The sequence below is a fragment of the Thermoflexus sp. genome (genome assembly GCF_042408815.1).
In the GTDB taxonomy this organism is placed as follows: Bacteria; Chloroflexota; Anaerolineae; order Thermoflexales; family Thermoflexaceae; genus Thermoflexus.
The window spans coordinates 115343-230445 of record NZ_JBHOQR010000002.1 but is presented as its reverse complement, the minus strand read 5'-3'; the positions used below and the strand labels follow the sequence as shown (position 1 = coordinate 230445).

The following is a 115103-nucleotide window of genomic DNA, read 5'->3' as shown; positions in this document are numbered from 1 at the left end:
GAACCTCAAGCGGCTGCTGGCGTATTCGAGCATCGCCCAGGCTGGATATATCTTGATCGGGGTTGCCGCGGCCAGCCCGCTGGGGGTCGCTGCCTCGATCTTTTACCTGGGAATCTATACCTTGACGAACATCGCGGCCTTCGCGGTTGCGGTGATCATGACCAATGTCACGGGAAGCGAGGAGATCCGGGACCTGGCTGGGTTGTCCCGGCGGGCACCAGGGCTGGCCCTGGCTATGCTGGCCGCGCTTCTTTCGCTTGGGGGAATTCCGCCGTTGGTAGGCTTCTTCGCCAAGCTGTTCGTCTTCGCGGCGGCTATCGAGAGCGGTCTGATCTGGCTAGCTATCGCCGGCGTACTCAATGCGATGGTTGCGTTTTATTACTACATTATGGTAGCTCGGGCCATGTATGTGGACCGTTCGCCGGAGGAGGAGAAGCCTGTCTGGATCTCCCGCCCCGCCCGATTTACGCTGTGGTTCACAGTGGCCGGAGTGTTGTTATTAACGGTTATGGTGTATCCGCTTTATCAGCTGGCCCAAATGGCGGCTCAGGCTTTTTAGACGCTGGCCTTTCCATTGGGCTTGAATCCGGGATCGAAAAGAATCTGTTTCAGACGAAGGGAGGCATGGATCTTCTAGGCTGGCCCTTGTCAGAAGCGCCGAGGGGCGGGTATTATTATGAAAGCGGCTTCTTGTGATAAGAGGGACAGATGAAGGGTGAATAATGAAAACATCGAGGCGTGGGTGGATCTGGGTCTGGAATCTGGCGCTGGCGGGAGTGCTTTCTCAGATTGGTTTTATCCCCGTGGTGGCAGTGGTGGGGGCGATGCTCTGCGGGCTCTGGCTGGATCTCCGTTTGGGGACCCGGCCAGTGCTTACCGCCGCCTGCATGATCATGGGCGCAGCTCTGGGGTTGGTGGTGATGGTCCGCGCGGCGATGACCGCAGCTGCCCAGTTTCGCATGGAGCGGCCCCGCAAGCCAGAGCAACCGGCGTCGGAATCCTCCAACACGTTTGAAGAGCCATCATCTTGAGCGGAGGTGGGATCGCGGCAATGGGCAAATTGATCCGACGAATAGGCCCTTATGGGCTGCTTGGACTCATTGCCTTGCTCTCATGCGGGGTAGGGGGGCAGGCAGCTTTCTGGTTGCTGGGCGGTTTGAGGGATCTTCTGCGAGGGGCAGGTGTCACCTTCCTGTCCTCCGCGACAGGTTGGGTGGGGATCCTTCTCGCGGATGCGCTGGTGATCGCGCTGGTCCTTTGGGGCCTGCGGGATACGCGGGTGATCCGTTATTTCCAGTTGCTGGTTGTAGCGCCTCTTGTTTTGGGCTTTGTGTTGGGGGTCTCGTTGTTCTTCGGAACCCTGGGGCAAGGACTCCCCGTCGGCGGGAAGTCTCTGAAAGCGGTGCTTCCGGTGATCCTGGTGAAGCCGGAGCCTCTGACGGGTCCATTGCTCCTCGGCGTGCCGCTTACCAACACCATGGTGGCGATGATCTTGGTGGATCTGGTGGTTCTGGGATTGGGCTTGCTGGTTGCCCAGCGGGTTGGAGCTCTGCCACCCCCTGTTCAGGGCTTGGGGATCCTAGTCAATCTCTTCGAGTTCCTTATCGAGGCTCTGTATGAGAACTTGGCCAAAGTAGTCCTGGGCCCGCGGGCGCGCCATGTCTTCCCTCTGGTGGCCTCAATCTTTCTGATGGTGCTCACAGCGAATTGGATGGGTCTGATCCCCGGCTTCGATTCCATTGGGAAGGTGGAGCCGGCGCATGGCCATGAAGGGGGCTATGCGGTGATCCATTGGGGGCCCTTCACCCTACTGACCGCGGAGCCGGCAGCGGCGCATGGTCACGAGAAGGAAGGCGGGGAGCCTCATCAGGCGAAAGCGGAGGGCTTCGTCCTGGTTCCCTATCTGCGGGCCCTGAGCACCGATCTCAACTTCACCATCGGCCTTGCGCTTGTGGCCGTCTTCATGGTGCAGGTATGGGGCGTGCGAGCCCTGGGTCCGGGCTATTTCTGGAAGTTCTTTAATGTGAAAGCCCTCCGCCGGGGTTTCATGGGGGTCATTGAATTCTTCGTGAGCCTCCTGGAGCTTATCAGCGAAGTGGCAAAGATTGTGTCCTTCTCCTTCCGATTGTTTGGGAACATCTTTGCCGGGCATGTGCTGCTGGGGATCATGATCTTTCTGCTCCCCTTGCTGATCCCGGCGGTCTTCTATGGCCTGGAGATCTTTGTGGGGCTGATCCAGGCTTTTATCTTTATGATGCTCACGATGGTGTTTATCGCCCTGGCCACTGCAGGGCATGGGGAGGAGCATTCAGAAGGGCATCACTGAGTTGTGAACAATCCGGGCTTGGCGCATCCGAGGGGGATGCGCTCCGGATTCCAAATAAAACCTCTTGGGAAGGAGGACGAGAAATGCTGGGTTTGATTCTGGCACAGGAGATTCTGTCGCCGCAAACCTTGAGCGTTCTGGGAGCCGGTCTGGCGATCGGCCTGGGAGCGATCGGTCCGGGGATCGGCATTGGGATTCTGGCTAGTGGGGCGCTGCAGGCCATCGGGCGTAATCCCGAGGCTACCCCTCAGATTCAGCTCAACATGATTCTGGCCATCGCTTTCGCCGAGGCCGTCGCGATCTATGCCCTGGTCATGGCGCTGCTGCTGAAGTTCGTGGTTTGAGGTTTTCACCCTCTTGATCCAGGAGGACGGCATTGGAGGCTCTTGGGATCAACCCGATCTATCTGGTCGCCCAGATCCTCAATTTTCTGGTGATCTGGTTTCTCTTGTCTCGCCTGGTTTTCCCCCGGGTGCTCAAGGCCCTGGAGGAGCGGCGGGCGCTGATCGAGAAAGGGCTTGAGGATGCGAAGGCGGCAGAGCAACTTCGGGCGAGCATCCAGGCGGAGCGCCAGCGTATCCTGGAGGAAGCGCTGGCCGAGCGTCAGCGGATCGTCGCTGAGGCAGTTCGCCAGGCCGAGCAACAGCGCGCTCAGATCCTCTCGGAGGCGCGGGCTGAGGCCCAGCGTATTCTCGAGGTCGCCCGGGAGGAGGCGGAGCGGGAACGGGAGCGGATCCTTGGCGAGCTGCGGGCGCAGATCGCGGCCCTCGCTCTGGCTGCTGCCCATCGCGTTGTGAGCGACGCGCTGGATGAATCGCGCCACCGGCGTCTGATTCATGAGTTTTTCACAGCGATCCCCCCTCAGGTTCTAGAGGAGCTTCGCGGCCTGAAGGGAGATCGGGTGGAAGTAATCAGCGCTATCCCATTGCAAGAGGAAGAAAAACAGAATATCCGGAGGGCCCTCTCCGACCGCCTGGATCTTACCGGCGATGTGATCTTCCGAGTGGACCCCACGATCCTGGGCGGGCTGATCGTCCGCGTGGGAGATCGAGTGGTCGACGGCAGCGTTCGAGCCCGGATGGAAGGGCTGCGGGTGACTCTGATGGGCTGAGGGTTGATCTCGGCGGGCCATCGAACCTGCAGGGGCTGTGGAGCGCGGGCTCGGATGCTCTACAGCCCCTTTGCTTTAGAAGGGCATGGGGTGCGCTGTCCGCCCCAGCGGCTGTTCTGAGCGTTGCTGGTCGAATTAAATTAAAATAAAAACGATGTGTTCGCGGAGGGATGAACGAGATGAGCACCCAGGAGGTGCTGTCCGCGATCCGGGAGGCCTTGCCTCAATGGTTGAAGGAGGACCCGGCCCTGCGCCAGATCCTTCGGGAGATGCTGGAGGAAACGCTGCGGCCATGGGAGGAGATCCGCGCCGAGATCCGGGCGTTCCGGGAGGAGGTGGAGGGGAGGCTGAGCGCTCAGGAGCAGGCTCTGCTTCAGCTCACGCAAACCGTGCAGGAGCTGGTCCGGATCACTCAGGAGCACTCTGCCGCCATTCGAAGGCTGACGGAACAGGGGGAGGAGCACTCGGCGGTCATCCGGGTGCTGGTGGAGCGCACGGAGGAGCATTCACGTCGACTGGAGGAGCATTCGGCGGCGATCCGGGCGCTGACGGAGCGGATGGAGGAGCATTCACGCATAATCCAGCGCATGCTGGAAACCCTGGAGCGCCATTCCCAGGAGATTGAGAGGATGCTGGGAGTTCTGGATCGACATTCCCGCGAGATCCAGCGACTGAGCGCGACCATCGGGGCCCTGGGCGCCCGATGGGGATTGAGCAGCGAAGCCGCCTTCCGGGATGGGATGGCCGCGCTGCTGCGGGAGGCTGGATGGAGGGTCGAGCGGTTCCTGGCCATGGATTCTGAGGGCTATGTCTTCGGCCGGCCAGATCAGGTGGAGATTGATGTGGTTATCCGGGACGGAGAGGCGATCCTCATCGAGATCCGCTCCTCGGTGAGCCGGGGAGATGTGGCGATCTTCCAGCGTAAGGTCGAGTTTTACGCCCGCCATACAGGTATCCCGGTGGCGCGTCGGATCCTCATCTCTCCGATGGTGGATCCCCGCGCTCAGGACCTGGCCCAACGGATGGGTATGGAGGTTTACACATATCCAGAGGATGTGCCCTTCGGATCGGCACCTCACGGAGCCCGTTCCTTTTAAGCTTTAGACCCGTGATCTCCTCAAGACTCGGATGAGCCTTCATGGGTCCCGCGATTCTCTGGTGGCTCCTGCTGACCCTGATCGCCCTCGCGGCCTGGCCCATGACGTTCCTCGTGTTCCGCCCCCTGCCCGATCGGGGGCTGGCCTTCGCTCGTCCCCTGGGGCTGATGTTGATGGGATTCGTATGGTGGTGGGGCAGAAGCCTAGGGTTTCTCCCATCCTCACGGGGAGGAGCGATTGTGGCCTGGGGGCTGGTCCTAGGCCTTGGTCTCTGGCTGGCCCAGCGATCCGGCGAATCCCCATGGCGCTGGCTTCAAACCCGACGAGGCCTTGTGCTTTTTTATGAGTTGTTGTTTGCCCTCGCCTTTCTGGGCTGGACGCTTTTCCGCGCTTACAACCCCGAGATCACCTACACCGAGAAGCCTATGGAGCTTGCCTTCCTGAACGCGGTGGTCCGGGCGGAGCGCTTCCCCCCGCACGATCCCTGGCTGTCCGGCTTCGCGATCAGCTATTATTACTTTGGCTACATTATCCTGGGCTTCCTCACCGAGCTCTCCGGCCTTGCGACCCGCTTCGCGTTCAACCTCGGGGTTTCCTCCTGGTTTGCCCTCACCCTGCTGACAGCCGCCGGCCTCGGATGGAATCTCTGGTCCCTCTATCGTCCAGAGCGCCTGCGCATGGCCTGGGCCGTTGCGTTGCTTAGCGCGTTCTGGGTCGGCTTGGCCGGAAACGGCGAGGCGATCCTGGACCTGGCCCACTCGTGCGGCTGGATCCGGGATCCGGTCTTCTGGGCCTGGCTGGACATCCCGGAGTTAAATGAGCCCCCTTCGCTTCGACCGTGGCCCTCATGCTGGCCTCCTCCCAATCGGATGTGGGCATGGTGGCGGGCCTCCCGAGTGGTACGAGACTACACGCCCGAGGGCCAGCATCAGGAGGTCATTGATGAGTTCCCTCAATTCAGTTTCCTGCTGGGGGATCTGCATCCCCATGTGTTGGCGCTGCCCTTCACATTAATGGCTATCGGACTGGCCATGGCGGCCTTCCAGACCGCTCAGCAGTTCCCCGGGCTTTCTTCTCTTCGGGAGTGGCGCGTCCTCCGGTGTTTTCTCCAGGATCATGGTCCGCCGTTTGAGCTCCTGCCGATCGTCTTTGGGGGGCTTGCTTTCCTGAACACGTGGGATTTCCCGATTTATACCGGCCTCCTGTTGGCCGCATGGGCTCTGGGGGCTGTGCTGGCCGGGCGCACACGTGTTTCCTGGCAGAGGGAGATCCTCGGGCTGGCCGGGGGCATCCTGGGGCTCGGGGTGTTACTGTATCTGCCCTTTTACCTGGGTTTCCGCTCTCAGGCCGGTGGGCTCCTTCCCAATCTTTATAACGGGACCCGCCTGCCGCAGTTTCTGGTGATGTTCGGCTTTCAGATTGGCGGGCTGATTCTTCTGCTGGGAGCGGAGGCCCTCCACGCGCATCGCCGGGGGATGCTCCCCCTGCGACGCTGGGGAGGATGGGTCTGGCTGAGCGCGCTGGGCCTGGGGCTGGCGCCGGTGGCGTTGTTGGTGGGGCTCTACGAGCTGGCGCAGGCGATCCGGTTCCCTCTCCCTGGAGCGCCGGTTTCGCTGGAGGCACTGAAGCCCTGGGTGTACGGACGGTTGCTGGATGGCGAAGTGGTGGTGAAGGGAAGGTTGTTCCCCGGAAGCGGGCCCTGGGTGCCGATGCTGCTGGCCGGAATCGGGATGGCCGCCGCCACGCTCTGGAAGCGGCGGGGAAACGTGAAGGCCTTTGTGAGCCTGCTGGTAGTTTTCGGCACCGCGCTGGCCTGGGCCGTGGAGTTCGTTTTCCTTAAGGATTTCTTCGGCACCCGCATGAACACGGTCTTTAAATTTTACTATCAGACATGGGTGCTCTGGAGCCTGGCCCTGGCCTGGGGAATGGGCGCGTTGTGGGAACGGGCGAGGCGCGCGCGCTGGCTGCTGGCCGGGTTGTTTGGCAGCATGATCGCGCTGGCGGCGCTCTATCCGATTCTGATGATCCCCATTAAGGCGGAATTCTTCGCTCACCCGCCCACCCTAGATGGATATGCCCATCTGGCGCGATGGGCGCCCGATGACTTGGCTGCGATCGAGTGGTTAAACCGGAATGTACCGGGCACGCCGGTGATCCTGGAGGCCCCGGGCTGGCAGGGGATCTCCTTCCAGCCGGAATTCGGACGCTTTGCTGCCCACACCGGCCTGCCCACGGTGCTGGGATGGGCAGGTCACGAACATCAGTGGCGGGGCTCTTACGATGAGATCGCCCGTCGGGAGCCGGATCTCAGGATCCTGTGGGAATCTCTGGATCTGGAGAAAACCCGCGCGCTGCTGGAGAAGTATCGGATCGTCTATGTGATCGTCGGCCACACCGAACGACAGGAGTTCCCCGCGGAAGCGCTGCGAAAATTTGAACAGCTGATGGATCCGGTTTTTCGGAGCGGGGAAACTGTGATTTACCGGAGGCGTGAATGAGGGAAGGGCTCGATGGATATCGATGGCAGGAGACGTTGATCCTGGGCGGGCTCTTTGCCCTGGCACTCCTGGTGCGGGGATGGGATCTGGGCTTCCGGCCAGCCGCACCGGAGGAGGCTGCCCAGGCGTGGGCGGCGTGGCGGGGTGGGACATTACCCTCTGGGGGAAGCCCGTTGCTCGCGGGCTGGAATGCAATGGTGTTTGAGATCTTCGGGCCGGATGAAGGATGGATGCGCTCTGGCGCGGCGCTGGCAGGGGCCCTCACGGTCCTTGCCCTGTGGGCTGTTCTGCGCCCCATCGGCCGGGCCGCGGCGATCGGAGCGGCGTGGCTCTGGGCCATCTCCCCTACCGCTCTGATGGCGGCGCGATTCCTGGACGGCGGCGTCGTGGTCGCGGCAGCGCTGGCTACGGCCCTGGCCATGGGGCGCGCTTCCTGGCCTTCCCGCTGGATCGGTTTGGGGATCACGCTGGGAATAGGGGCCGCAGCCGGGCCCGCCTTCTGGACCGGATGCCTGATGCTCCTCCCCGTTTTCTGGCTGGATCCGCCGGAGCTTGCTTTCCCCCGCTGGAAGACCGTTGGGCTTTTCGGGGCGACGGCGCTGCTGGCCAGTGCCTGGGGGGGATGGCGAGGGAGCGGAACACAGGAGATGGTGGAGGGTCTCTCGGCATGGCTCGCTGGCTTTGCCCCGGAGGGCCTTCCGATGTGGTGGGAAGCTCTCCAGGCCTTCCTTTATGGAGAAGCACTGATCCTGACGTTGGGACTGGCTGGGGGAATCCTGGCCATCCGCCGCCGCGATCGCTTTGGAACGGCGCTGGCTATGGTCACAGGAATCGGAACCGGGTTGCAGCTCGTCCGACTCGGTGCCTCATTCACGGAACACGCCGTGGTGCTGATCCCATGGATCATCCTGGCTGGGTTCGCCGTGCAATGGGTTTGGGAAGCGATGCAGCCCGTTGGACAGCGGCAGCCCCTCTCGGTTCTCATCGGAGCCGGGATCGGGGGGATCGGGCTGGGAACCGTTGCCGCTTTTATGAATCTCCGGGGAGCACCGGAAGGAGCGCGCTGGCTGGTCCTCATAGGCGTGCTAGGGTTGCTGGGGTTCGGACTCTGGATCATGAGCGACCTGTTCGAGAGAGGGGGGGAGAAAGATTCCCCGGATCAGGGGGCGATGGGCAGGCCGCTCGGCGCATCTCCAGCGAATCTCTTCATGGGATCCGGGATTCGAAAGTCAGCCGCCCTCGGGGTTGCCGGGGCTCTGGCGTTCGCCATAGGCCTGGGCCAGCTGGCAGGAGCCGCCGCCCTGATCCGGCGGGTGGATCCGGTTCCCGGGTTTTCCCTTCCAGAGATGACCTCTCCGGCGGTGCAGGAGTTGGTAGAAGGACTGCGGAGGGAAGCCGTGCGCCGCCACGAATGGCCCGGTGGGCTTTCCTTGGTTGTGGTCGCCGAAGGAGAAGAAGAAGCATTCTGGTGGTGGACCTTCCGAGCATTTCGGGTCGCTGTCTATCGTCGTTCGCCTGATTCGGGAGCTGGAGACGTGTGGCTCACTCCGGAGGGTATTCTGGTTCCGCTGGAGCCGGATCGATGGGTAGGTCGCCCTCTCCCAGTCATTGTGGATCAAAGGGGAGCGGAGCCGATAGAGCGTCGGATGGTGTTGTGGGTTCGCGCAGGGGCTCAGAACACACAGTAGGATTTACTGGGTGCGGATCTACGCAGTCGGGTTTCGATCGAGAAGGCGGATGGTCTCCTCCCGAACCGTGTTATAATCGGCATCCGGTTCTGGATCTTCTGCGGAGCGCCAATAGGCTATGGAAGGGATATCGATGGCTCCTGCGCCATCCCGATGGCGGGCGCTATGGGCCGATCTTTCGCCGCTGGAGCGCGGGGCTTATCTCGGGCTGTTTGCCGCCGCTATCTTTACCCGCCTGTGGCGCCTGGGCGATCGGGTGATGAGCCATGACGAGAGCCTGCACGTTTATTACGCCTGGCAGCTGTTTCGGGGTAACGGGTTTCAGCATACGCCTCTGATGCATGGCCCTCTGAAGTTCCACCTGGATGCGCTGGCCTATCTCCTGTTCGGCGCTGATGATTTCTCCGGCCGGCTCCCAGTGGCTCTCGCAGGGATCGCTCTGGTGATGCTCCCACTGTTGATGCGTCGCTGGCTGGGGCGCTGGGGAAGCCTCTTGGCCTCCCTCTTTTTCCTGATCTCCCCCATGGTCCTGTATCACAGCCGGTATATCCGGGACGAGGGCCTGATGGCCTTGTGGGCGGTCCTCACGGTATGGATGATCTTCGCCTATTTGGAAACCCGGGAGGCCCGCTGGCTGTATGGCCTGGCGGCGGTGATCGCGCTGTTTTACACCACGATGGAAGCTGCCTTCATCTATCTGGCGATCTATGGGATCCTGCTCTTCATCGCATGGAGCATGGCGGTGCTCCGGGATCCGCGATGCTCCCGGGCGGATCGGCAATGGCTGGGGCTGGGAGCAGGAGCGCTTCTCGCCGGTGGTGCGGCAATGTTGTTTGGGCTCGAATCCGGGCGAGAGCCGATCCCGGGGGCTTTCGTATGCCGGCCGGAGAACATCCCGGAGCACGGCCGGTGGCTCACCCTGGTCGGGGGGCTGATTGCCCTGGCTGGGATCGGTGTCCTGGCCTGGGTGTTGGCCGGGCGCTGGGGGCGTGTTCGATTACGCGAGCAGCCCACTTTTGATCTGATGATGATCATGGGGGGGCTCAGCCTTTGGATGCTCCCGGCGGCGGGCCTGGTCTGGCTCAATCCTGTTTCCCTTCTGCTGTTCCGGCAGCCTTTCGCTTCCATGTCGCTGTTTGAAAGCGGGGGGTTCAGCGGCATCAACGATGAGATGATCCGGGTTCTGATCCTGTTCCTGGTCTTCGGGGCGCTGAGCACCGGGCTGGGAATGGCCTGGGATCCAGGCCGCTGGCCTATCCTGCTGGGGATCTTCTTCGGGATCTCCCTGCCCCTGTTCACCACGTTTTTCACCAACGGCGCGGGCATCGCCACCGGTTACCTCGGTTCCCTGGGATACTGGCTGGCCCAGCAGTGCGTCCAGCGGGGGAGCCAGCCGCTCTTTTACTATTTCGTCATCGCCCCGATGTATGAATTTATGCCGATGCTGCTCTCCCTTCTAGCCCTGGGGTATTACCTGGGGCGATGGGTTGCCGATGCCCCAATCCCGGACCGCCTGGGGTGGGCGTTCCGGGGCTTCCTGAGCGCTTGGGTGATCCTCTCATGGGTTGCGTATTCCCTAGCCGGGGAGAAGATGCCCTGGCTGACTGTCCACCTGACGGTGCCCATGATCCTCCTCTCGGCTGTCTTCCTTCAGGATACGCTGGGCGCTATGGACTGGCGGCGGTGGTGGCATGGGGGGGGTGCGATTGCCGCCCTGCTGGTGTTCCCTCTCGGAGCCGCCCTCTTGGGCATGCTCGCCGCTTGGCCGCGGGCTTGGCTTGTGCTCCAGACCTGGCTTGCGCGTCAAGCTGCGACCCTGGATGCTTTGGTGGCGGCCAATCAGGTGATCGCGGCCGCGCTGGGCATAGGCATCATCCTGGGGATCGGGGTTCATCTGTATCCCCGTCTGGGCTTCTCTGGCCTCCTGCAATCCTTTGCGCTGGCAGCCCTGGCCGTCCTGATGTTCGCCACCCTGCGGGTTGCCTGGCGGTTCAGTTTCATCTATTACGATCTGGCCCTGGAGCATGGCGTCTACGCCCATGGCAGCCCCGGGGTGAAGATCGCGATGCAACAGATCGAGGAGATCGCCCGAGCGATCGGTCGGGATCAGGTGGTGGTCGCCTACGATAACGATAGTTCTTGGCCGTTCTCCTGGTATCTCCGCGACTGGCGGCAGCGCTATTTCGGGGAAACCCCTTATCGCGAGGCTCTGGAGTCGCCTGTTGTCATCGTGGGCAGCGCCAACTGGTATAAAGTGGAAAACGCCCTCCGGGCCACCCATGAGGCGTATTCATACCACCTGATCTGGTGGCCCATGGAGGATTATCGGGAGCTCACCTGGGAACGTCTATGGCGCTGGCTTTGGGATCCGGAGCGTCGGGCGGCCCTCTGGGATATCTTCTGGAGCCGGGATTACACGCGTTATGATCAGATCACCGGAAAGCGGCATCAGATCGATACCTGGCCTCTGGCCCACGATTTCAAGCTTTTCATCCGGAAAGATGTGGCCGCGAAGGCCTGGCCTCTCCGTCCGCAGCAGGCCCTGGCCGTGCCCACTCCGCCGCCGGAGCCGTATGCCGCCGTGCGCCGGGAGCTCGCGGCCGTTCGGATCATTGGAGGGCCCGGAAGCGAGCCGGGGCGTTTCCAGGATCCCCACGGCATCGCTATCGGGCCGGACGGCGCCCTCTATGTCACTGATGGGCGCAACCATCGGGTCCAGGTCTTCTCTCCTAATGGCCAGCTCCTCCGGTTCTGGGGCTCCTTCTGCGCCCTCTATGAGCAGGGAGAACCCGGATGTGTGGATCCAGATGGCCCCGGGCCGATGCCCTTAGGCGCCGGGCAGTTTCATGAGCCCTGGGGGATTGCTGTGGCGCCGGACGGCACGGTGTATGTGGCGGATCTGTGGAACCATCGGATCCAGCAGTTCACCGCTGAGGGGAGGTTCCTCCGGGCATGGGGCGGCTACGCGTCGGTCACGGATCCCCAAGGGCAACCTGGTCGCTTCTTCGGCCCCCGGGGCCTCCTGATCCAGGGCGATCGCGTCTACGTCACGGACACCGGCAACAAGCGTGTCCAGGTCTTCGACCGTGAGGGGCGCTTCCTGGACGCCTGGGGCGGGCCGGGCGTCGAGCCCGGACGGCTGGATGAGCCGGTCGGTATCGCCGCGCTGCCCGATGGGAACCTGGTGATCGCCGACACATGGAACCGGCGGATCCAGATCCTGACCCCCTCCGGGGCCCCGGTCCATGCCTGGGAGATCGCCGGATGGCTGGATCAGCTTCCCACCACCAAGCCCGACGTGGCGGTTGATGCCCGCGGGCGGATCTTCGTCACCGATCCCACAGGCTTTCGCGTTCTGGTGTTCGATCGTAGCGGCCGGCCGCTCCTGGCCTTCGGACAGTATGGAGAGGACGCCTCCTCGTTTGTCCTCCCCCAGGGAATCGCGGTGGATCCCAACGGGCTCGTCTGGGTGGTGGATTCGGGAGGGAGCCGGGTGATGGCTTTTCAGGTTCCATGAGGTGTCGGGAACACCGCTTGTGAGAGGAAGCACGTGCTATAATCGGGTTCGGATGCTCCTTCCCGGGGGACGGCGTATGCTGAAAACCGCGTTGGATCTCACTCCGGAGGGGATCGAGGCCCAGCGGGAGGCCTGGCGGCGCTGGGCGGAGGAGGAAGCCCGGCGGGCGCAGCCTCAGGAGCGGGCCTGGGGAGGTCGCCCGGGCGGCCATTTGGTTGCGGAAGGAGCCCTTCGGAATCTGCGGGGTGCGGTCTTCGGATCGTTGCCCACCCCGTCGAGGAATACCGTCGGTTCCGCCACGGGGTTCGGCACATCTCCACCTTTGTGTTCGATCGGGCTCGCCTGAGAGAGGGGGCGCAGAGTCTTTCCGCTTGCTTCGATCAGGTATCCTGTGATCTTCGCGCGTTTCAGGGGTTCCTGGATCGTCTGGATTGAGGGGCTCACAGCTCGATGGAGAGGGAAGAAAGAAATGAAGCTCCACGAGTTCCAGTCCAAGCAGCTCTTCGCGCGGTATGGGATCCCCATCCCACGGGGGAAAGTGGCGACCAGCCCGGAGGAGGCCCGCGCCATCGCGAAGGAGCTGGGCAAGCCGGTGGTGGTGAAGGCCCAGGTCCTTGTGGGCGGGCGGGGGAAGGCCGGCGGGATCCACCTGGCCCGCACCCCGGAGGAGGCTGAGCAGGCCGCTGAGCGGATCCTCAGCATGACGCTGAAGGGCCTGCCGGTGCGCCGGGTCCTCGTGGATGAGGCCGCCGAGATCCAGGCGGAGCTGTATCTGGGTCTGACCATCGACCGGGCCCGGCGCCGGGTGGCGGCTATGGCCTCTTCTGCGGGTGGGGTGGATATCGAAGAGGTGGCCCGAACGGCGCCGGAGAAGATCGTCCGGGTGCTGATCGAGCCGGAGCTCGGCCTGCGGGAATACCAGGCGCGGGCTCTGGCTGTGGGGATCGGTCTGGATCGCTCATTGTGGCCTGCTTTCACCCAGATTGCCCTCGGCCTGTATCGCTGCTTTGAAGACCACGATGCCACTTTAGCGGAGATCAACCCGCTGGCCATAGTCCCCGGTCCGGCCTTGCTGGCCCTGGACGGCAAGATGATCATCGATGACAACGCGTTGTTCCGTCATCCCGATCTGGCAGCTATGCGGGATGAAGATGAGGAGACCCCGAGCGAACGGGAGGCTCGCAAATACGGCATCAGCTATGTGCAGCTGGATGGAAACATCGGGTGCATGGTGAACGGGGCCGGCCTGGCCATGGCCACGATGGATATCATCCAGCTTTATGGCGGCCGCCCGGCCAACTTCTTGGACATTGGGGGCGGAGCGAGCGCGGAGCGGGTGGCCGCGGCCATGCGCCTGATCCTCTCAGATCCCAACGTGAAGGCGGTGTTGATCAACATTTTCGGCGGCATCACCCGTTGCGATGAGGTGGCTCGGGGAATGCTTGCCGCCTTTGAGATGGTCCGCCCTCGAGTGCCGGTGGTGGTTCGGTTGGTGGGGACGAACGAGGAAGAAGGGCGGGCCATCCTTCGGGAAGCTCGGGGGGTGACGCTTCACACGGCGACCACGCTGGTGGAAGCCGCTCAGCTTGTTGTGCATTTGGCGGGGGATGGACAACGTCCGGAGTGAGCCCAAGGTGAGGGAGTGCGAATGGATCGCTGGCGGGATTGGTGGAAGCAGGCCCAGGCAGATTTGCGCCACGCTCAGGAAAGCTTGCGGCTGGAAGATTACGAATGGGCATGCTTCGCCGCCCATCAGGCGGCGGAAAAAGCCCTCAAGGCCCTTTATCTGAAGCGGAATCAGATCGCCTGGGGCCATTCCGTCCGGCTGCTGCTGGAACAGATCGACGAGGCGATCCCAGAGGATCTCCTGCAAGCCGCTCGTATTCTCGACAAGTATTATATCGGCCCCCGTTATCCAAACGCCCATCCTGCTGGCGCTCCCTTCGAGCTTTATACCCGTCGGGAGGCCCTCGAGGCCATACGGTTTGCAGAGGAGATTTTGAATTATGTCCGTTCGGATATGGAAAGTTGATCGAGAACGAGTGTGGGCGGGCCTGCGGCGCTGGCTACAGGAGGTGATCGAGCCGGCTTCAGAGGTGCAGGAGGTGTGGCTCTTTGGCTCCTATGCGCGCGGCGAGGAGGGGCCCGGAAGCGATATCGACTTGCTGGTGATCGTGCGGGAGGCCCCCGAGCCCTTCTTTGAACGAGCCATGCGATACACACCTCTTCGCAGCGGACTGCCTCTGGAGATATTTGTTTACACAGAAGAAGAGGCCCGGGATCTATCCCAACAGCCTGGCTCTGTGGTCTGGATCGCGATGCGTGAAGGCCGGAGGATCTGGGAGCGTTCGGGCCTTCCGCGAGAGGATTCCTGAGGGAGCGTCCTCCCTCACGTCGCTTGGCGGCAGGACGGAGAGTTGATATTGATCCTTCTCGCATGGAGGAGCGAGCCCTATGAGTATTCTGATCAATCGGAACACCCGCGTGGTCGTGCAGGGGATCACCGGTCGGGAAGGCCAGTTTCATACCCAGCAAATGCGAGAATACGGCACTCAGGTGGTGGCCGGCGTTACTCCGGGCAAGGGCGGGCAGTGGGTTCTGGGGATTCCGGTTTTCGATACCGTGAAGGAGGCTGTGGAGGCAACGGGAGCCAATTGCTCAGTGATCTTTGTCCCCGCTCGCTCCGCCCCCGATGCCATTCTGGAGGCCGCCGATGCGGGCATCCCCTTGATCGTTTGTATCACAGAGGGTATCCCGGTGCAGGACATGATCCGGGTCCGCTCTTACTTGGACCGCAAGGGGGTGCGTCTGGTCGGGCCCAACGGGCCGGGTCTTATTACTCCGGGGGAATGCAAGGTGGGGATCATTCCTGGGCACATCACCCGACCTGGTCCGGTGGGCATCGTCTCGCGCTCCGGGACTCTGACCTATGAGGTGATCGCTGCCCTGAGCCAGCGCGGGATCGGCCAGAGCACCTGCGTGGGGATTGGAGGGGATCCCATCCCCGGGACCAACTTCGTGGAGATCCTGGCGATGTTTGAGGAGGATCCGCAGACAGAGCATGTGGTGCTGATTGGAGAGATCGGTGGCGCGGAAGAGGAACGGGCGGCGGATTTCATCGCCACCCGCATGAGCAAGCCGGTGACCGCCTTCATCGCCGGGCGGACGGCGCCGCCAGGCAAGCGGATGGGGCATGCGGGCGCGATCATCGAAGGGGGAACGGGTTCTGCGACGGAGAAGATCGCCAAACTGGAGAGCGTGGGCATCCCAGTCGCCCGTCACCCTGAGGAGATCGCGGAGATCGTCGCCGCCCGTCTGGACGTGCGGACATAAGAAGCGGAGCCCAGCGATATAGAATTTCATCGGATCAAAACCAGAGGCTCACAAGAGAATGATTCGTTTCGATCGGGTTTCGAAGTGCTTTCATATGCACCGCCAACGCCCTCGTTCTTTCCATGAGCTCTTTGTTGAAAGCTGGAAGCTCTGGCGGCGACCGCCTGCCGAGATCTTCTGGGCCTTGCATGATGTTTCCTTCGAGGTTCAACCCGGAGAGACTGTAGGCCTCATCGGGCCGAATGGGGCCGGCAAGAGCACGGTCCTCAAGCTGGCCGCCCGCGTTCTGGAGCCGACCTCAGGCCGGGTGGAGGTCCGGGGTCGTGTGGCGGCTCTGCTTGAACTGGGGGTGGGCTTCCATCCCGAGCTGACCGGGCGAGAGAACGTCTTTCTGAGCGGGGCTTTCCTGGGCATTCCCCGTCGTGAGATGGCCCGCCGTCTGGATGCTATTGTGGCCTTCGCTGAGCTGGAGGATTACATTGATGTCCCGGTGAAGCACTATTCATCCGGGATGTATGTTCGCCTGGCCTTTGCGGTCTCGGTGTATCTGGATGCGGAGATCCTGCTGGTGGATGAGGTGCTGGCTGTTGGCGATGCGGCGTTTCAGCAGAAGTGTCTGGAGCATTTGTTCGCCCTTCAGCGTTCGGGGGTGACGATCCTTCTGGTTTCCCACGATCTGGGCGCGGTTCAACGTCTTTGCCATCGAGTGTTATGGTTCGATCACGGCCGGGTTCGGATGGAAGGGGCACCTGCAGGGGTTGTGCAGGCCTATCTGGATCATGTGCACCGCTGTGATGAGCGGTCCCTAGCCATGCCGAATCCGCAAGCCGCCATCCTTCGCTGGGGGAGCGGTCGTCTGCAGATTGAGCGCGTTTATCTCACGGATTCGAGCGGGACGGAACGCTATCAGTTTGAAACCGGGGAAACGGTGCATATCCATCTGCGTTATCGAGCCTTAGAACGGATCGAAAGGCCAGTTTTCGGTCTGGCGATTCACCGCCACGATGGGGTTCACATCTGTGGTCCCAATACGGCGTTCTCCGGCTTGGAGATCCCCTGGGTGGATGGAGAGGGAGAGCTCATCTACACGATTCCTTCCCTTCCTCTTCTGGAGGGAACTTATCTGGTCTCCGTGTCCGCGACGGATGAGCGGGATGTGGAGATCTTCGATTACCACGATCGCGCTTACATGTTCCGGGTGGTTCGAGGGCAGCATCCGGAGCGTTACGGGCTGATGGCCATGAACGGGCGATGGGCTCACGAACAGCTATCCGTTCCCCATGCAGCACTCTCTCGTTGAAGGGATTCCATGGCCGAACTGGAGTCTCCTGAGATCCAGGGAGAATCCGTTTTGGGGCTAGCTTGTTTCCAGGAGCTCTTTTCAGGATCGGGAGGTCGAACCCATGGATGAACTTGCCATGCTCCTCAAAACTCTCACGGAAGCTCACGGCGTTCCCGGCTATGAGACCGAAATTCGGGAGGTCATGCGCAGGCTTCTGGAGGGCGTGGGGGAGGTGGAACAGGACAATATCGGCAGTCTGATCTGTCGGCAGGGGGAGAACGGGCCCCGGGTGATGCTGGCTGCGCACATGGATGAAATCGGTTTCATGGTCAAGCACATCACCCCCGAAGGCTTCATCCGTTTTACCCCCCTGGGAGGCTGGTTCGACCAGGTTCTTCTGGGCCAGCGCGTGGTCATTAAAACCCACAAGGGAGATGTGATCGGGGTGATCGGCGCCAAGCCGCCTCACCTGCTTCCTCCGGACGAGCGAAAGAAAGTCGTTGAGAAGAAGGATATGTATATCGATATCGGCGCGACCTCCGCAAAAGAAGTGGAAGAGGCGGGCGTGCGGGTGGGCGATCCCATTGTCCCCCTCGCGCCTTTCCAGGTGCTGGCCGGCGGCCGGACTTATCTGGCGAAAGCGTTCGATGATCGGGTGGGCTGCGCGGTGCTGGTGGAGGTCCTGCGGCGTCTGGCCCGAGAGGGCCACCCCAATATAGTGTATGGGGTGGCGACCGTTCAGGAAGAGGTCGGCCTGCGAGGGGCGGCTACCAGTGTTGAGAAGGTCAACCCGGAGGTCGCGCTGATCCTGGAATCGGATATCGCGGGGGATGTGCCCGGGATCAAGCCGGAGGAATCGCCGGTGAAGCTCGGCGGAGGGCCCACGATCGTTGTCTATGATGCCCGGATGATCCCGAACCTCCGGTTGCGAGATCTCGCTGTGGAGACCGCTCAATCCATAGGGATCCCTGTGCAATTCTCGGTGATCGAGGGTGGAGCCACCGACGGCGGAGTAATCCACCTTCATAAAGGTGGGGTTCCGACCCTGGTGATCGGCGTCCCGGCACGACACATCCACAGCCATGGCGCTATTGTCCATCGGAATGACATTGAGCAGGCCATCGCGTTGGTGACCGCCCTGGTGCAGCGCCTGGACGCGGAGACGGTCGCCCATCTGAGGCCGTGAGGGAGGGGATGCCCGCGATCCATTAACCTTAAGGATCCCGATGGGTGGGCGACTGTCCTCCTCATCGATGAATCGCCTGGGTTATAATATCTCCGTGACTCCTTTCACATAACCAGCTGGGTGGGTGTTCCCGTATCCCATAGATGCGAGGTGGGCGATGGCCGATCGAACAGACGCCTGGCAGGAGTTGATCGCTTCGTTGCAGCAACGAATCGAGGCCTATACCCCTGAAGTGGAGGTCGCCGAAATCGGCGAGGTGCTCGAAGCCGGGGATGGGATCGCCCGGTGTTCGGGCCTCCGCAACGTGATGGCCAGCGAGCTGGTGGAATTCGAGAACGGGGTGATGGGGATCGCCTTCAACCTGGAGCGGGACAATGTCGGTGTGATCATCCTGGGGGATTTCAGCGGGATCCGTCAGGGGATGAAGGTCCGCGGAACCGGCCGGATCGCCTCCGTGCCGGTGGGCCAGGCGTTGCTGGGCCGTGTGGTTGATCCCCTGGGGCGCCCGCTGGACGGCAAGGGGCCGATTGTGACGGATCGTTATCGGCCGATCGAGCGGATCGCTCCAGGGGTGACCAAGCGCCAGGATGTGGATACACCGGTCCAGACGGGCATCAAGGCGATCGATGCCATGATCCCCATCGGCCGTGGCCAGCGAGAGCTGATCATTGGGGACCGCCAGACCGGGAAGACGGCTATCGCGGTGGATACGATTATCAACCAGAAAGGGAAGGGGATGGTTTGCATTTATGTGGCCATCGGCCAGAAGCGGGCCCAGGTCGCCCGTCTGGTGGCTACCCTGGAGCGCTACGGCGCGATGGATTACACCATTGTGGTGGCTGCTACCGCCTCCGATCCCGCGGCGCTGCAATATATCGCGCCCTATGCGGGTTGTGCGATGGGTGAGGAGGTGATGGAGAACGGGGTGATCGTCGATGGACAGCTGGTCAATGATGCGCTCATTGTCTACGACGATCTCACCAAGCATGCCTGGGCCTATCGCCAAGTCTCTTTGCTGCTCCGGCGTCCGCCCGGCCGGGAGGCTTATCCCGGCGATATCTTCTACCTTCACTCCCGCCTGCTGGAGCGCGCGGCCCGTCTGGCGAACAAATACATCATTGTCCCCAAGGATGCACCGGAGGACATCGACATCAAAGAGGGAGTCGATGGGAAGGTGTATACCGGCCCCCTGGGTTACAAAGAAGCTATGAAGGCTCTGGAGGCGCGCCCGGATAAGGAAAACCTGAAGATCCTGAAGGTCAGGGGATCGGGGGGAAGCCTCACGGCCCTGCCGATCGTGGAGACGCAACTGGGGGATGTCTCGGCCTACATCCCGACTAACGTGATCTCCATTACGGACGGCCAGATCTACCTGGAGACCGATCTCTTCAATGCGGGCATTCGCCCGGCGATCAACGTGGGGATCTCCGTCTCCCGGGTAGGGGGCGCGGCCCAGACGAAGGCCATGAAGCAGGTGGCTGGGCGGCTGCGCCTGGAGATGGCCCAGTTCCGGGAGCTGGCTGCCTTCGTGCAGTTCGGGTCGGATCTCGACAAGACCACATTGGCGATCATCGAGCGGGGCAAGCGGCTGACAGAGGTTCTGAAGCAGCCTCAGTATGAGCCGATGCCTCTGGAAGAGCAGGTAATGGTGATCTTCGCCGGGACCAACGGATATCTGGATCCGATCCCGGTGGAGAAGGTGCGTCAGTGGGAGAAGGAATTCCTGCGCTTTATGGCCACGAACTACCCGGAGGTCGGCCGCGATATTGCAGAGCGGAAGGAGATCACCAAAGAGATGGAGGAGAAGCTGCGCCGGGCGATTGAGGAGTTCAACCGCGGCTGGCTGGCGGGGTGATCGATGGTATATTCCCCGAGGGCTGAGGGGTGTCGGAGGCTGTGCCAGGGTTCTGGATCCGGGCGGAGTGGTTGTGGCAGGAGCCTCTTCTTTCCGTCGTCGAATGCTGGGGTGATCCGACAGACCGGGTCGGGAGGTTAAAGTCGTGCCTACTCTTCGGGAATTGCGACGTCGTATTCGGACTGTCCGAAGTATCTCCCAGATTACCCGCGCTATGGAGGCGGTCTCCGCTTCCAAAATGCGGCGGGCTCAGGAGATGACCCTCGCATCCCGCCCGTATTCCCAGAAGGCCTGGGAGGTCCTGGTCCATCTCGCTCATCAGGCGGAAGCCAGCGCGTTGCTTCACCCCATGCTGGACGTGCGCCCTGTGCGCCAGGTTTTGCTGATCTTGATTACCGCTGATCGAGGTCTGTGCGGCGCTTACAATGATAACGTCATCCGCCTGGCCTTTCGGTTCGCCGCCGTCAGCCGGGCCCCTGTATCCTTTCTTACTGTAGGACGAAAGGGGAGGGATGCGGTGGCCCGAGTGCGCGGGGCGCTGGTGGCCGATTTTTCACCGATGCCTCGTTGGCCTCGTTTTACCGATGTGCGCCCGATCGCCCGGGTGGCCATGGAGGAGTTTCTGAAAGGAAGCGTGGATGAGATCTACATCGCTTACACGGACTTCATTAACACGATGGTCCAGCGCCCCCGGGTCCGGCGGCTGCTGCCGCTTCGCTTCGCCCAGGGCCATGAGCCGGCGGTTCCCGAGGCCGTCGAGCGGCTGGACACTCGGGCGGTGGCGAACAAGACGTTTATTTACGAGCCGGATCCGGCGCAATTGCTGGATGTGATTCTGCCGCGCTTTGTGGAGCTTCAGGTCTACCACGCGGTTCTGGAGAGCCTGGCCAGCGAGCATTCAGCCCGTATGGTGGCCATGCGCAATGCGACGGAGAACGCGGAGAATCTGATTTATACGCTGACCCTGAGCTACAACAAGGCCCGCCAGCAATCGATCACCAGTGAGATGCTGGATATCGCCGGCGGGGCGGAGGCCATGCGCCAGGCCGCGCGGGCGCGCCTGGATCTGCGCCCGCGCGCCGGAGCTAGCCGTTAATCGCTTTCCCGGCCGTTTACACGGCTCACTTTTCCCCAGGGCTTGGGAGTGTTTTCCTCAACTCCGATCATTTTCGGGAGGGAAGAAAGCGATGGCGAAAGGCTCTGTGGGACGGATTGTGCAGATCCTGGGGAATGTGGTGGATGTGGAGTTCCCACCGGAGGAGTTGCCGGATATTTATAATGCCATCGAGGTTCCCCGCGATGGCCACCGGCTGGTGCTGGAGGTGCAGCAGCATCTGGCGGGTGGGATGGTTCGTTGCATCGCGATGGATACCACCGATGGACTCCGCCGGGGCATGGTGGCGTATGATACGGGGGCTCCGATTATGGTGCCGGTTGGGGAGGCCACCCTGGGCCGGGTGTTCAATGTGCTGGGCGAGCCAATCGATGATAAAGGCCCGGTTCGCGCTCAGGAGTATCGGCCGATCCATCAGCCCCCACCCTCCCTCGAGGAGCAATCGACTCAGATCGAAGTCTTCGAGACTGGGCTGAAGGTGATCGACCTCATCGCCCCGTTCATGCGGGGTGGGAAGGTAGCGGTCTTCGGCGGCGCGGGGGTAGGCAAGACGGTGATCATCATGGAGCTCATCCGGAACATCGCGACGGTCCACAAGGGGATCTCCGTCTTCGCCGGGATCGGCGAGCGCACCCGCGAGGGCACGCAGCTTTACCGCGAGATGATCGAAGCAGGGGTGATCGACAAGACTGTGATGGTCTTCGGCCAGATGAATGAACCACCGGGGGTTCGTCTGCGGGTGGGGCTGACGGCCCTCACAATGGCCGAATACTTCCGGGATCAGGGGCGGGATGTTCTCATCTTCATCGATAACATCTTCCGTTTCGTGATGTCCGGCTCGGAGGTCTCCGCCCTGCTCGGCCGCATGCCCTCGGCGGTCGGTTATCAGCCCACCCTGGCCTTCGAGATGGGGCAGCTGCAGGAGCGTATCACTTCTACCCGGCGCGGCGCGATCACTTCGATGCAGGCCGTGTATGTGCCGGCGGACGATTACTCGGATCCTGCCCCGGTGGCGACGTTCGCTCATCTGGACGCCACTATTGCCCTGGAGCGAAGTATTGCGGAGAAGGGGATTTACCCAGCCGTGGATCCGCTGGCTTCCACCAGCCGGATCCTGGATCCGCGGATCGTCGGGGAGGAGCATTATACGGTGGCCCGCGAGGTGCAGCGGGTGCTCCAACGTTATAAGGATCTCCAAGACATCATTGCCATCCTGGGGATCGATGAATTATCGGAAGAAGATAAGCTGATCGTGGCGCGAGCCCGGAAGATCGAGCGGTTCTTCAGTCAGCCGATGTTCGTCGCCGAGCAGTTCACCGGCCTGCCCGGCCGCTATGTCCCGCTGAAGGAGACGGTGCGCGGTTTCAAGGAGATCCTGGAGGGCAAGCACGACGATCTGCCCGAGGCGGCTTTTTACATGGTTGGTACCATCGACGAGGCCGTGGAGAAGGCGGAGCGCCTGCGCCGAGGTGAGCTGCGGTGAGCTTCGAAGGCCAGGATCTCCATAGGATCATCGGGGGACTGGCCGCTGCCCGGTGGGGGATCGCCCGCACTACCGTGGATGTCGCTGTCGTGCGGATTCTTCCGCAGGAGCGGTTGTCTGCCCTGCTTGTCCGATTCGGGCAGGAGGGGCGCTATGTTTCCCCGAGCACTCTCGTGCGCCTTTCAGCTGGGGCGCCAGTGAAGCTGGCGTTTACACGTTGGTTTTCGGTGGACCTGGGGGGGCATCGCTGAGCCTCGGTCACCGGGCGATCCAGCGGGCCCAGGAGGCGCAGTTGTTTGGGATTCCGCTTATTTTGGGGTTCCAGAACCGATGGAGCAGTGGAGCCATCTGTAAAGAGGAGATTGCCGGATGAGTCCGATGCGTCTGGAGATTGTGACACAGGAGCGCGCCCTGTTCAGCGGGGATGTGGATATGGTGGTGGCCCCTGGAGTGGAGGGGGAGCTGGGGATCCTACCCGGACATGCGCCGTTGCTGACCGCTCTGGGCGTTGGGCCGTTACTGGCCCGGAGGGGGGGCGAGGAGCTCTGGTTCGCGATCCATGGGGGGTTCATGGAAGTGAGCCCGGAGAAGGTGATCGTCCTGGCGGATGTGGCGGAGCGGGCGGAAGAGATCGATATCGCGCGGGCAGAGGAGGCCCGTCAGCGGGCGGAGCAGATCCTGAAGGAGCGACCGGCAGGCGTCGATCTGAATGCCGCTCTGGCGGCTCTGCGTCGCTCGCGGGTTCGCCTGGAGGTGGCCCGCCGCCGCCGAATCCGTCGGGAGGGATCCGCTGGATCCGGCGCTTCCTGAAGCTCTGCGCAAAACATCAAGCGATAGGGACTTCGTGATGCTGACCAAGCGTTTAGGGATCGATCTGGGCACCGCGAACGTGTTAGTCTATGAGGTCGGCCGGGGGATTGTCCTTCAGGAGCCCTCCGTGGTGGCCATGCCTGTGGATGGGGATGAGATCTTGGCGGTTGGGGAAGAGGCTCGGGCAATGTATGGCCGCACCCCGGAGGTCATTGAGGTGATTCGGCCTCTTCGGGATGGGGTGATTGCGGATTACTATGTGACAGAGCGAATGCTTCGGTATTTCATCGCCAAAGTATGCGGCCCTATCCGCCTTTTCCGTCCCCATGTGATGATTTCGGTCCCTTACGGGGTGACCAGCGTGGAGAGCCGCGCGGTGCATGAAGCGGCCGTGGCCGCCGGGGCCCATCCTGGCCACGTTTATTTGATCCCTGAGCCTCTGGCGGCTGCCCTGGGGGCGGGGCTGCCGGTGGATACTCCTACAGGCAATATGGTGGTTGATCTGGGCGGCGGCACGACCGAGGCGGCCGTGATTTCCATGCTGGGGATTGTGACTGCCCACTCTGTTCGAGTGGGCGGTATCCGTATGGATGAGGCCATCATCGGTTATGTACGCCGGAAATATAATATGGCGATCGGAGAGCCTACTGCGGAGCAGGTGAAAATCCAGATCGGAACAGCTCTCCCGCTGGATCCTCCCTTGACGATGGAGGTGCAGGGGCGGGATCTGGTCACCGGCCTGCCGCGCACCATCACTTTGAGTTCGGAGGAAGTGCTGGAGGCGATCCAGGAGCCTCTCCAGGCCGTCATCGGGGTGGTTCGAGCTGTTCTGGAACGGACGCCGCCGGAGCTGGCGGCGGATATCATCGATCGGGGGATGGCCCTGGTGGGGGGAGGAGCGATGCTCCGTCGGATCGATGAGTTCCTTACCCAGCAAACGGGTGTCCCGGCTTATGTGGCGGATGCCCCCATGGCCTGTGTGGCGATGGGAGCCGGAAAAGCGCTGGAGCATATCCATCTGTTCCAGCGCACGCTGACTACGCTCTGGTCCTGGTTATAGCCTCTGGCTGAGGGCCCCAAGAGGATCGTTAGGGTCGGAGAAGCAGGTGTTCGCGATGATGTTCCCAGACAAAGCGATGTCCGATGGCGCGAAAGGCGCCCCAGCCCCTCCATGGGGCATCCAGGGACTCCAGACGGCGGGCGATTTCGGGAAGGGCTTCCGGGGAGATCCAGCGGAAGGCGGCGATCCGCTCTGCCCGATCCGTTGCACGGGGCTCTCCTTCTGTATGGATATGGAAGACAAATGAGACAAAGGGAAGGCCATGGTCCCGATCGGTTTCTGAGGGGTAGAGGGTGTAAGTGATTAGACCCCACCATGTTGCCGAGTGCACAGGCAGGCTGGTCTCCTCCTCGATCTCCCGATGCAGAGCAGCCCATGCGGTCTCCTCCCATCCGATACCTCCGGTCAGCAGCCGATAGGCCTCTGGGGGATAGAACGCTTTTGTGTGAACCAAAATCTCACCCCCTGGCCGCTGGATGACCATGAGAACCTCTCCCCGGCGCCGGCTCAGGCTTCGGCGCACCTCTTCCCACCATCCATCTGCGATGACCGTCGCGTGCTGATACGGCTGCGGTCCGAACTGAGCGGTCAGGGTTTCCAGTTCGGAGGGCGCAATCAGTGGGCGATTCATGGAAGCACCTCCCGGTCGCCTGATGTGGACCCTCCGCTTCATCCGTGGTGGGAGAGGGGAAGGGGCGATAGGCGTTGCGCGGCCCACTCCACCAGCGGGGTGTGAAAGCGATCTGGATGGAGTATAGCGGCAAGCAGTTCGATGCCATCAATAGTGCGGGGCCCAGGCCGGCTGAAGTAAGCTGAGGCATCTAAGGCATAGACTTGTCCCCTCTGTGCCGCCGGGATTCGGGTCCAGAAAGACAGGCGATCCAGAAGAGATTGGGCCGCGATGATGTCCTTCAGGCGATATCCGCATGGGATGAGACCGATGACCTCCGGTTGCGCTTTCTCGATCTCCTCCCATGGGATCCGAGAGGAGGGCTCTCCGGCTCGCCCCATGATCTCTGTTCCTCCTGCGATTGTTACCATATCCGGAATCCAGTGGCCACAGCGGAACGGAGGATCCAGCCACTCGAGCATCAGGACCCGTGGCCGGGGTGCACCGGCCACGGCCGCTTCCACCCGGGCCAGGCGATGGCGCCATTCCTGGATTCGGGAGTCTGCCCGTTCGGGAACCCCTGCGGCCTCCGCGATCTGACGCAGGCTTTCGAAGATGTCCTCGAGACGATACGTATTGATCGCGATTATGCGAGGTGGGCGGCGCAGCCGAACCGAAGCTCGCATGGCCTGGCCTTGGGGAACGGCACAGACCTCACACAGAGCCTGGGTAAGGACCAGATCGGGTTCCAGGGCGGCGAGCTGCTCCTCGTCGATCGTATAAAGTGGCTCGCCTTTCCGAGCCTTCTCCCGAACCGCTGCATCGATCGCCGCGGGATCGGAGAGGCCTTCGGGAAGGGTACTGCGAGTCAAACGGGGCAAATGGGCAACTACCTCAGGGGGAAAGTCACATTCATGGGAGATGCCCACCAGCTGCTTCTCCAGCCCCAGGGCGCAGATCAGCTCGGTGGCGCCGGGAAGAAGGGAGACAATGCGCATGCCTTATTCCTCCACAGAGAGAACCGGCGCAGCGATTGTGCGGGCAGGCCGTCGACGTTCCCACAGCCGGCAGAACGCGCAGATCCCCGGCGCCGAGGTGGGTTGCCCACACTTCTCGCAGGCGTGCAGCTCGGCCTCATCGGTCCGAAAAGTGATCAGGCCTTCTTCCTTTGCCTTCAGGAAGCCTAGATAAAAGCGAAGCTTGGTGCCCGGGCGTTCCTCCTCAAGTTTCGCCAGCCACTCCTTGTAGGCGATGCTGGTGGAGCCCTCCGCGTATGGACATTCATCGTAGATATAATCGATGCCCCGGAGCAGGGCATAGGCGGCGGTCTCACGCTCGTAAAAGCGGCAGAAGGGCTTCACCTTGCGGGCGAATCCCGGGCGGGAGGCAGGTAGCACAGGGCCCTGGCGGGCCATATAGCCGACCTGCCAGTTCATCACATTGCCGAAGAGCACAGCGACCTCATCATCCAGATTATGTCCTGTCGCCAGGGCCGCGTAGCCACCATCATATGCGACGCGGTTCATAATGTAGCGCTTGATCAGTCCGCATACGGCGCACGGTTTATCCCGCCCTCGCAGGGTCCGAGCAGCGACTTCCGGGATTGTCTCGCCATAGACTTCTTTAACGTCCACCACAATGAGCCGGGCGTCTGGCCAGCGTTCCTCGACAAAGCGTCGGCATTTCTCATAGGACTGATCGGAGTAACGAATGCCGCCGTCGATGCCCAGGCCGATGTATAGCCCATCGGCTTGGTAGCCCAGGCGCAGCAACACATCCCACAGGCTCAGGGAATCCTTGCCTCCCGAGACGGCCACCAGCACCCGCTCCGAGCGATCGAACATCCGGAACATCCGGATGGTCCGCTCGGTCTGCTCCACGAACCATTCCAGATAATGCACATCGCATAGGGCCAGCCGGTGCTGGCGCATCATGATGGCCGCCTCGCGGCCACATTTCCGACAACGGATCGCCATCGTGAGATGCCCCTCCTCTGCTGGTTTTCCTGCAATCAGCGTCATTCTAACGCGGAAGGGAATCTTTTGTCGAACAATACATCTCGCCTCATGAAGTCGATGCGGATGTCATTGGTCTGAAATGAAGCTTGCAACGCCCCGGAGAAGCGATAGGGCTGGTTGACAGCCTCTCGTGATCCATGTTAACCTGGGAAAAGACCGATAGAGCGGGAGGCCCGACCCATGACCCCTCAAATGATCGAGGAGTTGCTTCAGGATCCCGTGTTTCGTATGAAGTTTTTGGAGCTTCTCGATCGCGATCCGGCGTTCCGGGAGGAGGTGCGCCGCAAGTTGTTGACGGAGGACCTCTTGGCTCTCCCAGCGCAGGTAGAGCGCCTTCGGCTGGAGATCCATGAGGAGTTCGAGCGAGTTTGGGAGGTCCTTGGGGAGAATAGCCGGCAGATTGCGGCGCTGACGGAGCGGATGGAGAAGGTGGAGGCGCAGATTGCGGCACTGACGGAAGAGATGCGAGAGCTGCGGCGGGTGGTGGGTCGGATAGAGGAGCGATGGGGGCTGGTGCACGAAAACATGGCTGAGGATCTCATGCCCCGGTTCCTGGCCCTGACAGGCCGTCAGGTGCGGCGGAGCGTTATGGTGCAGTTCGATGGGGAGGCCGATCTGGTCCTGGAGGTGGAGGAAACAGATGGCCGTCGGATCACTATGATTGTGGAAGTAAAGGGGCGGATCTGGGGTCGTCGGCCCTTCGAGCAGGCCCTGGAGAGGATCAGGGATCCTGGTTTCCAGAGCTGGTTGCAACGGGAGGGATTCCCGGAGCCGGTGGTTCCCGCGGTTTTTGGACTGGCGGTATATGCAGGGGCAGATGCGATCGCCGGAGATCTGGGGGTGGGGTTATACGAGGCGCGGCGAGGAGAGGTGGTTCCTCCCCAGACAACCGCTGGTCCGTGGGGACGGTTACCCTCATCGGAATAACGAAGGCACGTCGGCTGAATGCCGAACATCCCATCGATCGGAAAGGAGGGAGCGGGCGACGCCGCCCGCTCCGCTTTTTTATCCCTCGCGGCCCGGCGATCGTCTCAGCGAATGCGCCGCGTGCTCACCGGAGACCTGCCAGAGGCCGGTGATGCCCGGCTTCACGGTGAGCAGATTCAACGCCCAGCGCCCGTAACGGGAGATCTCTTCCGGTGTCAGAATCCGTGGCCCTACGAGACTCACCTCACCCCACAGCATGTTAAAGAGCTGTGGAAGCTCGTCCAGGATCCAGCGTCGCAGGAATCGCCCTACCCGGGTCACCCGCGGGTCGTCTCGCAGCTTATAGTTTTGCTCGAAGGCCTTTTTCAGCTCAGGGTTCTGCTCCAGAAGGAGCTCCGCGCAATGGCTGCCAGCGTGTAATCCATCACGGCCTCAAGGAGTTGTTCCATCGGAGAGAGGCGGAGCCGTCTCCAGTAGAACAGGGGAACTCCCATCACTTCCCAAACCTCTGTTCCGGTAGCCAGAAGTTCATAGAGGCCTGAGGAAAGCCGCAGATTCACCTGAGGATGGAAAGCAAAGGCGCGGAAAAGCTCGACCAGGGCTTCCCGGAGGAGAGCGCTGGCCGAAACGATGACTTCCCGAACCCCGAACTGTTCGGTCAGGCGGGGAAGGTCCGTCAGAGTGCCTAGAACGGGCAGGCCGAGCAGCAGCTCTTTCCCACGAGGAAGATGGGGGTCCAGGATGCCCAGGAGGATCATTCCGGAGATGGGGGAAGAACGAGTTTGTTCCGCCACCATGCGGGCTTCCTCATCCGCGCCCACGATCGGATACAGACGGCCTTCATGGAAAAACGCCGTGTAGCCCGGAAGCCAAGCCGATTCGCGATCCCCAGCTCTGCGGCCAGCTCCTGCATGTAGATATCGCTGGAGAGGATCGTGTGATAAAAGCGATCAACCTCCGCCTCTCCCATGCGGATGGTCTCCGCCAGGCCGCCGATCTGATCGCTGGCTTCATACAGGACCACCGAATGCCCAGCCTGGCTCAAAAAATACGCTAGGCTCACGCTGACAATTCCGCCGCCGATCACTGCAACACGCATCGCCTCCTTTTTCCTCGCCCTCCGGTCAGGTTCATGCCCAAATGTCTGTTGTCCTCATCTTTATGCGCTCCGGGCGATCAGGCTAACTCCCAGGGCGATCAGCAGAACTCCGGCGGCGACGCTCAAATCCAGCCGCGATAGTGCCGTCAGCCAGAACAGGCTGCCGCATTCGGATAGAGGGAAATTAACTGTTCACGGGTGGTGTGAAAGCCGGGCCGATTGAGTGGCCCGCCTGATCTCCTGACGCATGGCCTCCCAGCGTTCCAACTCGGCCAGCAAGGATCGCAGGCGGAGCCCCTCCTCGAGACGAGCGATCTATAAGCGGATCGCCTGTAATCTCTCCTCAATCCATTGATGCTCCATTCCGGCCCTCCATCTTCATCTGAGCGGTTGGGAGGCATCCATACCATCTCCCAGCTATGCGGGGATTCGCTAACAGGGAGCGCGTTGTAAGACGGAAGGTCCGGGAGGGGTTCATCGAAGGCCAGTTGGATTATGTAATACGGCATGTTACAGCTCGCTCGGGTGTAGAAATACGTGGTAGTGAAGAAGCGCCCCGCGTTGATCTCTGTCGGGAAGGCGAACTCCCGACCCGAGAAATATGGCTGGGCGATGAATGCCCAGTTCACCCCGCGGGATCGCCAGTAGGCGACCAGTGGATCCCAGTATCGATCCGCAGGGTGGCTCCTCGAGCTCCCGCACCTCCCCGCGTCCCTCCGGAAGTCGTGGGACGTGGTGCATGTTGAGCCCCTTCGGGGCGCCGGGTTCGCCCGGGAGGTCCCGGTGGACCGTCTGGTGTTCGATGTGGTGGACTGCCGCCTCTTTCCTCGAGGTCACCAAGATCCGGGGGAACGTCGAGAGCCACCAGGCTTCCAACCGTCGGGTTCGGGCCAGCTCCAGCCGCACCAGCCACCGAGTCAGACGTCCCGGGGCCTGGGTTTGTGCCTGCTCGAAGAGACGAGGGAGGCAGCCCTGCGCTGCATGGCTCCCGATGGCTGGGCGTCGTTGACCGTTATCCCGAATGGAGTGGACTGGCATTTTTCCGACCGTGGCCGGTTCCACGAGACCCTGCCACTTTGATCTTTACAGGGAATTCGCACGGCCCACAGCCCGCCGAATCCGGCGCCCACCACGACCACTCGCGGCCGATCCCGCTTGGCGATTATCTCCCTCCTCCCCGGATCTCGCTGTCGATCCGGCCATCCAGGGTATCTTAACCTGGTACCGGTCCCTTTGCTTGTTCTGAATCAAAGAAAGTGCAGCGGATTGCTGCAGAATCGAGAGAGGCTCGGCGGGCGGAAGGGGATGCGTGATCCACCGAAGGCAGGAGGATCTCCATGCCTTTGCGGATGCGGTTTCCGCTCATGTGGATGGGGATTCTGACGTTGCTCGCGGGGTTGTGAGCGGGCTGGATTCGGATCGGGTGGGAGCTTCCCCGGCCCAACCCAAGCTGGCCGGGGGCCCATGGCGCGCTAATGATCTCCGGTTTCCTGGGCACTCTCATCACCCTCGAGCGGGCGGTCCTCGGCCCCCGCTGGTCCTGGGCCGCGCCGATCCTGGCGGCCCTGGGAAGTCTCACGTTGCTCCTGATGCCGCCGACGGATCTGAGCGCCGGCCTGTTCCTGAGCAGCGCGGCCGTGCTGACGGCCTTCTTCATCCATGCGGCCCGACAGCACGCGGATCCATCCATCGGGGTCTTGGGGCTGGGGGCCGCTATGTGGGGACTCGGCCAGCTGATCTGGCTGGGGAGCGATTCGCTGTCGAAGGCGGCGCCGTGGTGGACCGCGTTTCTGGTGCTGACCGTGGTGGGGGAACGGCTGGAGCTCGCGCGGGTGATCCCGCGGGGGCGAGAGGCCGCTGGGCCCTTCTGGGGGGGCGTGGCCATGGTCTTTCTGGGGCCGATCTTGGGGCTGGCCCTCCCGGCATGGGGCCGGCGGATCCTGGGGTTGGGCTGGCTGGCCTTGGCCACCTGGCTGGCCCGGTATGACATCGCCCGCCACACCGTGCGTCAACACGGACAGGTGCGTTATATCGCGATTTGCATGCTTGCGGGCTACGTCTGGTTGGGGATCGGCGGGGTGCTGGAATGGCTCCCCGGTGAGGCCCTTGCCGGGCCGCTCCGCGATGCCCAGTTGCACGCGGTGCTGGTCGGGTTCGTGTTCTCCATGATCTTTGGCCATGCCCTGATCATCTTCCCCTCTATCCTGCGGATCCACCTTCTTTTCTCGCGTTTACTTTACTTTCCTCTTTTCTTCCTTCATTTCTCCCTAATCGTTCGTCTGATCGGAGATCTGGGGGGAATCTTCGAGGTTCGACGGTGGGGCGGTTTGCTGAACGGCGTGGCGATCCTGCTGTTCCTGCTCTTGATGGCCCGGGCGATCCGGGCAGGGCGAAGGGCTCCGGCTCCGGGCATCGATTGATCCGTCGGGGAGGCTTTTCACGGGCATGGGGCGCGGAAGACGCGCCCCATGGGTTTTCCATGGCCTCCAGTGACCTGTTTGGCCTCTCAGACCTCCGGGGAACATGCAGGAAGGCGGATGGCCCATATCGGATCCCCGGCCGGGGATGATAAACTTGTCATCGTCCCGTCGTGATGCGTTTTCGGGTTGGGCTTTGGCGAGGATGGGGCCATTGTCCTCATTCCGGCCGAACCCATCCTCACCACTCCTAAGCGGGGCAACCCCCCTGAGGGAATCCCGAGTCCTCAGAGGGGGGAAATGTTGGGACGAACGACGCGATGGAGGGGCACCGCGATGGGCAGGGGAAAGCCGGGGACCGCGGAATCCCGGATCCTGGAGACGCTCTGTGCGCATCCGCTCTTCCGAGAGGTTCCGACGGATGATCTCAGGGGGCTGATCCGCGATGGGGTGTGGCGGATATGGCCCACCGGACACTTCCTCTTCCTGGCGGGCGATCCGGCAGAAGGCCTCTATATGCTGCTGGAAGGATATGTGAAGATCACCCAGACTGATGCGGCGGGGCAGGAGGTGGTCGTTCAGATGGTGGGCCCCGGGGAGCCTCTGGGTTTGATCGCGCTCTTTGCGGACCAGCCCTATCCGGCCTCCGCTCAGACCATGACTCCCTGCCAGACCCTGTGGATCCCTGCAGCGGCCTTTCGGGAATTCCTTCTCCGTCATCCCGGGGTGGCTCTGCGGCTTTTGCGCCTTCTAGCCGAGCGGCTTCATGAGGCGCATCGCCGGCTGTTGGAGGTAAGCGTCCTCCGGGTGGAGCGCCGGCTGGCCCGGGTGCTCGTGCGGCTGGCCGCCCGGCTGGGGCGGCGGACGGAGGAGGGGATCGAGCTGGTGTTGCCCCTGAGCCGGGAGGAGCTGGCGGAGCTCTGTGGGACTCGCCTGCACACCGTGAGTCGGCTCTTGAACCGCTGGCAACGGGCGGGCTGGGTGCGGTTGGGGCGACGCCGGATCGTGCTGCGGGAACCCCACGCGCTGGTCGCCCTGGCCGAGGAGCTGGAGCCTCTCTCCTTGTCCGGGCGCAAAGTGGGGAGTAAGGAAGGCTGCCGATCATGAGAGGGAGAGCGCTTTCATGGAGGGCTGATGATCCGGGGGGACTGGTCGATCGAAGAGCTGATGGAACGCTATCCCCGATCCCGGGAGGTTCTGATTCGCTGGGGGATGTGGTGCCCGGTGTGCGTCCTGGCAGGTTTGGAGACACTGGCCGATGCGGCGCGCGTATATGGCGTGGAGATCGAGCGGCTGATTCGGGAGATCGAGACCGAGGCTTCGGCTTCCTCTTAGCGGAGCCTTGCGGTTTCGAACACGGGTGGCGCAGCGGGGGGCTTGCGAGGAACCTGGCTGAGCTGATCGCCATCCCGGAACGGATTTCGCTTCCTTTTCCCGTTCCCGAAGCCCTTCAGACCTCAGACAGGAGGGCCCAGCCTCTCTGCAGGTAGTGGGCCGGGCGGGATTCGAACCCGCACGGGTCTTCCCCACGTGGTCCTAAGCCACGCGCGTCTGCCTGTTCCGCCACCGGCCCCTCTTTTATTATATCCCGGTGTCCTCCGTCTTCGGGCAGCCACTCGAGGCGTTTTGAACGTCTTCCGCATCTAGGCCAGAGGCGGGATGAGAAAACAGGGCACAATCCAATAGCTGCTCTAGCGGATAGCACTTCCCGGGTTCGGATCGGCTGCCTCGCACTGATCCATGGGCTGAGGCCAGCGGAGCTCTTGGCGGCCCAGCTGGCAACGGTAGATGCTCTTTCGGCGGGCCGATTGGAAGTAGGCCTGGGTGCCGGCGATCCGTTTGCAGGCCAGGATTTCAAGGCCTTGGGGCTTTCCTTTCCTCGTGCGCAGTGGCGGAGCATGAAGCTGCTCCTGCCCCAACCTGGCGGGGAAGGCCCCGCGGGAGAAGGCCAGGCTGGGCCAGGAGTTTCCGAAGGGATGACGATTCGAACCCATCCGGGGGGCGGCGATCTGGGGGCCGGAGCGGATTCCGGCCCCCAGATTGTTTTCGGGCCTGCGGGCCCACGCCCGTCGGATCTCCCTGGCAGAGAAGAGCGGCTCGGGAGCTCCCCGTTCCCCGGGTTCCCCACCTGGCTTATTCCGCGAACAGCTCCCAGAAAGGTGGGAACATCAGCAGAAGCCCCAGGCCGATCAGGACCAGGGCGATCCCGAAAATCCGCGGGAAGGGAAGCTCCCGATCTTTCCACAAGCGGTGGAGGATGGCCCAGGCGATCAGCCAGATCAGGACAGCCAGGGTGGTCTTCCCGCTGAGAGGCCCGGCCGGCGGATACCACTTCAGGGCGTTCGCGAAGCCTTCGCTGGCCTCCGCCAGGGTGGTGTTCAGCCCAAGCACGAAGGTGCCGATGCCGGCCGCCAGAACCGCTGCGGCGGCGACGCCGCTGGGAACCCGCTGGGTCGACGCCATCATCTTGCCCTCCTTGTCCCGGGGATTACCGAATGGGAGCCGCCTTGGTGATGAGGGCTCCGAAAAGCCCCGCTACTGCCGCTGTTGCAAAGGCCAGGGTGAACAGCACGATCAGAGCCCGCCGGATCCGGTCCTCATGGGCGAGGTGGGGACCATAGCGGGCGACTAAATAGGCGACCGCCGTGGCCAGGATGGGGGCCACCCACGCGATGTGCTCTTTCCATTCCATTCCGAAGGTGTGCCAGAGCCGAAGCTCCGGGCGGCTAAGGAGATAGGCTCGAGGATACAGCGAGAGATCCGCTCCCTCCGGGGGCTTTGCTCGATACCATGGATACACGATATAGGTGCCGGTGAGGACGGTGAGCCAGGCCACTAAAGCCATGATCCAGGTCCCGGCCATCAGGCGCCGCAATCGCTCCTGAATGCCGGCGGTGGTCACCAGATCCGCCCGGAAGCTCCAGAGCCCGGCCAGACCGCCTGTGAAGGCCACGAGGAAAAGCGCCCCCAGGATCATGCCATTCCCGAGAAGTGGGTGGGAAGCCCTTTTGCAATTTCGGGATCGCCGGGTTCCAGAGGCCGGGGCGGTTCCCCATGGAGGGGCCATGCAAATGCAGACTCCCGTCCTGATTGAGTAGAAGGCCGAACAGGTGATCCGGGGGAAGCTCTGCGCTCCGCTCAGGCCGGCGTTGGGCGATGCAGGGTGATCGCGGGCGAGGCCGGGATTGGCAAGACGCGCCTGCTGCAGGATCTCCGCCGCTGGGTCGAGAGGATGGGCTTCTATCCGCTGTGGGGGGACATGCAGGGAGCCGGATCGCTATCGGTTGCAATGGCCCCTTGCGCGGCTTTATGATGCAGGCTGGACCCGGGGCAGGGTGAGGAGGATCTCGGTTCCCTGAGGGGAGCGAGGGCGGATGTAGAGCTTTCCGCCATGGGCTTCGACCACGGCGCGGGCGACCGCCAGGCCGATCCCCATCCCTCCAAACCGCCGCGTGGTGCCTCCCTCCACCTGATAAAAGGGCTCTCCGATCCGCTCCACATTCTCCATGGGGACCCCGATTCCTTCGTCCCGGACCCACAAGTGCGCCTGGCTTCCTTCCACTTCCAGGGCGATCTCAATGGTCCCTCCCCGGGGCGAGAATTTCACCGCGTTGTCCAGCACCTCTCCGATCGCCCGGATTAATCCTTCCGGATCCCCGATCAGCCATACTTCTTCAGAAGGCAGGGCGGTCACGATCTGATAGCGTCCTGGATCCAGGCGGGTCTTCCAGCGGTGAAGGATCTCCTTCAACAGCTGTTTCAAATCCAGCGGGATGCGGGCCAGCTCCCCCGCGCGGGTCACTTGCAGGGTGAGCAGCAGTTCCACATACCGATGCAGCTCCCCCAGGCGTTCCCGGCTGATGGTGATCGCTTCCAGCTGTTCCGGGTTCAGGGGGCCCAGGGCACCTTCGGCCAGCAGTTCCAGATAACCCATCGCGACCGCGAGAGGAGTGCGCAGCTCGTGGGAGACGTTCTGGATCATCTCCTCCCGAAGGCGGAGCGCCTCATGAAGGGCCCGGTTGAGGGCGGCCAGCTCCTGGGCCTGACGCTGGGTCCGCTGCAGCAGCCGGGCGCTCTGTATGCCTGTCGCCAGCAGGTCCGCAAGGCTCTGGAGAAGCTCCCGAGTCTCCGCATCGAACGTCTGGGGCGTCCGCCAGATCACATGCAACACCCCCACCCGTTCGGATCCTCGCCATAGGGGGAGCGCCGCGTGGCTCCGAATCCTTTCCCGTTCGATGATCTGCCGAGTAGCGGGAGGATACGGATAGCGCGCACAATCCTCCACCCATAAAGGCTCGCCTCGCATGGCCACCCAGCTGGTGATGGTTTCTTCATCTCCTCGGGTGGAGATCCGGATTGCCGGGATGGCAGTGAAACCGCGTTCCACCACGACGCGGAGCTGGTCGGGATCTTCCTCATCCATCACGTAGATGTTGGCCCCATCAGCCGGAAGGTGGGTCAGGATCTCCTCCACGGCTTGGCCCAGAAGGGTGGGGAGATCCTGGAGCTGGGCCAGCGCCCGCGCCGTCTGGTAGAGCACGTGAAGACGGGTGGTCTGGGCCCGAAGGGACTGGAGCAGCTGCAGCCGCTCGGCGACCGCCCCCAGCTCTTGCCCCACGGCCTCAAGCAGAGCGATCTCTTCCGGCTGCCAGATCCGCGGCTCCCGAGCGGCCAGGCTGAGCCCGCCCACCCGTTGCGCGCCGCGGAGGAGCGGGACGGTGAGGGAGGATCGGATCTCAAACCGGGCCATGGCGTTTCGCATGGCTTGCAAAGGGTGATCGGGGGGCAAGGCAGCCCAATCGGGGACGGCCAGGGGCGCCTGGGGCTCCAGCCCTGCCTGGCGGGCGATCGCCGCGCTGTGGAGACCGAATTCCTCCGGCAGGCCATGGAGAATGGCTTGCCCTGCCAGCCAGATGGCGCCGATTGGGACGTTCAGAAGGGCGCGCAAGCGGCTCAAAACCCGATCCATCAGGGCACCCAGATCCTGGGCCTCGGTGGCTTCTCGAAGGATCCCATGGAGGGTCTCCAAATGGGCGGCTCGTCGCTGGGCGGCGTCCAGCAGGCGAGCTCGCTCAATCGCCCCGGCCACCTGGGCGGCCACGGTCTCGGCCAGTTGGATCTCCTCGGGGGTGAAGATCCGGGGCTGTTTCACGCTGTCGATCCCTAGGGTGCCGATGACCCGATCGCCCACTACCAGGGGGATGATCAGGAGGGAGCGAATTCCCATGGCATACAGGATGGGCCGCACGGGACCCAGGAGGGGATCGCTGGCCACGTCGGCGATGGGCAGCGGTTGGCGGTTCTGAAGGATCCAGGCCATGGAGGGGTTGCCGGGGATAGGGATTGTGACCCCCAAGCCGGAGGGAGTGCCGATCGGGTTGTATTCAGCCACCACCCGGAGGTGATCGCTGGATTCTGCCATCAACGCGATAGCCCCCCGATCTCCCTCCAGCAGAACGACGAATTCCTTTGTGATGCGGTTGAGAAGTTCTCCCAAAGGAAGGGACTGATTGGCCAGCTGAGCGATGTGGCTTAGATCATGAAGCCGGCGATATTGCCGCTGGAGCCGCTCAAGGGCATGAAGATATCCCAGGATCGCACCACACAGCTGGCCTGCGAGAGTCAGCGTCTGCTGGGCGTCTCCCTTCAGTTGGAAACCCGGAGGGATCAAGAAGTTCATCACGCCATAGACATGGTCCCGAAGGCGAAGGGGGATCGTCAGGTGGGCAGCCGGCAGCCCCAGCCTTTCCAGGCGCTCGCATGGGAGCGTGGATATGGCTTCCAGGAGCTCCCCACGCAATATCATGCGCTGGCAACGGCATGGCGACCAGCGAAGGGGGGCCTGGCCTTCCGTCTTCAGCTCTGGCGATAACCCGACCGCCGCGATCAATGAGAAGGTTTCGTGATGAGGATCCTCGATCCTGGACATCCAGGCCGTGGATAGGCCCAGCGCATCCAGGACTGTGCGCAGAATGGCCTCCGGGATCGCCGAGGGATCCAGTTTGTCCACAAGCTCAATGAGGCGAGGCAACAACTCCATTTCTATCCCTCCGTGAACCCGTGCGGGGTGGAGCGTGGCGATGGAGGGCCAGAGGGGGGCCATTGTCGTGGCATTCCTATGGGGAAGGCCTGGACGAGCGGCCAGGCTTCGTCTGGATAGGGCTCAATCCAGAAGATCCGATGCGCCCCGTGACCGATAGAAGTCCGAAGGGCAAGGTCGATCCCCGCCGGAGGGGGACGATGGTTATCCCCCCCCAGGGGGGGGGGGGTATTAAGGAGGAGAAAAAAAGAGGCTTTAAAATTCGGGTCCCGTAGCCCAGGTTCCGCCCGGATTTTTGAACCAGGAACGAGCCGCTGTGCATCTTCACCGCCTCCGGCGGAACATGAACCCCCGCCAGCCCGATGGGCGGAAAGCCACCCAGAGCCGAGCAATCCAAAGCTCACGCCATTTTGGTTAATTATATTTTAACCTGCGGGCGAGTCAAAGGGGCATGCTCGTTTCGGGGTGGGTGGGCGGGCCTATGGCATGCCCACCCACCGTCCGGATCTGGAGAGATCCGCTCTCTGGCGGTGCGGCCTGGCGATAAAGAAGGGGGCTCATTCGCGGGGTCGCCCGACTTCGTAATTCACGTTGCGGGCTTCAAAGAAATTCACTTGTTCTGGGAGATCGATCTCGGCCGCCAGCCAGCGGAAGGGGTTGGGTGTGTGGAAGTGTGGGCCCAGCCCCAGCTCCTCCAGGCGCCGGTCGGCCACATAGCGCACATAGGCGTTCAGGGAACCGGCGTGGAGGCCCAGGATGGGCCGCGGCAGCAGCGCCTGATTGTAAGCCTCCTCCAGGGCCACTGCCTCCAGGATCATGCGGAGCAGCTCCTCCTCCAGCGCGGGCGTCCGCACCTCGGGGTTCTCCTGCAGGAAGGCCTGGATTAAGTGCACACCGAACGAAAGGTGAAGGCTCTCGTCCTTGAGCACCCAATCCATGATTGTCCCCAGGCCCCGCAGGCAGTTGCGACGTCGGAAGGAGAGGGCGAAGGCGAAGCCGGAATAGAAGAAGATCCCCTCCAGGATCATGAAGAATCCCACCAGGTTGCGCAGAAGCCGCTGCCGCCCCTCGATTGTGTCCAAGTCCAGATCTGGCTCCAGGATCTCCGCGGTGAGCCGGCGCTGGAAAGCAGCCTTGGCCACCACGGCCGGGTGCTCTTCCAGCGCGTTGAACACCCGTTCCCGATCCACGGGCAACGTCTTGATCAGATACTCGAAGGCCATGGCATGGTTGGCCTCTTCCCATGCCTGACGAGCGAGATAGAGGCGAACCTCGGGGGCGGTAAGATGGGGGTAGAGGGCCAGCAGCAAGTTGCTGGTGACCATGGATTCCATGGGGTTGAAGAAGCCCAGGAGGATTTCCACGGCCTGGCGTTCCTCCTCGGTGAGGCGCTCATGCCAGTCTCGGACGTCATCGTGGAGGGGGGCTTCTTCAGGAAACCAGGTGTTGCGTTTGGCTTGTTGCACATGGGCGTAAGCCCATGGGTAGCGCAAGGGGAAAAGACGCAGCGGCTCCACCGGATCGCCGCCGATCAACCCGCGCGCGGATCGCATGGGATGTCCTCCTGGAAAAGGTGGGATGGGGATGAGCGGCGGGAGCGACCGCCCTTTACTGGCAGGCCTCACAGGAGCCGTCCAGGGCGCAGGCGGACTCCGCCTGCAGCTCCGCCTCTGCGGCCTCCACCCAGCGGGGCCGTTGCACGGCCTTGTTCACCCGCACCGTCGCTGGCTCCGCCCGCATGCGGGGCATCACATAGCAGTAATAGGTCGCCTTGAGGCCTTTCCGCCAGGCCTGCAGGTAGACCGCTGCCAGATCGGCCGGGGTCTCGGAGGTGAAGTAGAGGCTGCGGCTGATGCTCATATCCACCCATTTCTGTGCCCGGGCTGTGATCTCCAGCAGGGCCTCCGGCCGGATCTGGAAAGCTGTGGGGAAGCGGCGGCGCACTGGCTCCGGGATCTCCGGGATGGCCCACGCATCCCCCTGGGTCTCTACCAGCCGTTCTCGGATCCGTTCCCACAATCCCAGGCCCTTCAGCGTCTCCACCAACGCCGGGTTGAACTCGACGAAGCGGCCGGAGAGGGTGGTCCGAACGAACAGGTTGCTGAAATAGGGGTCCAGGCTGGGGCTAGTGCCGGCGATCAAGGCGATGGTCGCCGTGGGGGCAATGGCCATCACCGCGCCGTTGCGGATCCCCTGGCGCACCGCGTCCCGGAGAGCCGCCCAGTCCAGCCGGCCCTCGCGGTTCACCTCGATCGTCCGTCCGCGCTCTCGCTCCAGGTCTCCCAGGGTATCGAAGGGCAGACGGCCTTTGGACCACTCGCTGCCGGGAAACCGCGGGAAGGGCCCGCGCTCTCGGGCCAGGGCGCAGCTGGTCCGGATGGCGTGGAAGGAAAGCTGCTCGACGAGGCGGTCGGCCCACTCAGCGGCTTCCGGGTCGTTGAACGAGAGGCCCTGGCGGTTCAGGAGCTCCGCGAACCCCATGCAACCCAACCCCACTGGTCGGTTCAGGAGGTTGCTGCGGCGGGCGCGCTCCGAGGGATACAGATTCAGATCGATCCCGTTGTCCAGGGCCCGCATAGCGATCTCGACCGTGCGAGCCAGCTCCGCCTCATCCAAGGATCCGTCGGCGTTCAGATGGCGGGCGAGGTTCACGCTGCCCAAGTTGCACACGGCGATCTCCTCCGGGCAAGTGGGCAGTGCCACCTCCGTGCACAGGTTCAGGGAATGGATGACCCCCGCGTGGCGCAGCATGCTGCGCAGGTTGCTGCTATCTTTGAAGGTGATCCACGGATGTCCGGTTTCCAGCAGGGCGGCGAGGATTCGCAGATACAGTTCGCGGGCGCGCACCTTGCGCCATGCGCGGCGAGGGATCTCGCCCCGTTCCGCCTGCGCGATGTAATCTTCGTAGCGCCTCCGGAAGGCTTCTCCGTAGAGATCGACCAGATCCCCTGCATACAGCGGGTCGAACAGATACCAGTCCGCGTCGGTCTCTACCCGCTCCATGAAGACATCCGGGATCCAAAGGGCAGTGTCCAGGGAGGGGGTGCGCTGATAGGGATCACCGGCGTTCCGGCGCAGGTCCAGGAAGGCCTCAATCTCCAGATGCCAGGGCTCCAGATACGCGGCCATGGTCCCCCGCCGCCGTCCTCCCTGGTTGATGGCGTGGATCAGGGCGTCGTAGAGATGAAGGAAGGGGATGAGCCCGCCGCTGCGGCCGTTGATCCCCCGCACAGGCGCGCCGGCGGCCCGGATACGGGTCACGGAGGCCCCGATGCCCCCCGCGTATTTGGCCAGCATCCCGAAGGTCGCCGCGGCGTCCAGGATGTGCTCCAGGCTGTCCAGCACCTCGTAGAGATAGCATGAAGCCAGCTGGTGATGAGGGGTGCCGCTGTTGAACAGGGTGGGAGTGCTGGGGAGGAAGCGCAGGGTGCTCATCCGTTCGTAAAACCGCAGGGCCCACTGCTCGCGATCCGGCTCCCGAAGGGCCAGCCCCATAGCCACCCGCATCCACATGAACTGGGGTGGCTCCAGGACTTGGCGGGTCTCCGGATCCCGGACCAGGTAGCGGTCGAAGAGGATGGCGAGTCCCACATAGGGAAGCAGGGCGTCCCGCCGGGGGTCCAGGGCTTGCGCCAGGCGGTCGAGGTCGTAGGTGAGGAGATCGGGGTGCAGGGCCCCCCGCCGCACGCCCTTGCGGATGTAAGCGGGGAAGGCGGATGCATAGTCTGGGTGGTCGGAGCCCAGTGCCTCCAGGAGGATGCGCCGGCGCATCAACGCCGCAGCTGCCCGCTCGTAGAGCGGGTCCTCCCAGATCCTCGCTGTGATCAGCAGGAGCAGCGCCTCCAAGGCCTGGGACGGATCCAGCTGGTCCACCGCGCTTTCCTGGGCTTCCAGGAGAATCGGAGCGCGAAGCGCCTCCGGCAGGCCGGTCTCCTGCAGGTAACGATGAAGCGCCGTCTGCTCCCATGAGGCCGTCGACATGATCATCGCGCCCTCCGTAGAGGAAAGGATGGCGCGGGAGAACCGCCGGCATAGGAGGTAGCGCCTCCCTAAAACGGGGAGGTTGCGTCATCGCCCTCCCGCGAGGCGATGGCCGCAGCCGAGGAGGATGGGCCGGTCTTCGGGCTTCCGGATCGTCCTACTCGCCGCGCCTTCCCAGAGGGGATCCCTCCAGTGGCGTGTCGTGCGGCCGTCAGGAGGAGGCCACACCGAAGCGGCTTTCGTCCCCGGTTACCGCTGCGGGGCAGCGCCGGTCTCTCACCGGACTTCCCGCCACCCATCCTGTGGTGAGCCGGCTTCAGCGCCTATTATATGCGGAGGCCTCCGGATGTCAAATCAGCGCGGGGTTAAGGAGGCCATGGGAGGTGGGATTGCTGGTCCGATTCGTGGGCCGCTTGGTCTCCCTTCCACACCTCCCATGGCGGGCGGATCAATGGAACTGTTCGGCTTCCGTGGAGCCGGCGAGGGCGACCGTGGCAGATGCCCCACGGGTGACCGCCAGCACCACGGCATCGAAGTAGCCGGTCCCCACCTCCCGCTGGTGGCGGACCGCCGTGTATCCCTCCGCCTCCCGGGCGAACTCGGCCTCCTGGAGACGAACGTAGGCGGACATCCCCTCCTCGCGGTAGGAGCGGGCCAGTTCGAAGGTGTGCAGGTTAAGCAGATGCCAGCCGGCCAGGGTGATGAACTGAAACTTGTAGCCCATGGCAGCCAACTCTCGCTGGAAGCGCGCGATGGTGGCGTTGTCCAGATGGCGTTTCCAATTGAAGGAAGGGGAGCAGTTGTAGGCCAGGAGCTTGCCAGGGAACGCCGCGTGGATGGCCTCCGCAAACCGCCGGGCCTCCTCCAGGTTCGGCCGGGAGGTCTCAAACCAGAGCAGATCCGCGTAGGGGGCGTAGGCCAAAGCACGGGCGATGGCGCTCTCCAACCCGCCCCGCGTGACGAAATACCCCTCTGGGGTCCGTTCCCCGGTGAGGAAAGGACGATCGCGCTCGTCGATGTCGCTGGTGAGCAGGGTGGCGCTCAACGCGTCAGTGCGGGCGATGAGAAGGGTGGGCACGTCCAGGACATCAGCGGCGAGTCGGGCGGCGTTCAGGATGCGGATGAACTGGCCGGTGGGGATCAGAACTTTCCCCCCCAGGTGGCCACATTTCTTCTCCGCCGCCAGCTGGTCCTCAAAGTGCACTCCGGCCGCTCCCGCCTCGATCATCGCCTTCATCAGCTCGAAGGCGTGAACGATCCCCCCGAACCCCGCCTCGGCGTCAGCGATAATAGGGACCAGCCAGTCGCGCTCCCGGCGCCCCTCCACCCAGTCGATCTGATCGGCTCGCAGCAGGGCGTTCTGGATACGACGGACCAGGGCGGGCACGCTGTTGACGGGGTAGAGGCTCTGGTCCGGGTAGGTCTGCCCTGCCAGATTGGCGTCGGCGGCCACCTGCCAGCCGCTCACATAAATGGCCTTCAGCCCGGCGCGGACCATCTGGACGGCCTGGGCCCCAGTGAGGGCGCCGAAGGTCGCCACATAGGGCTCCGTATGCAAAAGTTGCCAGAGCCGCTCCGCCCCGCGGCGGGCCAGGGTGTGCTCGATCCGCACGGATCCCCGCAGGCGGACGACGTCCAGGGCCGTGTAATCGCGACGGATGCCCTTCCAGCGCGGATCTGTCGCCCAGTGCCGCTCCAGCGCTTCCGCTTCCGCCCTCCACAGCGTGCCGTCGCCGCTCATCGTTTCCCTCCTGCACGGATGTTCACGCGTGGGACGAGACCGTTTCCTCGAGATAAGCCATGCCTGGCTCGGTGAGGAAGGGGATGAAGTCCTCCGCTTCTACCAGGAGGTCCAGCAGCACCTGGGCTTCCTGGAGGCGGAGGCCTTCCTCCAGGTTCCCTTGCTGGAGGGCAGCGATCTCCTCATCTCGAAGAATGCGGTAGAGGGTCCCATCTACCTTTCGTCCGTCGTCTAAGTGGACACTGTGGCGGCGCCACTGCCAGATCTGGGAGCGGGCGATCTCAGCGGTGGCGGTGTCCTCCATCCGGTCGAAGATGGCGACAGCCCCCCGGCCAGCCAGCCAGGCCCCGAGATATTGCAGCGCGACGGAGAGGTTGTTCCGCAGCCCCCCTTCCGTGATCGGACCCTCGGGGACCTGTAGCAGCATCTCCGGCGTCACCTCACCCTCCGGGATCCGATGAAGCTGGTCCGGTCCCTGCAGGGCTTCCCGGAAAACCTCCCGGACCACCGGCACGAGGCCTGGATGGGCCACCCAAGCGCCGTCGAAGCCCATCCCGACCTCCCAAGTTTTGTCCGCCCGCACCTCACTGAAGGCCCGCTCGTTGGCAATGGGGTCCCGGCGAGGGATATAAGCGGACATCCCGCCGATGGCGTGGGCGCCCCGCCGATGGGCGACCTGGACCAATCGCTGAGCGGCGGCCCGCAGGAAGGGGGTGTGGGGCACGGTGAGCTGGTTGCGGTCAGGGAGGACCATCGCCGGATCGTGGGCGAACGCTTTGATCATGCTGAAGATGTAATCCCACCGTCCCAGGTTCAGCGCCGTGATCCGCTCCCGCAGCTCATACACAATCTCCTCCATCTCGAAGGCCGCCAGGATGTGCTCGATGAGGACTGAAACACGGATGGCGCCGCGGGGCAGATCCAGTCGATCCTCTGCGGCCTCACAGACCTGGTTCCAGAAGCGGGCCTCGAGGTAACCTTCCAGCTTGGGCAGGTAGAGGTAGGGGCCGCTTCCCCGGTTCAGGAGCTCCCGAGCGTTGTGGAAGATGAAAAGCCCGAGGTCGAACAACGCCCCGGCGACCGGCCGGCCGTCCACGCGCATGCGGGGCTCGCTCAGATGTAGACCACGCGGGCGCACTATCAGCGTGGCCGTCTCCTCTGCGAGGCGGTATTCCCGCCCATCGGGCGCGACGTAACGGATGGTTCGCCGCACCGCATCTCGAAGGTTTCGTTGTCCATGGAGCATGTTCGCCCAGGTCGGGACGTTGGCGTCCTCGAAATCCGCCATGAAGACCTGGGCGCCGGAGTTGAGAGCGTTGATGATCATCTTGCGATCCGTGGGCCCGGTGATCTCCACCCAGCGGCAGCGCAGATCCTTCGGAGGCATGGCCACCTGCCAGTCCGCCTCGCGGATCGCCCGCGTCTCGGGGGGGAAGTCGGGGCGTTCCCCGGCCACCAGGCGGGCGTAACGCTCCCGGCGTCGAGCCAGCAGGCGCTGTCGCTCCTCCTCGAAGGCTCGGGCCAGCTCGGCGACGAAGGCCACCGCCTCCGGGGTGAGGATCTCCGTGAAGGGCTCCTCCACCGATCCCTGGATCTCAATCCCTTTCAGCACGGCATACATTCGGACTTCCTCCCGGATGGTTGTCCTCATCGTATCCGCTGGCCTCGGTTCCCACAATGGTCTTTCGAGGGGTCAGGTCGCGCCTACGGAAGGGCCACCCCGCTCGCCTAAGCGGTAGGCCTTCCCCATCGAACGGTGGGGGTCAATCCTGTCCGGACGAAGGGCTGCGGGCGGGCAGAAAGCAGGGGATGATTAGGAGGATTTCTCCGAGGGAAGCCGGCCGGAGCGGGCTGTGAAGTAGAAGCGGGCGGCCTCCGTGCGGTTGCGCACGCCCAGCTTCTGGAAGATGTTCTGCAGGTGGAACTTCACGGTGGACACCCCGACGCCGAGGCGTCGAGCGATTTGGGCGTTACTCATGCCCTCCGCCACCAGGGCCAGGATCTCGCGTTCCCGTTCGGTGAGGGCGAGCAGACCCTCCGGGCTCCGACGGCTGAGCCAGCGCCGCGCGGCCTGGGGGAAGACCAGATGGCCCTGGGCGACCTGCCGGATGGCGGTGAGGGTTTGCTGGGGCGGCTCCGTCTTCAACACGAAGCCATCGGCCTCACGCTCGATGGCCATCTGGATAAACTCCCCGTCCCCGAAGGCGGTGAGGATGAGCACGCGGGTTCCCGGGCTGGCCCGGCGGATCGCCGCCAGGCAATCCCATCCGGAAAGGCCAGGCATCTGGAGATCCAGCACCACCACGTCCGGGCGATGGCGCTCCACAATGGGGATCAGCTCTGCCCCGTCCGTCACGGCCGCGACCACCTCCATATCCTCCTCCGCCCGGAGCATCGCCCGCAGGCCCTCCAGGACCAAGGGGTGATCATCGGCCAGCACAACCCGGATCCGACGGGGAACCCCACTCTTTCCCTTCAACATGGCAGCCACACCCGGATGGAGGTTCCACGGCCTGGGGTGCTTTCGATCTCAAAGCGACCGCCCAGCAGCTCCGCCCGATCCCGCATCCCCCGCAGCCCGAAGTGGCGCGTCGCTTCGGGGGAGGAGTTTTCCAGATAGCGCTTCGGCTCGAACCCATGGCCTTCGTCCCGGACCTCGAGCCAGAGCCCGTGGGGCTCGCCGCGCAACCGGACGGTGTAATGGGCGACGCCGGCGTAGCGGGCCGCGTTGTTCAGTGCCTCCTGGAGCAACCGGTAGAGGGCGATTTTCACGGGAAGCGGAGGCGTGGGGAGATGTCCTTCCACCTCCAGATGAACCTCGTGGCCGGTGAAGACCTCGTGCTGAAGGATCAGGCCGTGAACCATGGCGAGCAGAGGGCGGTGTTCGAACTCTGGAGGGCGGAAGGCGCCGATGAAAGTGCGGATCTCCGTGAGGGAGCGCTCCAGAAGCTGGGCCGCCTGCTCCAGACGGCGGCGCGCTGTCCGATTTAGCCGCCCGGCTCGCAGCAATAGCTGGATCTGGGAGAGGGCGGCGAAGATCTCTTGAACCGGGCCGTCGTGGATGTCCAGGATGATGCGGCAGAGTTCCTGTTCCTGCACATGAAGCAGGCGGCGGGAGGCCTGTTGCTCCCGGGCCAGCTGGAGGAGCGCGGCGGCCATCCGAAGGATGGTCAACACCGCGCGGGGATCCTGCTGGGCTTCATCGGGCTCCCGAGTCCAGATCAGTCCCAGCTCGCCGATCTCCATACCGGCTTCCTCCACTGGGAACTGGCGGATGAAGAGAGACCCGATGGCCTCGGATTCTCTCTCTCCCGCCAGAAGCACCTCCGCGGCTCCCAGCCAGCCAGGATGAACAGCGATCCAGCCGCGCTCCGCGCCGAGCCATGCGATCGCCAGACGGAGCAGCTCCTGGGCCGCCACCCGCACCGGCTCTCCGGGTTCTATGCTCTCCCTTGGGCTCATCGCTAGGCCCTCCTTCAGCGCTTCCCACGCTCCGCAGGGCGGAGCCAGATGGACCCTCTTTACCCCCATGATACCGGAGATTTCTGCCGTGCGGTCCGATCGGCCGCCTGGACTTGACAAAATCCCCCCGGCCCAGTAACATGAAAGATGATTCATCTGTCATATTCTGGGGGAACATGGCGCGGGCACCGGTGACGGTTCGGGGTGAGCAGACCCGCCGCCGGCTGCTGGAGGCCGCGGAGGAGGTCTTCGGGGAGCTGGGGTTCCACCGGGCTTCGATCGCGGAGATTGTCCGCCGCGCTGGGGTGGCCCAGGGCACCTTTTACCTCTATTTCGATTCCAAAGAGGAGATCTTCCGCGCCCTGGTCCGCTATATGAGCCATGAGCTCCGCAAGTTCATCGCGAGGGCCGTGGCGGGCCTGCAGGATCGGCTGGAGATCGAACGCGAAGGTTATCGCGCCTTTTTCCGCTTCGTCCTCCAGCACCGCTTTCTCTACCGCATCGTCCTGGAAAGCCAGTTCGTGGATGAGGAAGTCTATCGGGAATACTACCGGCGCCTGGCAGAAGGTTATGCCCGGGGGCTGGCGCAAGCGATGGAAGCCGGTCAGATCCGCCGTATGGATCCCGAGACGCTGGCCTATTGTTTGATGGGGATCGCGCATCTGTTGGGGATGCGATGGGTGCTGTGGGAGAACCGGGAGCCTCCGGAAGAGGTGCTGGAGACCGCAATGGCCTTCATCCGCCATGGAATGGCGCTTCCGCCCGAAGGGAAAGGAGCGGCGGATGCCCCACGTACAGGCGAATGAGATCCGCCTTTTCTATGTGGAGCATGGCCATGGGGAGGCCGTGATCTTTATCCCCGGCCTGGGCGGCGACCATTATCTATGGCATCACCAGTTGCCTGCCTTCGCCGCGCATTTTCGAGCTATCGCCATCGATAACCGGGGCGCTGGGCAGTCGGATAAACCGGATGTCCCCTATACGATCGAGCAGATGGCCGACGATGTAGCCAGCCTGATGGATGCCCTGGGGATAGAGCGGGCTCACCTAGTGGGGGCCTCGATGGGCGGCTTCATCGCCCAGATGTTCGCCCTGCGGCATCCCCATCGGCTCGCCCGTCTTGTCCTTTGCTGCACCTCCTTCGGCGGCCCCAATGTGGTCCCTATGCCTTCTGAAAGCCTGGCCGTCTTCACCGATCGAACCGGGGATCCGGAGATTGATCTGCGGCGCCTGTGGGCCATCTCCGTGACGGAGCGTTTCCTCCGTGAACACCCCGAAGCCCTTGAAGCGTATGTGGCCTGGCGGATCGCTCATCCACAGCCGCTTTACGCCTACCAGCGCCAGCTGGCTGCCGCTATCGCCTTTAACGTGGAAGACCGTGTCCACGAGATCCGAGCGCCCGTCCTCATCACCCATGGGATGGAAGATCATGTGGTCCCGGTGGAGAACGCCCGACGGCTGCACGCGCGCATCCCGGGCAGCCATCTGCTCCTTTTCCCCGAGTCTGGTCATCTGTTCTTCCTCGAGCGGGCGGAGGAATTCAACCGCGCGGCCATCGCCTTCCTGAAAGGAGAGGAGCCTTGGGGATGATCCCAGCGGTCGATTGGCTGGCGAAACGGGCCTGGCTCTCCCCGAACCACGTGGCGTTGATCGATGCCTCCACCGAAAGGCGAATCTCCTATGCGGAATGGAACCGGCGGGTCAACCGGGCCGCGAACGCCCTGAGCGCCCTGGGGCTGCGCAAGGGAGACATCCTCGCGGTCCTTTCTACGAACCGTTTGGAATACCTCGATCTGCTCTTCGCATGCAACAAGACTGGCGTGATCATGCAGGCCCTGAACGTGCGGCTGGCCGTCCCGGAGCTCCAGGCCATGGTGCAGGAGATCCCTCCTCGTGTCTTGATCTACAGTGGGGATCTGGCGGAGAAGGCGGCGGCTCTGGAGGAAGCGATCTCGGCCATGGTCGCCCTGGACGAGCCGATCCGAGGTGCGCATCGCCGGTGGAGGGAGCTGACGGCGCGGGCTTCGGATCGACCGCCGGATCCGATCTCCCTTTCTCTGGAGGATCCGTGGGTGCTGTGCTATACCGGGGGGACGACGGGCCTGCCGAAGGCGGCGATTCTGACTTACGGCACGATCACCTGGAACGCGGTCAACACGGTGATGAGCTGGGGGCTTCGCCCCGATGATCTCGCGATTCTGAACGCTCCCCTCTTTCATACCGGCGGCCTCAACGTTTTCACCACCCCTCTGGTTCATATCGGCGGCGCCTCCGTTCTTTGCACAGCCTTCGAGCCCGATCAGGTGTTCGATCTATTGGAGCGGGAGCCGGTCACGCTCTTGTTCGGCGTGCCTACGATGTTCATCCGCCTGCAGCAGCATCCGCGGTGGAAGCAGGCCGACTTCTCCCGCTGTCGGATCGTGATCAGCGGCGGCGCTCCATGTCCGATGCCGGTCTTCGAGCACTTCTTCGAGAAGGGAGTGCCCTTCAAAACCGGCTACGGGTTGACGGAGGCTGGCCCGAACAACTTTTGGCTGCCGGATGAGAAAACTCGCCGCAAGCCGGGCTCTGTCGGAAGCCCGCTCTTCCACGTCGAGGTTCGGGTGACCCGGGATGGCCAGGAGGTCGGGCCGGGGGAGCCGGGGGAGTTGTGGATCCGTGGCCCCCATGTGATCCCGGGCTACTGGAACCGGCCGGAGGAGACCGCTCGGACCCTGGTGGGGGGCTGGTTGCGAACAGGGGATCTGGCGATGTTTGATGAGGAGGGGGATTTTTACATCGTCGGTCGGATCAAGGAGGTGATCATCTCCGGGGGAGAGAACATTTATCCGGCTGAAGTGGAAAGCGCGATGCTGGGCCATCCGGATGTGGTGGAGGCAGCCCTGATCGGGGTGCCGGATCCAGAGTGGGGGGAGGTGGGGCGGGCGATCGTCGTGCGGCGGTCTGGGAGCACCCTGACCGCAGAGGAGCTGATGGCCTATCTGCGGGCCCGGCTGGCGGGCTATAAGGTCCCGAAATCCATTGTCTTCGTGGAGGAGCTACCGAAGACCGGGGCGGGGAAGATCGATAAGACCGCCCTTCGGCAGCAGTATGGGCGGTAGCCTGCGCGGGGGGGCCTGATGGGGCGGGTGGCGTTGGTGACCGGAGCGGCGAGCGGAATCGGGCGAGCCATCGCTGAGCGACTGGCCCGGGAAGGGGATACGGTGGTGGTAGCGGACGTCCAGGTGGAGCAGGGGCGGGCGGTGGCCCAATCCATCGAGGGTCTCTTTCTCCATGCCGATCTGCGCCGCCGAGAGGATTGCTGTCGCCTCATCGCGGAGATCCTGGAGCGCTTCGGAGCCCTTCACATCCTGGTTAACAACGCGGGCTTCCAGCATATCGACCCCATTGAAGATTTCCCCGAGGATATGTGGGAGGCGATGCTGGCGGTGATGCTCACTGCCCCTTTTCGGCTCACCAAATACGCATGGCCGGTCATGAAAGCACAGCACTGGGGGCGTATCGTGAACATTGCCTCCATCCACGGCCTGGTGGCCTCGCCCTTCAAGAGCGCCTATGTGGCCGCCAAGCACGGCCTGATCGGCCTCACCCGCGTCGCGGCGTTGGAGGGCGGCCCTTACGGCATCACCGTGAACGCCATTTGCCCCGCGTATGTACGCACCCCGCTCGTTGAGAATCAGATTCAGGACCAGGCGCGGACGCTTGGGCTTTCCCCGCAGGAGGTGGTGGAGAAGGTCATGCTGGAGCCGGCAGCCATCCGCCGGCTGATCGAGCCGGAAGAGGTGGCGGCGCTGGTCGCCTTCCTGTGCTCGGAGGAGGCGTCCGCGGTCACCGGCGCGGTCTGGACCATCGATCTGGGCTGGACGGCTCGCTGAAGAAGGCGTGAGGATGCCCCTCTCACCTATGGAGGCGCCGATGCGAATGCCTCATCTCGAAGGGATCCACTGTGAGCTGATGAGGACTTCCCGTTTGAATTTCCATGTCCTCTTCGCCGGCCCGCCGGATGGCGAGCCGGTCGTCTTCATCCATGGGAACGTTTCCTCCGCAACATTCTGGGAGGAGACGATGCTGGCTCTCCCTGCTGGATTTTGGGCGATCGCCCCCGACCTGCGGGGTTACGGGGAATCGGAGCGGCGCCCAGTGGATGCCACGCGCGGACTTCGAGATTTCAGCGATGACCTGCATGCGCTGGTGGAGGCCCTTGGCCTGACGCGTTTCCACCTGATCGGTCACTCGATGGGAGGGGGAATCGCCATGCAATACGCTATCGATCACGCGGAGCGGATCCTCTCTCTCACGCTGGTCGACCCGCTCTCGCCCTTTGGGTTTGGTGGCACAAAGGATCTAGAGGGCACGCCATGCTGGCCGGACTATGCGGGCTCGGGTGGCGGCACGGCCAACCCCGAGTTCGTGCGCCGGCTGGCGGCGGGCGATCGAAGCGAGGAGAGCGATTTCTCCCCGCGCCGGGTGCTTCGTGCTTTTTATGGGAAAGCTCCTTTCCTTCACCCTCGGGAGGACATCCTGGTGGAAGCTATGGTGCGCACCGCGGTGGGCGAGGAGAACTACCCCGGTGATTTCCAGGTCTCCACGAACTGGCCAAGGGTGGCTCCGGGAACCCGAGGGGTGAACAACGCGATGAGCCCGAAGTATTGCAACCTGAGCGCCATGGCCGTGATCGCATCCAAACCCCCGATCCTTTGGGTTCGTGGGGCGGAAGACACCATCGTTTCCGATACCTCGCTCTTTGATTTCGGCTACCTGGGCATGCTGGGGGTGATACCGGGGTGGCCAGGAGAAACGATCTTCCCGCCTCAGCCGATGGTCGCTCAGACCCGGGCAGTTCTGGAGCGTTATCGGGCTGGGGGAGGCCCATATCGGGAGGAGGTGATCCCAGCCGCCGGGCATACGCCTTATCTGGAGCAGCCGGGGATCTTTCGGGAGATCCTCCACGCCTTCTTAAGGGGGCAAGCCGGATGAGCCTGAGCGCTCCGGAGAGAATGACAGCGGGGGATATTTCCTTGGTCACGGAGGATGGCCATGACAACGATCGGCATCGCCGGGCTGGGCGTCTATCTCCCGGAGCGGGTGATGACCGCGGAGGAGCTGGCAGCGGCCTCGGGCATCCCGGTCGAGATCATCCGAACCAAGTTCGGGCTGAATCAGAAACATATTGCGGATGTGACCGGAAAGGGGGAGACAGCCTCCATGATGGCCGCTGAGGCTGGCCGGCGCGCCCTTGAGGAGGCTGGAGTTCCACCCCAGGAGGTGGATGCCCTGATTTACTTCGGGAGCATGCATAAGGATTATTATGTGTGGCTGGCTGCGCCTCGCATCCAGGCGTTGCTGGGGGCCCATCGGGCCTATGCCTTCGAAATTTGCGGGACCTCCGCAGGGCTTCCCTTCGCCATGAAAGCAGCCCGAAGCATGATGCTGGCCGATCCCTCCCTACGTCGCGTTCTGCTGGTAGCTGCCTCCAACGAGTCCATGTTGCTGGATTACACCAACCATCGCGCCCGCTTCATGTTCAACTTCGGCGATGGGGCAGCGGCTTGTCTGCTCCAGCGCGGCCATCCCTTCAACTTGGTTCTGGAATCCGCCCTGTTCACGGATGGCCGCTTCGCTGATTTCGTTCGCGTCCCAGCCGGGGGCTCGGTGCTCCCCCCCAGCCATGAAACGGTGGACCGGCGGCTGCATTTTTTCGATGTGACGGATCCCGCCCGGATGAAAGCGATGCTGGACCCCATCACTCTGGAGCATTTTGTGGGAGTGGTCCGGGAGGCCATCGCCCGCAGCGGATGCCATGGCCCAGATTTCCTGATCCCCCTGCACACCAAACGCTCCCTTTTCGAGGCCTTGCTCTCCGCGCTCAGGCTGCAGGAATCTCAGGCTGTCTATCTTGCGGATTATGGCCATCTTTCCGCTGCCGACCCTTTGCTCGGGCTTTACCTCGCTCGGGAAGAGGGGCGCCTGCGAAACGGCGATGTGGTGGTGCTGCTGAGCGCGGGCACAGGATACTCCTGGGGCGCCACGGTGATCCGATGGGGAGGCCCCTATGGTTGAGCTCCGCGTGGGTTCGACCGCCTCTTGGACGAAAACCATCACCCGTGCAGATGTAGAGGCCTTCGCCGCCCTGACCGGGGATGACAACCCGTTGCATCTGGACGAGGCGTTCGCTCGCAACACCCGTTTCGGCCGACCCGTCGTCCACGGGATGCTGGTGGCCGGGTTGATCTCCGCCGTCCTGGGTCGGATGTTGCCGGGACCGGGGACGATCTATCTTCGCCAGACCCTGGAGTTCCGCCGACCGGTCTACCCGGGCGATACCATCACCGCCGTGGTGGAGGTGGTCGATATCCGAGAGGATAAGCCGATCGTGACCCTGGCGACGCGCTGCCTCAATCAGCACGGCGAGGAGGTGCTGCGTGGGGAGGCTACCGTTTTGGTTTCGAAAGGCGATCCTCGGCGCCATGCCGATGATCCGTGAATTCTCTATCCGGAGGTGACCGATGAACCGTCGCTGGGTGATGGGATGGCTGATCTTTTTATTGCTGGCCGGGGCGTGCGCGGCGCCGGCGACGCCATCGCCCACGCCGACAGCCGTGCCAGTTCCGGCCACGCCGACGGCCGCTCCTCCTCCCTCCCCCAAGCCTGGCCAGCCGTTGAAGATCGGTCTGCTCACCGATCGCTCCGGCTCCCTGGCCCTCTATGGCCCGATGCTGGAGAACGGCTTCATGCTGGGTCTGGAGTATGCCACCAATGGAACCATGGAAGTGGCCGGCCGACCGATCCAGGTGATCGTTCGGGACAACGCCAGCGATCCAGAGAAAGGGGTGGCGCAGGCCCGTGAGCTCATCGAGGCCGAGGGCGTGGAGATCCTGGTTGGGGCCCCCAGCTCCGGCGTCACCCTGGCGGTCCAGAAGGTGGCCGAGGAGCATAAGGTCATCCTGATCGCCGAGCCGGCCGCCAGCCCGGATATCACCGGGAAGAATTTCAACCCCTACACGTTCCGGACCAGCCGGACCAGCGTGCAGGATGCGCTGACAATGGGCAAGGCGCTGATTGGGATGGGCAGGACCTTCGTGCAGATCGCTCCCGACTACGCCTTCGGCCATGGCTCCGCTCTCGCCTTCTACAATGTGGTCAAAAGCCTGGGCGGCCGTTTCCCCATCAACGACACCCCGGAGGGCGCGGGGGCGATCTTCATCCCGCTGGAGACCACGGATTTCACCCCCTACCTTCAGCGGGTACTGGATGCCAAAGCGGAGGTCCTTATCGTGACTTGGGCCGGCGCAGGCTTCGTGCCGCTTTTCCAGCAGATGCAGGACCTTGGGGTTTTCCAGAAGATGACAGTGGCCACCGGGATGGGAGACAACCAGAGCATCGCCTCCGGCTATGCCTTCGCAGTGGGATCGGTCGGTGTGAGTGTCTATCACTACACGCTGCCCAAGAACCCGGTCAACGACTGGCTAGTGAAGCGTCACCAGGAGAAGTTCGGGACGCCGCCCGATCTCTTCACCGCAGGTGGCATGGCCGCGGCGATCATGGTGGTCGAGGGGTTGAAGAAAACCAACGGTGATGCCCGGGCGGAGGCCTTGATCCCTGTCTTCGAGGGCATGACCTTCCAAGGTCCGAAGGGCACTTACATCATCCGCCCCTACGACCACGTCGCCCTGCAGCCGATGTATCTGGTCCGCCTGAAGGACCCCAAGGATCCCCAGTTCCGGTTCTTCGAGCTGATCCAGGAGTTTTCACCGGAGGAGACCGCGCCGCCGTGCATGCTGGAGGGAACTTACAAAGATCGGTGCCCGAAATCCTGAGGGGTGAGGGGCGGGCAGCGGGGGGCGTGGGATGCTGCCCGCCCTCACCGGGACCAACTCTTTTCCAGCATAAAGGCAAGAGGGGAGTTCGGCAAGCGAAGGCCGACATGTTCGCTCTGAGAGGGCGGCCGGAGAGCGACTCCCTATCGCCTTCCGATGAGGGCCAGGGAGGTCGATCTCATCGTGATGAATGGGAGTTTTAAAAGAGACCCGGAGCGGCAAGGGAGGAAAAAGATGTATGGGGAGACCCTCCTGGAGACCCGCGGGTTGACGAAAAACTTTGGAGGGCTGCGGGCGGTCGATCAGGTAGACCTGCGGGTGGAGGCCGGCACGATCCATGCCCTCATTGGGCCGAACGGGGCGGGCAAGTCCACCCTCTTCAACCTGATCGGGGGAAGCATGCGCCCAACGGCAGGCCGTATCTTCTACCGAGGGAAAGATATCACCGATCTCCCCCCTTATCATCGGGTGCATCTCGGGATCGGCCGGGCCTATCAGCTCATCCATGTTTTCCCCAACCTGAGCGTTCTGGAGAATGTGCGCTTGGCCGCCCAGGCCCGGGGGCCCGATAACTTCCGTTTCTGGGTTCCGGCGGCCCGCCTCCATCGTTATCTGGATCGAGCCTGGGCCGTGCTGCATGAGATCGGCATGGCGGAGCTGGCCGATCTTCCCGCCCGCGCGCTCCCCCATGGGCATCGCCGCTGGCTGGAGATCGCCATGGTGCTGGCTCAGGAGCCTCAGCTCATGCTGCTGGATGAGCCGGCAGCCGGGATGGCCATAGAGCAGATCCCTCGCCTGATCCGCCTGATTGAAGAGATCCATCAGCGGGGAGGGCGGACGATCCTGCTGATCGAACACAAGATCGATCTGGTGATGCGCCTGGCCCATCGGGTGACCGTCCTCCATCACGGACGTGTGCTGGCCGAGGGCGCTCCGGAGGAGATCGCCCGCGATGAGGCCGTTCAGCGAGCCTATCTGGGGGAACGGGCATGGATGCCGTCCTCGAATTGAGGGACGTTCACACATTTATCGGGTCCTTCCACATCCTGAAAGGGGTCTCTTTCGCGGTGGAGGAGGGCAGCCTGACCGCCTTGCTGGGTCGGAATGGCGCAGGGAAAACCACCACCCTGCGCACGATCATGGGGCTTTGGCCGGCTGTGCGAGGAAGCATCCGGTTCCTGGGGGAGGAGCTCCGGGGGCGCCCGACCTATGAGATCGCCGCCTTGGGCATCGGCTACGTGCCGGAACATCGGGCGATCTTTCGCAGTCTCACGGTGGAAGAAAACCTGAGGCTGGCGGAGCGGCGCCGGGGGGATCTGGCTCGAAAGGCGGATTGGATTTTCCATCTTTTCCCGGATCTGAAAGGCAATCTGAAGAAACCTGCCGGCCTTCTTTCCGGTGGGCAGCAGCAGATGTTGGCCATCGCTCGGGCCCTTGTTCCGGACAACCGTATTCTTCTCATCGATGAGCCCAGCGAGGGCCTAGCTCCTATGCTGGTGGAGCAGGTGATGGCAACCATTCACCGATTGCGCGAGGAGATGCCCATTCTCCTCGTGGAGCAGAACTTTTATGCCATTCATCACCTGGCGGATCGTTACATCCTGATGGAGGACGGACGGGTGGTGCGCAGTGGGCCGATGACCGAGCTCCTCATGGACCGCGAGGGGCTCCAGCGCTATCTGGGGGTGATGGCATGAAGGGGATATGGGCGATGGGGTTGATCCTTCTTGCCCTCATCGGACTCCCCGCCTTTTTCCTTCCCTTGCCTGTATGGGCCTCTATTGTGCTCTCCGGCCTTACCCTGGCTGCCCTGTTCTTTCTCGTCGCCGCCGGCCTCTCCCTCATCTTTGGGCTGATGGATGTTATTAATTTCGCTCATGGCACGCTGTTCATGCTGGGAGCTTACCTCGGCTGGACTGTTTATCAGAACCCTCGCTTGTTGCTCAATGTGGCTCCTTTGTTCCTGGCTCTGGGCGCGGGGATCGAGGGCGGGCGGATCCTGTCAGGCCGGCTGCCGATGCCTCGCGCCCTCTCCGGATTCGGCCTGGTTGGGTTTGGGGCCATGGCTTTCTGGAATCACAACCTGGGGAAGCTAGTCGCATTCGGGAGCACAGTGCCCGGAGGGGCGATCCCCACTCCCCTTGCGCAGGAGCCGCTGGGTCTGGTCTTCGCCCGGATGGCCGCCATGATGGTGGCCGGATTGTGCGGTGGATGGGGGATGAGGCGAACGCGCTCGGGAGACCGCTACCGAGCCTGGGGGGCGCCAGCCGGCCTGCTGTTGCTGGGCGTTCTGATGCTGAGTGGTCGGGAGCAGATCGAGCGCTGGATCTTGGAAAGCCCGACAGATCTCCGATTCCTCCTGGCGATCTGGACAGGCGCTCTGGCGGGCGGCGCCCTGGGTGCTTGGATGGAAGCCACGCTGATCCGTCCCCTTTACGCCCGCCCCATCTATCAAGTTCTCCTGACGCTTGGCCTGTCTTACGTGGGCACGGAACTGGTGCGGGTGGTCTGGGGGCCTGGAAACTATGCTCCGTTGCCTCGGCCCTCTCTCTTCGCTGCGCCGTGTCTGGCGTCATCGGTTGAGGAATGGCTGCGTCAGGGATGCGCCTCCTTGAACGTGCTGGGGCGCCCTTTTCCCACTTATCGGTTGTTGATCATCGGGGTAGGGGCCGCGATGTGGGCAGGGATCGGCCTGTTGTTGCGCTGGACCCGCATCGGCATCGCGGTGCGAGCTGCGGTGGAGGATCGAGAAATGGTGGAGGCCCTGGGGATCCCGGTGCGGCGGCTTTTCACCGGCGTGTTCGCCATGGGGTCGGCCCTGGCGGCTCTGGGCGGTGTGGTGGCCACTCCGTTCCTGGGCCTGAGCCCGGCGATGGGGCTGGAGTTCCTGCTTCAGGCCTTCATCGCCGTCATCATCGGGGGCATGGGGCATTACGGCGGCGCAGCGGTGGGCGCCTTTCTCGTTGGCCTCGCGCGAGCTTTCGGAGATTACCTGGTCACGGTAGGGATCACCCTCCCAGGCCTGACGGAGGCCATTCGCTTTTCTCCAGCCATCGCCCGCGCCTCCACCGTGCTGCTCATGGCCGTGATCCTTCTGCTCCGCCCCAGCGGGCTGTTTGGACAGAAAACGGGATAAAGATCAGGGGCCGAACGTTCTTCCAACGCCCTTAAATCCTGGCTCCGCCTGCCAGGACCCCATAGAGGATCTCAGAGATCCGAAATCTGCCCGGAAAACCGCAACGTTCCTCAGGACGACGGTCCAATCCTTCGTCGAAGAGGATGATGGGGATGGAACGCACCGGAATCCATCAAGAGATCCTCTCGCGAGGATCTGTTTTCCGCTTGTGGATTCGGCGGCACGGGGTCGGGCTGGCCGGTCTGATCTTCCTGGCCGGGTTGCCATTCTTGCTAAGTGGGATATGGGGCGAGCCCCCGGAGGCCGGCTGGCCTCGATTTCTTCAAGGCCTGTTCATCCGTGTTTATCTTATGGCCGTTTACGCGCTGAGCTATGATCTCCTGATGGGTTACACTGGGATCCTCTCCTTTGGCCATGCCCTGTTCTTCGGCGGTGGATCCTACATCATTGGCATTCTGCTCAAACATTTCCAGGCCTCTTTGCTGGTCGCCATGCTCGCGGTCACGCTTTTCGCCCTGGGGATCAGCGGGCTGGTCGGCGCCCTCTCCCTACGAGTACGAGGGGTGTATCTGGCGATGGTGACCCTGGCGTTAGCCCAGGCCGCCTTTATTCTGAGCGAAGCGACCGATTTCCGGCAATACACAGGAGCCGAGGACGGTCTTCAGGGCATCCCTGTTCCGGCTTGGCTGGACCCTGCGGAGCACCGACTGCGGTTCTACTATTTGGCCATGGTTTTTATGCTGGGAGCCTATTTCCTGGCACGTCGTCTGGTGGATTCCCCAACCGGCCGGGTCTGGATCGCGTTGCGGGAGAACGAAGAGCGCGCCATCGCGTTGGGGTATTCCCCTCTGGCTTTCCGACTGCTGGCCTTTATGTGCTCCGGGACGTTGGCTGCGCTGGCAGGGGCGTTGAACGCTTTGTTCAACAAAAACGCCACGCCTTCGCTGTTGAGCGTTAACACCACGATCCAGGCCCTGCTGATGACCCTGGTGGGCGGAGTGGGAACCTTAAGCGGCCCCATATTCGGCGCGGCGCTATTGGAGCTCGCCGGTTATCTGTTTAACCGGGTGTTCGGTCCTCTTTGGTTCTTGCTGTTCGGCCTTTTCTATGTGATGGTGGTGCTGGCTTTTCCCCATGGACTGGCGGGTGCCTGGCGGCGCGCATGGGCCCGCCATCATGGCCCATCGTGGGGATCGGCTCCTGGATCGGAGGGATCGGCGCGCCCCGCCTCTCTTTGAAGCGGATGGGGGATCCCAAGCGAGCCGCTCAACGGCCTTCCAGCGCGCCTTCCGGGTTGCTCGCCCCTGACCGGTCTTGCCCCGGATAAGCCAAAGGGGTTGACATGCGAGGGAATTCAGTTTACAATCATTTCGAACGAAATTGAAAGAAGTGCACATTTGCTCAAAGTGGGAGAAGGGATGGGAGCCCTCCAGGTGGGCTTGGAGTTCTCTCTTCGTATGCGGGGTAGAGATGCCGCGGAAGACGTCCTACCCATTTCCGACCCGTGAGGAGCTTCTGGCCTACGTAGCCAGCCTGTATTATCAACGCGGCTGGGATCAAGGTCGCATCGCCCGGCGGCTGAGGCTGAGCCGTTCGATGGTCTCCCGTCTCCTCAGTGAGGCGCGGCGCAGGCGCATCGTTCAGATCCACATCCAATGGCCGGTGAAAACCGTTCCCTCCTTGGAAAGCCGCCTTATGGAAGCCTTCTCCCTGCAGGGCGCTCGCGTGCTGGATGTGGAGAACTCCTCCTATCAGGAGCTGTTGGGCCAGCTCGGCCGGCTGGCCGCTCTGGAGCTGCTTCCCCACCTCCGAGATGGAATGACGGTGGCTGTCACGTGGGGAGTCACCCTGTGGGAGGTGGTGCAAGCCCTTCCTTCCTCGTCCTATCCACGGCTGCGGATCGTCCAGTGCCTGGGGGCGCTGGGAGGGCGCCAGCCGTGTGACAGCCCCTCTATCGTCCGCAAGCTGGCGGAGACCCTGGGGGCTCAGGGGTATTACTTGCATGCCCCGGTGATGGTGGAGCGCGAGGAGGTCGCCCAGCGTCTGCTGGAGGAGCGATCTATCAAGGAAGTCCTGGATCTGGCCCGAGGGGCGGACCTGTTGCTGGTCGGCATCGGGACGACTCATACAGAGGCCTCCTCTTTGAAGCGCGCCGGATATCTGTCCAACGAGGATCTGGCCGAGCTGCGTCGGCATGGCGCAGTGGGCTACATTTGCGCGCGGTATCTGGATCTAAGGGGTCGCCCGGTGAGCACGCCTTTCGATCGGAGGACGATCGGCCTGACCCTGGAGGACATCCGCCGTATTCCGTGTGTGATCGCAGTGGCCGGTGGTCTGGTGAAGGCGCAGGCGATCCTGGCGGCTCTGCGCAGCGGCCTGATCGATATCCTGATCACGGATAAAGGGGCGGCTACGGAAGCGCTGAATCTCCATATTCGAGGATCCCCATGAGCGCAAGGAGGAACGGCCGCGCGATGGTGGAGCGGTTCGGGAAGGTCCTGGAGGCCTTCGCCCGGGCGCGGGTGATCCCCGTGGCGGTCCTAGAAAACGAAGAGGAAGCTCGCGTCCTGGCAGCTGCCATGCAAGAGGCAGGGATCCCGGCGCTGGAGGTCACCTTTCGCACTTCGGCGGCCCCGGAGGTGATCCGATACCTGCGGCGAGCCTATCCACTCATGCGGATCGGTGCGGGGACGATTCTCTCCCCAGAGCAGGCCGAGGAGGCGGTGGCGGCGGGTGCGGAGTTTCTGGTCTCCCCGGGGTGGGAGGCGGAGCTGGGCGGTTGGTGCCGTGAGCATGGAGTTCTCCTGATCCCAGGGGTGGCGACTCCCACTGAGATCATGGCCGCATGGCGGCAGGGATGGGAGGTGTTCAAATTCTTCCCGGCGGAGGCTATGGGTGGGGTGCAGGTCCTTGAAGCCCTGGCGTCGGTCTTCCCGCACGCCCGCTTTATCCCCACGGGAGGGATCCGGGTGGGAAATCTCCTCGATTACCTGCGCTTGCCCAACGTGCTTGCCTGCGCCGGCACCTGGCTGGCGGATCGTCAGCTGATTCGCGAGGGAAAGAAAGAGGAATTGGTTCGCAGGGCCCGAGAGGCTTTGGCCCTCGCTTGGGAGGCGACAACGGGAGGCCTGGCCGCTATCTTGTCGTGAACTTCAGTGTGAGGCCGTGACCAGGAGGGAAGCCGTGGCGGTCATCCGCACAGTGGCTGGGGATATCCCGCCGGAATCCCTGGGGATTTGTTACGCCCATGAGCATATCTTCTGCCGGCCTCCGGTAGAGGACTCGGATCTCATTCTGGATCGCGAGGATGTCGCCATCCGGGAGCTGCGCTGGTTCCGGGAAGCGGGCGGACAGGCGCTGGTGGAGATGTCCCCGCCTGACTACGGCCGCGATGTCCAAGCCCTGTATCGGATCTCTCAGGCAGCTGGCGTGCATCTCATCGCCGCTACCGGTCATCACAAGGAAGCCTTCTCCGGCCCCTGGGTGGAGGGTCGTTCCGTTCACGAGTTGGCCGAGCGGTTCGTGCGGGAGATCGTGGAGGGCATTGACGGGACAGGGATCCGTGCCGGCGTCATTAAGGCCGGCAGCAGCCTGAATCGCATCACGCCGAACGAGGAGAAAGTTTTTCGGGCCGCCGCTCTTGCCCATCGCCTCACAGGCGCCCCGATCTCCACCCATACCGAGGCGGGCACGATGGGCCTGGAGCAGGTGGCTCTCCTGCGGTCCGAGGGGGTGGATCCGGCCCGGGTGATCATCGGCCATGTCGATCGTCGGATGGAGTGGGAGTATCACCTGGCCCTCGCCCGCGCGGGAGTTTATTTAGGCTATGACCAGATCGGCAAGGAAAAATACGCCCCGGATCGCCTCCGGATCGAGTTCATCCGGCGGCTGATCGCCGAGGGTTACGGGAAGCAGATCCTGCTGGGCGGGGACATGGCTCGGAAATCCTATTGGCCCAGTTATGGAATGGGGGGCGGCCCGGGGCTCACCTATATCCTGTGGCGTTTTGTCCCGTGGCTGCGTTCAGAGGGGGTGGCCGAGGAGGTGATCCAAGACCTTCTGATCCACAATCCGGCGCGCGCCCTTGCCATCGTATAGATGGGAGGGTGTAGTCGGGATAAGGGGATGTTGGGATCTCCAGCGCGAGTAGGAGGGGGTGAGCGGTGAGCGGGAAGCCATCGATTCGGGTCGTGGCGGCTTGCGGACTGGGGACCGGGACAGCCCTCTACCTGAAGATGACGGTGGAGGAGATCCTCAGGAAGGCAGGCATCCCCGCGGTCGTGGAGACGGCGGATGCTACTCTCGCGCCCACCATCACCGCCGACATCCTTGTCACCGGTCCAGATCTGGCTGAGATGTTTCGCCAGCGGGCCCGGGCGCGGGAAATCGTAGCGGTTACGAACTACGGGAACAAGGCCGAGATCCAGGAGAAGCTGTTGGCCGCTGTGCGGCGGCTGGAGGGATAACGCGTTGGATTTCCTGGAGGCCCTGGACGGGCGCATCCGTATTCTGGAGCGGGTGGGCGAGTGGGTGGAGGCGGTCCGGATCAGCGGGGAGCTCCTGACTGCCGATGGCCTGGTTGCCCCTTCGTATGTGGAGCAGATGATCCGAACCTGCCAGGAGCTCGGCCCATATATCGCTATCGCTCCCGGCATAGCCATTCCCCACGCCCGTCCGGAGGATGGGGCGAAGGGCCTGGGTCTTTCCTTGGTGGTGGTTCGGGAGGGGGTCTGGTTTGGCTCCCATAATGATCCCGTTCGTGTTCTGATCGCTTTCGCCTCTCCGGATCGATCGGCGCACATCGATCTGCTGCGTCAGCTGGCGAACGTGCTGGCGCGGGCCGGGGATCTCACGCAAGCGGCTGCGCGCCTGGGCACCCCCGAGGAGTGGAAGGAGTATTTGCGTTCCATCCTTCAGGATCCCCTATAGGAGGTGACCATGGAGACCTTGCGCGCTATTCTGGAATTTATTCAGAAATTCATGCAGGAGCCGTCCCTGTTCCTGGGGCTGATCGCTCTGCTGGGTTTCCTCCTGCTCCGGGAACGGGTCGAGCGCACGATCTCCGGAACCCTCAAGACGGCCATCGGGTTGCTGATCCTCCTGGCGGGGGTCAACCTGATGGTCCAGGCGCTGCTCCCGCTCGGGGAGTTGGCCGGGAAGACCCTAGGCCTGCCGCCGGTTCAGATTCAGATCGGAACCCAGAAGATCATCAGCGAGCTCGGGATCCAGATTGGTCTGGTGATGCTCTTCGCTTTCCTCATCAATGTGCTTCTCACCCGACTCTTCGGCGGACTGGGATTTAAGTATATATACCTCACCGGTCACCTGATCTTCTGGAACGCGGTGATCTTCGTTTCCGCTTTCCGGTATGCCATGGGGCTGGAGGGGGCCGCCCTGGTGATTGTGGCCAGCCTGTTCACCGGCCTTTATCAGACGATCCAGCCCTGGTACACCCATCGCTTTGATCTCTTCGTGAATGAGGGCAGCGGGTTCGTCCTGGGCCACTCTTCCTCCCTGACCGTGCTGGTTACGGCATGGCTGGCGCGCCTGTTTTCAAGGGGAGGGAAGCAGCGCATAGGGGACATGGAGGCCCTTCGCTTCCCGCGAGCGCTGGAGTGGTTGCGGGAGCCCATGTTGCTGATGGCGGCCACCTTCCTGGTGGTTTATCTCATTATGGCCGCTCTGAACGTGAGCTTCGTAGTGGAAGCGGCCGCCAAAGCGGGCAAGCATCCCATCATCTGGGTCCTACTGCAGGCTTTGAACTTCGCCGCTGGCTTCGCCATCCTGATCATGGGTGTGCGAATGATCATCGCGGAGCTCATTCCTTCTTTCAAGGGCATTGCTGAGCGCATTGTCCCCGGGGCTATCCCCGCCTTGGATTGCCCGCTCTTCTTCCCTTACGGTCAGGTCTCCATGGCTTACGGAGGCCTGATCGGGATGCTGATGATGGTCCTGGTTTCCCTTATCTTTGCCGGAGCCCGCTATCCATTCTTTATCTTCGCTCCCACGATGTCGGTATGGTTCCATGGGGCCACCGCCGGCGTGTATGGGAATAAATACTGGGGGATCCCAGGTGCCATCCTGGGGGGTGTGGTCGCCGGGGTGCTGATGGGCGTGGGCCAGGCGCTGATGTGGCCGGTGCTGGGGTTTGCCATCGGCGATTTCTTCAGCTGGGCTTCGGACACGGACTATGTGCTCTGGCCTCTGCTGATCGCCCTCATCGGTCGAATCCTGGGACGCTGATGGCTCCCGAAGAGCAGGAAGCATGGAGAGGGGCCAGCTCTGGGGAGCTGGCCCCTCTGCTTTCATCCGAGTCGCTGCAGGGCGAAGCGGAGGACGGATACGATCTGCCTCACAATGGCCTCGAGGAGGGCCTTCCCCTTCTCCGCAGTGGCGGGGGTGGGATCGCCGAGGATGCCGGTGCGGGTGATCTCCGTCCAAGGGACCGGGCGGTAGAGAAAGTCGGGGGGGAGCTGAGGCTCCTCGCGGATCATCCGATCTCGACGCACTTGCTCCGGGGCGATATGCAGAACGAGGGAGGTCTCAATTTCGTCGGCATGGAAGTAGCCGCCAGGCAGGGGGCGGGAGGAACAGATCCGCAAAGCAGCCTCGCCGATCCCGGGATAGGTGAAGACATACATTACCGGGCCCTTTAGCTGGTGGAGACGGCGGGCGGCGGCCTGGAGAGCAGCCCCGTTGCCGATGTGGCCATTGATCACCGCCAGCAGCGCCGCACCCTGCCGTTGAAGGCTCAGCCCCAGCTCCACCAGAAGATGGGTCAGCGTCTCGCTGGAGATCGAGAGGGATCCAGGGAAATCCTGAAGGGACCAAACCTGACCGTAGGGGATCAGGGGCAGCAGCACGCCCTCCACCTGTTCCGCCACCCGTTCGGCGATCGCCTGGGCCAGCAGGTTATCGGTGCCGACCGGGAGATGAGGTCCGTGGGCTTCGATGGCCCCGATGGGCAGGATCGCCAAACGGCGCGCCTCCAGAATCCGCCGCGCTTCTTCCCCGCTGAGATGTTCGTATCGCTGCAGGTTCATCACCAGGCCTCCCTTCAGAGGTCGCCTATGATTGTAGTAAAATTTGCGCCAGGGGCGGCCATCGGGGCAGGGGTACCCAGGGCCTCCCGGCTGCCTTCCCCGCGCTTGGGGACGATCCACCCGTAGCCCCGGGATTGATGGGAAGGAGGGAACCGGTTCTCCGCTAGACCACGCAAAGCGCTGACAGCCTAACGTGTTCCATAACTTTTCTTTTTGAGCATGCGGTTTTAAAATAAAAACCGTAAATGTCCTGTTTCCTCTTTTCTCAGCGCAAGGAGTGGGAAGGGAAGGAGCCGACCCCATGCGGGCTTGTGGAACTGCCGGTGATCCCGTAAGGCCCAGCCCTCAGGGCATAGAGAGGCGTGTCGGGGTGGGGAAACGGCCTCCATTCTGCAACCTCTAAGTCCTCATCTCCGTGAGCTCCGAGGCTTCCATAGGGGATGAGGGATCACCTGGGTCGGAGCTTCCGCTTTGCTGTCTCCATCCGGAGCGATCGGGGCGAGCGCCTTGACCTTCTCCCGCTGGACGATTGCCCGTGGGGATGGGAGTGAGGAGGAAGCGATGGCAACCACCGGGAGCTTGCGGGAGATCCCGCTGGCCGCGCTGATCGAAACCGGATGCCGATCTCGCGCCTCGGCGCGGCTTCGACTCCGGCATGGCGAATGGGAGGGCGAGATCTATTTCTCCGATGGCGAGATCGTCCATGCGGTTTGCGGGGATCTCAAGGGGGAGCCCGCGTTGTGGCGATTGCTGGGATGGACGGAGGGACAGTTCACACTGGAAGATGAGGTCCGCAGCCCCGAGCGCACTCTGTATCGTCCCTGGCAGGAGCTCTTGCTGGAGGGCATGCGCCAGGCCGCTCGTTCCGCGGATGCGGCCAGCGCGGCGATTCCTTCCCCCTCAGAATGGATCGCTCGCCTCCGTTCGATCGAAGGAGTCCTCGGCGTGGTGATCTGTAGCCCGGATGGGGTGGTGATGGCCGCGGAGGTTCCAGAGGGGGAAGGAGAGGTGGAAGGGGCGATTACGGTCTATCTATCGGCGGCGGCGTCGACGCTGGCCGATCTTCTCCCGATGGGCGCTTTCGAACATGCGGTGGTCTCGGAGTCCCAGCGGCGGCTTCTGATCCTCCCGCGCTCCCCGCTGATCATCGGCCTGGTGCTCTCTCCCCAGGCCTCGCCGGCGCTGGTCCTCTCCGAGGCGTTGGCCCGTCTGACCTGAGGCGATAAGCCCGCTTCTTTTCCATGTAAGCTGGATGGATCGACCTCTCCCCACCTTGTGGAGCGGGATGAGGATGGGGAAGGGGCGAACCCGAGGAAGCTGATCTGTCAGGGGTTTGCGGGGCGCTATTCGATCTGGAAACGGCTGCTCTTCGGATCCCGAAAGGAGAGGGGATGGCCTTCGAAGAGTTGTTGCAGGAGGTGAATGCCATTCCAGGGGTGGAGGGGACCTTCCTGCTTCACGAGGAGGGGGCCGTTCAGGGGCATACGCTCCCCGCGCGTTACCCTGGGGAGGCCCTGGCGGCGGCGGCGCGGATTATCACTCGAACCTTCAGCGCTCTGGAGGCCTCCCGCCGGAGGGTGCCCGAAGTGGATCTGTGCTTCGCCGGAGGACGTCTCATCCTCCGGCGGATCCCCGGAGGGATCCTGGGCGTTTGCTGTGCCCGCTCGATCAACCGGCCTTTGCTCGATCTCGCCCTCCAGCCGGTGATCCGCTCGTTGAGCGCCGCCTTGAAGGAGCAACCGACAGCTCCCCGTAAACCCCGGGCATCCCGGGCGGGCACCCTCCGGCTTTCCACGCTGATCCAGGACCTCGTGAACGAGGGGCTCCGCCTGGTCGAGACGGCGCGGACCCATGGGATCCCCATCCGATTGCTGGGGAGTGTGGGGATCGCTTATCATGCCCCGTCGGCAGCCCGTTACCTGCCGACGCCCTCCTATCCGGGATTGGAGCTCGCTGCCTCCTCTCGGCAGAGTAAGGTCCTGGCGGTTTTTATGGAAGAGCAGGGATATGAGCCGTTCGCTCGCTTCAACGCGTTCTACGGAACCCGACGCCTTCATTTCCGCAAGCCGGAGACCGGCTGGCCCGTCGACGTGTTCCTGGATGCCTATGAGATGTATCACCGAATGGAGTTCGCGGCGGCGCTCGGCCGTGAGGAGATCGCCCTGCCGCCCACTTGGCTCCTCCTTTCCCGCCTGCAGGCGGTGGAGGCCGGAGAAGCTGAGCTGCTGGAGATCGCGGTCCTGCTGCTGGACCATGAAGTGGTGGAGGGGGAGCAACCGGAGACGGTGGATCTGCGGGTGATCGCTGGGCTTTGTGCGGAGGATTGGGGGTGGTATCGGACGGTTACCATGAACCTGGAGCGGACGGCCCGGCAGATTGAGGGATGGGAGGAGCCGGCGCGGGGGCGTGTTCGCGAACGCCTGGAACGCTTGCGGCAGGCCATTGAGGCAGCCCCCAAGAGCCTGGGCTGGCAGATGCGTGCCCGCCTGGGGGATGCAGTGCGCTGGTATCAGATCCCCGTTCGGCCGGAGGAGGGGCCGCGTCCGGATATGGCCATCGGGTGATGGGGAGCGGAGGCTCGCTGGCAGCGGCCAGCCTGGCCTCGGGGAGATTTCTTCCTGTTGGGCCGCGAAGGAAGGATAGGAGGAGCCAGAATGTGTCTGGAGTCAGTGCGCCGCTTGGGTCGGGCGATCGGGGAGATCCTTTATGGGATGGCCTTGCATGATATGGTGCGGGCGAATCTCCGCCAGAGAGGGTCCATGGAGCACCTCTTCCTGTTGATCACCTTTGGGGATCTGGTGGGCATTCCGATCATACCCCCTTATTACTGCATGCGGCTGCTCCCCTTCATCGTCCCCCAGATCCACGCCTGGCGCCGGCGTCTGCTCCGCGAGCGAGACCTCACAGACATGCTGTTCTGAGGTGGGGAATAATGGCTCCCCGTCGGCGAATCCTTCTGGTGATCGAGACGGCGGACCTGGCCCGCTATGCGAGGTTTCTGGAGTCTGCCGCATCGCGCTGGGAGATCCTGGTTCTTTCCCCGAGCGAGGCCCTCGCCCAGCCGATCCAGGAGGAGCCTCCGGACGCTGTCCTGGTCGCTGCGGAGGGCGTTTCGGAGGGATGGCTGGAGAGCTGGAAGCGGACAGAGCCGCGCCCTCTCCTGATCCGGCTGAGCGCCCAGGTTTCCGCCCCCTGCAGGGCCTCGGCAGGGCTATGGGATTGGATCCTCCCAGCGGCTTCGCCGGCATCGGGTCTGGAGGCGATGCTCCCTTTTCCCTCCGGCGAGCAGAGGCCGACGATCGCCGTGCGGAAGGTTCTGCTCGTCGGGGAGGCGACCGTCGGCAAAACTTCCCTGGCGGCCTTTTATCTGCAACGGGCCTTCGACCCCCGCCGTCATATGACCATCGGGGTGGACATCCATATCTGCCCGGTGGAGGTCGAGGGGATGGCCGTGCGCCTGGTGGTGTGGGATGTCGGGGGGCAGCGGCGTTTTGCCGCCCTCCGGGATCTTTTTTATCGGGGCGCCGCGGCCGGGGCCCTGGTTTTCGATCTGAGCAACCGCCTCTCCTTTTACCAGCTTCTAAGATGGTGGCAGGAGCTCCGAAGCCACCTCGGATCCATCCCAGTTCTCCTAGTGGGCAACAAGGCGGATCTGCCCCGGGAGATCGCCCGCTGGGAAGCGGAATCCCTCGCCCGGGCATGGGGCACGCCGTATTTTGAGACCTCTTGCGTGACCGGTGTGGGGGTCCTGGAATTTTTTCAGGCCCTGGCGGTCGCTGCTTTGAAAGGGGCTTCCGGGGCGGAGCCGGGCGAACCGATCGCCGGAGGCGCCTCATTGGACTGTTAAGCAGGCGGTTATGGCCCTGGCACGATCCGCAGGATCCGATCATCGCCGGGCATGGGCCGTCCCCGACCATCCCGGTTGCTGGTGGTGAAGTAGAGGGCACCGTCCGGGCCCATCCCCACATCCCGGATCCGTCCGAATTCCCCGCGGAAGAGCTCCTCATGGAAAATCACGGCCCTCCCATCCGGGCTCAGCACCACGTGGTGCAGGTGTTGTCCGCGCAGGGCTCCAAAGAACAGATGGCCTTTCCACGGCGCGAGCCGCTCGCCGGTGACGAACGCCATGCCCGCCGGTGCCCAGGTGTCCTGCCCGCTATGAAGGAGGGGATCCACGAAACGGGGATCCCCCGGCGCATCCGTCACTCGGGGCCATCCGTAATTGCCCCCCGGACGGATGAGATTCAGCTCGTCCAGACAGCATAATCCCATCTCGCCGGTAGGTCCATGCTCGGTGCTGTAGAGTTGGCCGGTGGTGGGATGCCAGGCCAGGCCCTGGGGATTGCGGTGGCCATAGGAATACACGTAGGAGCCCGGGAACGGGTTGTCGGCAGGGATCGATCCATCCGGATTCAGACGGAGGATCTTCCCGGCCAGGCTGTCCAGCCGCTGGGCCAGCTCCCGCTGGGCGGCGTCGCCAGTGGTGGCATAGAGCTTGCCATCCGGGCCGAAGGCCAGCCGTCCGCCATCGTGAATGCCCGCGCCCGGGATCTCATCAATCAGGATCGTTTCCTCCCCCGCTGTGTTTCCCCGCAGGGTGAGCCGGGAGATCCGGTTGCGCAGCGCGCCCTGGGCCCGGTAGGTATACATGACGTAGAGATGGCCGTTCTGAGCGAAGTTCGGATCCAGGGCCAGGCCCATCAATCCCCCCTCTCCAGTCGCCGCCACGGGGAGGACGGCCACCGGCTCCGGGCGGAGCTGGCCATTTTCGATGACCCGGATCCGTCCGGGGCGTTCCGTGACGAAGATCCGGCCATCGGGCGCGAAAGCCAGCGCCCATGGCACCTCCAGCCCGGTGGCCACCACTTCCACCCGAATCGGGAAGGATCCCGGAGGGATGGAGAAGGGCGGGGAGGCCGATGGAGTGGGCGAAGGCGGGACGAGCGTCGCCATTGGGGTAGGAAGCGGCGAGGGTGCAGGCGGCGGAGTGAAGCGCAGGGTTGAAAGGGTGGATGGGGAAGTGATCGCTGGCGAGGGGGAAGCCGGACCCTGACGGCATGCCCCCAGGAAAGCGAGACAGAAGAGTGTCCCGATGAAGAAAAGGAGTTTCCGCATGGCCTTAGCCCCTAGAGAGACTCCGGAGGATCGTGCCAGTTCATTCGGCCTCTCGCCGCGCCAGCTCGTGATCCATCATCACCAGCCCTGTCCCATCCTCCCCAATGCGCCGGAGCGCCGCCAGGATCTGCTCCACGCTTTTCTCTTCCTCGATCTGTTCTTCCAGGAACCAGTGAAGCAGGGGCAGGCTGGAAGGATCGTTCTCGCGGACGGCGATCTGGTAGAGATTCCGGATGAGGCCGGTGACCCGGCGCTCATGCTGGAGGGCCTGGGCGAAGGCTTCCTGAGGAGAGGCGAAATCCACGGGGGGCTGTTCGATCGCCTGCAGGATGACGCGTTCCCCTCGATCGCAGAGGTGGTCGAAGAACTTCATCGCATGGCCTACTTCCTCGCGGGCCTGCACCCGCATCCAGTGGGCGAACCCGGGCAGGTTCATCGCTTCGAAGTAAGCGGCCATGGAAAGATAGAGATAGGCGGAGTAAAGCTCGTGGCGGATCTGGTCGTTCATGGCCTCGCGGAGCGCCTGGTTCATCGCCATGGGATCCTCCTCTCGGATGTTCGGGGATAGGGACCTGCGGGATCCGCGGTGGAGGATGACCTCGCCCACCCCATTTAGGGATTTTTCTTTTCCCCTCATGGAGTCTACAGTCAAAGAGCGGAACCCACCAGCCCTCCCCGACGGTTTCCTGGGGGGTAAGGAATCGGAGAGAGCCTGCTGAAGGCGAACTCCGGGTCTCCAGATGTTCCGTATCCGAATCGGATTCGTAACGCTCGAGCTAGATATCCGTTAAACCTATTGGAAAGGATTTCAATGAAAATGGCTCCTGTTCCGGCGCATTCGGTTCATCCAGAGGAAGCCGCTGTTGAACCGGAGATCATCCGTCGGGCGCAGGGGGGCGATCCCGAGGCGGTGGGATGGCTCTATGATCGATATTATCTCCCCGTCTATCGCTACTTTCGGATTCGACTGGAGGACCAGGATCTTGCGGAAGATCTAACGGCAGAAGTGTTCGTGCGGATGCTGGAGCATCTGCCGCGGTATCGAGCGCGGGGGCGCCCGTTTCTGGCCTGGCTGTATACAATTGCCCGAAACCTGTTAATGGATTACTACCGGGCGCAGCCGCGCAGCGTAGTGACGCCGCTGGAGGATCCGGAGCGCGCTCCGGGTGTTGAGGAGGATATCGAGCGGATGGAAGCGCAGGCCCAGTGGGATTGCATCCGGCGAGCCATGCAGAAGTTAACGCCCGATCAGCAAGACGTGTTGTTTCACCGCTTTCTGGAGGGGCGCTCCGTGGAGGAGACGGCCCGGTTGATGGGGAAACGGCCCAATGCCATCAAGGCGCTGCAGCACCGGGCGCTGGCCGCCTTGCGACGGCGGATGGAGGAGATGGGATGTCTATGAAAGATCTTTCCTTCGAAGAGCTCCTAGCCCGCTGTTTGGAGGAGATGGCTGCGGGTGCTGACATCGAGCAGGTGGTGGCCCGCTATCCGGCCTACGCCGCGGAGCTTCGTCCGCTGCTGGAGGCTGCCCTGCGGCTGCGGGGGATCCCCGTGCCGCCCCCGCGTCCGCAGGCCATTCGTCAGGGTCGAGCCCGTGTGATCGCGTGGTCAAGGCCTTCGCGGGCCTCCGGCTGGGGATGGCTTCGGGGGCGTCGATGGGTTTCCGCGTTGCTGACCGCCGGGCTGATCCTGGCTCTGCTTTTCGGGGGAGGAGCGCTGGGAGTGCAGGCGGCGGAGGCCAGCCTTCCGGGCGATCCCTTTTACGGACTCAAGCTGTGGAAGGAGTCCCTCGAGCTGACCTGGGCGGAATGGCATGGAGATCCGGCCCCGGTGCTGGTGCGTCAGCTGGAGCGGCGTTCCGAGGAGATGGAAATGCTGCAGCGACAGGGCCGCCCCGTGCATCCGGCTGTCCTTCAGCGCTCCGTGCGTCTGCTGATTCAACTGATCCTCCTGGCCGAACACCATCCGGATCATCCGGTCCTTCGACAGCGCGCCCTGCAGGCCATTGAGCGGCATCAGGCGGTCCTGCTGGCCCTGCGCGATCGGGTTCCACCGGCCGCCCGCCCGGCGCTGGAGCGCGCCCTGGAGCGAGCGAATCGGGCCCGAGAAGTGCTCTCCTCTACCGTTCCCCCTCGACCTTCCCCTGGGCCACCTCCCAAATGGCCGCCCCGAGGGCCCGGGCGGTGATCGGGGAGGGGCGGAGCGGACGATCGAAGGCGTCCCGCTCCGCCTCCCGAGCTCCGTAGGGGAACTCGCCATCCCCCGGGCATTTCGCTGCTGGTTTCCCATCCCAGAGCGCCCATGCCTCCAAGCTCCCACTCCTCTTGCACGGTGGGGGAGGGATCTCCCTCATGAGGGCCCTCGTTCGCTTAGCTACCCATCCTCTGCCCTGGGGAAAGGTGAAGGGGAGCGATTCCGCCCTACGCCGGATGCCCAGATGTTGATTGATATTGATTGATACTTGACATTTCGATCATTATCGATTAAGATATGGAATGGAGGTGCTCATGCAGGCGGCTCGGCGAGAGCAGATCCTCCAGTTTCTGAGCGAGCGGTCCTTCGCCACGGCGGAGGAGCTGGCCCGGCTGACGGGGGTTTCTCTGCCGACGATCCGTCGGGATCTCCAGGCCATGGCGGAGGAAGGATTGATTGTCCGCACTCGGGGTGGTGCATCGCTAGGCACGCCGGGGATCGGCCATGAGATTCCTTATCTAACACGGGCTCGGGTTCAGCTGCCGGAGAAGCGGGCCATCGCTCGCGCGGCTCTGGAGTTCATCCGGGAAGGGGATGTGATCGCTCTGGATGTGGGTTCCACGACATTCGAACTGGCCCGTCTCCTTCGCCCCCGTCGGAACCTCACGGTCTTCACGGCCTCTGTTCCCATCGCGCAGTTGTTGGCCAACACGGAGATTTCGGTGTTTCTCCTGGGCGGCCAGCTGCGCAAGAAGGAGCTTTCGATCGTGGGTCCCCTCGCATTGCGAATGGCTGCCCAGTTTTACTATGACCGTTTCTTTATGGGGGTGGCCGGTCTGGACCCCGAAGCCGGGTGCACGGATTTCAGCTTGGATGATGTGGAAGTGAAGAAGGTCTTTCTGGAGCGCTCTCGCGAGATCGTTGTCCTCGCCGATCATACCAAACTGGGCCATGTTTCCTTCACTGCCATTTGTCCTGTCCAACGGGTGCACTGGGTGATCACGGATGCGGGGGCGGATTCGCAGATGGTGGCCCGGCTGCGGGAGTTGGGGGTGGGCGTGCGGGTGGTGCCGGTCACAGAGGATCGGTCCGTGTCTCGACGTGGGCGTGGGGTGCATTCCTTGTGAAGTCCACGCCTCGATCACTGGAATTCCCAATGGCAGGAGCCATCGGATGTCCTGGCTACAGGAGGTCTTTGGGGTTTCCAAACCTGTGATCGGGATGGTGCATCTGCCGGCCCTGCCCGGGGCTCCGCTCTATGATGCGGAGAAGGGGATGGAAGGGATCCTGGAATGGGCCCGGCGCGATTTGCGCGCCCTTCAAGCGGGCGGGATCGATGCGGTGATGTTCTGCAATGAGAGCGATCGCCCTTACACCCTGCGGGCGGATCCGGCGACGGTGGCGGCGATGGCGGCCGTGGTAGGGCGATTGCGTGATGAGATCCAGGTGCCCTTTGGGATTGATATCCTGTGGGATCCTTTCGCCGCTCTGGCGGTTGCGCACGCCACAGGCGCCCGATTCGTGCGGGAGGTCTTCACGGGCGTTTACGCCAGCGATATGGGGTTCTGGAGCCCCTCGGCGGGGGAAGTCCTGCGTTACCGTCGGGCGATCGGTGCGGAGGGAGTGCGGCTGCTTTTCAACATCAACGCTGAGTTCGCCGCCCCTGTGGGAAGTCGGCCGCTGGCAGCGGTGGCCTGCTCCGTGGCCTTTTCCAGTCTTCCCGATGCCATCTGTGTCTCAGGGCCTATGACCAGCGTGCCGGTCCGGGCAGAGGATTTGCGGGCGGTGAAGGAGGCGGTGGGTCCTGTGCCGGTATTTATCAACACGGGCGCCCGCCACGACAACATCGCAGATCTGCTGCCTTATGCGGACGGGGTGATTGTGGGTTCCAGCCTGAAGGTCGACGGCATCACCTGGAACCCGGTGGATCCAGAACGGGTGCGGTCGTTCATGGAGATCGTGCGCCAGTTGCGGGGGGAATAGGGAGCATGGCGTACGTGGTGGTAGAGGGGTTGACCAATGTGTTGATAACCTATCTGGGCGCCTGCAGGTTTCGTGAGTTCCTTTAAGCAAAAGGAGGTGAGAGATGCTCCGGAAGGCGATGGGTCTGTTGATCATCGTGGCCTTGTTCGGCGCGTGGCTGATGGGCTGCCGCCCTGCCGCCCCGGGTCCCATCACGCTGACGATCATCATGGAGCAGGTCCCCGATACGGACGTGGTCCGCAAGCTGCTCCCTGATTTCGAGCGGGAGAACCCCGGCATCAAGGTGGTCATCGACGCGATGCCCTACGATGCTATGCGCGATAAGATCCTGGCCTCATTCATGGCTCCCAAGGCGACTTACGATGTGATCATCGTGGACAACCCATGGATGGATGAGTTTGTGGCTGGGAATTTCCTGGAGCCTCTGGATGAGCGAATCAAAGCAATCCCAGATTACGATTTCGAGGACTTCGTGCGTCCGGTGCGGGAGATCGGGGTGGTGGGCGGTAAGATCTACGGCATCCCCTTCTATAACTATGCCGTAGGACTGATCGTGCGCCAGGACCTCTTCAACGATCCTGCTTATCAGGATGCTTACCAGAAGAGGTATGGGAAGTCGTTGGCTCCACCTACTACCCTGGAGGATTATGTCCGCATCGCTCAGTTCTTCAAGGAGCAGAGCGGTGGGAAGATATATGGGGTGGCGATGCAGCCTCAGCGCGGCTATAAGGTCTTCGAGGAGTGGAAGAATTGGCTATATGCAGCGGGCGGCGATCTGCTGGATGAGCATGGTCATGTGATCATCGATCGGCCCGAGGCGGTGCGGGCTCTCGAGCTTTATATCACGATGTATAAGACGGCGGCCCCGCCGAATTCCTTGAATTGGGGTTTCGATGAGGCCCTGCGGAGCATGGCAGCCGGCGAGGCGGCCATGATGATGAGCTACAACTGGATGTTGCCAACCCTGAACAACCCGCAGGGTCCAGCGGGTGCCCTGGCCGGCAAGTTTGCCCTCTATGAAGTCCCCGGCGGCAAGGCGGTGCTCGGGACCTGGCACTGGGCTATCCCCCGGAATGCGCCGAACAAGGATGCTTCTTGGCGTTTCATCTCCTGGATTACCTCCAAGCGCATGGAGAAGCAACGGGTGATTCTGGGCGGCGCGCCGGTGCGGGTAAGCGCGATGAAAGACCCCGAGGTCTGGCAGAAGGGCTTTGGGCAGAGCTATTACGAGACGGTGCTGAAGATCCTGGAGGACGCGGAGCCGCTGGCCCGTGGTCCGAAGGCAGAGGAGATCATCCAGGTGGTGGGCACCGAGCTGAATGCGGCAGTGGCTGGGGAGAAAACCGCGGAGCAGGCGTTGAAGGATGCTGCCGCCCAGATTCGCCGCATCCTAGGCCAGTGAGTTGGGGCACCGGGGGAGGCCATCGGAGCCGCCTTCCCCGGCCTCTCTTCCCTTCAGGACTTCAGGAGGCAGTATGGCGCGTCAGGATCAGCGATTGGGCCGCTGGATGGTTTTGCCTCTGATCCTATTACTGGTGGCTGTCCAGGGCTATCCGATGGCCTTCGCCGTCTACATCTCAGCGCACGATTACCGGCTCACTGCCCTGAATGAGGTCCGCTGGGTTGGGCTGGAGCAATATCGGGGGCTGCTGGGGAATTCCTCCTACTGGACCGCTATGCGGAACACTCTGGTTTTCGTATTCGGGGCGGTAGGGCTGGAACTTCTTTTGGGATTCCTCCTGGCTTATCTGCTTTGGCGGCCGGTGCCTGCTCAGAACCTCTTCCGCGCGATTCTGCTGACACCGATGTTTGTCACCCCCATCGCTATCGGCCTGATGTTCCGGTTTCTGCTGAACGATCAGCTCGGGATCATCCCGGTCTGGTTACGAACCATAGGGGTGGAGATCGATTGGTTTGGCCCCAACCTGGCGCTCTTTTCCCTGATCCTGATTGATATATGGCAGTGGACGCCGCTGATGGTGCTGCTGCTTCTGGCAGGGCTAGAAGCCCTGCCAGTGGAGCCCTTTGAGGCCGCGCGAGTGGACGGCGCGTCAGAGCTTCAAATGATTCGGTATTTGGTCCTTCCGCTGATCCGCCCGGTGATGCTGGCAGCGATCCTGATCCGGATGCTGGATGCGTTTCGTGTATTCGAATATGTATACGCTATCACGAGGGGAGGGCCAGGAGAACGGACCGAAACGATTCTGTTCCATATTTACCGGGTTGGCTTTCTTTACTTCCGATTGGGTGAGGCGGCGGCGATGGCCGTTACACTCGCCGGAGTGATCTTTGCCCTCGTGGTGCTTCTCTTCCGCACCCTGCGGCGTCAGGAGGCGATAGCATGACAGGGGTGGCTCGTGGCATTGCCATAAAGGCCGTGCCGGCCTGGAGGATCCTGCGCTGGGGTCGGCGATGGCCGATCCTCCTTCGATTCGGGATGCTAGCGATCGCCATGGTTGCCGTGCTTTTCCCTTTCCTGTGGATCTTCTTGGCCTCCCTGAAGCCGCCGGTGGAGCTGAGCCGTCCTTCTCTCTTCGGGTTCGAACCAACCAGCGTGAACTGGTCCGAGGTTTGGTTGGACTCTCCCTTCGCCCGTTATTTCTTGAACAGTGTGGTCGTAGGGGGTCTCACTGTGATCATTTCTCTGATCGTGGGGGCCCCGGCCGCTTACGCCTTCTCTCGCTTCCGGACCGGCGGAACAGGGCTGCGCTTTGTGATCCTGGCCGCTCAGATGATGCCACCGGCTCTTTTTATCATCCCTTTCTTCCTGATGGCTTACTATGTCGGGCTTTTGGATACGGTCTGGGCGGTGGCCATTGCCCACCTCACCTTCATCGCCCCTCTCGTGACGTGGTTTCTGATCGGATTCTTTGAGGATGTGCCACGGGACTTGGAGGAGCAGGCAATGGTGGATGGGTGCACGCGGTGGCAAGCCTTCGTTCGGGTTGTCCTGCCGGCCGCTCGTCCGGGCATGGCGGCTGCCGGGCTGTTCGCTTTCATCATGTCCTGGAATGAGATGTTTTACGCTTTGATGCTGGCAGGGGGGCATTCCAAGACGTTGCCAGTGGCGATCGCCGGCTACTGGACCTTCCGAGGAGTAGATATGGGGAAGATGTCTGTGGCGATTACCTCAGCAATGATCCCGGTGATGATCGCCTCCTTCTTCGTGCAACGCTATCTGGTGCGAGGCCTTGGGGGGGGTGCCCTGAGAGGATGACCAGGAGATCCGCGATGGCCCGTTTCGCATTGGGAATCGATGTGGGAACCAGTGGGGTGAAGGGCGTTCTGATCGAGCCGGGTGGGAGGTTGGTGGCGGAGGCCTATGCCCCTCATGATCTCCGTTCCCCCTATCCGGGATGGTCTGAGGAGGATCCGGAGGACTGGTGGCGGGGGGTGGTTTCGGTCTGCCGGCAACTTCTTGTGAATCGGGATCCGCGAGAGGTGGTCGTGGTCGGATGCAGCGGGATGGTGCCTGCCCTCGTCCTGCTGGACGAGAGTGGGCACTCCCTGCGTCCTGCCATCCTCCAGAACGATGCACGAGCCATAAAGGAGATCGAATGGCTTCGTCGGAACCTGGACCAGGAGCAGCTTTTTGCTCGGACCGGTGGCTACACCAATCAGCAGCATGTGGGACCTCGCCTGATGTGGATCCAGCGGCATGAACCGGAGATTTGGCGTCGCACCCGCCTTGTCGTGGGTTCCTATGATTATATTGCTTACCGGTTGAGCGGAGCATTGTCGCTGGAGATCAACTGGGCAGTGGAAAGCGGCCTTTTCGACATCTATCGGCGGACGTGGGATGAGATGTTCTTGCAAGCGAGCCATCTCCAGGAGGAACTTTTCCCACCCGTGCGCTTTCCCACAGAGATCATCGGTGAGGTCACGCGGGAGGCGGCGGAGGCGACAGGTCTGGCGCCGGGAACGCTGGTGGTGGCTGGGAGCGCGGATCACGTCGCCTCCGCGTTGGCCGCTGGCCTCCGGGAGCATGGGGATCTGTTGATCAAGTTCGGCGCCGCAGGAGATATTCTGTATTGCATGGATCGCCTGGAGACTCATCCCCGGCTTTACATCGATTATCACGATATCCCTGAGCGTTACCTTCTGAATGGGTGCATGGCGGCTTCCGGCTCTCTGGTGAAGTGGTTTGTCACCCAGGTGTTGGGGGAAGAAGGCGAGTCCGCAACCTATCGCCGACTGGATGAGGAAGCCACAGCTGTCCCACCAGCTTCCGATGGCCTGATCGTCCTGCCTTATTTCCTTGGAGAGAAGACCCCGCTCTTTGATCCGGAAGCCCGGGGGATCTTCTTCGGACTTACCCTGAGCCACAGCCGGGGTCATATGTTCCGCGCCATCCTGGAGGCGGTGATCTATGGATTCCGGCATCATCTGGAGATCCTACAGGAGCGTGGCTATCCCATTCGACGGGTGCTGGCCACCGATGGCGGGGTGCGCAGCGCGCTGTGGCGTCAGATCGCCGCGGATGTTCTGGGACTTCCAGTGGAGGCTCATCTCGGGCATCCTGGCTCGGCCTTGGGAGTGGCTTTCGTGGCCGGGATGGGCGCTGGCCTGTTCCAGGATTGGACGGAGATCGAGGCCTTTGCGGGTCCGGCTTACTGGAATGAACCGAATCCTGAAGCCCATCGACGGTACCAGGAGGCCTACCGCCTTTATCGGGACCTTTACGAAGCCCTGAAACCGCTTTTCCCTCGCGCGGGTCGACTGTCTGGAGGGTGAAACTCAACAGGGTCACACGCCTGATTACCTTGGGGGGAGCCTTCCTCCTTGAGGCCCAAAGGGCCCAAGGAGGGGCCATCTTGTCTTCTCTATCTCAGACTGAAGGTGTAAGTTCCAATTATTTTCTCCAAGGAGGCTCATCCATGGGACGCCTGGATGGACAGGTTGTAGTGGTAACCGGCGCGGGGAGCGGGATCGGAGCGGCTATCGCCCAAACCTTGGCTCGAGAAGGGGCTTATGTCGCTGTAACGGATATTAACGAGGAATGGGCCCGTCAGGTTGCGGAAGAGATCCGCCAATCCGGTGGAGTCGCGGAATTCTGGCGTCTCGATGTCACCAGGAAGGCTGACAACGTCGCGGTGATGGATGCTGTGGTCACCAAATGGGGACGCCTGGATATAGTCTGCCCGAACGCTGGGGTTTCCACGATGAACTGGGCGAAGGACCTCACGGAGGAGGAGTGGGATTATAACTTCAACGTGAACACGAAAGGAGTGTTCTTCACCTGCCAAGCAGCTCTCCCCCACATGATTCGCCAGGGCAGCGGTCGCATCATCATCACGGCGTCCATGGCCGGCCATCGGGCCGTCCCTCTGCTGGCGCACTATGCGGCCTCCAAGTGGGCGGTGATCGGCTTCGGCTTGAGTTTGGCGGTGGAAGTGGGCAAGTATAATATCAAGGTCAATCTGATCTGCCCTGGGTTTGTCCGCACATCGATGCAGGAGCGCGAGATTGTGTGGGAGGGGCAGCTGCGGGGGATGGATCCGGAAGCCGTGCGCGCGGAGTATGTGAGCAAAACTCCGCTGGGGCGGATCGAGGAACCTCAGGATGTGGCCAACGCCGTGCTGCTGTTGTGTCTGCCCGAGGCCAATTTCATCACCGGTGCGGTTCTGGATGTGACGGGCGGGGCCCATCTCACGTAGCGCTCTGTCCTGTGCTCCCTTCGGTGCGGGAGATTTTCTCGCAGATCGAGATACGGCAAATGGGGGATCTTCGAGGATACATTGAACCGATCGGGATCTCGCTGGGAATTGGGTTGCTGATCGGGTTGGAGCGGGAATGGGCGCATAAGGACGTGGGGTTGCGCACTTTCGCCCTGGCGGCGCTGGCGGGGTGCCTGGCCTGGCTGATCCATCCCGTCGCCGCTTTCCTGGTCCTGGCCGCGGCGATCGCCCTGGTGAGCATCCTCAATATCCGCAGCATGCTGGTGGACCGCTCCTTGGAGATGACGACTTCGGTGGCCCTGCTGGTGACGCTGCTCCTGGGTATCGTGGTCGCAAAGGGGTATTTCCTGGCAGCGGCGGCTACCGCCGTGTTGGTGACGATGCTCCTGGCCTGGAAGGCGGAGCTGGTCCGCTTTACCGTAGGGCTCTCCCTGGAGGAGTTGCGCTCCATTGTGCTGTTCGGGGTGCTGACGCTGGTGATTTATCCCCTCCTGCCGGAGGGCTTGCCCCCCACCGTGGATCCCATGGGCCTGGTCAACCTGCGGGCAGCGTGGCTGGTGGTAGTGATCCTTTCGGCGATCGGCCTGGTGAACTATGCGCTGCTGCGGCTTTACGGCGCCCGGGGGATCCATTTCACCGGGATCCTCGGTGGACTGGTGAACAGCACGGCAACGGTTTCGGAGCTGGCCCGACGGTGTCGAGGACAAGAGGAGAAAGCGATGGACCTGGCCCTGGAGGGGATGCTGCTGGCCAACATCGCCATGATGGCCCGAAACGGCCTGATCCTGGGAATCTTCGCGCCGGCCGCGCTGCTCCACGGCTGGCTGGCGGTGGGGCTGATGGCCGGCCTCACAGGGCTGATGGTCCTTCGGATCCTCCGGCAGAACGCGTCTTCGGCCGCGCCAGCGATCCGCCTGGCTTTCCCCTTCTCGCTGCGCCATAGCTTGCTCTTCGGGACGTTTTATCTGGTGATCCGGGCGGCCGTGGTGCTGGCGGATCGATTCCTGGGGCCAAGCGGATTTGTGGTGGCGACGTTTCTGGGCGGGCTGGTGAGCAGCGCCTCGACAGCGGCGGCGGCGGCGACCCTGGCCGCGCAGGGGCAGATTTCGATGGAGGCGGCAGGGCTTGGTGTGGTGTTGGCTTCCATGGCCAGCCTGCTCTTCCACGTGCCGATGGCCCGGCTGGGTGGGTTGCGGGGCCCCTGGTTGCGCCGCCTGGGATGGGCTTCCATCCTCACTGCCCTGGTGGGGATCCTCGGCCTGGCCGTCGAAGGATGGAGCTGAAACGATCAGAGGCTTCTAGGGCCGCGGGGCATGGAAGGTGTTCCCCACGGCCCCAGAAGGAGGAGCGAATATTCCCTCTTCCGAAGTGGGAGCCCAGCGGCGGAAGTCCTGCTCGCCTTCTACCCGAGATAAGCCCGGGCTTTCAGCAGGGCGAAGTGATCCATCGGCCCATACGCGCCCCGGCCGAGTTTAAAGGCCCGGGAGGCCTGGAGGATCGCGGTTAGATAGTCTTTCGCCTGGCGTATGGCCTCCAGGGGCGGGAGACCCTTGGCCAGCCCCGCTGCGATGGCCGAGGCAAAGGTGCACCCCGTCCCATGGGTGTTCACGGTGTCCACCCGTGGGGCGTCCAGTTCATAGAAATCCCGTCCATCGAACGCGATGTCCACGCTATGATCATCTCCTTCCAGGTGGCCGCCCTTCACCACCACCCAGCGCGGCCCCATCCCGTGGATAATCCGCGCCGCCTCTCGCATATCTTCCCGGCTTCGTAGATCCCGCCTCACTAGCGCGCGCGCCTCATGGAGGTTGGGGGTGACCACCATCGCCAGGGGGAAGAGGTGACGGATCAGCGCGTCCTGGGCCTCCGGGCGAAGGAGGGGATCCCCACTCTTGGCCCGCATGACTGGATCGACGACCAGACGCTCCACGCGGTATTCCCGCATTTTCCCAGCGACCACCTCGATGATGGCGGCATTCGCTAGCATCCCCGTTTTCACCGCGTCGGCGCCGATGTCGCCCAGCACCGAGTCGATCTGGGCCGCCACGAACTCAGGGGGGAGTTCAAAAACTGCCTGGACTCCCTGGGTGTTCTGGGCGGTGAGGGCTGTGAGTACGCTCATGCCATAAACGCCCAGCGCGCCAAAGGTCTTCAGATCCGCCTGGATACCTGCCCCCCCGCCAGAATCCGATCCGGCGATCGTTAGGGCACGAGGGAGAGGGGTCATCGCCATCCTCCTGATCTGAGGATTGCAGAACTCGGCGAGAGCTGGGCCCTGATCCCGCCTCCATCCGTTCAGCGCCAGAGGGGGAGCGCTTCTCCCGCTCGGCCAGCGCCGCATCCACCGCCCGTCGCAGGGCGCGCGCGGCGGCTTCCGGATCGGGCGCCTGAGTGATAGCGGAGATCACAGCGACCCCGGCAGCTCCCATACGGATGCACGCGGCGGCGTTCTCCGGGGTCACTCCGCCGATAGCTACCACCGGAAGCCGTGTGGAGCGGGCGACGGCGGCCAGCCCCTCCAATCCGATGAGAACGGGGTTCGCCTTGGAAGCCGTGGGGAAGATGGAGCCCGATCCCAGATAATCGGCACCGGCGGCCTCCGCCGCCTGAGCCTGCGCCGGGGTGCGGGCGGAGACCCCGATGAGGGCCTGAGGACCCAGAAGGCGCCGCGCCACCTCAGGGGGGAAATCCTCTTGGCCCAGGTGGACCCCGTCGGCATGGAGCGCCATGGCAGCATCGACGCGATCATTGATGAGGAAGGGGACTCCATACCCTTGGCAAAGCGCCCGCAGGGCTTCCCCCAGCCGGAGCATCTCCCGCAGCGGCCCGGATTTCCAGCGTAACTGCATGGCCGTGATTCCCCCCTTAAGGGCCGCTTCCGCGATCTCCAGCGGCGATCGCCTGAAGGTGAGCGCCGGGTCCAGAACAAGATAAACGCGCAGGTCCAACGCCATCCCATGAGCTCCTTCAGGGGCGATCTTCTATAGGGGAGGGAGAGAGGGACGCGAGGAGCAAGCCCGTGGCGACCGTCCCTCCGCCGGCATGACCCGGATCAGGTTCCATGGGTCGGCGCCGGGGCCGGCCTCCGGCCGGCAGGGCGCCCTCTCAGCCCGCTTCCCCGCGGACTCCCCACGTCGCCCCGAAGTTCTGCGGTTACTGTAACGTGAAAGAAGAGGCCTGTCAAATTCGACGCTCGCTATAGGCCAGGGCAGCCCGGATGTCTTCAAAGGACATCCCTTTCTCTCTTCCTTTCACGAGCACGGATAGGCCCTTTCGGTGCTTTTGCAAAGGTGTGGTGAGCGGTGCCCTTCCCTCATCGGACAGGGTTACCCTGGGGCACGAGCATCCGGGAGATTAGGCGCTGGGGCCTGAAGGCACAGCACCGCCAGTGTCAGACGCCGCAGCCTTCTCCGTGCTGAACCGATGGCTGGGGCGTGGCCCTGGCCTTCTCTATTAGGAAATTTCAGCCCATCCCCCCGTAACCTTTTCCTGGTGATCTCCGACATGATAGGCGAGCCCAGGTTCAGCATCCCAAAGACGGAGGTGGTCCCATGAAAAGGGGCATCGGTTTCGGAGTCTTCCTGCTGGCGTGGATCGGGCTGATGTTAACCGCCTGCACGACCCCTCCAGCGTCCGGGGAAGGAACCACCATGCACTGGGAGGGAACCGTGGAAGCGATCTTCCCGGATGGCCTGCAGGTGTCCGGCCGGCTGGTCCGCTGGACGGGCCAGACGCAGATCGTGGGGAACCTTCAGATAGGATCCCGGGTGGAGGTGGAGGGGATCCCGGTGGATGGAGCCTGGAACGCCACCACGATCCGGGTTCGATCCTCGAGCGGATCGGTGACCGGAACGGCGGGAGGGACCATGGTCTCTCCGCTGCCCACCCCTATCCCTCAAATTGAATTCAAGGGGGTGGTGGAGGCGGTTTTGCCCAACGGTTATCGGATTGCGGGGCGAACTGTGGTTGTGACCGCGACCACCCGTATAGAGGGTCCTATTGGGGTGGGGGTTTGGGTGGAGGTGAAGGGGGTGTTGCAATCGGATGGAACGATCCTGGCGTTCCAGATCCATGGGGAGGAGGAGAAGCTGCAGGAAGTGGAGTTCAAGGGGGTGGTGGAGGAGATCCTTCCCGATGGCTATCGCATCGCTGGTCGGACTGTTCGGGTTGATGGGAATACCCGAATCGATGGCCCTATCACCCTCGGCGCCTGGGTGGAGGTGAAGGGGGTTCTTCAGGGCGATGGCTCCATCCGGGCCCTTCGAATTCAACTCGAAGATCGATCCGAGAAGGATTCTGGAAAGCGGGATGAAGGGAAGAAAGGTGATGATGGTGGGAAGCAGGACGAGGATCATCACAAAGATCATCCCGAAGGGGATGATTCCGATGGATGATTCGTGAAGAACGGGAGGGCATGGGGTTGGGCAGGCCGCCCAGATATCCTGCCCAATCCCCTTTAAAATGAGGACCTGTGGGAGTGGCATTCTATCGCCCGAACGGATACGATGGGATCCATCGACGGTGGAAACTTTCCTGGAGCAATCAAGAACGGTGATAGACGAGCAGGCCCTGCTGGCCCGTGCACGGTCCCTGGACCCGGATGCCTTGTCTGAGCTGCACGAGCGGTATTACCGGATGCTGTATTTCTACGTGCTCGGACGGGTGGGGGAGCAGGCGGTTGCAGAGGATGTGACCGCGGAGGTCTTCCTGCGCCTTCTCGAAGCCTTCCACCGGGGACGGGGGCCGGATCGCCATCTGGCGGCTTGGCTGTTCCGGACCGCGGATCATCTGGTGGCCGAACATCACCGCGCCCGTTACCGGCATCCCGAGGTCCCGCTGGAGGAGGATTGGGGCCGCTCAAAGGTCGCGGAGGAAGGGGAGGATGTGGTGGTGCGGGAACAAGTCCGGGAGGCTCTGAAACATCTGACCCCGGACCAGCGGGCGGTGATCCTGATGCGTTTCTGGATGGATCTCCCGCTGTCCCGGATTGCCCAGGAGCTGGGGAAAAGTGTGGGAGCTGTGAAATTGCTTCAGCATCGGGCCCTGGTGGCCCTCGCGAAACGATTAAAGGATCTCCGGAATGACTATGGCGAAGCGTGAGGATGTCCTGGAAGAAGCATTGGAGCGGCTGCGGGAAGGGGCTACGCTGGAGGAAGTAACGGCTCGCTATCCAGAAGCGGCCCCGGTTTTGCGCGTCGCCCGGATGATCGAGGCCATACGTCCCCCTGCGCCGTCCTTGCGGGCGGAGCTGGCCTCCCGGGCCGCTTTCCTCCAGCGTGCGGAAGCCCTGCGGTCCTCCCGCCGCCCATGGGCCGCGGTTCTGTTCGGATGGGGACGATATGCGCCAGCGGGGGCTGCGATCGCAGTCGCGCTTCTTATCATCGGCATCCTCCATGCCATGGCCCAGGGCAGCCTGCCGGGAGATCCCCTCTATGGGATCAAGCGTATGGAAGAGCAGATCTGGCTTGCCCTGACCCTGGATCCGGTAGAGCGGCGTCTGGTGGAGGAGACGCTGGCGGCTCGCCGCTGGGAGGAATATCGGAGGCTCACTCAACAGCGGGGCACTGGAACGGTGACCTGGGAGGGTCAGATCGAAGCCATCGAAGGGACCACCTGGCGCATCGGAAGTGTGCCAGTGAAGATCTTCCCCGAAACCGAAATTCTGGGGCCTGTAGCTCTGGATCAGAGGGCGAGGGTGACAGCCTTCCTGGGGCCGGAAGGGCAGCTGATCGCCATGCGCATCCAGGTGGTCTCCGAAACCCCCACGCCGACGCCCGAGCCGACCGGGACGCCTGCGGAGACCTGGATGGAGGCCTCCTCCACACCGGTTCCCACGCGGATCCTTCGGCCGACACCCACACCTTTGCCAACGGCAACGCCGGTTCCGATCGCCTCGCCCTTGCCGCCGGCGACGGTAGCTCCCACGCCTGCTCTAACGAAGACGCCCAAGCCAACCCGGACTCCAGAACCCAAGCCAACCCGGACTCCAGAAGAAGAAGGGGAAACGATCGAGTGGAAGGGGGTGCTCCAGGCGATCTCGGGATCCATCTGGATCATCGATGGACGCGCTGTGCAGGTGACTGGGGATACAGAGATCCGGGAGGATCCTCACGTGGGCGATCGTGTGGAGGTCCGGGCACGACGTCAATCGGATGGCACCTTGATCGCCGTGCGGATTAAGCGGGAAGATTAAATCCGATGAAGATCCCTCCGCGGGTGAGGTTGGCCTCCGGCCCAGGCAATGGGCTAACGATACGTTTGTAAACGCCGCCCATGCGCCCGCTGGGCCAGCTCCTGGACCTGACGCAGGATCTCCGTTTTATCCAGCGTAAACAGCCGGCGTCCTTCGTCGATCCACGGAAGAGGACCATGGTGGCGTGGGTGTTGATAAGGCCAGGCATGGCGACCAAGCCCTTTCCCGGAATGAGCCGGGCTGCGGAAGCGGGATCGAACCGATCCGTGGGCTGAGCCACGGCGATGTGGGAGCCTTGGATTAAGATGTCCTGCCCGGCCTGCCCTACAATCCCCTTATCCAGCGAGCTGCACCCGCTTCTGCATCTGGAACATCGAGAGGATCTCTTTTACGGTGGTGGCGTCTTCCGGCCCCTTATCCTCGCGGATCCATCCCACGACCCGGGGGAAGCGAAGGGCATAGCCGGGTTCCTCATTGGTCTTCCCGCATGTATGAACCGGCGAGCGGGTGATCTCATCAGCCAGGACGGTCACCACATATCGGGGCTCCACCCACACATCAGGCTCGAGGACGGATTCCACCCGGGCGGGCCGGTGTTCCGTCCGGATCTGATCCAGCAGCTCCCGGATCCGCACCCATTCTTCCTCGGTCAGGCCGCTGCCGATCTTGGCCACTGTCTTAAAGGTATCTGAGTCGGGATCATAGACGGCGCCCAGGAGTGCACCAATTCCGAACTTCGCTCGCATGCCGCGGCCCCGAAAATAGCCCACGATGACGACATCGATGGTGTCGCTCAGCTCGCCTTTATAGGAGCGCTTCAGCTTGATCCAGTGGAAACCGCGCGCGCCGGCCTGATAGGGGGCGTCCAGGCGTTTGGCCACGATACCCTCCATGCCGCGCTCGATCGCCTCATCGAAGAACTGCTGGATCACGCGGGGGTCATCGGTGACGATCCGATCGACGAGGCGGATGCGGCCATCTGGCCGGATCAGGCGGGATAGTGCCTCAAAGCGGGCGGCGTAAGGCTGTGGGGTGTAATCCTGGCCATCGGCATAGAGGAGATCGAAGGCGAAGAGGACCAGGGGATATTCTCGCATCATCTCCTCGACGCCATGTTTGCGCTTCCGCTGGACGGTGACCTGAAAGGGGTAGATCTCGCCGGTCTCCTCGTTGACCGCCACGGCTTCTCCCTCCAGGATGGCTTCCCGGGCGTCGATCTGTTGGCGGACCGCCTCAATGAGCTCCGGGAACATGGGGGTGGTGCGCTCCAGATTACGGGAGAAAATCTCCACTTGGTCGTCAGCCTTGTGGATCTGGCAGCGGAAGCCGTCCAGCTTGACCTCGATTGCGCATCGGCCCAGCTTTTCCACGATTTCCTGGGCGCTGGGGAGGCGCTCCGCCAGGGCCGGTCGGATAGGGTTCCCCACCCGAATGCGAAACGCGCGGATCCCTTCGATGCCCCGCTCGAAGAGGGTCCGGGCCACCAGTCCCAGATCCGAGCACAGGTTATATGCGCGCTCCAGGTCCGGCCGCAGGCTCCGATCGCCGGCCACGGCTTTGGAAAGGGCGTCCAGGATGGTGGGATCCCCCACCCCGAGCCGCAGGCGCCCCAGGACGAAGCGGGCGATGTAGCGGGCTTCCTTTGGAGAGGATTGCCGGAAAAGATCGGCGAGCATCTGGATTTTGCGTTCAACGCTTCCCTCGCCGGTCGTTTCGGCGATCCGCAGGAGAGCCTCATAGACATCCTGCACGCTCATCCCGGCCGGGTGGGTTTTCCGTTGTTGAAGCAATTCTTCCACGACCAGGCCGGGATCGCCACGTTCTTTGTTCATCCGGGCGACTTCCGCCTCGCTGGCTCCAGTGGCGCGGGCGATTGCCCGGAGGATCAATTTTTCGGCCATGCCGATCTCGATCCCGCGGAAAGGCGGGAGCAGCTGTTCCTGGCAGAAGTAAACGACCTTGTCGATCTCCTCCCGATCACATGCCTGGAACAGTTCGCTGAGGATATCGAACATCTCCAGGCGTTTCGTGGTCGCTTCGAGCCGCTCGAAGTAATCCACCAGCTGGGCGAATCGCATCGATCGCTCCTCTACGAGAGGATAGGTCCTGGGTCCGCTTGGAGCCGGGGTGACGGCCCTAGCCTCCGCGCATCTTGGGGAAGGACCATTCCGTCATTCCAGACTCCGAACTTTCGTCATCCCAAAATATATTATAGGGATTCAGCGAGGGATGGATCCGGCTGATCCACCATCCGGGGCGCAATCCCAATGGGCTCGCCACGATCCCCCATTGCTTCGCATAGACATGAACGGCATAACGGCATAAGGTGTGGGATGGGCTCTCGAGGGAGTTCTTTAATCCATGGGGCGGAGGGCGGGATGGCTTTCGGGTATCCTTTTTATTTTCCGCGAGGGAGCGGTACGGGAAGGGAAGCTCTGCTCCGAAGGTTGTCTTCGCATAGACATGCATAGAGACATTTTGTCGATTAACTGACGGACCTATGCTCATTTGGCCTTCGCACCCCTAGCCTGGCTGGCTGCCACATCCCACCCCCGCGCTATGGATGGACTGAAAGACCTAGCTGAGTGAAAAGCGCCTGAAGCCCCGGCTGCTCACTGGACGGCGCCCGACGCCAGGCCTGCGCGGCCGCTGCTTCTGCTTCCGACTTCTGCCCCATCATCGCCAGCGTAACCGCCAGCTCCCGATAAAACAGCCAGACATCCGGATTCTCACCCACCATCTGAATTGCTTGACGGAACGTCGCCACGGCCCCCTCGAAGTCCCCCATACCTCGCAACGCATAGCCTCGACGTAAAGCGGCGGTTAGCGCTCCCGGATTCGCCACCAGCGCCTGGCCATACGCCTCCGCCGCCTCCCGATACAAGGCCAGAGCCTGAGTCCGATCCAGCGCACAATCGGCATGGCTCAGAAAGAAATCACCCACAGACTGCCAGATCTCCGAGCGCGAGCCTATCAGCGCCTGAAGGCGCGCCCACGAGACCCGAGCCTCCTCCGATCGCCCCAACTGATCCTGCAAATAAGCCAGGGCTGCCCATCCCACGGCATGAGCCGGTTGAAGCTCCACCAGACGGCGATAGAAAACCTCCGCCTGCTCCAGAGCCCTTCGCTTCGCCACCGAATCCGCCACCTCCTCGGAACGCACCATCAGGAGATCCCCATAGAGCTGATACGTCTGATCGAACTGATCATCCAGCTCCAGAGAGCGTTGCAACTTACGCTCTGCCGATTCCAGATCATTGCGCTGATAAAGATCCACACTGGCCCATTCATTCCACAGTCCCGCATTATTAGGACTCAAACGGACAGCCTCCTCATAATAGCGACCCGCCAGATCCACATGGCGCACAAACTCAGGGGACATCTTCGTGAGATCGATGCGCGTCCGACAATAACGGGGGTCCAGCAACAGATCCGCCCAGCGTCGGTGCATCCGAGCCAGATTCGCCGTATGATCCGTATTCAGTGGGTTCAGCCACCGCGCCTGCTCCAGCACAGCCCGGGTAATCTCCAGCAGATCTCCCCGGGGAAGGACCACCAGACGCTCCAGGATGAGATTTCGAAAAGCCACTTCAAATGAAACCCCATCCAGCAGTTGCCGCGGGCTGGAATCCGACGCCTGAGCTGCCTTCTCCAGAAGAGCCCGACCCAACCATAGGTAATAGAAGTCCTCCCGGGGCGCATACTCAATCGCCCGCCGATACAGCAAAATGGCCACCTCCCACTGACCCTGCCTGTCCCATGGATCCCCCTGCTTATAAACCGCATCCGCCCGGATCGGATCCAGATGCACATTCCAAATCAATAGAGCAGCCGCCAGAAAAGCCGGCGGCGCCACCAACAGACCCGGCCCTGCCTCCCCTTCCGCTACCGGCCCTTCCCAGGAGATCAGAACCACCAGCAGCACGAGCAAAACAAAAAGGAAAAGAACCAGAAAATCCAACAATCCTGCCACTCCCTCCGCCAGCCGCAGCACATCGTCCACCGTCTGGGGAACACGGGCAATCAGACCCGCCAGAATCCCCGCATGAGCCAGCGTATAAATCAGCCACCCGCCCCCTGCAATCGCCACATACAGGCCCAGAGCCGGAAAAACCATACGCTCGGGAACCCAATCCCGCCGAACCCCCTCCGCCAGAACCAGAACAGCCCCCAGACCCCCCACCATCCCAAACATCAGCAAGATGAAGGGCGAAAACCGGTTTCCCTGCAGCGGCAATCGGGTCAAACTGGTCGCAATCAGAGACCACATATCCAGGCGCTGCCCCTGATTGGTCACAAACTCATAAGAGAGCAAAGAGAGCATTAGCGCCATCAGCAAACCCGAAGCCGCCACCCAAGACCACCATGGGCGAACCGACGCTGGAGCCTCACGAACCTCCCGACGGCCCCGACCCTTCCCCCTGCGGGATGATAGACCGGCCAGAGCTACCCCTGCCCGCATCGGAACCGGATCGGAAAGCCATCCCTCGCCCAGCACAACCAACATCGCCGCAAAAGCCCAGAACCATGTCCGAGTCGAGGCAATCGCAATCCCAAAGTTGATCTCAATATAATGAGCAAGAATGCCCCCAAGGAGAGCGATCAGAAGAAAGCGATGGGGATGTTCAATCGGCGGCTCGCCGGAAGCCCGTAGAGTCGCAAAAACGAGATAGATCAGAAGACCCAGAACCGTCCCGGCCGGAACCGCCACGCCCAGAAAATGCGGACCGAACCGGAGAGCGAAAGCCAGCCCGACCCCAAGTGCTCCAGCCACCCACAAACCCAACAGCAGATTCCAGTCTCGCAGCCCACGGATCAGATTCAGACTGCGCAACCCATAGGCGAAAAGAGCGAAGAACAGCCACTGATAAACCAGGAATCCCAGCAAACCCGTATTCACCAAGGCATCGAACGTCTCATTGTGAGAACGATCCGGAGAGGCATTGCGCGCCTCATAGTGGGCCAGCTCAGGAGGATAAAATCGATTGTAAGCCACATACATCGATTCCGGCCCATAGCCAATGAATGGCCGGATCAGATTGAAAGGATCAGGGTGACCATCCGGGAATTGAATTGGGTCGTGAGGGAGAACCAGCCGGAGCGCACCCTGCCAGATCAGCACTCGAACCTTCCCGGTTCCGGTCTCCGTCTCAAAGATATGCCCCAGCCGGCCGATATAGGGAGACTGCCGAAGGAACTCCAATGGCCCACCTGGGATATTTAGCAGAACCAAAAGAACTAAACCGACTGCTGAAAGCCCCAGCACCGCGAACAGGCCCCGTCGATGGCGCCGGATCACCAGCCATAGCACTCCGAACAGAAACAGACCTCCCATCAATCCCAGCCATGGCCCCCGACTGAAACTGAAATAGATCGTAGCCAGCTGGACCGCCGCGATGAAGACGTAAACTGCTCCCCGAACCACATCGCTATTGCGCGGCGGCTCTGTTGTCAAAATGGAATGAAAGGCTTCCGCCAGACGCCCCATGGTCAGCATGAAGGCCATGATCAGATAGGCTGCCACAAAGATCGCATTGCCCATATGGGAGGCCACCCGACTGGTGACATCGCCACCCCATGGCAGGGGATCCAGCCGATAGCGCTGGATCAGCCCATAGATCGCCACCGGAAGGCTAGTCAGGACCATCGCGGTCGACAGCCGCTCGAACTGCACCCGGGTTCGCAAACCGGACAGCAGGCTGAAGAAGATCACCAGATAAGCCAGCCAGCTATACGTTCCCTGCAACCGCTGATAGGAGCCGAAGAAACTGGTATAGGGGGTGATGGAAAACAGGGTGGCCAGGAGATAAACCCCTGCCGAAGCCAGCGCCGGCATCACCAGCGGAGCATGCCTGGAGAACCCCACAGCCTGCACCAAGGGAACCCGCCGACCCCAGGCTTCCACCAGCTTGACCAGCCAGGCCGCCGCCATCAGAAGGGCCAGGGAGCGAACCAGCGTCAACTTATCCGGCTCAAAGACCCGACTGGTGTAGATATTGAAAAACATGGGGGCGATGACCACCGCCATCAGCCACCCCGCTTCCAGAACCCGATCGCACCAGACACTCAAACGCGTCGGCATGTCCGCCACCATTCCCAGGTTCGCTGAAGACCATCGTCCAGGGTAACACGGGCCTCGAAACCCAGCAAGACACGAGCCTTTGAGACATCAGGAACTCGACGGGGAACCTCCTCAAAGTCCGGGCCATAGACCTCAGAGAAGGGCAGAAAACGGATCGGCGCCCGAGAGCCTGAAATCAACCGGATCCTCTCGGCCAGCGCAAGGATGGAGATCTCCTCGGGATGCCCGATGTTGAAAATCTGGCCGAAGGCGACAGGCAACCACCCAGCCCGCAACGTTCCTTCCACCGCATCCTCCACGTAAATGAACGAACGGGTCTGCCGCCCATCTCCATAAACCGTCAACGGCTCTCCCCGAAGGGCCTGATCCATCAAACGAGCGATCACATAGCCGTAACCATGGGGATCCGCCCGCGGGCCGTAGACGTTAAAATAGCGAACCACACTGACCCGAAGGCCCCGACGTGCCCAGGCCATCGCCAGGTGCTCATCCAGCAGCTTGCTCGCCGCATACGCCCAGCGCGCAACCGTCGGCGGGCCCAGTTGCAGGTCATCCGCCTCCCCAGCCGGCCAGCGCACCCCCTTCCCGTAAACCTCCGAGGAGGAAGCCATGCAAACCGAAATCCCGCGCTCGGCACACGCCTCCAAAACTCGCTCCGTTCCCTCCACGTTGACCCGGATCGCCCGCAGGGGATCTGCCAGCACCCGGGGGACTCCCACCACCGCCGCCAGATGGAAGACAATCTCCACCTTCTCCAGAGCCGCCTGGAGCACAGCTCGATCCCGCACATCCCCAACAATCACCCGGAGGCCCGGATGGTCGCGCACACCATCCAGGTTCTCCAATCGACCGCCACTGAGATCATCCAGAACCGTGACCGAATATCCCTCCGCCAGCAAGCGCTCCACCAGATGCGAACCAATGAAACCTGCCCCGCCCGTCACCAGCGCCCGCATCGGTCCTTTCCTCAAATCACCCGAATGGGATTGGTCAGAATCCAGAGATGACCCCCGCGATACCCCTCAATCCGATAAATCCCCGGTTCCTCCGTGAGATGACGCAGTCCCCGCCCGCGGGCCCGAGCCACCACTCCCTTCCCAAAACGGATCAGCCGGAACTCCCCGGGAGCCGGGGCAACAGCCTCGAATTGAACAGCCCCCGCCCGACGCAGGGTTTCCCCCATGGTCGCCCGCCGGTGACCGCTACGGGCCTCAAATCGAAAACCCCGCGAGGACCCCAATAGATCATTGGCCACCCAGACACGGCCTGCCTGCAACGCATCGCGGATCACCAACCAGTCCACCTCGGGATGGCGATGGAGAGGACGATCCACCAGGATATGGGTGTTCACTGCACGGAACAACCATTCGTAGGGGAAAAGCACGCGCCGCCACGGCCCCAGGGTGTAGGCATGCCCGTGCGCATCCGCCCCGCCGATGGCCACCGCCGGGACCTCCGAGAGCCATAACTGCTCCCACCAGCGGATCGCCTCGGGGAACGGACCCCGGAGAAAACGCTGAGGGAAGAAGGCATAATACAAGGCGTGGAGAGGAGTCCTCAGACGGGCCTTGAACTCGCTCATCGTGTTCCAGATCTCCAGGCCTGTAAACCCCACCACCGTTCGATCCACCCAGGGGAGAGCCGGCTCCCCCAGCCAATCCTGTAGCCAGCGCGGCACACACTCCACCGGATGAGCCAGGAAGACCAGCGCTCCCTGCTCTCGGGCTGCATCGATGAGCGCCTGAGGAGAAGCCGCCTCCATAGCCATCTCCCGCCCGGCCCCCAGGATGAGGGCATGATTTGCCTGGGGCTGCCGGAATGGGTCATGGACCTCTTCGCCCACCAGCAGCAGGACCCGATCATAGTAGCCCTGCACTCCTCCAACCCACACGTTATGATCCGTCACCCCCACCACATCCAGGCCGGCCCGGACCGCAGCAGCCACGACATCCCGATGAAAGCCAACCCCATCCGAGAAGCGCGTATGGCTATGCAGATTACACACCAGCTCGATCATGGACTCTCCACCGTGGAGAATAGGGATTGGACGTTCAGAGCCATAGAGGCTGGGAAACAACCCGGCCCAAAGCGCTCTTAGTTTAAATTAAAAGGGAAAAGGAAACCATGTGGAGCGAATCCTCCGAGCCATCGGCCATGATGATCCTACCCATGTTCGCCCTGGCCAGTTGGGTTACAATGAGAGTGGAAACCAATGGATGGACCACCGCCGGAATAGGGGATCAATCCTTTACCTGCTGAGGCGAAAGGAGAATGCTCCGATGGAATGGATCGTGTGGGGCGTCCCTGTTGTTGTAGCCATCCTGGTCCTGCTTTCGTCGGCCATCCGGATCCTGCCGGAGTGGGAGCGGGGTGTGGTATTACGGCTGGGCCGATATCACGCCACTAAGGGCCCCGGCCTTTTCCTTATCATCCCGATGATCGATCGGGTGATCCGAGTCAACCTGCGGCTGATGACCTTTGATGTGCCCCCCCAGGAGGCCATCACGCGAGATAACGTCACAGTGAAGGTGAACGCCGTTGTCTTCTACCGGGTGATCGATCCGGCCAAGGCCATCACGCAGGTGGAGGACTTCAAAGCGGCAACATGGAATCTGGCCCAGACCACCCTCCGCAGCGTTCTGGGCCAATCGGAGCTGGACGAACTGCTCGCCCATCGGGACAAGGTCAATGCGCACCTGCGACAGATCCTGGATGAAGCCACAGACTCGTGGGGGATCAAGGTGGCGATGGTGGAGGTGAAGGACGTGGAGCTGCCGCAGGGAATGCAACGGGCGATGGCCCGACAAGCGGAGGCAGAGCGGGAGAAGCGGGCCAAAATCATCCATGCGGAGGGCGAATACCAAGCGGCGAAGACCCTGGTGGAGGCCGCCCGCATGATCGCCTCCGAACCCGCCGCCCTTCAGCTGCGCTACTTGCAAACGCTGACCGAGATCTCGATGGAGAAGAATTCTACGATCATCTTCCCGGTGCCTGTGGACACGCTTCAGGTCTTCCTGGGCAACATGCATCGACCTGCCTCCGGATCCTGACCCAGAGACTCCATGCCAGCCCGGTCCCTAAATCCCCGAGGAGGCGAGAGCGGGGCAGGCTATCTCGCCCTACGTATCGTCCCGCAAAACCTGCCCGCAGGAATGATCGCCCACGGGATGGGCACGCCGGAGACTCATAGCTCCCTCACCCAAAGGGAAACAGGGGATGTATCAGCGCCAGGTACAGCGAGTGCTATGGATGGTCCTAGGGGCCAATCTCGCCGTGGCCCTGATCAAGCTCCTCGTCGGCCTGAAGGCAGGAGCGCTGAGCGCGCTGGCCGACGCATTCCATAGTGGGCTGGACGCCTCGGCCAACGTCATTGGGCTGGTGGGAATCGCCCTTGCCTCCCGGCCGCCAGATCGTAACCATCCCTACGGCCATCGCAAGTATGAGGCCATCGCCGCCCTCATCCTGGGGATCTTCCTGCTGATGGCCTCCCTGGAGGTCATCCGGGGGGTGATCGAACGGCTGCTCCTGGGCGGGCAACCGAAGGCGAGCGGGCCGCTGTTCCTGCTGATGCTGCTCACCCTGCCGATGAATCTCGCGATCTCCCGTTATGAGGCCCGCCAGGGGGAACGGTTGCACAGCAACATTCTAATGGCCGATGCCCTCCACACCCGCACCGATATCTTCGTCACTCTATCCGTCCTGGCCAGCCTGGCCGCCGCCCACCTGGGGCTCCCATGGCTGGATCCGGTGGTGGCACTGGGTGTGGTGGCCGTGATCCTCTCCGCTGGCCTGCGGATCCTTCGATCCACCGCCCTGGTGCTCACCGATAGTGCCGCCGTGGATCCGGCCGAGGTCGAACGCGTAGCCCTGTCGGTGCCCGGGGTACACGCCATTCACCGGGTGCGCAGCCGGGGAACGCCTGATGAGACCTACGTGGATCTTCACCTCAAGGTGGATCCAGCCATGAGCACCGAGCAGGCCCACGCCATCGCCACGGAAGTTGAAGAGCGATTGAAAGCGGAGATCCCTGGCGTGGTGGATGCTGTGGTCCATATCGAGCCTGGTCATCTGCCTCCTTCTTCGGAGTGGGAAGCCATGAGCATCCGCGTTCGAAACCTGGCCGATAGGCTCGGGCTGGGTGTGCATGAGCTCCACGGGGTCCAGACGCCGGAAGGCTATCACATCGGCCTCCACGTGGAGGTCGATGAAACACTATCCGTAGAGGAGGCGCATGCCCGGGTTACGGAGCTGGAACGAAGGGTCCGGGAACATTTCCCGCAGATCCTCACGGTGACCACTCACATGGAGCCCCGAGCCCATGGGCCACGGGCGGCCGGCCGGGAGGCCCCGGAGGACCTGGCGATCGCCGCCCGGGAGGCGGTCGAGCGGATCTTCGGCCCCGGATCATGCCAGGAGGTCCGCCTCTATCCCCACGAAGCGGGCTACGATGCGGCGCTGATCTGCCAAGTAGCCGGTCAGACGCCCCTGGAGGAAGCCCATCGACAAGCGGAGGCTGTGGAGCAGGAACTGCGACAACGCTATCCTCAGCTTCAACATATCATTGTCCATGTAGAGCCGACAGAGATGTGCCCTAACACACTTCTGGCAAGCGGAGCAGACAAGAATGATCTTTCGGGCCTCGATCCCGGAAATCCGTGAGAATCTGGCGCAACCATTTCAGGTTTACCCGATCGCCCGGTTTGGAGCAGTTCACGTTTACGTCTATCGCTCCTTTGGCGAGGTCACCTGGCATCGCCATCCGGAGTTCGATGAGGTGTTTCTGGTCTACGAGGGGCTGGTCACTTTCTGGGCGGATCGCCAGGAGGCGACCCTGAAGCCTGATGAGCTGATCTGGATCCCCCGGGGGATGGCTCATCGCTCCGGATCGCGGGTGCCCTCCCTGGTATTATTGTTTCGAAAGGATGTGATGCCCCAGCGCCGGAACGGTGACTTTCGGATCAGTGAACCCGCAGCAGGCTCTCTGAGTCCCATTCGCATTCATGATCACCTCCGAGCCTATCCGGATTTCACGCCCGCTCTGCTGCTGGAAGCTGATGCCATCCGCTACCAGGGGATCCGAGGGAGCGGATCCTCCCCGGAGTGGGAAACTCAGGGGCCGACGTTCGTGCTGCTGCTGCGGGGGGAAATCGCCATGGAGGCCCACCGGCCGGAGTGGCCGGAGCCCGCCCGCGGGATCCTGGGCCCCGGCGAGCTAGCCGTTCTCCCCCCTGGCACCCGCTGGCGCTGGGAAAGCCAAGAGCGCTCCGTGCTGCTCTGGGTGGAGGATCGGGAATGAGCGAGACCATCGACCCCCCCACCGGAAATGCCAGGAGGGTGATCCCGCTTCAGGCCGAGGGGCACCTTTCCAACACGCCCATCCATCCCACACGGTTTCACGTCATCCGGACCATCCCATGGCGTCGGGTCCTGTGGACGATCGGCTGGGTCAGCTGGTCACTGACCCTGGGGATACTGATAATCGTTCTGGTGGCCTGGCCGATCGACGATGGGGCTAGCCAGGCATGGCAGATCGGACAGGCCGCCCCACAGACGATCTTCGCGCCCTATGAACTCCACTATCCCAGCGCCATCCTGACCGAGCGGGCTCGCGAGGCAGCGGCGGCCCAGGTCGCCCCCATCTACACCAGCCCGGATTCTCGCATCGCCCGGCAGCAGGTGGAGAAGCTCCGCCAGATCTTGGAGGCGATCGGGCAGCTTCGGGAGGAAACCCTTCCGCTGGAGGAAAAGGCCCGCCGACTGGAGCCGATGGTCCGAGAGCACAGCCTCTCCCCGGCACAGCGCCTTCGTTTGCTAACCGCGGATTCCTCCCGATGGGAGCTGATCACCAGCGAGGCCCTGAGGCTGCTGGATCAAATCATGCGGGAACCCATTCGAGAGGATGAAATCTCCGCCATGCTCCGGGAGCTCCCCCGTCAGGTCACCGCTCGCCTAACCGAGGAGGAGGCCAGCCTGGTGGTCCGCCTGGTGACCCCTTTGATCGTCCCAAACAGCGTGCTGGATGCGGAGGCGACGGAGGCTGCCCGCCGGCGGGCCCGGGAGGCTGTGCCGCTCCAGATCCGGCACATCCGCGCCGGCGAGGCCATCATCCGCCAGGGGGATATCCTGGACGCACTGACACTGGAGGCCCTTCAGCAATACGGTCTGATCGCCCCGGCGACCCCCAGGCATCTTCCCATCGCCCGGGGCACCATCGCAGGGCTCGGGGTGATCGGGCTCCTGATAGTCCTCCATCGTCTGGTCCCAGAGGTTCAGGAGCGCCCGCGACGCATGCTGGCCCTGCTGGGGCTCTTTTCGCTCTTCACGCTGAGCGCGCGCTTGGTCACCGTTTTCGCGCCGGAATGGATCTGGGCTTTCCCCACCGCTGCGCTGGGCATGCTGATGGCCGCCGGCCTGGGCACAGTGCCGGCGCTGCTGCTCAGCGCGATCTGGTCGCTGTGGTTCGGATGGATCGCTGACCGAACGCCCGCCTTCTTCGCCGCTTCCCTCCTGGCCAATTGGTTGACCATCCTGATGCTCCACCGGCTGGAGCGCTTTCAGACCCTGTTGGCGGCCGGATGGGGCGCCGGCACAGTCACCGGACTGATCGGCATCGCTGCCACCGTAGAGAGCGGATCGCTTTCCCTGCTGGGCATGCTGATCACCGGGGGAATGGGATTGCTGGCGGGGGCCCTGTCGGTGACGATCACCCTGATCGGGTTCATCATGCTGGGCACCCTCTTCGATGTCACCACGCCCCTTCACCTGTTGGAACTGGCCCGCCCGACCCATCCTCTCCTGCAGCAGCTGATGCTGCGAGCTCCGGGAACCTATCACCATACCCTGATGGTCGCCAACCTGGCGGAACAGGCAGCCCTACGGATCGGCGCGGATCCCCTTCTGGCTCGGGTGGGAGCCCTGTATCACGACATCGGGAAAATGGTGCGTCCCTATTTGTTCGTGGAGAATCAGACGAACGGAGATAACCCTCACGAGCAGATGGATCCCTATGCCAGCGCGCAGGCGATCCTGCGCCATGTAGAAGACGGCCTGGCCCTGGCCCGACGCCACCGCCTGCCCCGCCGGGTCCGGGCTTTCATCCAGGAGCACCATGGGACGCTGTGTGTGACGATTCCTTATCATCGCGCTGTTCAGGAAGCCGGGGATCCGGAGAAAGTCGATCGAGCGGCCTTCTGCTACCGAGGGCCACGGCCCCGGAGCAAGGAAACGGCTATTGTAATGCTCGCCGATGGCTGCGAGGCCGCGATTCGGGCGGCACGGCCGAAGGACCCCCGGGAGCTGGCCCAGATCCTGGAGCGAGTGTTCCAGGAACGCATTCAATCGGGCCAATTGGATGAAGCGCCGCTGACCATGCAGGATCTTCAGGGAATCCGCGAGGGGTTTCTGCAGGTCTTCCAGGGAATGTTCCATCCCCGCCTGATGTATCCGGAGACTTCCTCTCATTGAAGCGTTGAAGGAGACGGAGGGATGGGAAGCAAGGGGCTGCGCCGTCCGCTCCGCAAACCCGAATTCCCGAGGGCTCCGGTGATTCGAATTGAAATCCGGGCGCCCCGGGCATATCATGCGCCCGGGCGTATTGCCGGACTACGGCGGGCTGCCCGCGCGGTCCTTCAGCGCCACGGCCTGGAAAACCGCGCCACGCTGACGGTGGCGCTGGTGGATGAGGAAACCATCCGCCAGCTGAACTGGACCTATCGAGGGATCGACGCGCCCACGGATGTGCTGTCCTTCCCCACCCCGGTGGAAATCCCCCCCGGCATCCGATATCTGGGCGATGTGGTGATCGCTTTCCCATATGCGGTTCGTCAGGCCCAGCGGGAAGGCCACCCACTGGACGGGGAACTCGCATTGCTGACAGTGCATGGGGTTCTGCACCTATTAGGTTATGATCACGAGGACGAACCAGAGCGGCGCCGGATGTGGGCCGTTCAGCGGGAGATCCTCCATCAGCTGGGCTTTCTCGAGGTCGCCCCCGCTGACGAAGGAGAAGAGGTCGTCTGACCCCATGGAGCCCAGACGGAGAAGCCCGGGGAGAGCGGTTGCTGAACGGCCAGGCCCCCCGTATAATCCAGCCCGGACTCCCTGAAAACGGTGGCGTGGCCCCCGGTCATTTCCTGGGATGAGCTTTCCTGTGGGGCATCCAATGGCAAAGGGTATCATCCTGGCTCTGGAGCGAAGAACCGGTGTGGAATCCGATCGACGCGTTGTTTGGATTGCTCTCCTTGGATATCGGGATCGACCTGGGAACGGCAACCACTCTGGTGTGCGTTCGGGGAAAAGGGATTGTGATCCATGAGCCCTCCTGGGTAGCCATTGACCGGCGCTCCCGGCAGGTGCTGGCGGTGGGGGAAGCAGCCAAGGAGATGGTCGGCCGAACCCCTGCGCACATTGTGGCCATTCGCCCATTGCGGGACGGTGTGATCTCGGAGTTCGAAGTGACCCGGGAGATGATCGGCGAGTTCATCCGCAAAGCCCACCAGCAGGTCCCGGTTCCGATCCCCCGCCCGCGGGTGGTGGTGGGAATCCCCAGCGGGGTGACGGAAGTCGAGCGCCGCGCCGTGCATGATGCATGCCTCGCTGCCGGCGCCCGGGCCGCCTTCTTGATCGAGGAACCCTTGGCGGCGGCGATCGGAATCGGCCTCCCCGTCGCCGAGGCACGGGGGAGCATGGTGGTCGATATCGGGGGCGGAACCACTGAGGTGGCGGTCTTCGCCCTCGGCGGGATCGTCGTCGGACGCTCCGTCCGGGTGGCTGGGGACGAGATGGATGAGGCGATTATTCACTACCTGCGTCAGCGCTACAATCTGCTCATCGGCGAGCGGATGGCCGAGCGGGTGAAGATAGAGATCGGGTCCGCCTATCCCCTGCCCGAGGAGCGAACCATGGTGGTCCGGGGTCGGAACCTGATCACCGGGTTGCCGGATGCCATCGAGGTTTCCAGCATTGAGATCCGCGAAGCGCTGCGGGAGGCGGTGGGCATCATCGTGGACACCGTGAAATCGGTCCTGGATGAGACGCCACCGGAGCTGGTCGCCGATATCATGGAGATCGGTATTGCGCTGGTTGGCGGCGGGGCCCAGCTCAAAGGCCTGGCCCAGCGCCTGACGGAGGAGACCCGGATCCGATGCTGGGTGCCCCCGGATCCGGTCACGGCGGTCGCCCTGGGAGCCGCGAAGATCCTGGAGGACCTGGACACCTGGCATCGGGTGCTGAGCTCGCTGGATCGCGGCCGGCCGCCCCGATCGCCGGTGCGCATCGGCCAGCCGATCGCCCGCTAAGGGACCGCAACTCGGGGCGCGGAGGAGGATGGGCCTTGCCTCCAGGAGATCGACGTCCGTGGACGGCTGGGTGGTGGGTGGGCCTGGCGATGGTGCTCCTGTTCCTCCACGGTCTGGGATGGCTTCAACCGGTGGAGTCCCTCCTGACGATTCCTCTGACCCCCCTGCAGCGTCTCATCGCGGATTTGGGGCGGGACGCCATGGGCGCTGTGGGATTCCTCCGGGAGATCCATGATCTCCGGGAGGAAGTGACACGCTTGCGAGCCCAGGTGGAGGATCTGCAGACAGAGAACCTGCGCCTGCGGGAGCTGGCCGCTGAGAACGCGGAATTGAAAGCGCTGCTGGGGATCATTCAGGCAAACCGCCAAACCACCTTCGTGACCGCCACGGTGATCGGTTACGAGACGGATCCCTATCTTCGGTTTCTCCTTCTGGATGTGGGGACCCGCCAGGGGGTTCGAGAAGGGATGGCCGTGATCACTCAGGGTTCAGCCCTGGTCGGCCGGATCACTTCTGCAAGCCTCAATCGATCTCGGGTGCGCCTGCTGAACGACGGCGGAAGTCAGGTAGGGGCCCTCTTGCAGACCACCCGGGCAACCGGAATCGTCATAGGCCAGCCGGACGGAAGCTTGGTACTGGATTTCGTGCGACCCGATGAGCAGATCCTTCCGGGGGATGTGGTGCTGACCTCTGGGGTGGGCGGCGAGATCCCCCGGGCGCTGGTCATCGGCCAGGTGGCCGAAGTGCTGCAGGGCCGCGAGCCCTTCCAGCGCGCCCGCATCCAGCCCGCCGTCGATCCCCGGCGATTGAGCTATGTGCTGGTGATCACCAGCTTCCCTGGGATGGAAGCTCTGCCTTGAGGGAGAGGGCTGACCTCGGGGAATTGCTTTTCTCTATGGGGAAAAGGAGGAAAGGAAGCCCAGGATGCGCAGGAAGTGGATGCGGACGCTCGGCGTTCTGGGGTTAGCGGCTTTGCTTCAGGCCACCTGGATCCCGATGGGGATCCCGTATCCCGGGCGACCGAACTTGGTGTTCCTGATGGTCGCCACGGCGGCCTTTCTCGCACCCCTAGAGGAAGGATGGGGATGGGCGCTGGCTGGGGGGCTGTGGCTGGACCTCTTTTCCGGGGGGCCGTTGGGCCTCAGCGCCCTGGCGCTGATGGCGGTGGTTCCGCTCGCCTATGGGCTCAGCCGACCGGTTTTCCGAGGGCGGTTGATCATGCCGGCGCTGGTGGCCGCCGCGGGTACCTTCCTAATGGAGGGGGTTCGAGGATTCCTCCTGATGGCCTTACAATATCCGATGGACTGGAACGCAGCGTTCCGACAGATCATGCTGCCGGAGGCGCTCTGGAATACGATCGGGATGCTGCTGCTTTACCCGCTCTTCCGAGCGCTTCCCCTACGCCCGGAACGTCCCGTGTTACACCGATGAGGAAACGGCCACAAGGCGATGGGGAAGGGAACCCCATCCCCCTTCCCCTGCACACGATGGGGCGGTCCATAGCGTAGGGGGAGGCTTTGAGCCGTTTTTCAACCTTGAGGGGTTAACGGGAACCCGCAATGCCGGAACCTTACCCACCTTGTGAGGCGGAAGCCATGGATAGTGTGGCGGTGTTCCGTTCCCCTCCACCGCCACCTCCTTCTCCTCGTTTTCGCTTGATCCTCTGGGCGCTGGTCATCGCCCTCGGGTTTGCCGGTCTAGGCTATCGCCTCTACTGGCTCCAGATCGTGGAAGGACCTGGTTATCAGGCTCTGGGGGAGCGGAATCGCCTACGGGTGATCCCACTGGAGGCCCCCCGGGGGCTTCTCTTGGACCGCCAGGGCCGCCCATTGGTTCAGAACGACCCCGCCTTCCGGGTCCTGGTAACCCCGGGAGATCTGCCGGAGGATCCCGCCTGGCGGGAGGCGATCTTCCAGCAGCTCAGTCGATGGCTGGGCATACCTGTGGAAAGCGGGGGGGCCTCGGTGCAGGGGCCGGGCGGCCCAGGGATCCGGGAGCGGATCCAGGCCGCCGCCCGGGAGGCCCCCTTCCGGCCGCTGGTCCTGAAGGAGCCGGTGGATCGGGAGATCGCCTTCCGTCTGATGGAAGAAAGCAGCCGTCTCCCTGGCGTTCAGGTGGAGCTTGTTTTGCAACGGCGCTATCCGACGGGCCCGTTGACGGCCCATGTGGTGGGCTTCGTGGGGCATATCCCCGCGGAGCAGGCCGCTCATTATCAGGCCCAGGGCTATGATCCGGCGGTGGATCGGGTGGGTCTCAGTGGCCTGGAATATGCTCTGGAGCCGTGGCTGCGAGGGACCAAAGGGGCTCGTTATGTGGAGGAAGATGCACGGGGGCGACCGGTGCGGGTGCTGGCGGAGATCCCTCCCCAGGCGGGGGCACGGATCACGCTTACACTGGATCTGGAGTTGCAGGCAGCCGCACGGGCGGCTCTGCAGGCCAAACTGGAAGAGCTGAACCGCATCGCCGGCCGGGAGATCACGCGGCGGGGGGTGGTCCTCGCGATGCGGCCGACGACCGGGGAGATCCTGGCCATGGTCAGCCTTCCAGATTACGATAACAACGGGTTCGTCAGCCCTGATCTCCCTCAGACATATAACCGCTTAGTGGAGGATCCCTTTGCCCCACTGCTCAACCATGCGATCGCCTCTCAATTTGCGCCGGGCTCCTCCTTCAAGCCCATTGTGGCCGCTGCCGCGCTCCAGGAAGGGGTGATTACACCCCGAACCCGGCTGTTCGATCCGGGAGAGATCGTGATCCCCAACCGGTACTTCCCCAACGATCCGGGGCTGGCCCAGCATTTCTTCTGCTGGCTGCGCTCCGGCCACGGCTGGCAGGACGTGGTGGATGCCCTGGCCAACTCTTGCAATGTGTTCTTCTACAAGGTCGCCGGGGGATATGATGGGGCGGGGGAGCCCGCGTTCGAGGGGCTGGGGATCGAGCGCCTGGTGCGCTATATGCATGCCTTCGGCCTGGGGCGCCCGACCGGGATCGAGTTGCCCGGGGAGGCAGCCGGGCAGGTGCCAGATCCGGAGTGGAAGCGGAAAACCTTCGGGGAGACCTGGTCCACTGGCGATACCTACAACCTGGGGATCGGGCAGGGGTACCTGCTGGTGACGCCCATACAACTCCTCAACGCCATCAGTGCCATCGCCAATGGGGGAACCCTTTACCGGCCCACCCTGGTTCGTGAGATCGCCGGCCCGGACGGCAATCTCCTGAAGGTCTTCCAGCCGGAGGTCATGGGGCGACTCCCCATTGCGCCGGAGCATCTGGCGGTGGTTCGGGATGGAATGGTGGCCGCCGTGGAGCGGGGGACCGCTGTCCGGGCCCAGATCCCAGGGGTCCGAATCGCCGGCAAGACCGGCACGGCGGAGTTCTGTGATGATCTAGCCCTTCGCCTGGGGCTGTGCGCTGGACGGCGGCTGCCCAGCCATGCCTGGTTTGTGGCCTTCGCGCCCGCAGAGGCGCCGGAGATCGCCATCCTGGTTTTCATCTGGAATGGAGGGGAGGGTTCTCAGAACGCAGCGCCAGTGGCCCGGGAGGTCCTGGAAGCCTATTTCCGGCGGTGAGCCACGTGGCCCAGGCCTCATCCTCGACATCAGGGGGTTTCTATGTGGCGCGCCCTCTTCGTCTCGCTTTCCCGGAACCGGATGATGAAGGAGCGGGTCATGCGCTGGGGGTTCGTATGGCGGGCCGCCTCGCGCTTTGTGGCCGGCGAGAGGCTGGAGGACGGCCTGCGAGCCATCCGTGAGCTGGAGGCCATGGGGATCGGGGGGATCCTGGACCATCTGGGGGAAAACGTGGAATCCGCTGCCGATGCGATGCGGGCCACTGAGGATTACTGGCTCGCCCTGGACCACCTGGCCGCACTGGGGATGCGGCCCCATCTCGCGGTGAAGCTGACCCACCTGGGCCTGGATATTGGGGAGGAGATCTGCGAGGGGAACCTGCGGCGGGTGATCGAGCGGGCGGCCCAGGTCGGGACCGTGGTGGAGATCGATATGGAGAGCAGCGTTTACACGGAGCGCACCCTGAGGCTGTATCGGCGGCTCGCCCCGCAGTATCCCAACACCCGGGTTGCGATCCAGGCCTACCTGTATCGAAGCAGGGAGGACGTGGAGCGCCTGATCGAAGAGGGGATTGCCCGGATTCGTTTGTGCAAGGGGGCCTATCAGGAGCCGCCGCACATCGCCTACCCCCGCAAACGGGATGTGGATGCGAGCTATGTGCGACTGATGGAGCGATTGCTCTCCGCGGAGGCGCGGCGGCGAGGCGCTTACGTGGCGATCGCCACCCATGATGAGCGGATCATCCAGCACGCGCTGCGCCGGATCGCGGAGTGGGAAGTCCCCCGTGATGCCTTCGAGTTCCAGATGCTCTATGGGATCCGCCGCGATCTCCAGCTCTCCCTGGCACGCCAAGGATACACCGTCCGGGTATATGTGCCCTACGGGACGGAGTGGTATCCCTATTTCATGCGGCGCCTGGGAGAACGCCCCGCGAATGTCTGGTTCGTGGTGCGGAACCTCCTCCGGGCGTGATGGGTCCAGGATGCTCCATGTTTCCGCGCCTCCTTGGAACCTCCAGTAGCCACTTCGGAGAGCCCATTTCGTGAAGTTTCGGCTCAGGGAAGCAAGGCCTATGGTGGTTCTCCAGGATCGATGGCGAGGTTGGTTTCGGATCGGGTTGGGTCTGCTGCTGATCAGCCTCGGGCTGCTCGGGCTGGGGGTAACTGGGCAGGTGTTGCGCGCCCGCTGGCAGGGGACGATCGCTGGCTTCCCTCCCCCCATCCCATGGTCCGGCGAGCCGCGGGTGGGCTTGAATGTCCCGCTGTTCGGAAGGAGGCCCGAAGAGCGGAGGCGAGATCTGGAGCAGATCCGGGCCTTGGGCATCCCGCGAATCCGCGTTTTCTTCCCCTGGCCGGCGATCCAGCCCGAGAGAGACCGCTGGGACTGGACAGAGGCAGATCGAGTGATGGCCGAGGTCCGGGCGGCTGGTCTGGAGCTGGTAGCTGTTCTAGGGGATAGCCCTGAATGGGCAGCCCGGCGAAGGGGGCCGATGGCCCCGCCGCTGGATCCCGCCGACTTCGCCCGGTTTGCGGGCGCTTTCGCAGCGCGCTACGGGCGATGGGTACGTTTTTACCAGATCTGGGATGAGCCTAACCTCACCATCGGATGGGGTGGTGAGCCCCCGGATCCCTCGGCTTACGCGGCCCTGCTCCAACAGGCGGCCGTCGCGATCCGCACGGCGGATCCGGATGCATGGATCGTGCTGGCCGGTCTAGCCCCCACCGTGGAGCGCGGCCCGGGGAACCTGGCGGACTGGTTATTCCTGGAGCGGCTCTATCAGCTGGGCGCCCGGGAATTCTTTGATATTGTCGCCGCCAAGCCTTATGGCTTCGACACCGGGCCCGACGATCGACGGGTAGACCCGGAGGTGTTGAACTTCTCCCGGGCCATCTTGCTGCGCGAGGTGATGATCCGCTACGGGGATGAGGGGAAACCGATCTGGGCCAGCCACTGGGGATGGAACGCCCTGCCCCCCGGATGGAGCGGCCGTCCCTCGATCTGGGGGCAGGTGGATGAGGCCACGCAGGCCCGCTACATCCAGGAGGCCATCGCGCGGGTCCGCCGGGAATGGCCTTGGATGGGGACGATGTTTCTGGAAACGTGGCGGCCGGAGACGTCGCCCGATGATCCGCGTTGGGGATTTGCGCTGGTGGATCCCTCCGGTCGGCTGCGCCCGGCTGCGGAGGCGTTGCGCACCGCCGTGTCATCGGCGCCCTTCACCCCGGGTTACTATCCCGCCTCGGTTCCCCAGGAGGGAAACGAGGGCCGCGCCTATGGCCCGCCGCCGGGGGCAACCTACGAGGGCGCATGGCGTTTCTCGGCGCTGGGCGCGGATATCGGGCGCGAGGAGGGAGACCGCTTGAGCTTTGTTTTCGAGGGCACCGGGCTCGCCCTAAGGGTCCGACGGGGTGGGTATCGCGCCCATCTCTACGTATGGGTGGATGGGCAGCCGGCGAACCGACTTCCCCGAGATGCGCGCGGCGCCTACCTGATCCTGACCTCCCCGGATTACGCAACCCCGGAAGTGGTCACCATCCCGGTGGCGGAGGGCCTGCCCTATGGGCCGCATACTGTGCGGGTGGAAGCGGAGCGGGGCTGGGGGCAATGGGCCCTGGTGGGCTGGAGCGTGGCCGGGGTGCAGCCGGATCTCTTCCGGTATCGCCTGGCCCTGGGCTTGAGCCTGCTCGGGATCGGCATGGGAGGATGGCTAGTGATCGCCGGAACGATCCAGTCCCGTCGGTCCGCTGTCCGCTCAATCCGGAAGTTCGCGGGGTCCATGGCCCATCGGTTGGGGCTGTGGGGCGCCTGGGGACTCTCCGGGCTGGTCTACGCTGGGATGTGGTGGATCTCCTGGGAGCCATGGGGGCTCCAGCGTGGGGGCGAGCTGCGATGGCTGGGCCTGGGCCTGATCCTGAGCGGGCTCTTCTATCTGGCTCCCCGGGTGGCCCTCACGGCCCTGGCCGCCCTGCTGCTGCTGGTGGTGCTGGTCCGGCGGCCCTCCCTCGGCCTGGCGCTCATCGCTTTCTGGGCCCCTTTCTATCTGTATCCGAAGCCCTTCTTCCAGAAAGCTTTCCCAATGAACGAGCTGATGCTCCTGCTCACCGCTGTGGCCGGGTTGCTCCATTTAGGGATCCGCGTGGGGAGGGGGCGACGGATCGCCTGGGCGTGGGAGCCGGCGGATCGCTGGATGCTGGTCTTTTTCGGAGCGGCAACCCTCAGCACCGCCCTGGCCGCCTTCCAGCGGGTGGCGTGGCGGGAGTGGCGCATGGTGATCCTGGAGCCTCTTCTGTTCTACGCCATGGCCCGGGCGATGCGGCCCCCGCGTGCGGAGTGGGAAGGAGTATTGCAAGCCTTCCTGCTGGGCGGGATCGGAGCGGCTGGCGTCGGGCTGATGCAGGGAATCACAGGGATGGGATGGATCACGGGGGAGGCCGGCGCGCGCTGTATGCGAGGGCCCTTCGGCTCGCCTAACAACTTGGCGCTCTACCTGGGAAGGGTCTTCCCGTTTCTCCTGGCCCTGACGCTGGCCGGGCGCTCCCCACGAGGGCGGCTGTTTGCTGGGCTGGGCCTCCTGCTTGTAGGGATCGCCAGCATGGGAACATGTTCGGAAGGGGCCGCGTTCCTGGGGATCCCGGCGGTGCTGATCACGATGGGCGGGTTGTGGCTGCGCGATCGGTGGGGAAGGCTGTCGCGAAGGGCCCGGTGGGGGCTTGGGATTCTCGCCCTCAGCGCGGCGATGGGGCTGGGAGGGCTTCTTGGGCCACGCGTGGGGGAAGCGCTGACCCGGCGCGCATCCACCCCGGGCAGCACTGTCTTCTTCCGACTCCGCCTGTGGGCCAGCACCCTGGATCTGATCCGGGAACATCCCCTCTTTGGAGTCGGCCCAGACAACTTCCTTTACTGGTATCGCAGCCGCTACATCCGGCCGGATGCGTGGCAGGAGCCGAATCTCTCCCACCCGCACAACATCTTCCTGGACTTCTGGGCCCGCACCGGCCTGCTGGGGCTGATCGCCGGGCTGGCCTGGCAGGTCCTGTTCTGGCAGGGAATCCGCCGCTCAGAGGTTTCCCGGGATCCCTGGCGCTGGGGGGCAGCGGGGGCGATGGCAGATACCCTCGCTCACGGGATGGTGGACAACGGGTTCTTCCTAGTGGATCTGGCATTCGCGTTCATGATTGTCTTCTACACTGGCCTCCAATCTCCGAAGGCGCCTATCGATCTCGAGCAAGGGGAGTAGCGGATCGGCAGCCGCGGACGATGGGAGCCGCTGCCCTACGCGGAACGGGCCGAGATGAGAATCCCGCCCGGCCGCCTCATCCCAAACCCCCTCCAGCCAGCGCGCCTGGGTCTCCGCAGCCCCTCCGCCGATGGCGAACGGATCCCCATGAGCTTGCAGCGCCAGGGCTTCGTTCTGCTCCACAGCGTTCCGGATCAGAGCGCGGGAGATGTCCAGTCCATCCTGCCAATGGGGAATCGGCCTACTGAGGCCCTCGCGCGCCCCCGCGTCGACCTGCGCCGGCGCCCAACAGCATTTTGGCCGGCACAGGTCGACCGGTGGCCGAAGGCATTCGACTTAACCCAACGCACTCACCGGGTGATCTCGAACCGCATGCCTTCGCTCTGGCCGTAGATCTCCGGGAAGTAGAAGGCATAGGCCCGCGCGGGGCGTGTCTGGAACTGCCCGGCCCAGCCCGCTCGGATCATATAGGTGTATTCATAGGTGCCCGGTGGGAGATATTCGGCGAACAGGGCGGCCCGATCGTCATAGAGCGCCGTATGCCCGAACCACCACCAGCCCCACCATCCATATCCTCCAAAGGGATCCCGCGGATCGACCCGCTGCATCTCCGGCGGCCGCCCTGCCATCGGCGAGGTCTTCAGCGAGGGATCGATGGCCTCCGTCCCCGCGGGGTACGGATCCTCCAGCACCAGATGGTGCACGGTACGCGGAACCACCAAGGTCAGGCGCACCACCAGGAGGTCCCCCACCCGGGCCGAGGTCACCGGGACGCAGGGCTGCCGCCGATCCTTCAGGCACGGATCGTCTGGCCGGAGATACTGGCGGCTCAGGGTCAGACCCCGGGAGCGCGGGGCGATCCGCTCCACGGGCTCCTCCAAGGCGAGATGGATAGTGTAATACAGCACGCCGGGCCCGGCGCTCCGGGCAAGCTCTAGGGCATTGCCCGTTTCCCGCAGCAGCCCGGCGATGTCCTGCTGCAGGGTCACGGTCTCCTGGAGGTGCGCCGGATCCACGGAACCGGATCCGATGACCTGATCGTTCAGGCGAGCGGTCCACGTGTAGTTCCCCTCCAGCTCCCCGCTCTGCGCCATCCATTCCGTGAAGGCCATGAGCGCCCACGCGGTCTCCTGGGTGGTCTCCCAGCGATCAGCACGTCGCGCGGCCATCAAGCCCCGCACCGCCTGGAAGGCCAGCGGGTTCTTCGGATCCACGCGCAGGAGGCTGAGCAGGGCAATGGCCGAGGTGCGCGTGTCCGTGTTCCAGTTGAAATCGTCCAGGCCTTTCTCTTCCCAGAAGGCACCGGTTGCGGTGATGTGGGCCTGCTCCAGGATGCTGTTCAGGAGCGTGGGGATCAGCGGATGATCCGCTTGGGTGCGGCCGAGGGCCATCGTCAGGAAAGCGCGGGCATACAGCGCGAGATGCTCCTTCTGGGCCTCCCACAGCGCGACGATCCGGCCGGCATCCCCGGCGCCAGCCTCGGCCATGGCGAAGAGTATGAACGCCTGCCGGTTGGCCTTCCAGGGGGGGAGATCCGCGGGGGCCTCCAGGGATCGGCGTAGGAATGCCAAGCCGCGTTCGATCACGCCGTCGGCCACCGCGAATCCGCCAGCCCGCGCCTCGGCCAGGGCGAAGACCGCATAGGCCGTGGTCAGGGGATCGCTTTCCATGGACGGGAACCATCCCCATCCGCCGTCGGCATGCTGGCCTGCATACAGCTTCTGCAGACCGACGACGACCTGCTGCCGGAGACGCTCCTCGAGATCCGGGCGGGCCAAGTTCAGCCGAAGGAGGGTTCGATAGGCGACGATGTTCGGCAGGAAGCGGCTGATGGTCTGTTCTGTACATTCATATTCGAAGTGCTGAAGCCAGGTCAGGCTATCCAGAGCCGTCGCGGCCAGGGATGGGGAGAGCCGGAGGGTGAGGGTCCCTCCGGTGACTTCCGGCTCCGGCGGGATGGCCACGATCTCCTGCCGGGACTCCGAGGTTTCCAGCATCCCGGCGGTCGCCACGGTCTCCAGGCTCACATAGCGTAGCACCGGGATGGTGCCATCCGGCCGGGCCAGGGTCGGTTTTGTGGCATCTCGAAAGCCGCCGCCTTCGGCATAGAACGTGAGATCCACCGCCTTCCCGCGCTCCACCATCCCGGTCCACTCGAAGTGGGCCATGCCATCCGGCGGGATCGTCCCCTCCTGAGCGGCCGGGCTCTCCAGCGTGAAGCCCTTCGCTTCCAGGCGCACCGTAACGGTGAGGGGGCGGGAAAGGTGATTATGGACCGCCGCTCCTAGAGTCACGCGATCGCCGGCCATGAAGAACCGCGGGACGCTGGGACGGATCAGGAGATCCTTGGTGCTGAGGACGTCCAGCGTGGCCTCGCCAACCCGGGTGTCCCGGGTCACCCCCTTCGCGGTGACGCGCCAGGTGGTGAGGTTATCCGGGAGGCGCACCGAGAAGGTGGCCGTTCCGCTGGCGTCGGTCCGCAGGATCGCGTTCCAGTAGGCGGTGTCCGGGAATTCCCGACGGATCTCCCCGAAGGCCTCGGCGACGCCTCCGCCGCCGCCTTTGCGTTCCCGGGCGATGCGCACCGTCACCCGGTTCAGGTTGTAGATCAGGGAGACCCCGGTGAGGACGGAGAGGTTACGCCGGCCATAGAATCCCTCCACGATAGGCGGGGCGTTCGGATCCACCAGGGCCAGCACGGAGGCGTCCACCACGGCTACGGCCACCTCTGCCGGGACCGGCCGGCCATCTGCGTCGGTGGTGCGAACGGTGACGGTCATGGTCTCCCGGGGTCCGTAATGGGCCCCGGCCGCCACATCCCGATCGGGGATCAGCTCAACGTGGAGGGTCTGCCGCGTTGGCTTCACCGGGAGGTTCACGATCCCCATCTTGAAGCTCGGCGCTGGGTTCTCCCGGGTGACTCCCTGGATCAGGATGACGGAAACGAAGATGTTGGGCGCGTCCTCCTCCGAGAGCGGGATGGATAACGTGGGCGCGTTGCTCTGTAAGATGCGCACCTCCGCCCGTCGGATCCGCCCGCGCTCCACCGTGATCAGGGCGGTCACCGTCCCGGTGAAGGGGGAAGGAACCAGGATCGTAGCCGTATCGCCCGGCGCGTATTCCCGGCGATCGGCGACGAGCTCGATCCGATCGTTGTTCTCTTGGCGCCACGCTACTGCCCCCCGCCCGGACACCCAGATGAACTCCGCGCTCCGGATCCGGCGGCCTTCGGCGTCCGTTCCTTCTGCTTTCACCACATAGGTTCCCGGATCCGGTGGGATGAACGCAAAGCGCCCCATGCCTTCCGCATCCGTCTGGAGCGTACCGCTCATCACCGCGGTATCGCTGTAGGTCCATGTCCACATCGGCCCGCGGTCCCCCTCTTGCATCACGCTAAACCATTCGCGGCGATATGCGATCCAGGTCAGGGTGACGCTGCTCACCGGCCGGCTCTCCCAGTCCACCGTTTTCGCGGTCATCGTGAGCGGACGGCCAGCCTCCCCGACGTAACGCTCCGCCTGCAACCCGATGTAAAAGCGCCCGGCGTGGACCACCACCTCCGTTCGCCCGGCCACCAGGTTATCGTTGGGATCCGTCACAAGGGCTTCCAGGATCACCCGCTGACTCCCGGGAGGCAACCCCAGCCCCGTGGGCCATTCGATCAGGAACCGTCCCTGCCCATCGGTGGTCCCGCTCCCGCTGGCAATCTCCTTCTCGGCTTCCCCTTCGTAGGCGCTGTAAGGATCGAAGTCGGACCAGGAGTAATAACCGGGCCCGGCGTATTCGAAGAAATAGGGCTGGGCGCGGACGGTCCATTCCACCTTTGCCCCTGCCACCGGCCCTCCGAAATAGTAGGTGGCCTGGAGCGCCACCCGGATGCGCTCGCCGGCCACATAGGCCGGGCGCTCCGGCGCGAGGGTGACCTGGAACTCGGGACGGCGGTAGGCGGCCACCAGGAAAGAGATCGAGTGATAGAAGGGGTTGGGCGGGAGATCGGCCATCAGGGTGTAGCGGCCGAGCATGGCGTCCTCCGCCAGCGGGAACGCCCCTTCCGCGGTCCCGAACTCGTTCAGCGTCAGCGTGGTGGAGTAAACCTCCCGGCCCTCCGGATCAGCGATCCGAATCGCAACGGTTTGGACGGACGGGAGGGCATAGCGCGCATCGTTGTCGGAGCGCACAATGGCCTTGAAGCGCACCGTCTGGCCCGGGCGGTAGATCGGCTTATCGGTCTGCCAGTAAACCCGGAAGCGAGGGGGCTCGTCATCCGCCGGGAGACCGAAGGCCCATGGCTCGATGCCATCGGACCAGGCGTTGGCGCCGATCCCGAAGCGGCCACCGGGGGTCCCGACCACTGCCACCCGCATCCGCCACAGGGGGATGGGGTCCGACCATTCGAAGCGGGCGATCCCGTTGGCATCCGTGGTGCGGACGCCTGAGAGCTCCACATGTTCCTCGGTGGCTTCGAACAGTTGAACGGGAATCCCCGGAGCCGGGCGGCCGGTGGCCATATCGGTGACCCAGACCAAGGCCTCCTGGGGGGCTACCTTCACCACCACATTGAGATCCACCGCTGCCAGCAGATAGCGGCCCGGCCGATGCTCCAGGGAGACCGGGGCGTCCACCCGAAGGTGATAGAGCCCGGTGGGAAGAGTGCGGCGGCCTGGCCCGGCCAGCGAGATGCGATTCAGCATCATGACATCGGTGATCACCTCCGGCACGGTGAACGTCCAGCGGGCGATCTGATCTGCGTCCGGCGCGCTGTAACGGAACGTCGCCTCTGGATCCCGGCTCAGAGCGATGAAGCGTTCCAGCTCCAGACGCGATAGGGTGAAGGTCACCCGATCGAGGTTGCGCGTGGAGAGGAAAGCGCTCGTCTCGGTATACGTCCCCACCACGACCAGCGGGGAGTAGGAGGTGCCGATATTCAGATAGGCGAGGGGGTCCAGATGGTTGACGGTGAAGGTGAACGTATGTTGGCGGTCCAGCCGGTTGCCATAGCGATCGGCGATCTCCGGCCCGACCGTCAGGGTGTACACCGTTCCCGGCGTCCATGGCCCAGATAGGGAGAAAGTGCCATTCTTTGGATCCCAGCTTGTGAACACCCGGGTGACGGAGATCGGCGGTTCCAGGCGGAGGTTGGGCCAGATGGTCTCAGGGCGGATGGCGCCGGAGCTGAAGCCAAGCTCAATGGAATCCCCGGGATCCAGGCGGTTTGGGCCTTGCGGGCTGAGGCTGGCATGCTGCAGGCGAGGATAGGCCGGGGTGGTGAAAGCCCAGGCCACCGTCCCTTCCAGGGTAGCCCCGAAGGGAGCTGCGGCGCGCTGTTCCAGACGGACGAAGTAGCGGGTTTCCAGTTTCAGGGGCTGGGCCGGCCGGAAGAGCATGGTCTGGCTGATCCACTCGAACCGTCCAGGAACCCCTGGGCCATCCTCGGCGCCTTCTCGCAGCGAGAAGGCGGATTCCACGGAGGTTCGATCCATTTCCATATTGAACGTGATGGAAACCGGCGCGCTCAGATCCATGTCCATCTGTCGGCCGGGCGGGGGAGCGTAGGCGATCACCGCCGGGCGGCGGATGGTGAAGGTCCACGTGTAATCCTTCTCCAGCGCCACCCCGGTGAGATCCCGGAGGCCGGCGACCACGCGGGCCGTGTAGGTGCGTCCGGCTGCCCAGGAGCCTTCCGGCTGGAATGAATAGATGCTGGTGTTGATCCAGCGGCCGGTCCCTCGGATCGGCGGATCGAAGGCCAGCGGCTGCGGGAGATCCCCAGGGGCGAGATCGCTGCGCAGGGGAACCACCGGTCGATTGAAGATCACCGTGACGGCAGCCCGGGGATCCACATCCCGGGCGTCCGGGGCCGGGATGACCTCGGCCACAGCGAGCGGGGAAGCGGTGCGGAAGCGGAAAGCCACCGGACGCGCCAGGGCCTGGCCGTTGCGCGCCCGCGCGTTCTCCAGGCGGACCTCATATTCCGTATCGGGTTTCCAGGGCGCCTGGGGGAGGAAGCGGAGGATGCGGTCCCCGGCCTCCCAGGCGAAACGCCCGGCGACCGCTGGGATCACCCGCAGGTTGGCCTCCACGGAAGCCCGATCCATCGGCTCGCTGA

At 63.3% G+C, this 115103-nt stretch carries 98 protein-coding genes, 1 tRNA gene, 2 pseudogenes and 2 riboswitches (2 of these 103 running past the window's edge); of the genes and pseudogenes, 74 read left to right on the top strand and 27 right to left on the bottom strand.

Features of this window, described 5'->3' with window-relative positions; all coding sequences use genetic code 11:
• The 23 genes from ACFMO3_RS01210 to ACFMO3_RS01100 form a co-directional block, all read left to right on the top strand.
• A protein-coding gene (locus ACFMO3_RS01210; protein WP_376788604.1) for an NADH-quinone oxidoreductase subunit N crosses the window boundary here: on the top strand, nt 1–559 show its 3' end. The gene continues 893 nt to the left of window position 1, outside the view; only the last 559 of its 1452 coding nucleotides appear in the window; its start codon lies off the left edge, out of view; it ends in the stop codon at nt 557–559.
• Between the two features lie 163 nt (nt 560–722).
• Nucleotides 723–1031, top strand: a complete 309-nt coding sequence (locus ACFMO3_RS01205) for an AtpZ/AtpI family protein (protein WP_376788603.1) — start codon at nt 723–725, stop codon at nt 1029–1031.
• Nucleotides 1032–1051: 20 nt separating this feature from the next.
• Nucleotides 1052–2326, top strand: a complete 1275-nt coding sequence (locus ACFMO3_RS01200; protein ID WP_376788602.1) for a F0F1 ATP synthase subunit A — start codon at nt 1052–1054, stop codon at nt 2324–2326.
• Nucleotides 2327–2409: 83 nt separating this feature from the next.
• Nucleotides 2410–2670, top strand: a complete 261-nt coding sequence (gene atpE / locus ACFMO3_RS01195; protein ID WP_376788601.1) for an ATP synthase F0 subunit C — start codon at nt 2410–2412, stop codon at nt 2668–2670.
• A 32-nt stretch (nt 2671–2702) separates the two neighbouring features.
• Complete coding sequence (gene atpF, locus ACFMO3_RS01190; protein ID WP_376788600.1) at nt 2703–3437, top strand: F0F1 ATP synthase subunit B; 735 nt, start codon at nt 2703–2705, stop codon at nt 3435–3437.
• A gap of 179 nt (nt 3438–3616) precedes the next feature.
• Nucleotides 3617–4534: a PD-(D/E)XK nuclease family protein gene (locus ACFMO3_RS01185; protein ID WP_376788599.1), complete on the top strand. Its 918-nt coding sequence runs from the start codon at nt 3617–3619 to the stop codon at nt 4532–4534.
• A gap of 41 nt (nt 4535–4575) precedes the next feature.
• A complete protein-coding gene (locus ACFMO3_RS01180) occupies nt 4576–7032 on the top strand; it encodes a DUF2298 domain-containing protein (RefSeq protein ID WP_376788598.1) in 2457 nt (818 codons plus the stop codon).
• Nucleotides 7029–8720, top strand: coding sequence for a hypothetical protein (locus ACFMO3_RS01175; RefSeq protein ID WP_376788597.1), 1692 nt, complete (start codon nt 7029–7031; stop codon nt 8718–8720). The genes ACFMO3_RS01180 and ACFMO3_RS01175 overlap by 4 nt, the downstream gene beginning before the upstream one ends.
• A gap of 133 nt (nt 8721–8853) precedes the next feature.
• Nucleotides 8854–12237, top strand: a complete 3384-nt coding sequence (locus ACFMO3_RS01170) for a flippase activity-associated protein Agl23 (RefSeq protein WP_376788596.1) — start codon at nt 8854–8856, stop codon at nt 12235–12237.
• Nucleotides 12238–12313: 76 nt separating this feature from the next.
• On the top strand, nt 12314–12583 hold the full coding sequence (locus tag ACFMO3_RS01165; RefSeq protein WP_376788595.1) for a hypothetical protein: 270 nt from the start codon (nt 12314–12316) through the stop codon (nt 12581–12583).
• Nucleotides 12562–12672 (top strand): hypothetical protein, encoded by a 111-nt coding sequence (locus ACFMO3_RS01160; RefSeq protein WP_376788594.1) that lies wholly within the window; start codon nt 12562–12564, stop codon nt 12670–12672. Before ACFMO3_RS01165 ends, ACFMO3_RS01160 begins: the two co-directional genes overlap by 22 nt.
• Nucleotides 12673–12706: 34 nt before the next feature.
• Nucleotides 12707–13864, top strand: a complete 1158-nt coding sequence (sucC, locus tag ACFMO3_RS01155; protein ID WP_376788593.1) for an ADP-forming succinate--CoA ligase subunit beta — start codon at nt 12707–12709, stop codon at nt 13862–13864.
• Nucleotides 13865–13885: 21 nt separating this feature from the next.
• Complete coding sequence (locus tag ACFMO3_RS01150; protein ID WP_376788592.1) at nt 13886–14269, top strand: HEPN domain-containing protein; 384 nt, start codon at nt 13886–13888, stop codon at nt 14267–14269.
• Nucleotides 14244–14612: a DUF6932 family protein gene (locus ACFMO3_RS01145; protein ID WP_376788591.1), complete on the top strand. Its 369-nt coding sequence runs from the start codon at nt 14244–14246 to the stop codon at nt 14610–14612. The genes ACFMO3_RS01150 and ACFMO3_RS01145 overlap by 26 nt, the downstream gene beginning before the upstream one ends.
• A gap of 79 nt (nt 14613–14691) precedes the next feature.
• Nucleotides 14692–15570, top strand: coding sequence for a succinate--CoA ligase subunit alpha (sucD, locus tag ACFMO3_RS01140; protein WP_376788590.1), 879 nt, complete (start codon nt 14692–14694; stop codon nt 15568–15570).
• A gap of 94 nt (nt 15571–15664) precedes the next feature.
• On the top strand, nt 15665–16870 hold the full coding sequence (locus ACFMO3_RS01135) for an ABC transporter ATP-binding protein (RefSeq protein ID WP_376788589.1): 1206 nt from the start codon (nt 15665–15667) through the stop codon (nt 16868–16870).
• A gap of 103 nt (nt 16871–16973) precedes the next feature.
• Entirely contained in the window at nt 16974–18038 is a 1065-nt protein-coding gene (locus ACFMO3_RS01130; protein ID WP_376788588.1) for a M42 family metallopeptidase, read from the top strand.
• A 157-nt stretch (nt 18039–18195) separates the two neighbouring features.
• Nucleotides 18196–19893 (top strand): F0F1 ATP synthase subunit alpha, encoded by a 1698-nt coding sequence (gene atpA / locus ACFMO3_RS01125; RefSeq protein ID WP_376788587.1) that lies wholly within the window; start codon nt 18196–18198, stop codon nt 19891–19893.
• Nucleotides 19894–20038: 145 nt separating this feature from the next.
• The gene (atpG, locus tag ACFMO3_RS01120) at nt 20039–20989 is read left to right on the top strand and encodes an ATP synthase F1 subunit gamma (RefSeq protein WP_376788586.1); all 951 of its coding nucleotides are present in this window, start codon (nt 20039–20041) and stop codon (nt 20987–20989) included.
• Between the two features lie 91 nt (nt 20990–21080).
• Entirely contained in the window at nt 21081–22490 is a 1410-nt protein-coding gene (gene atpD / locus ACFMO3_RS01115) for a F0F1 ATP synthase subunit beta (protein WP_376788585.1), read from the top strand.
• Complete coding sequence (locus tag ACFMO3_RS01110; RefSeq protein WP_376788584.1) at nt 22487–22741, top strand: hypothetical protein; 255 nt, start codon at nt 22487–22489, stop codon at nt 22739–22741. The genes atpD and ACFMO3_RS01110 overlap by 4 nt, the downstream gene beginning before the upstream one ends.
• A gap of 118 nt (nt 22742–22859) precedes the next feature.
• Nucleotides 22860–23300, top strand: a complete 441-nt coding sequence (locus tag ACFMO3_RS01105) for a F0F1 ATP synthase subunit epsilon (RefSeq protein ID WP_376788583.1) — start codon at nt 22860–22862, stop codon at nt 23298–23300.
• A gap of 40 nt (nt 23301–23340) precedes the next feature.
• Nucleotides 23341–24360, top strand: coding sequence for a rod shape-determining protein (locus tag ACFMO3_RS01100; RefSeq protein WP_376788733.1), 1020 nt, complete (start codon nt 23341–23343; stop codon nt 24358–24360).
• 28 nt (nt 24361–24388) lie between these two features.
• Here ACFMO3_RS01100 and ACFMO3_RS01095 read toward each other — a convergent pair whose 3' ends face one another.
• From ACFMO3_RS01095 to ACFMO3_RS01085, 3 genes are read right to left on the bottom strand one after another with little or no spacing between them, the layout of a single operon-like run.
• Nucleotides 24389–24991 carry an NUDIX hydrolase gene (locus ACFMO3_RS01095; protein ID WP_376788582.1) on the bottom strand — a complete coding sequence of 201 codons (603 nt, stop codon included), beginning with the start codon at nt 24989–24991 and terminating at the stop codon, nt 24389–24391.
• Nucleotides 24992–25029: 38 nt separating this feature from the next.
• Nucleotides 25030–25968, bottom strand: coding sequence for a cobalamin-binding protein (locus ACFMO3_RS01090; protein WP_376788581.1), 939 nt, complete (start codon nt 25966–25968; stop codon nt 25030–25032).
• A 3-nt stretch (nt 25969–25971) separates the two neighbouring features.
• Complete coding sequence (locus tag ACFMO3_RS01085) at nt 25972–26946, bottom strand: TIGR00269 family protein (RefSeq protein WP_376788580.1); 975 nt, start codon at nt 26944–26946, stop codon at nt 25972–25974.
• A gap of 222 nt (nt 26947–27168) precedes the next feature.
• Between ACFMO3_RS01085 and ACFMO3_RS01080 the strand changes: the two genes are divergently transcribed.
• Entirely contained in the window at nt 27169–27915 is a 747-nt protein-coding gene (locus ACFMO3_RS01080) for a DUF3782 domain-containing protein (protein ID WP_376788579.1), read from the top strand.
• A 78-nt stretch (nt 27916–27993) separates the two neighbouring features.
• On the opposite strand, the gene ACFMO3_RS01075 is transcribed toward ACFMO3_RS01080, so the two are convergent.
• The 4 genes and pseudogenes from ACFMO3_RS01075 to ACFMO3_RS01060 all read right to left on the bottom strand — a co-directional run bounded on the left by ACFMO3_RS01075 (nt 27994) and on the right by ACFMO3_RS01060 (nt 30076).
• The gene (locus ACFMO3_RS01075; RefSeq protein ID WP_376788732.1) at nt 27994–28284 is read right to left on the bottom strand and encodes a sugar transferase; all 291 of its coding nucleotides are present in this window, start codon (nt 28282–28284) and stop codon (nt 27994–27996) included.
• Nucleotides 28281–28712, bottom strand: a complete 432-nt coding sequence (locus ACFMO3_RS01070) for a nucleoside-diphosphate sugar epimerase/dehydratase (RefSeq protein WP_376788578.1) — start codon at nt 28710–28712, stop codon at nt 28281–28283. Before ACFMO3_RS01070 ends, ACFMO3_RS01075 begins: the two co-directional genes overlap by 4 nt.
• Nucleotides 28670–29017 (bottom strand): annotated as a pseudogene (locus tag ACFMO3_RS01065) (FAD-dependent oxidoreductase); the annotation flags it as partial. The pseudogene ACFMO3_RS01065 and the gene ACFMO3_RS01070, both read right to left, overlap by 43 nt.
• Nucleotides 29018–29524: 507 nt before the next feature.
• A complete protein-coding gene (locus tag ACFMO3_RS01060) occupies nt 29525–30076 on the bottom strand; it encodes a hypothetical protein (RefSeq protein ID WP_376788577.1) in 552 nt (183 codons plus the stop codon).
• A 413-nt stretch (nt 30077–30489) separates the two neighbouring features.
• On the opposite strand from ACFMO3_RS01060, the gene ACFMO3_RS01055 reads away from it, so the two are divergent.
• The 3 genes from ACFMO3_RS01055 (at nt 30490) to ACFMO3_RS01045 (ending at nt 32766) form a co-directional block, all read left to right on the top strand.
• Nucleotides 30490–31434 carry a hypothetical protein gene (locus tag ACFMO3_RS01055; RefSeq protein WP_376788576.1) on the top strand — a complete coding sequence of 315 codons (945 nt, stop codon included), beginning with the start codon at nt 30490–30492 and terminating at the stop codon, nt 31432–31434.
• Between the two features lie 333 nt (nt 31435–31767).
• The gene (locus ACFMO3_RS01050; protein WP_376788575.1) at nt 31768–32538 is read left to right on the top strand and encodes a Crp/Fnr family transcriptional regulator; all 771 of its coding nucleotides are present in this window, start codon (nt 31768–31770) and stop codon (nt 32536–32538) included.
• 27 nt (nt 32539–32565) lie between these two features.
• Nucleotides 32566–32766 (top strand): DUF1858 domain-containing protein, encoded by a 201-nt coding sequence (locus ACFMO3_RS01045; protein WP_376788574.1) that lies wholly within the window; start codon nt 32566–32568, stop codon nt 32764–32766.
• A gap of 155 nt (nt 32767–32921) precedes the next feature.
• Here ACFMO3_RS01045 and ACFMO3_RS01040 read toward each other — a convergent pair.
• Nucleotides 32922–33004 (bottom strand) — tRNA-Leu (locus tag ACFMO3_RS01040).
• 7 nt (nt 33005–33011) lie between these two features.
• On the opposite strand from ACFMO3_RS01040, the pseudogene ACFMO3_RS01035 reads away from it, so the two are divergent.
• Nucleotides 33012–33275, top strand: a pseudogene (locus ACFMO3_RS01035) (LLM class flavin-dependent oxidoreductase); the annotation flags it as partial.
• 289 nt (nt 33276–33564) lie between these two features.
• On the opposite strand, the gene ACFMO3_RS01030 reads toward ACFMO3_RS01035, so the two are convergent.
• From ACFMO3_RS01030 to ACFMO3_RS00990, 9 genes are all read right to left on the bottom strand, one after another.
• Nucleotides 33565–33897, bottom strand: coding sequence for a hypothetical protein (locus ACFMO3_RS01030; RefSeq protein ID WP_376788573.1), 333 nt, complete (start codon nt 33895–33897; stop codon nt 33565–33567).
• Nucleotides 33898–33919: 22 nt separating this feature from the next.
• Nucleotides 33920–34408: a hypothetical protein gene (locus ACFMO3_RS01025; protein ID WP_376788572.1), complete on the bottom strand. Its 489-nt coding sequence runs from the start codon at nt 34406–34408 to the stop codon at nt 33920–33922.
• A gap of 330 nt (nt 34409–34738) precedes the next feature.
• Nucleotides 34739–37471 carry a GAF domain-containing protein gene (locus ACFMO3_RS01020; protein ID WP_376788571.1) on the bottom strand — a complete coding sequence of 911 codons (2733 nt, stop codon included), beginning with the start codon at nt 37469–37471 and terminating at the stop codon, nt 34739–34741.
• Nucleotides 37472–38028: 557 nt separating this feature from the next.
• Nucleotides 38029–39024: a ribonucleotide-diphosphate reductase subunit beta gene (locus ACFMO3_RS01015; RefSeq protein ID WP_376788570.1), complete on the bottom strand. Its 996-nt coding sequence runs from the start codon at nt 39022–39024 to the stop codon at nt 38029–38031.
• A 55-nt stretch (nt 39025–39079) separates the two neighbouring features.
• Entirely contained in the window at nt 39080–41458 is a 2379-nt protein-coding gene (locus ACFMO3_RS01010; RefSeq protein WP_376788569.1) for a ribonucleoside-diphosphate reductase subunit alpha, read from the bottom strand.
• Nucleotides 41459–41564: 106 nt separating this feature from the next.
• Nucleotides 41565–41782: riboswitch (cobalamin riboswitch) on the bottom strand.
• Between the two features lie 118 nt (nt 41783–41900).
• Nucleotides 41901–43193, bottom strand: a complete 1293-nt coding sequence (gene aceA / locus ACFMO3_RS01005; RefSeq protein WP_376788568.1) for an isocitrate lyase — start codon at nt 43191–43193, stop codon at nt 41901–41903.
• A gap of 22 nt (nt 43194–43215) precedes the next feature.
• Nucleotides 43216–44844 (bottom strand): malate synthase A, encoded by a 1629-nt coding sequence (gene aceB / locus ACFMO3_RS01000; RefSeq protein ID WP_376788567.1) that lies wholly within the window; start codon nt 44842–44844, stop codon nt 43216–43218.
• A 162-nt stretch (nt 44845–45006) separates the two neighbouring features.
• Nucleotides 45007–45675 carry a response regulator gene (locus ACFMO3_RS00995; RefSeq protein WP_376788566.1) on the bottom strand — a complete coding sequence of 223 codons (669 nt, stop codon included), beginning with the start codon at nt 45673–45675 and terminating at the stop codon, nt 45007–45009.
• Nucleotides 45669–46655 carry a sensor histidine kinase gene (locus tag ACFMO3_RS00990; protein ID WP_376788565.1) on the bottom strand — a complete coding sequence of 329 codons (987 nt, stop codon included), beginning with the start codon at nt 46653–46655 and terminating at the stop codon, nt 45669–45671. Before ACFMO3_RS00990 ends, ACFMO3_RS00995 begins: the two co-directional genes overlap by 7 nt.
• A 176-nt stretch (nt 46656–46831) precedes the next feature.
• Here ACFMO3_RS00990 and ACFMO3_RS00985 point away from each other — a divergent pair, with 176 nt between their 5' ends.
• From ACFMO3_RS00985 to ACFMO3_RS00900, 18 genes are all read left to right on the top strand, one after another.
• Nucleotides 46832–47461, top strand: coding sequence for a TetR/AcrR family transcriptional regulator (locus tag ACFMO3_RS00985; protein ID WP_376788564.1), 630 nt, complete (start codon nt 46832–46834; stop codon nt 47459–47461).
• Nucleotides 47439–48245: an alpha/beta fold hydrolase gene (locus ACFMO3_RS00980; protein ID WP_376788563.1), complete on the top strand. Its 807-nt coding sequence runs from the start codon at nt 47439–47441 to the stop codon at nt 48243–48245. Before ACFMO3_RS00985 ends, ACFMO3_RS00980 begins: the two co-directional genes overlap by 23 nt.
• The gene (locus ACFMO3_RS00975) at nt 48242–49756 is read left to right on the top strand and encodes a long-chain fatty acid--CoA ligase (protein WP_376788562.1); all 1515 of its coding nucleotides are present in this window, start codon (nt 48242–48244) and stop codon (nt 49754–49756) included. Before ACFMO3_RS00980 ends, ACFMO3_RS00975 begins: the two co-directional genes overlap by 4 nt.
• Nucleotides 49757–49774: 18 nt before the next feature.
• Complete coding sequence (locus ACFMO3_RS00970) at nt 49775–50530, top strand: 3-hydroxybutyrate dehydrogenase (protein ID WP_376788561.1); 756 nt, start codon at nt 49775–49777, stop codon at nt 50528–50530.
• 40 nt (nt 50531–50570) lie between these two features.
• Entirely contained in the window at nt 50571–51632 is a 1062-nt protein-coding gene (locus ACFMO3_RS00965) for an alpha/beta fold hydrolase (RefSeq protein ID WP_376788560.1), read from the top strand.
• Between the two features lie 60 nt (nt 51633–51692).
• The gene (locus ACFMO3_RS00960) at nt 51693–52715 is read left to right on the top strand and encodes a 3-oxoacyl-ACP synthase (RefSeq protein WP_376788559.1); all 1023 of its coding nucleotides are present in this window, start codon (nt 51693–51695) and stop codon (nt 52713–52715) included.
• Complete coding sequence (locus ACFMO3_RS00955) at nt 52708–53139, top strand: MaoC family dehydratase (protein ID WP_376788558.1); 432 nt, start codon at nt 52708–52710, stop codon at nt 53137–53139. Before ACFMO3_RS00960 ends, ACFMO3_RS00955 begins: the two co-directional genes overlap by 8 nt.
• A gap of 22 nt (nt 53140–53161) precedes the next feature.
• Nucleotides 53162–54472 carry a substrate-binding domain-containing protein gene (locus tag ACFMO3_RS00950; protein WP_376788557.1) on the top strand — a complete coding sequence of 437 codons (1311 nt, stop codon included), beginning with the start codon at nt 53162–53164 and terminating at the stop codon, nt 54470–54472.
• A 234-nt stretch (nt 54473–54706) separates the two neighbouring features.
• A complete protein-coding gene (locus ACFMO3_RS00945; protein ID WP_376788556.1) occupies nt 54707–55483 on the top strand; it encodes an ABC transporter ATP-binding protein in 777 nt (258 codons plus the stop codon).
• Nucleotides 55462–56169 (top strand): ABC transporter ATP-binding protein, encoded by a 708-nt coding sequence (locus ACFMO3_RS00940; protein WP_376788555.1) that lies wholly within the window; start codon nt 55462–55464, stop codon nt 56167–56169. Before ACFMO3_RS00945 ends, ACFMO3_RS00940 begins: the two co-directional genes overlap by 22 nt.
• Complete coding sequence (locus ACFMO3_RS00935) at nt 56166–57608, top strand: branched-chain amino acid ABC transporter permease (RefSeq protein ID WP_376788554.1); 1443 nt, start codon at nt 56166–56168, stop codon at nt 57606–57608. Before ACFMO3_RS00940 ends, ACFMO3_RS00935 begins: the two co-directional genes overlap by 4 nt.
• A 152-nt stretch (nt 57609–57760) precedes the next feature.
• The gene (locus ACFMO3_RS00930) at nt 57761–58846 is read left to right on the top strand and encodes a branched-chain amino acid ABC transporter permease (RefSeq protein WP_376788553.1); all 1086 of its coding nucleotides are present in this window, start codon (nt 57761–57763) and stop codon (nt 58844–58846) included.
• Nucleotides 58847–59078: 232 nt separating this feature from the next.
• On the top strand, nt 59079–60059 hold the full coding sequence (locus tag ACFMO3_RS00925) for a sugar-binding transcriptional regulator (RefSeq protein ID WP_376788552.1): 981 nt from the start codon (nt 59079–59081) through the stop codon (nt 60057–60059).
• 23 nt (nt 60060–60082) lie between these two features.
• Nucleotides 60083–60757: a bifunctional 4-hydroxy-2-oxoglutarate aldolase/2-dehydro-3-deoxy-phosphogluconate aldolase gene (eda, locus tag ACFMO3_RS00920; protein WP_376788551.1), complete on the top strand. Its 675-nt coding sequence runs from the start codon at nt 60083–60085 to the stop codon at nt 60755–60757.
• A gap of 34 nt (nt 60758–60791) precedes the next feature.
• Complete coding sequence (locus ACFMO3_RS00915) at nt 60792–61706, top strand: phosphotriesterase (RefSeq protein ID WP_376788550.1); 915 nt, start codon at nt 60792–60794, stop codon at nt 61704–61706.
• A 65-nt stretch (nt 61707–61771) separates the two neighbouring features.
• Entirely contained in the window at nt 61772–62074 is a 303-nt protein-coding gene (locus ACFMO3_RS00910) for a PTS sugar transporter subunit IIB (protein ID WP_376788549.1), read from the top strand.
• 4 nt (nt 62075–62078) lie between these two features.
• The gene (locus ACFMO3_RS00905; protein WP_376788548.1) at nt 62079–62537 is read left to right on the top strand and encodes a PTS sugar transporter subunit IIA; all 459 of its coding nucleotides are present in this window, start codon (nt 62079–62081) and stop codon (nt 62535–62537) included.
• 9 nt (nt 62538–62546) lie between these two features.
• The gene (locus tag ACFMO3_RS00900; RefSeq protein ID WP_376788547.1) at nt 62547–63851 is read left to right on the top strand and encodes a PTS transporter subunit IIC; all 1305 of its coding nucleotides are present in this window, start codon (nt 62547–62549) and stop codon (nt 63849–63851) included.
• Between the two features lie 62 nt (nt 63852–63913).
• On the opposite strand, the gene ACFMO3_RS00895 is transcribed toward ACFMO3_RS00900, so the two are convergent.
• Complete coding sequence (locus ACFMO3_RS00895) at nt 63914–64651, bottom strand: creatininase family protein (RefSeq protein ID WP_376788546.1); 738 nt, start codon at nt 64649–64651, stop codon at nt 63914–63916.
• 561 nt (nt 64652–65212) lie between these two features.
• Between ACFMO3_RS00895 and ACFMO3_RS00890 the strand changes: the two genes are divergently transcribed.
• From ACFMO3_RS00890 to ACFMO3_RS00875, 4 genes are all read left to right on the top strand, one after another.
• Nucleotides 65213–65869, top strand: a complete 657-nt coding sequence (locus ACFMO3_RS00890; RefSeq protein WP_376788545.1) for a DUF4388 domain-containing protein — start codon at nt 65213–65215, stop codon at nt 65867–65869.
• Between the two features lie 173 nt (nt 65870–66042).
• A complete protein-coding gene (locus tag ACFMO3_RS00885) occupies nt 66043–67215 on the top strand; it encodes a roadblock/LC7 domain-containing protein (protein WP_376788544.1) in 1173 nt (390 codons plus the stop codon).
• A 90-nt stretch (nt 67216–67305) separates the two neighbouring features.
• Nucleotides 67306–67572, top strand: a complete 267-nt coding sequence (locus tag ACFMO3_RS00880) for a hypothetical protein (RefSeq protein WP_376788543.1) — start codon at nt 67306–67308, stop codon at nt 67570–67572.
• A gap of 11 nt (nt 67573–67583) precedes the next feature.
• Nucleotides 67584–68498: a GTP-binding protein gene (locus ACFMO3_RS00875; RefSeq protein ID WP_376788542.1), complete on the top strand. Its 915-nt coding sequence runs from the start codon at nt 67584–67586 to the stop codon at nt 68496–68498.
• Nucleotides 68499–68506: 8 nt separating this feature from the next.
• Here the strand turns inward: ACFMO3_RS00875 and ACFMO3_RS00870 are convergent, their stop codons facing one another.
• Nucleotides 68507–69766, bottom strand: a complete 1260-nt coding sequence (locus ACFMO3_RS00870) for a PQQ-dependent sugar dehydrogenase (RefSeq protein WP_376788541.1) — start codon at nt 69764–69766, stop codon at nt 68507–68509.
• A gap of 40 nt (nt 69767–69806) precedes the next feature.
• On the bottom strand, nt 69807–70304 hold the full coding sequence (locus tag ACFMO3_RS00865) for a ferritin (protein ID WP_376788540.1): 498 nt from the start codon (nt 70302–70304) through the stop codon (nt 69807–69809).
• A 279-nt stretch (nt 70305–70583) separates the two neighbouring features.
• Here ACFMO3_RS00865 and ACFMO3_RS00860 point away from each other — a divergent pair, with 279 nt between their 5' ends.
• The 10 genes from ACFMO3_RS00860 (at nt 70584) to ACFMO3_RS00815 (ending at nt 80903) form a co-directional block, all read left to right on the top strand.
• The gene (locus ACFMO3_RS00860) at nt 70584–71168 is read left to right on the top strand and encodes a sigma-70 family RNA polymerase sigma factor (protein WP_376788539.1); all 585 of its coding nucleotides are present in this window, start codon (nt 70584–70586) and stop codon (nt 71166–71168) included.
• Nucleotides 71159–71953, top strand: coding sequence for a hypothetical protein (locus ACFMO3_RS00855; protein WP_376788538.1), 795 nt, complete (start codon nt 71159–71161; stop codon nt 71951–71953). Before ACFMO3_RS00860 ends, ACFMO3_RS00855 begins: the two co-directional genes overlap by 10 nt.
• Nucleotides 71954–72273: 320 nt before the next feature.
• Nucleotides 72274–73086, top strand: a complete 813-nt coding sequence (locus ACFMO3_RS00850; RefSeq protein WP_376788537.1) for a DeoR/GlpR family DNA-binding transcription regulator — start codon at nt 72274–72276, stop codon at nt 73084–73086.
• 46 nt (nt 73087–73132) lie between these two features.
• The gene (locus ACFMO3_RS00845; RefSeq protein WP_376788536.1) at nt 73133–73942 is read left to right on the top strand and encodes a BtpA/SgcQ family protein; all 810 of its coding nucleotides are present in this window, start codon (nt 73133–73135) and stop codon (nt 73940–73942) included.
• A 103-nt stretch (nt 73943–74045) separates the two neighbouring features.
• The gene (locus tag ACFMO3_RS00840; RefSeq protein WP_376788535.1) at nt 74046–75344 is read left to right on the top strand and encodes an ABC transporter substrate-binding protein; all 1299 of its coding nucleotides are present in this window, start codon (nt 74046–74048) and stop codon (nt 75342–75344) included.
• 73 nt (nt 75345–75417) lie between these two features.
• On the top strand, nt 75418–76287 hold the full coding sequence (locus ACFMO3_RS00835) for a carbohydrate ABC transporter permease (protein ID WP_376788534.1): 870 nt from the start codon (nt 75418–75420) through the stop codon (nt 76285–76287).
• A 92-nt stretch (nt 76288–76379) separates the two neighbouring features.
• On the top strand, nt 76380–77159 hold the full coding sequence (locus tag ACFMO3_RS00830; protein ID WP_376788731.1) for a carbohydrate ABC transporter permease: 780 nt from the start codon (nt 76380–76382) through the stop codon (nt 77157–77159).
• Between the two features lie 14 nt (nt 77160–77173).
• A complete protein-coding gene (locus tag ACFMO3_RS00825; RefSeq protein WP_376788533.1) occupies nt 77174–78676 on the top strand; it encodes an FGGY-family carbohydrate kinase in 1503 nt (500 codons plus the stop codon).
• Between the two features lie 143 nt (nt 78677–78819).
• Nucleotides 78820–79599 carry an SDR family NAD(P)-dependent oxidoreductase gene (locus tag ACFMO3_RS00820; protein WP_376788532.1) on the top strand — a complete coding sequence of 260 codons (780 nt, stop codon included), beginning with the start codon at nt 78820–78822 and terminating at the stop codon, nt 79597–79599.
• 59 nt (nt 79600–79658) lie between these two features.
• Entirely contained in the window at nt 79659–80903 is a 1245-nt protein-coding gene (locus ACFMO3_RS00815) for an MgtC/SapB family protein (RefSeq protein ID WP_376788531.1), read from the top strand.
• A gap of 119 nt (nt 80904–81022) precedes the next feature.
• On the opposite strand, the gene thiD is transcribed toward ACFMO3_RS00815, so the two are convergent.
• Together thiD and thiE are read right to left on the bottom strand one after the other, a co-directional pair.
• On the bottom strand, nt 81023–81787 hold the full coding sequence (thiD, locus tag ACFMO3_RS00810; protein WP_376788730.1) for a bifunctional hydroxymethylpyrimidine kinase/phosphomethylpyrimidine kinase: 765 nt from the start codon (nt 81785–81787) through the stop codon (nt 81023–81025).
• Nucleotides 81684–82574: a thiamine phosphate synthase gene (gene thiE / locus ACFMO3_RS00805; RefSeq protein ID WP_376788530.1), complete on the bottom strand. Its 891-nt coding sequence runs from the start codon at nt 82572–82574 to the stop codon at nt 81684–81686. The genes thiD and thiE overlap by 104 nt, the downstream gene beginning before the upstream one ends.
• Nucleotides 82575–82647: 73 nt before the next feature.
• Nucleotides 82648–82754: riboswitch (TPP riboswitch) on the bottom strand.
• Between the two features lie 417 nt (nt 82755–83171).
• Here thiE and ACFMO3_RS00800 point away from each other — a divergent pair.
• The 3 genes from ACFMO3_RS00800 (at nt 83172) to ACFMO3_RS00790 (ending at nt 85813) form a co-directional block, all read left to right on the top strand.
• Complete coding sequence (locus ACFMO3_RS00800; protein WP_376788529.1) at nt 83172–84014, top strand: DUF5666 domain-containing protein; 843 nt, start codon at nt 83172–83174, stop codon at nt 84012–84014.
• Nucleotides 84015–84141: 127 nt separating this feature from the next.
• Nucleotides 84142–84720: a sigma-70 family RNA polymerase sigma factor gene (locus ACFMO3_RS00795; protein WP_376788528.1), complete on the top strand. Its 579-nt coding sequence runs from the start codon at nt 84142–84144 to the stop codon at nt 84718–84720.
• Nucleotides 84707–85813: a DUF5666 domain-containing protein gene (locus tag ACFMO3_RS00790; protein WP_376788527.1), complete on the top strand. Its 1107-nt coding sequence runs from the start codon at nt 84707–84709 to the stop codon at nt 85811–85813. Before ACFMO3_RS00795 ends, ACFMO3_RS00790 begins: the two co-directional genes overlap by 14 nt.
• Before the next feature lie 335 nt (nt 85814–86148).
• Here ACFMO3_RS00790 and ACFMO3_RS00785 read toward each other — a convergent pair whose 3' ends face one another.
• The 4 genes from ACFMO3_RS00785 to ACFMO3_RS00770 form a co-directional block, all read right to left on the bottom strand.
• The gene (locus ACFMO3_RS00785) at nt 86149–87891 is read right to left on the bottom strand and encodes an ATP-dependent DNA ligase (protein ID WP_376788526.1); all 1743 of its coding nucleotides are present in this window, start codon (nt 87889–87891) and stop codon (nt 86149–86151) included.
• A 479-nt stretch (nt 87892–88370) separates the two neighbouring features.
• Entirely contained in the window at nt 88371–91895 is a 3525-nt protein-coding gene (locus ACFMO3_RS00780; RefSeq protein ID WP_376788525.1) for an O-antigen ligase family protein, read from the bottom strand.
• Nucleotides 91880–92851 carry an NAD-dependent epimerase/dehydratase family protein gene (locus tag ACFMO3_RS00775; RefSeq protein WP_376788524.1) on the bottom strand — a complete coding sequence of 324 codons (972 nt, stop codon included), beginning with the start codon at nt 92849–92851 and terminating at the stop codon, nt 91880–91882. Before ACFMO3_RS00775 ends, ACFMO3_RS00780 begins: the two co-directional genes overlap by 16 nt.
• Before the next feature lie 11 nt (nt 92852–92862).
• Entirely contained in the window at nt 92863–93912 is a 1050-nt protein-coding gene (locus tag ACFMO3_RS00770) for a PHP domain-containing protein (RefSeq protein ID WP_376788523.1), read from the bottom strand.
• 262 nt (nt 93913–94174) lie between these two features.
• Between ACFMO3_RS00770 and ACFMO3_RS00765 the strand changes: the two genes are divergently transcribed.
• The 11 genes from ACFMO3_RS00765 to ACFMO3_RS00715 all read left to right on the top strand — a co-directional run bounded on the left by ACFMO3_RS00765 (nt 94175) and on the right by ACFMO3_RS00715 (nt 108997).
• Nucleotides 94175–94945 (top strand): slipin family protein, encoded by a 771-nt coding sequence (locus tag ACFMO3_RS00765; RefSeq protein WP_376788522.1) that lies wholly within the window; start codon nt 94175–94177, stop codon nt 94943–94945.
• Between the two features lie 166 nt (nt 94946–95111).
• Nucleotides 95112–96554, top strand: coding sequence for a cation diffusion facilitator family transporter (locus ACFMO3_RS00760; protein ID WP_376788521.1), 1443 nt, complete (start codon nt 95112–95114; stop codon nt 96552–96554).
• Nucleotides 96520–97191: a cupin domain-containing protein gene (locus tag ACFMO3_RS00755; RefSeq protein ID WP_376788520.1), complete on the top strand. Its 672-nt coding sequence runs from the start codon at nt 96520–96522 to the stop codon at nt 97189–97191. The genes ACFMO3_RS00760 and ACFMO3_RS00755 overlap by 35 nt, the downstream gene beginning before the upstream one ends.
• Nucleotides 97188–99359: an HD family phosphohydrolase gene (locus tag ACFMO3_RS00750; protein WP_376788519.1), complete on the top strand. Its 2172-nt coding sequence runs from the start codon at nt 97188–97190 to the stop codon at nt 99357–99359. The genes ACFMO3_RS00755 and ACFMO3_RS00750 overlap by 4 nt, the downstream gene beginning before the upstream one ends.
• 21 nt (nt 99360–99380) lie before the next feature.
• Nucleotides 99381–99914 (top strand): rRNA maturation RNase YbeY, encoded by a 534-nt coding sequence (gene ybeY, locus ACFMO3_RS00745; protein WP_376788518.1) that lies wholly within the window; start codon nt 99381–99383, stop codon nt 99912–99914.
• Between the two features lie 182 nt (nt 99915–100096).
• A complete protein-coding gene (locus ACFMO3_RS00740; RefSeq protein WP_376788517.1) occupies nt 100097–101191 on the top strand; it encodes a rod shape-determining protein in 1095 nt (364 codons plus the stop codon).
• Nucleotides 101192–101226: 35 nt separating this feature from the next.
• Entirely contained in the window at nt 101227–102051 is an 825-nt protein-coding gene (gene mreC / locus ACFMO3_RS00735) for a rod shape-determining protein MreC (RefSeq protein ID WP_376788516.1), read from the top strand.
• A gap of 64 nt (nt 102052–102115) precedes the next feature.
• Entirely contained in the window at nt 102116–102622 is a 507-nt protein-coding gene (gene mreD, locus ACFMO3_RS00730) for a rod shape-determining protein MreD (protein ID WP_376788515.1), read from the top strand.
• A 164-nt stretch (nt 102623–102786) separates the two neighbouring features.
• A complete protein-coding gene (gene mrdA / locus ACFMO3_RS00725) occupies nt 102787–104760 on the top strand; it encodes a penicillin-binding protein 2 (protein WP_376788514.1) in 1974 nt (657 codons plus the stop codon).
• A 42-nt stretch (nt 104761–104802) separates the two neighbouring features.
• Nucleotides 104803–105732 (top strand): proline dehydrogenase family protein, encoded by a 930-nt coding sequence (locus ACFMO3_RS00720; protein WP_376788513.1) that lies wholly within the window; start codon nt 104803–104805, stop codon nt 105730–105732.
• 100 nt (nt 105733–105832) lie between these two features.
• Nucleotides 105833–108997 carry an O-antigen ligase family protein gene (locus ACFMO3_RS00715; RefSeq protein WP_376788512.1) on the top strand — a complete coding sequence of 1055 codons (3165 nt, stop codon included), beginning with the start codon at nt 105833–105835 and terminating at the stop codon, nt 108995–108997.
• Between the two features lie 350 nt (nt 108998–109347).
• Here the strand turns inward: ACFMO3_RS00715 and ACFMO3_RS00710 are convergent, their stop codons facing one another.
• Nucleotides 109348–115103, bottom strand: partial view of an Ig-like domain-containing protein gene (locus ACFMO3_RS00710; RefSeq protein ID WP_376788511.1) — the 3' portion only. The gene runs 190 nt beyond the window's last position; only the last 5756 of its 5946 coding nucleotides appear in the window; the start codon falls outside the window, past its right edge; its stop codon occupies nt 109348–109350.

Bases quoted from the DNA above. Each gene is read 5' to 3' on its own strand.
- ACFMO3_RS01205 (WP_376788603.1), top strand. From the start codon at position 723: ATGAAAACATCGAGGCGTGGGTGGATCTGGGTCTGGAATCTGGCGCTG.
- ACFMO3_RS01200 (WP_376788602.1), top strand. From the start codon at position 1,052: ATGGGCAAATTGATCCGACGAATAGGCCCTTATGGGCTGCTTGGACTC.
- atpE (WP_376788601.1), top strand. From the start codon at position 2,410: ATGCTGGGTTTGATTCTGGCACAGGAGATTCTGTCGCCGCAAACCTTG.
- ACFMO3_RS01185 (WP_376788599.1), top strand. From the start codon at position 3,617: ATGAGCACCCAGGAGGTGCTGTCCGCGATCCGGGAGGCCTTGCCTCAA.
- ACFMO3_RS01180 (WP_376788598.1), top strand. From the start codon at position 4,576: ATGGGTCCCGCGATTCTCTGGTGGCTCCTGCTGACCCTGATCGCCCTC.
- ACFMO3_RS01175 (WP_376788597.1), top strand. From the start codon at position 7,029: ATGAGGGAAGGGCTCGATGGATATCGATGGCAGGAGACGTTGATCCTG.
- ACFMO3_RS01170 (WP_376788596.1), top strand. From the start codon at position 8,854: ATGGCTCCTGCGCCATCCCGATGGCGGGCGCTATGGGCCGATCTTTCG.
- ACFMO3_RS01165 (WP_376788595.1), top strand. From the start codon at position 12,314: ATGCTGAAAACCGCGTTGGATCTCACTCCGGAGGGGATCGAGGCCCAG.
- sucC (WP_376788593.1), top strand. From the start codon at position 12,707: ATGAAGCTCCACGAGTTCCAGTCCAAGCAGCTCTTCGCGCGGTATGGG.
- ACFMO3_RS01150 (WP_376788592.1), top strand. From the start codon at position 13,886: ATGGATCGCTGGCGGGATTGGTGGAAGCAGGCCCAGGCAGATTTGCGC.
- ACFMO3_RS01145 (WP_376788591.1), top strand. From the start codon at position 14,244: ATGTCCGTTCGGATATGGAAAGTTGATCGAGAACGAGTGTGGGCGGGC.
- sucD (WP_376788590.1), top strand. From the start codon at position 14,692: ATGAGTATTCTGATCAATCGGAACACCCGCGTGGTCGTGCAGGGGATC.
- ACFMO3_RS01135 (WP_376788589.1), top strand. From the start codon at position 15,665: ATGCACCGCCAACGCCCTCGTTCTTTCCATGAGCTCTTTGTTGAAAGC.
- ACFMO3_RS01130 (WP_376788588.1), top strand. From the start codon at position 16,974: ATGGATGAACTTGCCATGCTCCTCAAAACTCTCACGGAAGCTCACGGC.
- atpA (WP_376788587.1), top strand. From the start codon at position 18,196: ATGGCCGATCGAACAGACGCCTGGCAGGAGTTGATCGCTTCGTTGCAG.
- atpD (WP_376788585.1), top strand. From the start codon at position 21,081: ATGGCGAAAGGCTCTGTGGGACGGATTGTGCAGATCCTGGGGAATGTG.
- ACFMO3_RS01105 (WP_376788583.1), top strand. From the start codon at position 22,860: ATGAGTCCGATGCGTCTGGAGATTGTGACACAGGAGCGCGCCCTGTTC.
- ACFMO3_RS01095 (WP_376788582.1), bottom strand. From the start codon at position 24,991: ATGAATCGCCCACTGATTGCGCCCTCCGAACTGGAAACCCTGACCGCT.
- ACFMO3_RS01090 (WP_376788581.1), bottom strand. From the start codon at position 25,968: ATGCGCATTGTCTCCCTTCTTCCCGGCGCCACCGAGCTGATCTGCGCC.
- ACFMO3_RS01085 (WP_376788580.1), bottom strand. From the start codon at position 26,946: ATGGCGATCCGTTGTCGGAAATGTGGCCGCGAGGCGGCCATCATGATG.
- ACFMO3_RS01080 (WP_376788579.1), top strand. From the start codon at position 27,169: ATGACCCCTCAAATGATCGAGGAGTTGCTTCAGGATCCCGTGTTTCGT.
- ACFMO3_RS01070 (WP_376788578.1), bottom strand. From the start codon at position 28,712: ATGGTGGCGGAACAAACTCGTTCTTCCCCCATCTCCGGAATGATCCTC.
- ACFMO3_RS01055 (WP_376788576.1), top strand. From the start codon at position 30,490: ATGATCTCCGGTTTCCTGGGCACTCTCATCACCCTCGAGCGGGCGGTC.
- ACFMO3_RS01050 (WP_376788575.1), top strand. From the start codon at position 31,768: ATGGGCAGGGGAAAGCCGGGGACCGCGGAATCCCGGATCCTGGAGACG.
- ACFMO3_RS01045 (WP_376788574.1), top strand. From the start codon at position 32,566: ATGATCCGGGGGGACTGGTCGATCGAAGAGCTGATGGAACGCTATCCC.
- ACFMO3_RS01030 (WP_376788573.1), bottom strand. From the start codon at position 33,897: ATGATGGCGTCGACCCAGCGGGTTCCCAGCGGCGTCGCCGCCGCAGCG.
- ACFMO3_RS01025 (WP_376788572.1), bottom strand. From the start codon at position 34,408: ATGATCCTGGGGGCGCTTTTCCTCGTGGCCTTCACAGGCGGTCTGGCC.
- ACFMO3_RS01020 (WP_376788571.1), bottom strand. From the start codon at position 37,471: ATGGAGTTGTTGCCTCGCCTCATTGAGCTTGTGGACAAACTGGATCCC.
- ACFMO3_RS01015 (WP_376788570.1), bottom strand. From the start codon at position 39,024: ATGCGATCCGCGCGCGGGTTGATCGGCGGCGATCCGGTGGAGCCGCTG.
- ACFMO3_RS01010 (WP_376788569.1), bottom strand. From the start codon at position 41,458: ATGATCATGTCGACGGCCTCATGGGAGCAGACGGCGCTTCATCGTTAC.
- aceA (WP_376788568.1), bottom strand. From the start codon at position 43,193: ATGAGCGGCGACGGCACGCTGTGGAGGGCGGAAGCGGAAGCGCTGGAG.
- aceB (WP_376788567.1), bottom strand. From the start codon at position 44,844: ATGAGGACAACCATCCGGGAGGAAGTCCGAATGTATGCCGTGCTGAAA.
- ACFMO3_RS00995 (WP_376788566.1), bottom strand. From the start codon at position 45,675: ATGTTGAAGGGAAAGAGTGGGGTTCCCCGTCGGATCCGGGTTGTGCTG.
- ACFMO3_RS00990 (WP_376788565.1), bottom strand. From the start codon at position 46,655: ATGAGCCCAAGGGAGAGCATAGAACCCGGAGAGCCGGTGCGGGTGGCG.
- ACFMO3_RS00985 (WP_376788564.1), top strand. From the start codon at position 46,832: ATGGCGCGGGCACCGGTGACGGTTCGGGGTGAGCAGACCCGCCGCCGG.
- ACFMO3_RS00980 (WP_376788563.1), top strand. From the start codon at position 47,439: ATGCCCCACGTACAGGCGAATGAGATCCGCCTTTTCTATGTGGAGCAT.
- ACFMO3_RS00975 (WP_376788562.1), top strand. From the start codon at position 48,242: ATGATCCCAGCGGTCGATTGGCTGGCGAAACGGGCCTGGCTCTCCCCG.
- ACFMO3_RS00970 (WP_376788561.1), top strand. From the start codon at position 49,775: ATGGGGCGGGTGGCGTTGGTGACCGGAGCGGCGAGCGGAATCGGGCGA.
- ACFMO3_RS00965 (WP_376788560.1), top strand. From the start codon at position 50,571: ATGCGAATGCCTCATCTCGAAGGGATCCACTGTGAGCTGATGAGGACT.
- ACFMO3_RS00960 (WP_376788559.1), top strand. From the start codon at position 51,693: ATGACAACGATCGGCATCGCCGGGCTGGGCGTCTATCTCCCGGAGCGG.
- ACFMO3_RS00955 (WP_376788558.1), top strand. From the start codon at position 52,708: ATGGTTGAGCTCCGCGTGGGTTCGACCGCCTCTTGGACGAAAACCATC.
- ACFMO3_RS00950 (WP_376788557.1), top strand. From the start codon at position 53,162: ATGAACCGTCGCTGGGTGATGGGATGGCTGATCTTTTTATTGCTGGCC.
- ACFMO3_RS00945 (WP_376788556.1), top strand. From the start codon at position 54,707: ATGTATGGGGAGACCCTCCTGGAGACCCGCGGGTTGACGAAAAACTTT.
- ACFMO3_RS00940 (WP_376788555.1), top strand. From the start codon at position 55,462: ATGGATGCCGTCCTCGAATTGAGGGACGTTCACACATTTATCGGGTCC.
- ACFMO3_RS00935 (WP_376788554.1), top strand. From the start codon at position 56,166: ATGAAGGGGATATGGGCGATGGGGTTGATCCTTCTTGCCCTCATCGGA.
- ACFMO3_RS00930 (WP_376788553.1), top strand. From the start codon at position 57,761: ATGGAACGCACCGGAATCCATCAAGAGATCCTCTCGCGAGGATCTGTT.
- ACFMO3_RS00925 (WP_376788552.1), top strand. From the start codon at position 59,079: ATGCCGCGGAAGACGTCCTACCCATTTCCGACCCGTGAGGAGCTTCTG.
- eda (WP_376788551.1), top strand. From the start codon at position 60,083: ATGGTGGAGCGGTTCGGGAAGGTCCTGGAGGCCTTCGCCCGGGCGCGG.
- ACFMO3_RS00900 (WP_376788547.1), top strand. From the start codon at position 62,547: ATGGAGACCTTGCGCGCTATTCTGGAATTTATTCAGAAATTCATGCAG.
- ACFMO3_RS00895 (WP_376788546.1), bottom strand. From the start codon at position 64,651: ATGAACCTGCAGCGATACGAACATCTCAGCGGGGAAGAAGCGCGGCGG.
- ACFMO3_RS00890 (WP_376788545.1), top strand. From the start codon at position 65,213: ATGGCAACCACCGGGAGCTTGCGGGAGATCCCGCTGGCCGCGCTGATC.
- ACFMO3_RS00885 (WP_376788544.1), top strand. From the start codon at position 66,043: ATGGCCTTCGAAGAGTTGTTGCAGGAGGTGAATGCCATTCCAGGGGTG.
- ACFMO3_RS00880 (WP_376788543.1), top strand. From the start codon at position 67,306: ATGTGTCTGGAGTCAGTGCGCCGCTTGGGTCGGGCGATCGGGGAGATC.
- ACFMO3_RS00875 (WP_376788542.1), top strand. From the start codon at position 67,584: ATGGCTCCCCGTCGGCGAATCCTTCTGGTGATCGAGACGGCGGACCTG.
- ACFMO3_RS00870 (WP_376788541.1), bottom strand. From the start codon at position 69,766: ATGCGGAAACTCCTTTTCTTCATCGGGACACTCTTCTGTCTCGCTTTC.
- ACFMO3_RS00865 (WP_376788540.1), bottom strand. From the start codon at position 70,304: ATGGCGATGAACCAGGCGCTCCGCGAGGCCATGAACGACCAGATCCGC.
- ACFMO3_RS00860 (WP_376788539.1), top strand. From the start codon at position 70,584: ATGGCTCCTGTTCCGGCGCATTCGGTTCATCCAGAGGAAGCCGCTGTT.
- ACFMO3_RS00855 (WP_376788538.1), top strand. From the start codon at position 71,159: ATGTCTATGAAAGATCTTTCCTTCGAAGAGCTCCTAGCCCGCTGTTTG.
- ACFMO3_RS00850 (WP_376788537.1), top strand. From the start codon at position 72,274: ATGCAGGCGGCTCGGCGAGAGCAGATCCTCCAGTTTCTGAGCGAGCGG.
- ACFMO3_RS00845 (WP_376788536.1), top strand. From the start codon at position 73,133: ATGTCCTGGCTACAGGAGGTCTTTGGGGTTTCCAAACCTGTGATCGGG.
- ACFMO3_RS00840 (WP_376788535.1), top strand. From the start codon at position 74,046: ATGCTCCGGAAGGCGATGGGTCTGTTGATCATCGTGGCCTTGTTCGGC.
- ACFMO3_RS00835 (WP_376788534.1), top strand. From the start codon at position 75,418: ATGGCGCGTCAGGATCAGCGATTGGGCCGCTGGATGGTTTTGCCTCTG.
- ACFMO3_RS00830 (WP_376788731.1), top strand. From the start codon at position 76,380: ATGCTAGCGATCGCCATGGTTGCCGTGCTTTTCCCTTTCCTGTGGATC.
- ACFMO3_RS00825 (WP_376788533.1), top strand. From the start codon at position 77,174: ATGGCCCGTTTCGCATTGGGAATCGATGTGGGAACCAGTGGGGTGAAG.
- ACFMO3_RS00820 (WP_376788532.1), top strand. From the start codon at position 78,820: ATGGGACGCCTGGATGGACAGGTTGTAGTGGTAACCGGCGCGGGGAGC.
- ACFMO3_RS00815 (WP_376788531.1), top strand. From the start codon at position 79,659: ATGGGGGATCTTCGAGGATACATTGAACCGATCGGGATCTCGCTGGGA.
- thiE (WP_376788530.1), bottom strand. From the start codon at position 82,574: ATGGCGTTGGACCTGCGCGTTTATCTTGTTCTGGACCCGGCGCTCACC.
- ACFMO3_RS00800 (WP_376788529.1), top strand. From the start codon at position 83,172: ATGAAAAGGGGCATCGGTTTCGGAGTCTTCCTGCTGGCGTGGATCGGG.
- ACFMO3_RS00790 (WP_376788527.1), top strand. From the start codon at position 84,707: ATGGCGAAGCGTGAGGATGTCCTGGAAGAAGCATTGGAGCGGCTGCGG.
- ACFMO3_RS00785 (WP_376788526.1), bottom strand. From the start codon at position 87,891: ATGCGATTCGCCCAGCTGGTGGATTACTTCGAGCGGCTCGAAGCGACC.
- ACFMO3_RS00780 (WP_376788525.1), bottom strand. From the start codon at position 91,895: ATGCCGACGCGTTTGAGTGTCTGGTGCGATCGGGTTCTGGAAGCGGGG.
- ACFMO3_RS00775 (WP_376788524.1), bottom strand. From the start codon at position 92,851: ATGCGGGCGCTGGTGACGGGCGGGGCAGGTTTCATTGGTTCGCATCTG.
- ACFMO3_RS00770 (WP_376788523.1), bottom strand. From the start codon at position 93,912: ATGATCGAGCTGGTGTGTAATCTGCATAGCCATACGCGCTTCTCGGAT.
- ACFMO3_RS00765 (WP_376788522.1), top strand. From the start codon at position 94,175: ATGGAATGGATCGTGTGGGGCGTCCCTGTTGTTGTAGCCATCCTGGTC.
- ACFMO3_RS00760 (WP_376788521.1), top strand. From the start codon at position 95,112: ATGTATCAGCGCCAGGTACAGCGAGTGCTATGGATGGTCCTAGGGGCC.
- ACFMO3_RS00755 (WP_376788520.1), top strand. From the start codon at position 96,520: ATGATCTTTCGGGCCTCGATCCCGGAAATCCGTGAGAATCTGGCGCAA.
- ACFMO3_RS00750 (WP_376788519.1), top strand. From the start codon at position 97,188: ATGAGCGAGACCATCGACCCCCCCACCGGAAATGCCAGGAGGGTGATC.
- ybeY (WP_376788518.1), top strand. From the start codon at position 99,381: ATGGGAAGCAAGGGGCTGCGCCGTCCGCTCCGCAAACCCGAATTCCCG.
- mreD (WP_376788515.1), top strand. From the start codon at position 102,116: ATGCGCAGGAAGTGGATGCGGACGCTCGGCGTTCTGGGGTTAGCGGCT.
- mrdA (WP_376788514.1), top strand. From the start codon at position 102,787: ATGGATAGTGTGGCGGTGTTCCGTTCCCCTCCACCGCCACCTCCTTCT.
- ACFMO3_RS00720 (WP_376788513.1), top strand. From the start codon at position 104,803: ATGTGGCGCGCCCTCTTCGTCTCGCTTTCCCGGAACCGGATGATGAAG.
- ACFMO3_RS00715 (WP_376788512.1), top strand. From the start codon at position 105,833: ATGGTGGTTCTCCAGGATCGATGGCGAGGTTGGTTTCGGATCGGGTTG.